Annotated in this window: 122 protein-coding genes, 1 tRNA gene and 1 pseudogene (2 of these 124 running past the window's edge); 46 read left to right on the top strand and 78 right to left on the bottom strand. The window is 68.3% G+C overall.

Translation table 11 applies throughout. The features are described 5' to 3' along the window. The 33 genes from AB0N61_RS05320 to AB0N61_RS05160 form a co-directional block, all read right to left on the bottom strand. Positions 1 to 56 carry the beginning of a flagellar assembly protein FliW gene (locus AB0N61_RS05320; protein ID WP_363362280.1) on the bottom strand. It extends 343 nt beyond the left edge of the window, so the window shows 56 of its 399 coding nt (coding positions 1-56); it begins with the start codon at positions 54 to 56; its stop codon lies beyond the left edge, outside the window. Then, positions 53 to 940 (bottom strand): flagellar hook-associated protein FlgL, encoded by an 888-nt coding sequence (gene flgL / locus AB0N61_RS05315; protein ID WP_167942842.1) that lies wholly within the window; start codon positions 938 to 940, stop codon positions 53 to 55. The genes AB0N61_RS05320 and flgL overlap by 4 nt, the downstream gene beginning before the upstream one ends. Before the next feature lie 16 nt (positions 941 to 956). Continuing rightward, the gene (gene flgK, locus AB0N61_RS05310; protein WP_363362279.1) at positions 957 to 2,363 is read right to left on the bottom strand and encodes a flagellar hook-associated protein FlgK; all 1,407 of its coding nucleotides are present in this window, start codon (positions 2,361 to 2,363) and stop codon (positions 957 to 959) included. A gap of 7 nt (positions 2,364 to 2,370) precedes the next feature. Then, positions 2,371 to 2,853, bottom strand: coding sequence for a flagellar export chaperone FlgN (gene flgN, locus AB0N61_RS05305; protein ID WP_167942840.1), 483 nt, complete (start codon positions 2,851 to 2,853; stop codon positions 2,371 to 2,373). A gap of 120 nt (positions 2,854 to 2,973) precedes the next feature. Continuing rightward, on the bottom strand, positions 2,974 to 3,222 hold the full coding sequence (gene csrA / locus AB0N61_RS05300) for a carbon storage regulator CsrA (RefSeq protein WP_167942839.1): 249 nt from the start codon (positions 3,220 to 3,222) through the stop codon (positions 2,974 to 2,976). 93 nt (positions 3,223 to 3,315) lie between these two features. Beyond that, positions 3,316 to 5,382 (bottom strand): flagellar biosynthesis protein FlhA, encoded by a 2,067-nt coding sequence (locus AB0N61_RS05295; RefSeq protein ID WP_167942838.1) that lies wholly within the window; start codon positions 5,380 to 5,382, stop codon positions 3,316 to 3,318. A gap of 52 nt (positions 5,383 to 5,434) precedes the next feature. Further along, positions 5,435 to 6,538 carry an EscU/YscU/HrcU family type III secretion system export apparatus switch protein gene (locus AB0N61_RS05290; protein ID WP_363362276.1) on the bottom strand — a complete coding sequence of 368 codons (1,104 nt, stop codon included), beginning with the start codon at positions 6,536 to 6,538 and terminating at the stop codon, positions 5,435 to 5,437. Beyond that, on the bottom strand, positions 6,535 to 7,296 hold the full coding sequence (locus tag AB0N61_RS05285) for a flagellar biosynthetic protein FliR (protein WP_167942836.1): 762 nt from the start codon (positions 7,294 to 7,296) through the stop codon (positions 6,535 to 6,537). The genes AB0N61_RS05290 and AB0N61_RS05285 overlap by 4 nt, the downstream gene beginning before the upstream one ends. Next, positions 7,296 to 7,571 carry a flagellar biosynthesis protein FliQ gene (gene fliQ / locus AB0N61_RS05280; RefSeq protein WP_042541106.1) on the bottom strand — a complete coding sequence of 92 codons (276 nt, stop codon included), beginning with the start codon at positions 7,569 to 7,571 and terminating at the stop codon, positions 7,296 to 7,298. The genes AB0N61_RS05285 and fliQ overlap by 1 nt, the downstream gene beginning before the upstream one ends. Next, a complete protein-coding gene (gene fliP, locus AB0N61_RS05275) occupies positions 7,568 to 8,416 on the bottom strand; it encodes a flagellar type III secretion system pore protein FliP (protein ID WP_363362274.1) in 849 nt (282 codons plus the stop codon). The genes fliQ and fliP overlap by 4 nt, the downstream gene beginning before the upstream one ends. Before the next feature lie 128 nt (positions 8,417 to 8,544). After that, positions 8,545 to 8,973, bottom strand: coding sequence for a flagellar biosynthetic protein FliO (locus AB0N61_RS05270; RefSeq protein ID WP_363362272.1), 429 nt, complete (start codon positions 8,971 to 8,973; stop codon positions 8,545 to 8,547). A 2-nt stretch (positions 8,974 to 8,975) separates the two neighbouring features. Continuing rightward, positions 8,976 to 9,632 carry a FliM/FliN family flagellar motor switch protein gene (locus AB0N61_RS05265; protein WP_167942835.1) on the bottom strand — a complete coding sequence of 219 codons (657 nt, stop codon included), beginning with the start codon at positions 9,630 to 9,632 and terminating at the stop codon, positions 8,976 to 8,978. Beyond that, positions 9,632 to 10,525, bottom strand: a complete 894-nt coding sequence (locus AB0N61_RS05260) for a flagellar motor switch protein FliM (RefSeq protein WP_363362270.1) — start codon at positions 10,523 to 10,525, stop codon at positions 9,632 to 9,634. Before AB0N61_RS05260 ends, AB0N61_RS05265 begins: the two co-directional genes overlap by 1 nt. A 33-nt stretch (positions 10,526 to 10,558) precedes the next feature. Then, positions 10,559 to 11,368 (bottom strand): flagellar motor protein MotB, encoded by an 810-nt coding sequence (locus tag AB0N61_RS05255; RefSeq protein WP_363362268.1) that lies wholly within the window; start codon positions 11,366 to 11,368, stop codon positions 10,559 to 10,561. Continuing rightward, a complete protein-coding gene (locus tag AB0N61_RS05250) occupies positions 11,365 to 12,162 on the bottom strand; it encodes a MotA/TolQ/ExbB proton channel family protein (protein WP_363363159.1) in 798 nt (265 codons plus the stop codon). The genes AB0N61_RS05255 and AB0N61_RS05250 overlap by 4 nt, the downstream gene beginning before the upstream one ends. A 2-nt stretch (positions 12,163 to 12,164) precedes the next feature. Further along, the gene (locus AB0N61_RS05245; RefSeq protein WP_363362266.1) at positions 12,165 to 12,380 is read right to left on the bottom strand and encodes a flagellar FlbD family protein; all 216 of its coding nucleotides are present in this window, start codon (positions 12,378 to 12,380) and stop codon (positions 12,165 to 12,167) included. A gap of 121 nt (positions 12,381 to 12,501) precedes the next feature. Then, positions 12,502 to 13,668: a flagellar hook protein FlgE gene (locus tag AB0N61_RS05240; protein ID WP_363362264.1), complete on the bottom strand. Its 1,167-nt coding sequence runs from the start codon at positions 13,666 to 13,668 to the stop codon at positions 12,502 to 12,504. A gap of 30 nt (positions 13,669 to 13,698) precedes the next feature. Then, on the bottom strand, positions 13,699 to 14,166 hold the full coding sequence (locus tag AB0N61_RS05235) for a flagellar hook capping FlgD N-terminal domain-containing protein (protein WP_363362262.1): 468 nt from the start codon (positions 14,164 to 14,166) through the stop codon (positions 13,699 to 13,701). Positions 14,167 to 14,178: 12 nt separating this feature from the next. Next, entirely contained in the window at positions 14,179 to 15,648 is a 1,470-nt protein-coding gene (locus AB0N61_RS05230) for a hypothetical protein (protein ID WP_363362260.1), read from the bottom strand. Beyond that, a complete protein-coding gene (locus AB0N61_RS05225) occupies positions 15,645 to 16,025 on the bottom strand; it encodes a hypothetical protein (protein ID WP_363362258.1) in 381 nt (126 codons plus the stop codon). Before AB0N61_RS05225 ends, AB0N61_RS05230 begins: the two co-directional genes overlap by 4 nt. Next, positions 16,022 to 16,447, bottom strand: coding sequence for a hypothetical protein (locus AB0N61_RS05220; protein WP_363362256.1), 426 nt, complete (start codon positions 16,445 to 16,447; stop codon positions 16,022 to 16,024). The genes AB0N61_RS05225 and AB0N61_RS05220 overlap by 4 nt, the downstream gene beginning before the upstream one ends. Next, positions 16,444 to 17,772, bottom strand: a complete 1,329-nt coding sequence (locus tag AB0N61_RS05215) for a FliI/YscN family ATPase (RefSeq protein ID WP_363362255.1) — start codon at positions 17,770 to 17,772, stop codon at positions 16,444 to 16,446. The genes AB0N61_RS05220 and AB0N61_RS05215 overlap by 4 nt, the downstream gene beginning before the upstream one ends. Continuing rightward, positions 17,769 to 18,407 (bottom strand): FliH/SctL family protein, encoded by a 639-nt coding sequence (locus AB0N61_RS05210; RefSeq protein WP_363362254.1) that lies wholly within the window; start codon positions 18,405 to 18,407, stop codon positions 17,769 to 17,771. The genes AB0N61_RS05215 and AB0N61_RS05210 overlap by 4 nt, the downstream gene beginning before the upstream one ends. A 134-nt stretch (positions 18,408 to 18,541) precedes the next feature. Next, positions 18,542 to 19,624 (bottom strand): flagellar motor switch protein FliG, encoded by a 1,083-nt coding sequence (fliG, locus tag AB0N61_RS05205; RefSeq protein ID WP_363362252.1) that lies wholly within the window; start codon positions 19,622 to 19,624, stop codon positions 18,542 to 18,544. Continuing rightward, positions 19,621 to 21,261: a flagellar basal-body MS-ring/collar protein FliF gene (fliF, locus tag AB0N61_RS05200; protein ID WP_167942824.1), complete on the bottom strand. Its 1,641-nt coding sequence runs from the start codon at positions 21,259 to 21,261 to the stop codon at positions 19,621 to 19,623. Before fliF ends, fliG begins: the two co-directional genes overlap by 4 nt. A 1-nt stretch (position 21,262) precedes the next feature. Then, entirely contained in the window at positions 21,263 to 21,580 is a 318-nt protein-coding gene (gene fliE, locus AB0N61_RS05195) for a flagellar hook-basal body complex protein FliE (RefSeq protein WP_363362250.1), read from the bottom strand. Beyond that, entirely contained in the window at positions 21,580 to 21,972 is a 393-nt protein-coding gene (gene flgC, locus AB0N61_RS05190; protein ID WP_363362248.1) for a flagellar basal body rod protein FlgC, read from the bottom strand. Before flgC ends, fliE begins: the two co-directional genes overlap by 1 nt. Then, positions 21,969 to 22,316 (bottom strand): flagellar basal body protein, encoded by a 348-nt coding sequence (locus tag AB0N61_RS05185; RefSeq protein ID WP_167942821.1) that lies wholly within the window; start codon positions 22,314 to 22,316, stop codon positions 21,969 to 21,971. The genes flgC and AB0N61_RS05185 overlap by 4 nt, the downstream gene beginning before the upstream one ends. 108 nt (positions 22,317 to 22,424) lie before the next feature. After that, on the bottom strand, positions 22,425 to 22,703 hold the full coding sequence (locus tag AB0N61_RS05180) for a hypothetical protein (protein ID WP_363362246.1): 279 nt from the start codon (positions 22,701 to 22,703) through the stop codon (positions 22,425 to 22,427). Positions 22,704 to 22,708: 5 nt separating this feature from the next. After that, the gene (fliS, locus tag AB0N61_RS05175; RefSeq protein ID WP_167942819.1) at positions 22,709 to 23,119 is read right to left on the bottom strand and encodes a flagellar export chaperone FliS; all 411 of its coding nucleotides are present in this window, start codon (positions 23,117 to 23,119) and stop codon (positions 22,709 to 22,711) included. Positions 23,120 to 23,160: 41 nt separating this feature from the next. Beyond that, positions 23,161 to 24,522 (bottom strand): flagellar filament capping protein FliD, encoded by a 1,362-nt coding sequence (gene fliD / locus AB0N61_RS05170; RefSeq protein WP_363362244.1) that lies wholly within the window; start codon positions 24,520 to 24,522, stop codon positions 23,161 to 23,163. Positions 24,523 to 24,623: 101 nt separating this feature from the next. After that, entirely contained in the window at positions 24,624 to 25,496 is an 873-nt protein-coding gene (locus AB0N61_RS05165) for a flagellin (RefSeq protein WP_363362242.1), read from the bottom strand. Between the two features lie 117 nt (positions 25,497 to 25,613). Continuing rightward, the gene (locus AB0N61_RS05160; protein ID WP_363362240.1) at positions 25,614 to 26,471 is read right to left on the bottom strand and encodes a sigma-70 family RNA polymerase sigma factor; all 858 of its coding nucleotides are present in this window, start codon (positions 26,469 to 26,471) and stop codon (positions 25,614 to 25,616) included. 252 nt (positions 26,472 to 26,723) lie between these two features. Between AB0N61_RS05160 and AB0N61_RS05155 the strand changes: the two genes are divergently transcribed. Beyond that, entirely contained in the window at positions 26,724 to 27,872 is a 1,149-nt protein-coding gene (locus AB0N61_RS05155; protein WP_363362238.1) for a zinc-dependent alcohol dehydrogenase, read from the top strand. Positions 27,873 to 27,874: 2 nt separating this feature from the next. Continuing rightward, the gene (locus AB0N61_RS05150) at positions 27,875 to 28,441 is read left to right on the top strand and encodes a hypothetical protein (RefSeq protein ID WP_363362236.1); all 567 of its coding nucleotides are present in this window, start codon (positions 27,875 to 27,877) and stop codon (positions 28,439 to 28,441) included. 24 nt (positions 28,442 to 28,465) lie between these two features. Here AB0N61_RS05150 and AB0N61_RS05145 read toward each other — a convergent pair whose 3' ends face one another. Both AB0N61_RS05145 and AB0N61_RS05140 read right to left on the bottom strand, forming a co-directional pair. Then, positions 28,466 to 29,218: an MBL fold metallo-hydrolase gene (locus AB0N61_RS05145; protein WP_363362234.1), complete on the bottom strand. Its 753-nt coding sequence runs from the start codon at positions 29,216 to 29,218 to the stop codon at positions 28,466 to 28,468. Positions 29,219 to 29,283: 65 nt separating this feature from the next. Further along, a complete protein-coding gene (locus AB0N61_RS05140; RefSeq protein ID WP_363362233.1) occupies positions 29,284 to 30,117 on the bottom strand; it encodes an alpha/beta hydrolase in 834 nt (277 codons plus the stop codon). A gap of 163 nt (positions 30,118 to 30,280) precedes the next feature. Between AB0N61_RS05140 and AB0N61_RS05135 the strand changes: the two genes are divergently transcribed. From AB0N61_RS05135 to AB0N61_RS05125, 3 genes are read left to right on the top strand one after another with little or no spacing between them, the layout of a single operon-like run. Beyond that, complete coding sequence (locus tag AB0N61_RS05135; RefSeq protein ID WP_363362231.1) at positions 30,281 to 30,871, top strand: sulfite oxidase-like oxidoreductase; 591 nt, start codon at positions 30,281 to 30,283, stop codon at positions 30,869 to 30,871. After that, positions 30,868 to 31,593: a ferredoxin reductase gene (locus AB0N61_RS05130; protein ID WP_363362229.1), complete on the top strand. Its 726-nt coding sequence runs from the start codon at positions 30,868 to 30,870 to the stop codon at positions 31,591 to 31,593. Before AB0N61_RS05135 ends, AB0N61_RS05130 begins: the two co-directional genes overlap by 4 nt. Further along, a complete protein-coding gene (locus AB0N61_RS05125; RefSeq protein ID WP_363362227.1) occupies positions 31,593 to 31,880 on the top strand; it encodes a DUF6510 family protein in 288 nt (95 codons plus the stop codon). The genes AB0N61_RS05130 and AB0N61_RS05125 overlap by 1 nt, the downstream gene beginning before the upstream one ends. Positions 31,881 to 31,903: 23 nt before the next feature. On the opposite strand, the gene AB0N61_RS05120 is transcribed toward AB0N61_RS05125, so the two are convergent. The 3 genes from AB0N61_RS05120 to AB0N61_RS05110 all read right to left on the bottom strand — a co-directional run bounded on the left by AB0N61_RS05120 (position 31,904) and on the right by AB0N61_RS05110 (position 33,822). Further along, on the bottom strand, positions 31,904 to 32,251 hold the full coding sequence (locus AB0N61_RS05120) for a hypothetical protein (protein WP_363362225.1): 348 nt from the start codon (positions 32,249 to 32,251) through the stop codon (positions 31,904 to 31,906). A 99-nt stretch (positions 32,252 to 32,350) separates the two neighbouring features. Next, positions 32,351 to 33,082, bottom strand: a complete 732-nt coding sequence (locus AB0N61_RS05115) for a GAF and ANTAR domain-containing protein (RefSeq protein WP_363362224.1) — start codon at positions 33,080 to 33,082, stop codon at positions 32,351 to 32,353. Further along, a complete protein-coding gene (locus tag AB0N61_RS05110; protein WP_363362222.1) occupies positions 33,079 to 33,822 on the bottom strand; it encodes a GAF and ANTAR domain-containing protein in 744 nt (247 codons plus the stop codon). Before AB0N61_RS05110 ends, AB0N61_RS05115 begins: the two co-directional genes overlap by 4 nt. Positions 33,823 to 33,883: 61 nt before the next feature. Here AB0N61_RS05110 and AB0N61_RS05105 point away from each other — a divergent pair, with 61 nt between their 5' ends. From AB0N61_RS05105 to AB0N61_RS05090, 4 genes are read left to right on the top strand one after another with little or no spacing between them, the layout of a single operon-like run. Then, positions 33,884 to 34,813: a sugar ABC transporter permease gene (locus AB0N61_RS05105; protein WP_363362220.1), complete on the top strand. Its 930-nt coding sequence runs from the start codon at positions 33,884 to 33,886 to the stop codon at positions 34,811 to 34,813. Beyond that, the gene (locus AB0N61_RS05100) at positions 34,813 to 35,769 is read left to right on the top strand and encodes a carbohydrate ABC transporter permease (protein WP_167942805.1); all 957 of its coding nucleotides are present in this window, start codon (positions 34,813 to 34,815) and stop codon (positions 35,767 to 35,769) included. Before AB0N61_RS05105 ends, AB0N61_RS05100 begins: the two co-directional genes overlap by 1 nt. Positions 35,770 to 35,819: 50 nt before the next feature. Continuing rightward, positions 35,820 to 37,181, top strand: coding sequence for a sugar ABC transporter substrate-binding protein (locus AB0N61_RS05095; protein ID WP_363362218.1), 1,362 nt, complete (start codon positions 35,820 to 35,822; stop codon positions 37,179 to 37,181). A gap of 44 nt (positions 37,182 to 37,225) precedes the next feature. Next, on the top strand, positions 37,226 to 38,032 hold the full coding sequence (locus tag AB0N61_RS05090) for an SDR family oxidoreductase (protein WP_363362216.1): 807 nt from the start codon (positions 37,226 to 37,228) through the stop codon (positions 38,030 to 38,032). Between the two features lie 13 nt (positions 38,033 to 38,045). Here AB0N61_RS05090 and AB0N61_RS05085 read toward each other — a convergent pair whose 3' ends face one another. From AB0N61_RS05085 to AB0N61_RS05055, 7 genes are all read right to left on the bottom strand, one after another. Beyond that, positions 38,046 to 38,264, bottom strand: coding sequence for a hypothetical protein (locus AB0N61_RS05085; protein ID WP_363362214.1), 219 nt, complete (start codon positions 38,262 to 38,264; stop codon positions 38,046 to 38,048). 197 nt (positions 38,265 to 38,461) lie between these two features. Further along, the gene (locus tag AB0N61_RS05080) at positions 38,462 to 39,139 is read right to left on the bottom strand and encodes a DUF6766 family protein (RefSeq protein ID WP_167942801.1); all 678 of its coding nucleotides are present in this window, start codon (positions 39,137 to 39,139) and stop codon (positions 38,462 to 38,464) included. Positions 39,140 to 39,283: 144 nt separating this feature from the next. Beyond that, complete coding sequence (locus AB0N61_RS05075; RefSeq protein WP_363362212.1) at positions 39,284 to 41,662, bottom strand: glycosyl hydrolase family 65 protein; 2,379 nt, start codon at positions 41,660 to 41,662, stop codon at positions 39,284 to 39,286. Between the two features lie 127 nt (positions 41,663 to 41,789). Further along, on the bottom strand, positions 41,790 to 42,770 hold the full coding sequence (locus tag AB0N61_RS05070) for a glycosyltransferase (RefSeq protein WP_363362210.1): 981 nt from the start codon (positions 42,768 to 42,770) through the stop codon (positions 41,790 to 41,792). A gap of 93 nt (positions 42,771 to 42,863) precedes the next feature. Next, positions 42,864 to 43,202, bottom strand: a complete 339-nt coding sequence (locus tag AB0N61_RS05065) for an ATP-dependent DNA ligase (RefSeq protein WP_363363157.1) — start codon at positions 43,200 to 43,202, stop codon at positions 42,864 to 42,866. A 188-nt stretch (positions 43,203 to 43,390) separates the two neighbouring features. Then, complete coding sequence (locus tag AB0N61_RS05060; RefSeq protein ID WP_363362208.1) at positions 43,391 to 43,609, bottom strand: DUF2795 domain-containing protein; 219 nt, start codon at positions 43,607 to 43,609, stop codon at positions 43,391 to 43,393. A gap of 82 nt (positions 43,610 to 43,691) precedes the next feature. Beyond that, positions 43,692 to 43,985: a hypothetical protein gene (locus AB0N61_RS05055; protein WP_363362207.1), complete on the bottom strand. Its 294-nt coding sequence runs from the start codon at positions 43,983 to 43,985 to the stop codon at positions 43,692 to 43,694. A gap of 153 nt (positions 43,986 to 44,138) precedes the next feature. Between AB0N61_RS05055 and AB0N61_RS05050 the strand changes: the two genes are divergently transcribed. Then, positions 44,139 to 44,342: a hypothetical protein gene (locus tag AB0N61_RS05050; protein ID WP_363362205.1), complete on the top strand. Its 204-nt coding sequence runs from the start codon at positions 44,139 to 44,141 to the stop codon at positions 44,340 to 44,342. A gap of 4 nt (positions 44,343 to 44,346) precedes the next feature. Here the strand turns inward: AB0N61_RS05050 and AB0N61_RS05045 are convergent, their stop codons facing one another. Continuing rightward, positions 44,347 to 45,432, bottom strand: a complete 1,086-nt coding sequence (locus AB0N61_RS05045) for a YihY/virulence factor BrkB family protein (protein ID WP_363362203.1) — start codon at positions 45,430 to 45,432, stop codon at positions 44,347 to 44,349. A gap of 252 nt (positions 45,433 to 45,684) precedes the next feature. Here AB0N61_RS05045 and AB0N61_RS05040 point away from each other — a divergent pair, with 252 nt between their 5' ends. Together AB0N61_RS05040 and AB0N61_RS05035 are read left to right on the top strand one after the other, a co-directional pair. Continuing rightward, positions 45,685 to 46,020 carry an ATP-dependent DNA ligase gene (locus AB0N61_RS05040; RefSeq protein WP_363363155.1) on the top strand — a complete coding sequence of 112 codons (336 nt, stop codon included), beginning with the start codon at positions 45,685 to 45,687 and terminating at the stop codon, positions 46,018 to 46,020. 13 nt (positions 46,021 to 46,033) lie between these two features. Continuing rightward, positions 46,034 to 46,762, top strand: coding sequence for a GAF and ANTAR domain-containing protein (locus AB0N61_RS05035; protein ID WP_363362201.1), 729 nt, complete (start codon positions 46,034 to 46,036; stop codon positions 46,760 to 46,762). Between the two features lie 9 nt (positions 46,763 to 46,771). On the opposite strand, the gene AB0N61_RS05030 is transcribed toward AB0N61_RS05035, so the two are convergent. Beyond that, positions 46,772 to 47,119 (bottom strand): hypothetical protein, encoded by a 348-nt coding sequence (locus AB0N61_RS05030; protein ID WP_363362199.1) that lies wholly within the window; start codon positions 47,117 to 47,119, stop codon positions 46,772 to 46,774. 67 nt (positions 47,120 to 47,186) lie between these two features. Next, positions 47,187 to 48,155: a Dyp-type peroxidase gene (locus tag AB0N61_RS05025; protein WP_363362197.1), complete on the bottom strand. Its 969-nt coding sequence runs from the start codon at positions 48,153 to 48,155 to the stop codon at positions 47,187 to 47,189. A gap of 142 nt (positions 48,156 to 48,297) precedes the next feature. Between AB0N61_RS05025 and AB0N61_RS05020 the strand changes: the two genes are divergently transcribed. Continuing rightward, positions 48,298 to 48,657: a UBP-type zinc finger domain-containing protein gene (locus AB0N61_RS05020; protein ID WP_363362195.1), complete on the top strand. Its 360-nt coding sequence runs from the start codon at positions 48,298 to 48,300 to the stop codon at positions 48,655 to 48,657. A 17-nt stretch (positions 48,658 to 48,674) separates the two neighbouring features. Here the strand turns inward: AB0N61_RS05020 and AB0N61_RS05015 are convergent, their stop codons facing one another. Genes AB0N61_RS05015 through AB0N61_RS05005 form a run of 3 tightly spaced genes read right to left on the bottom strand, consistent with a single transcriptional unit; the run spans position 48,675 to position 52,267 of the window. Continuing rightward, the gene (locus AB0N61_RS05015; protein WP_363362193.1) at positions 48,675 to 49,886 is read right to left on the bottom strand and encodes a cupin domain-containing protein; all 1,212 of its coding nucleotides are present in this window, start codon (positions 49,884 to 49,886) and stop codon (positions 48,675 to 48,677) included. Next, positions 49,876 to 51,549, bottom strand: coding sequence for an MFS transporter (locus AB0N61_RS05010; protein WP_363362192.1), 1,674 nt, complete (start codon positions 51,547 to 51,549; stop codon positions 49,876 to 49,878). Before AB0N61_RS05010 ends, AB0N61_RS05015 begins: the two co-directional genes overlap by 11 nt. Continuing rightward, complete coding sequence (locus AB0N61_RS05005) at positions 51,542 to 52,267, bottom strand: alpha/beta hydrolase (protein ID WP_363362191.1); 726 nt, start codon at positions 52,265 to 52,267, stop codon at positions 51,542 to 51,544. Before AB0N61_RS05005 ends, AB0N61_RS05010 begins: the two co-directional genes overlap by 8 nt. Before the next feature lie 257 nt (positions 52,268 to 52,524). Here AB0N61_RS05005 and AB0N61_RS05000 point away from each other — a divergent pair, with 257 nt between their 5' ends. Next, a complete protein-coding gene (locus AB0N61_RS05000; RefSeq protein ID WP_363362189.1) occupies positions 52,525 to 53,595 on the top strand; it encodes a helix-turn-helix domain-containing protein in 1,071 nt (356 codons plus the stop codon). Here AB0N61_RS05000 and AB0N61_RS04995 read toward each other — a convergent pair. Together AB0N61_RS04995 and AB0N61_RS04990 are read right to left on the bottom strand one after the other, a co-directional pair. Further along, entirely contained in the window at positions 53,543 to 55,843 is a 2,301-nt protein-coding gene (locus AB0N61_RS04995; RefSeq protein WP_363362187.1) for a helix-turn-helix transcriptional regulator, read from the bottom strand. The genes AB0N61_RS05000 and AB0N61_RS04995 overlap by 53 nt on opposite strands. A gap of 98 nt (positions 55,844 to 55,941) precedes the next feature. Next, positions 55,942 to 57,159, bottom strand: coding sequence for an MFS transporter (locus AB0N61_RS04990; protein WP_363362186.1), 1,218 nt, complete (start codon positions 57,157 to 57,159; stop codon positions 55,942 to 55,944). A 194-nt stretch (positions 57,160 to 57,353) separates the two neighbouring features. Here AB0N61_RS04990 and AB0N61_RS04985 point away from each other — a divergent pair, with 194 nt between their 5' ends. Beyond that, positions 57,354 to 58,190: an alpha/beta hydrolase gene (locus AB0N61_RS04985; protein ID WP_363362184.1), complete on the top strand. Its 837-nt coding sequence runs from the start codon at positions 57,354 to 57,356 to the stop codon at positions 58,188 to 58,190. 55 nt (positions 58,191 to 58,245) lie between these two features. Here the strand turns inward: AB0N61_RS04985 and AB0N61_RS04980 are convergent, their stop codons facing one another. Further along, positions 58,246 to 58,680, bottom strand: coding sequence for a hypothetical protein (locus tag AB0N61_RS04980; RefSeq protein ID WP_363362183.1), 435 nt, complete (start codon positions 58,678 to 58,680; stop codon positions 58,246 to 58,248). A gap of 264 nt (positions 58,681 to 58,944) precedes the next feature. Here AB0N61_RS04980 and AB0N61_RS04975 point away from each other — a divergent pair, with 264 nt between their 5' ends. From AB0N61_RS04975 to AB0N61_RS04960, 4 genes are all read left to right on the top strand, one after another. Next, positions 58,945 to 60,135, top strand: a complete 1,191-nt coding sequence (locus tag AB0N61_RS04975; protein ID WP_363362181.1) for a hypothetical protein — start codon at positions 58,945 to 58,947, stop codon at positions 60,133 to 60,135. A 99-nt stretch (positions 60,136 to 60,234) separates the two neighbouring features. After that, a complete protein-coding gene (locus AB0N61_RS04970) occupies positions 60,235 to 60,924 on the top strand; it encodes a phosphatase PAP2 family protein (protein WP_363362180.1) in 690 nt (229 codons plus the stop codon). 17 nt (positions 60,925 to 60,941) lie between these two features. Next, positions 60,942 to 61,610, top strand: a complete 669-nt coding sequence (locus tag AB0N61_RS04965; protein WP_363362178.1) for a response regulator transcription factor — start codon at positions 60,942 to 60,944, stop codon at positions 61,608 to 61,610. Positions 61,611 to 61,789: 179 nt separating this feature from the next. Beyond that, entirely contained in the window at positions 61,790 to 62,665 is an 876-nt protein-coding gene (locus tag AB0N61_RS04960; protein WP_363363154.1) for a HAMP domain-containing sensor histidine kinase, read from the top strand. Here the strand turns inward: AB0N61_RS04960 and AB0N61_RS04955 are convergent. Continuing rightward, a tRNA-Val gene (locus AB0N61_RS04955) sits at positions 62,625 to 62,697 on the bottom strand. The two genes, AB0N61_RS04960 and AB0N61_RS04955, sit on opposite strands and share 41 nt — an antisense overlap. Positions 62,698 to 62,849: 152 nt before the next feature. Here AB0N61_RS04955 and aceE point away from each other — a divergent pair. From aceE to AB0N61_RS04925, 6 genes are all read left to right on the top strand, one after another. Beyond that, positions 62,850 to 65,576, top strand: a complete 2,727-nt coding sequence (gene aceE / locus AB0N61_RS04950) for a pyruvate dehydrogenase (acetyl-transferring), homodimeric type (protein WP_363362176.1) — start codon at positions 62,850 to 62,852, stop codon at positions 65,574 to 65,576. A 31-nt stretch (positions 65,577 to 65,607) separates the two neighbouring features. Then, positions 65,608 to 66,813, top strand: a complete 1,206-nt coding sequence (locus tag AB0N61_RS04945; protein ID WP_167945109.1) for a PucR family transcriptional regulator — start codon at positions 65,608 to 65,610, stop codon at positions 66,811 to 66,813. A gap of 104 nt (positions 66,814 to 66,917) precedes the next feature. After that, positions 66,918 to 67,838 (top strand): ACP S-malonyltransferase, encoded by a 921-nt coding sequence (locus AB0N61_RS04940; RefSeq protein WP_363362174.1) that lies wholly within the window; start codon positions 66,918 to 66,920, stop codon positions 67,836 to 67,838. Further along, entirely contained in the window at positions 67,835 to 68,836 is a 1,002-nt protein-coding gene (locus tag AB0N61_RS04935) for a beta-ketoacyl-ACP synthase III (RefSeq protein ID WP_363362172.1), read from the top strand. Before AB0N61_RS04940 ends, AB0N61_RS04935 begins: the two co-directional genes overlap by 4 nt. A gap of 68 nt (positions 68,837 to 68,904) precedes the next feature. Continuing rightward, the gene (locus AB0N61_RS04930; RefSeq protein WP_017202249.1) at positions 68,905 to 69,153 is read left to right on the top strand and encodes an acyl carrier protein; all 249 of its coding nucleotides are present in this window, start codon (positions 68,905 to 68,907) and stop codon (positions 69,151 to 69,153) included. A gap of 90 nt (positions 69,154 to 69,243) precedes the next feature. Then, positions 69,244 to 70,482 carry a beta-ketoacyl-[acyl-carrier-protein] synthase family protein gene (locus AB0N61_RS04925; protein ID WP_363362171.1) on the top strand — a complete coding sequence of 413 codons (1,239 nt, stop codon included), beginning with the start codon at positions 69,244 to 69,246 and terminating at the stop codon, positions 70,480 to 70,482. A gap of 65 nt (positions 70,483 to 70,547) precedes the next feature. Here AB0N61_RS04925 and AB0N61_RS04920 read toward each other — a convergent pair whose 3' ends face one another. Continuing rightward, on the bottom strand, positions 70,548 to 71,204 hold the full coding sequence (locus AB0N61_RS04920; protein ID WP_363362169.1) for a hypothetical protein: 657 nt from the start codon (positions 71,202 to 71,204) through the stop codon (positions 70,548 to 70,550). 95 nt (positions 71,205 to 71,299) lie between these two features. Between AB0N61_RS04920 and AB0N61_RS04915 the strand changes: the two genes are divergently transcribed. After that, the gene (locus tag AB0N61_RS04915; protein ID WP_363362167.1) at positions 71,300 to 72,703 is read left to right on the top strand and encodes a PLP-dependent aminotransferase family protein; all 1,404 of its coding nucleotides are present in this window, start codon (positions 71,300 to 71,302) and stop codon (positions 72,701 to 72,703) included. A 140-nt stretch (positions 72,704 to 72,843) separates the two neighbouring features. On the opposite strand, the gene AB0N61_RS04910 is transcribed toward AB0N61_RS04915, so the two are convergent. Together AB0N61_RS04910 and AB0N61_RS04905 are read right to left on the bottom strand one after the other, a co-directional pair. Further along, positions 72,844 to 73,347 carry a DUF3145 domain-containing protein gene (locus tag AB0N61_RS04910; RefSeq protein WP_042537526.1) on the bottom strand — a complete coding sequence of 168 codons (504 nt, stop codon included), beginning with the start codon at positions 73,345 to 73,347 and terminating at the stop codon, positions 72,844 to 72,846. 188 nt (positions 73,348 to 73,535) lie between these two features. Continuing rightward, positions 73,536 to 74,309 (bottom strand): hypothetical protein, encoded by a 774-nt coding sequence (locus tag AB0N61_RS04905; protein ID WP_060926082.1) that lies wholly within the window; start codon positions 74,307 to 74,309, stop codon positions 73,536 to 73,538. Positions 74,310 to 74,485: 176 nt separating this feature from the next. Here AB0N61_RS04905 and AB0N61_RS04900 point away from each other — a divergent pair, with 176 nt between their 5' ends. Genes AB0N61_RS04900 through AB0N61_RS04890 form a run of 3 tightly spaced genes read left to right on the top strand, consistent with a single transcriptional unit; the run spans position 74,486 to position 78,073 of the window. Continuing rightward, positions 74,486 to 76,489 carry a DUF262 domain-containing protein gene (locus tag AB0N61_RS04900; RefSeq protein ID WP_363362165.1) on the top strand — a complete coding sequence of 668 codons (2,004 nt, stop codon included), beginning with the start codon at positions 74,486 to 74,488 and terminating at the stop codon, positions 76,487 to 76,489. Position 76,490: 1 nt separating this feature from the next. Then, on the top strand, positions 76,491 to 77,738 hold the full coding sequence (locus tag AB0N61_RS04895; protein ID WP_167942776.1) for an alpha/beta fold hydrolase: 1,248 nt from the start codon (positions 76,491 to 76,493) through the stop codon (positions 77,736 to 77,738). A gap of 53 nt (positions 77,739 to 77,791) precedes the next feature. Then, entirely contained in the window at positions 77,792 to 78,073 is a 282-nt protein-coding gene (locus tag AB0N61_RS04890) for a hypothetical protein (RefSeq protein WP_167942775.1), read from the top strand. Between the two features lie 88 nt (positions 78,074 to 78,161). Here AB0N61_RS04890 and AB0N61_RS04885 read toward each other — a convergent pair whose 3' ends face one another. From AB0N61_RS04885 to glgA, 3 genes are all read right to left on the bottom strand, one after another. Beyond that, a complete protein-coding gene (locus tag AB0N61_RS04885; protein ID WP_021200734.1) occupies positions 78,162 to 78,419 on the bottom strand; it encodes a type B 50S ribosomal protein L31 in 258 nt (85 codons plus the stop codon). A 91-nt stretch (positions 78,420 to 78,510) separates the two neighbouring features. Beyond that, on the bottom strand, positions 78,511 to 79,296 hold the full coding sequence (locus AB0N61_RS04880) for an ABC transporter ATP-binding protein (protein ID WP_363362162.1): 786 nt from the start codon (positions 79,294 to 79,296) through the stop codon (positions 78,511 to 78,513). 17 nt (positions 79,297 to 79,313) lie between these two features. Further along, positions 79,314 to 80,498: a glycogen synthase gene (gene glgA / locus AB0N61_RS04875; RefSeq protein ID WP_363362160.1), complete on the bottom strand. Its 1,185-nt coding sequence runs from the start codon at positions 80,496 to 80,498 to the stop codon at positions 79,314 to 79,316. Between the two features lie 69 nt (positions 80,499 to 80,567). Here glgA and glgC point away from each other — a divergent pair, with 69 nt between their 5' ends. The 3 genes from glgC to AB0N61_RS04860 all read left to right on the top strand — a co-directional run bounded on the left by glgC (position 80,568) and on the right by AB0N61_RS04860 (position 83,237). Then, complete coding sequence (glgC, locus tag AB0N61_RS04870) at positions 80,568 to 81,809, top strand: glucose-1-phosphate adenylyltransferase (RefSeq protein ID WP_167942772.1); 1,242 nt, start codon at positions 80,568 to 80,570, stop codon at positions 81,807 to 81,809. 61 nt (positions 81,810 to 81,870) lie between these two features. After that, the gene (gene serB / locus AB0N61_RS04865) at positions 81,871 to 82,506 is read left to right on the top strand and encodes a phosphoserine phosphatase SerB (protein ID WP_363362158.1); all 636 of its coding nucleotides are present in this window, start codon (positions 81,871 to 81,873) and stop codon (positions 82,504 to 82,506) included. A gap of 32 nt (positions 82,507 to 82,538) precedes the next feature. Continuing rightward, on the top strand, positions 82,539 to 83,237 hold the full coding sequence (locus tag AB0N61_RS04860; RefSeq protein WP_363362156.1) for an alpha/beta hydrolase: 699 nt from the start codon (positions 82,539 to 82,541) through the stop codon (positions 83,235 to 83,237). Between the two features lie 21 nt (positions 83,238 to 83,258). Here the strand turns inward: AB0N61_RS04860 and AB0N61_RS04855 are convergent, their stop codons facing one another. Next, positions 83,259 to 83,966, bottom strand: a complete 708-nt coding sequence (locus AB0N61_RS04855; RefSeq protein WP_167942769.1) for a beta-ketoacyl-ACP reductase — start codon at positions 83,964 to 83,966, stop codon at positions 83,259 to 83,261. 134 nt (positions 83,967 to 84,100) lie between these two features. On the opposite strand from AB0N61_RS04855, the gene AB0N61_RS04850 reads away from it, so the two are divergent. The 4 genes from AB0N61_RS04850 to AB0N61_RS04835 are packed head-to-tail and all read left to right on the top strand — an operon-like array spanning position 84,101 to position 85,994. After that, positions 84,101 to 84,586, top strand: coding sequence for a DUF4190 domain-containing protein (locus AB0N61_RS04850; protein WP_363362154.1), 486 nt, complete (start codon positions 84,101 to 84,103; stop codon positions 84,584 to 84,586). A gap of 51 nt (positions 84,587 to 84,637) precedes the next feature. Then, on the top strand, positions 84,638 to 84,994 hold the full coding sequence (locus tag AB0N61_RS04845) for a DUF3099 domain-containing protein (protein WP_363362152.1): 357 nt from the start codon (positions 84,638 to 84,640) through the stop codon (positions 84,992 to 84,994). Further along, positions 84,991 to 85,185 carry a hypothetical protein gene (locus AB0N61_RS04840; protein ID WP_363362150.1) on the top strand — a complete coding sequence of 65 codons (195 nt, stop codon included), beginning with the start codon at positions 84,991 to 84,993 and terminating at the stop codon, positions 85,183 to 85,185. Before AB0N61_RS04845 ends, AB0N61_RS04840 begins: the two co-directional genes overlap by 4 nt. An 8-nt stretch (positions 85,186 to 85,193) precedes the next feature. Continuing rightward, positions 85,194 to 85,994 (top strand): SURF1 family protein, encoded by an 801-nt coding sequence (locus AB0N61_RS04835; RefSeq protein WP_363362148.1) that lies wholly within the window; start codon positions 85,194 to 85,196, stop codon positions 85,992 to 85,994. A 5-nt stretch (positions 85,995 to 85,999) separates the two neighbouring features. On the opposite strand, the gene AB0N61_RS04830 is transcribed toward AB0N61_RS04835, so the two are convergent. From AB0N61_RS04830 to AB0N61_RS04810, 5 genes are all read right to left on the bottom strand, one after another. Continuing rightward, on the bottom strand, positions 86,000 to 86,767 hold the full coding sequence (locus tag AB0N61_RS04830; RefSeq protein ID WP_363362146.1) for a hypothetical protein: 768 nt from the start codon (positions 86,765 to 86,767) through the stop codon (positions 86,000 to 86,002). 3 nt (positions 86,768 to 86,770) lie between these two features. Continuing rightward, positions 86,771 to 87,205, bottom strand: a complete 435-nt coding sequence (locus AB0N61_RS04825; protein WP_363362144.1) for a cupin domain-containing protein — start codon at positions 87,203 to 87,205, stop codon at positions 86,771 to 86,773. Next, on the bottom strand, positions 87,202 to 87,807 hold the full coding sequence (locus AB0N61_RS04820) for a pyridoxamine 5'-phosphate oxidase family protein (RefSeq protein WP_363362143.1): 606 nt from the start codon (positions 87,805 to 87,807) through the stop codon (positions 87,202 to 87,204). The genes AB0N61_RS04825 and AB0N61_RS04820 overlap by 4 nt, the downstream gene beginning before the upstream one ends. A 36-nt stretch (positions 87,808 to 87,843) precedes the next feature. Further along, on the bottom strand, positions 87,844 to 89,442 hold the full coding sequence (locus tag AB0N61_RS04815) for an ABC-F family ATP-binding cassette domain-containing protein (protein WP_363362141.1): 1,599 nt from the start codon (positions 89,440 to 89,442) through the stop codon (positions 87,844 to 87,846). A 77-nt stretch (positions 89,443 to 89,519) separates the two neighbouring features. Further along, a complete protein-coding gene (locus tag AB0N61_RS04810) occupies positions 89,520 to 89,906 on the bottom strand; it encodes a CHY zinc finger protein (RefSeq protein WP_363362140.1) in 387 nt (128 codons plus the stop codon). A 27-nt stretch (positions 89,907 to 89,933) separates the two neighbouring features. Between AB0N61_RS04810 and AB0N61_RS04805 the strand changes: the two genes are divergently transcribed. The 4 genes from AB0N61_RS04805 to AB0N61_RS04790 all read left to right on the top strand — a co-directional run bounded on the left by AB0N61_RS04805 (position 89,934) and on the right by AB0N61_RS04790 (position 94,023). Then, a complete protein-coding gene (locus AB0N61_RS04805) occupies positions 89,934 to 90,554 on the top strand; it encodes a DedA family protein (protein WP_363362138.1) in 621 nt (206 codons plus the stop codon). A gap of 5 nt (positions 90,555 to 90,559) precedes the next feature. Next, entirely contained in the window at positions 90,560 to 91,813 is a 1,254-nt protein-coding gene (locus AB0N61_RS04800; RefSeq protein ID WP_363362137.1) for a sensor histidine kinase, read from the top strand. After that, on the top strand, positions 91,810 to 92,481 hold the full coding sequence (locus AB0N61_RS04795) for a response regulator transcription factor (protein WP_167942758.1): 672 nt from the start codon (positions 91,810 to 91,812) through the stop codon (positions 92,479 to 92,481). Before AB0N61_RS04800 ends, AB0N61_RS04795 begins: the two co-directional genes overlap by 4 nt. A 105-nt stretch (positions 92,482 to 92,586) precedes the next feature. Continuing rightward, a complete protein-coding gene (locus AB0N61_RS04790; protein ID WP_363362136.1) occupies positions 92,587 to 94,023 on the top strand; it encodes an acyltransferase in 1,437 nt (478 codons plus the stop codon). Here AB0N61_RS04790 and AB0N61_RS04785 read toward each other — a convergent pair. The 3 genes and pseudogenes from AB0N61_RS04785 to AB0N61_RS04775 form a co-directional block, all read right to left on the bottom strand. Beyond that, positions 93,919 to 94,401 (bottom strand): annotated as a pseudogene (locus AB0N61_RS04785) (CbiQ family ECF transporter T component); the annotation flags it as partial. The gene AB0N61_RS04790 and the pseudogene AB0N61_RS04785 sit on opposite strands and share 105 nt — an antisense overlap. Positions 94,402 to 94,439: 38 nt before the next feature. After that, entirely contained in the window at positions 94,440 to 95,132 is a 693-nt protein-coding gene (locus AB0N61_RS04780; protein WP_363362134.1) for an energy-coupling factor ABC transporter ATP-binding protein, read from the bottom strand. Further along, a complete protein-coding gene (locus AB0N61_RS04775) occupies positions 95,122 to 95,709 on the bottom strand; it encodes a biotin transporter BioY (RefSeq protein ID WP_363362132.1) in 588 nt (195 codons plus the stop codon). Before AB0N61_RS04775 ends, AB0N61_RS04780 begins: the two co-directional genes overlap by 11 nt. 54 nt (positions 95,710 to 95,763) lie before the next feature. Here AB0N61_RS04775 and AB0N61_RS04770 point away from each other — a divergent pair, with 54 nt between their 5' ends. After that, positions 95,764 to 96,378: a TetR family transcriptional regulator gene (locus AB0N61_RS04770; protein ID WP_363362130.1), complete on the top strand. Its 615-nt coding sequence runs from the start codon at positions 95,764 to 95,766 to the stop codon at positions 96,376 to 96,378. On the opposite strand, the gene AB0N61_RS04765 is transcribed toward AB0N61_RS04770, so the two are convergent. The 7 genes from AB0N61_RS04765 to sufB are packed head-to-tail and all read right to left on the bottom strand — an operon-like array spanning position 96,326 to position 102,923. Beyond that, positions 96,326 to 97,711: an MFS transporter gene (locus AB0N61_RS04765; protein WP_363362129.1), complete on the bottom strand. Its 1,386-nt coding sequence runs from the start codon at positions 97,709 to 97,711 to the stop codon at positions 96,326 to 96,328. The two genes, AB0N61_RS04770 and AB0N61_RS04765, sit on opposite strands and share 53 nt — an antisense overlap. Further along, a complete protein-coding gene (locus AB0N61_RS04760) occupies positions 97,708 to 98,862 on the bottom strand; it encodes an aminotransferase class I/II-fold pyridoxal phosphate-dependent enzyme (protein ID WP_363362128.1) in 1,155 nt (384 codons plus the stop codon). Before AB0N61_RS04760 ends, AB0N61_RS04765 begins: the two co-directional genes overlap by 4 nt. 2 nt (positions 98,863 to 98,864) lie before the next feature. Continuing rightward, positions 98,865 to 99,194: a metal-sulfur cluster assembly factor gene (locus AB0N61_RS04755; RefSeq protein WP_053096448.1), complete on the bottom strand. Its 330-nt coding sequence runs from the start codon at positions 99,192 to 99,194 to the stop codon at positions 98,865 to 98,867. A 10-nt stretch (positions 99,195 to 99,204) separates the two neighbouring features. Further along, positions 99,205 to 99,975, bottom strand: coding sequence for a Fe-S cluster assembly ATPase SufC (gene sufC, locus AB0N61_RS04750; protein WP_363362126.1), 771 nt, complete (start codon positions 99,973 to 99,975; stop codon positions 99,205 to 99,207). Further along, entirely contained in the window at positions 99,976 to 100,302 is a 327-nt protein-coding gene (locus AB0N61_RS04745) for a non-heme iron oxygenase ferredoxin subunit (protein ID WP_060926110.1), read from the bottom strand. It lies immediately after the preceding gene. Next, a complete protein-coding gene (gene sufD, locus AB0N61_RS04740; RefSeq protein WP_363362124.1) occupies positions 100,299 to 101,504 on the bottom strand; it encodes a Fe-S cluster assembly protein SufD in 1,206 nt (401 codons plus the stop codon). Before sufD ends, AB0N61_RS04745 begins: the two co-directional genes overlap by 4 nt. Next, a complete protein-coding gene (gene sufB, locus AB0N61_RS04735) occupies positions 101,505 to 102,923 on the bottom strand; it encodes a Fe-S cluster assembly protein SufB (RefSeq protein WP_363362122.1) in 1,419 nt (472 codons plus the stop codon). It abuts the gene before it with no gap. A gap of 232 nt (positions 102,924 to 103,155) precedes the next feature. On the opposite strand from sufB, the gene AB0N61_RS04730 reads away from it, so the two are divergent. Both AB0N61_RS04730 and AB0N61_RS04725 read left to right on the top strand, forming a co-directional pair. Continuing rightward, a complete protein-coding gene (locus tag AB0N61_RS04730; RefSeq protein ID WP_363362120.1) occupies positions 103,156 to 104,259 on the top strand; it encodes a COX15/CtaA family protein in 1,104 nt (367 codons plus the stop codon). A gap of 71 nt (positions 104,260 to 104,330) precedes the next feature. Continuing rightward, a complete protein-coding gene (locus AB0N61_RS04725; protein ID WP_363362119.1) occupies positions 104,331 to 104,771 on the top strand; it encodes a hypothetical protein in 441 nt (146 codons plus the stop codon). Here the strand turns inward: AB0N61_RS04725 and AB0N61_RS04720 are convergent. Next, positions 104,717 to 105,622, bottom strand: coding sequence for a heme o synthase (locus tag AB0N61_RS04720; protein WP_053099149.1), 906 nt, complete (start codon positions 105,620 to 105,622; stop codon positions 104,717 to 104,719). The two genes, AB0N61_RS04725 and AB0N61_RS04720, sit on opposite strands and share 55 nt — an antisense overlap. 364 nt (positions 105,623 to 105,986) lie before the next feature. Here AB0N61_RS04720 and tkt point away from each other — a divergent pair, with 364 nt between their 5' ends. The 3 genes in view from tkt to AB0N61_RS04705 are tightly spaced (each overlapping or abutting the next) and all read left to right on the top strand, a layout consistent with a single transcriptional unit that may run on beyond the window. After that, positions 105,987 to 108,083 (top strand): transketolase, encoded by a 2,097-nt coding sequence (gene tkt / locus AB0N61_RS04715; protein ID WP_363363153.1) that lies wholly within the window; start codon positions 105,987 to 105,989, stop codon positions 108,081 to 108,083. Then, complete coding sequence (tal, locus tag AB0N61_RS04710) at positions 108,080 to 109,192, top strand: transaldolase (protein WP_363362118.1); 1,113 nt, start codon at positions 108,080 to 108,082, stop codon at positions 109,190 to 109,192. Before tkt ends, tal begins: the two co-directional genes overlap by 4 nt. Beyond that, positions 109,189 to 109,407, top strand: partial view of a glucose-6-phosphate isomerase gene (locus AB0N61_RS04705; protein ID WP_363362116.1) — the start only. 1,389 nt of this gene lie beyond the right edge of the window; only the first 219 of its 1,608 coding nucleotides appear in the window; the start codon lies at positions 109,189 to 109,191; its stop codon lies off the right edge, out of view. Before tal ends, AB0N61_RS04705 begins: the two co-directional genes overlap by 4 nt.

Below are 109,407 nucleotides of genomic sequence, written 5' to 3'. Positions count from 1 at the left end.
GGCGCAGCGAACTCGACACCGAACACGGCGGTCGACTGGTCGGTGGATGCGCTCATCGCAGGAACTCCATCAGATTGGTCTGCAGCGAGCGGGCTGTCACCTGCAGGGCGGACTGGAAGACGAGCTCGGCCGATTGCAGACGCACGAGCACTTCGAGGCTGTCGACGTTCTCGACCTCGGCACGGCGCGCTTCGAGATCGATCGATGACGCGAGGTTCTGCGCCGATGCCCGTTCGATCTGCACCTGACGAGCGCCCGTGGAACCGCGCGCCGCGTTCACGTCCTTCAGGCGCGCGTCGATGTCGTTCAGGCGCGAGCCGACGTCGGCGCCGCTGCGCAGATCTGCGGCGATGTCGTTGAGCAGGGCGAACGCGCTGTCGGGGCCCACGCCGAACGCCTGCGCGCCGTCGAAGTCGACGCGCACGGTCTCGTTCTCGCTGATGCGGCGCTGCACCCCGTCGCCGGCGCCTCCGTTGAACGCGAAGGTGGTCGGATCGAACGCGGCCCCTGCGTCGCTCGTTCCCGCGAACACGCTGCGACCGAGGACCCTGGTGTTCGCCTTGGCGAGCAGCTCCGCACTGATCGACTCGAGCTCCTGCGCGATGGATTCGCGCGCGGTCGGGCTCAGCGCACCCGAGTTGGCGCCCTGCGCGGTGAGGTCTCGCGCGCGATTGAGCAGATCAGCGCTCGCCCCGAGAGCGGTGTCGACGGTGGTCACCCAGGCCATCCCGTCAGTGAGATTGCGCGCGAACTGGGCGACGCGCGCCTGGTCGCCATGCACGCCGAGCGCCGTGGCCGCGGCGGCCGGATCATCGCTCGGCGCGCGGAACGCGCGCTGCGACGCCGCCTGATCCTGCAGCCGAGCGCGATCCGCGAGGTTGGTCTGCAGCGTGCGCAGCGACTGCTGCGTCATGGTGTTGGTCGTGATGCGACCGATCATTTCACTCTCCCCAGAGTCAGCGGCCGACGAGGCCGGTGCGGTTGATCAACAGATCCAGTGCCTCATCGACGGCGGTCAGCACCCGAGCCGCCGCCTGGTACGCGGTCTGGTAGGTGAGGAGGTTGATCGTCTCCTCGTCGCCGTCCACGGAGGCGTTCGACTGCTGTGCGGTGACCGCTGCCACCGCGCCCATGTCGGCGATGTCCGCGCGCTGCAGGTCACCGGCGACCGTGACCGCGAAGCCCGTGACGAAGGTCGACCAGGTCTTGCTGGGCCCGGTCGCCGATGTCCCGAGCGCACTGATGCGGTCGGCGATGGTGGTGTCCTTCGCGCCCGCACCCGGTGCAGCCAGTGCCAGTTGGTCGAGACCCGTCGGGACGACGCGGAGTCCCAGTGCCGCGGGCCCCGCACCGCCGAGTGCGAAGAAGTCGCCTCCGGCGGCGCCCGACGAGGTGACGCCTGCGCGGTGCGCGTCATTCACGGCAGTCGCGAGGGCGGTCGCGGTCTCGTTGTAGGCCGCCGCGACGCTCGCGAGCGTCCCGCCGTCCGACGAAGGAGCGAGCGCGCTGATCGTGCCGCCGATGACGCCGCCCGTGATGGGAACCGCGAGGCCCGGACGGTCAGCCCACGCCACGGTGATCCGCCCCGCGTCCGCGATGTCGCGCGGTCCGCTCGCGACGAGCGCTCGGCTGCTGTCGCCCGACACGAGGGCATTGCCGTCGACGCGAAGAGTCAGTGTGCCGTCGGCCTCGACGACCCCCTTGGCGCCGACCGCCGACGAGAGCTGCTGGGCGAGCACGCTGCGCTGATCCATCAGCTCGTTGGCGTTGCGTCCGGACTGCAGGGCCTCCCGGATCTGTCCGTTGAGCGTCGCGACCTGACTCGCCGCGGCGTTGACGTCGGCGAGCTGACTATCGACCTGACTGCGCATGTCGTTCCACTGCCCGGCGATCGTCTGGTAGCCGTCTGCGATCTGTCCGATCAGCACGTTGGCATTCGTGAGCACGACCTGGGCGGCCGCGGGATCGGGCGTGTTGGCGAGGTCGGACCAGCCGGACCAGAACCTGTCGAGGTTCGCGGCGAGGCCGTCCTTGGTCGGTTCGGCCAGGACGTCCTCCGCGCGGCCGGCGGCCGTCGCGCGCGCTGCCCAGAAGCCGGAGGTCGACAGCGCGTCGCGCACGCGAGCGTCGAGGATGTCGTCGCCGAGCCGCGATATCCCGGTCACACCCACTCCCCCGCCGATCGCGAGACCCGATGGCCAGAGACCGGTCTGACCCGGTGCGGAGAGCGAGGTCTGATCCACGCGCTGGCGGGTGTAGCCCGGTGTCGTCTGGTTGGCGATGTTCTGACCGGTGACGGTCATCCCGGCTCGCGCGGCAGAGAGTGCGGATTCGGCGAGACGGAGTCCGGCGAACGAAGACATGGCTACCTCACACCCTGGTGTCGAGAAGTCGGGCATCCGCACCGCGGACGACGTCGCCGTGCGTGTCGTACTCGCCGGTGGGCACGCCGAGGCCGGCGATCGTCTCCTGCGTCACTCGGATGGCTGTGCGCAGACGCTGCTCGTTGACCTTCTTCATATCGCCGATCTCCGCTGCCAGAGCCGTCATGGCGTCGAGGTGGCCCGACAGGATCTCGCGCCAGGCGTCGGTGGGCGCTGCCTCGATCAGGTCGCGGAGCGTCGTCGCCTCGGGCACGCCCCACTCGTCGGCCACCGCGATGACCAGCGTGTCGCGGGAGAGCGCGACGGTCGGCATGGCCGCGAGGACCCGCTCGATCTCGTTGGCCGCATGGTGGATCCAACGGTTGCGTCCGGTCGCGAGCAGCATCTGCTGCTCATCGAGCTTGAAGAGCAGTACCTCCAGCAGATCGCGCTCTCGCATCAGTTGCATGCTCAGGTCGTGAGCGGCCACGAATCGTCACCTCGTCATGTCGCGGTTTCCGTGGCGGGTTCGCCCGTCACATGCACGACTATCGCGACAACGCGCGGCGCAGTAACTCGATGCCCGAGGGATGGCGCCTGCCGGATGCCGTCAGGGCGCGGAGGAGGTTCCGCCCAGCACGCCGAGGAGCAGTGATTCGGCCGAGTCGTCGGAGGAGGTCTGCACAGCCTCCTGATTCGCGTCGCTCACGGCGATCACGATCTCGGCGCGGTTGATGCGCTTGTCGCGAGGAGCATCGATGCCGACACGGACGCCGCTCGGCGTCACGGCGAGGATGGTGACCGTGATGTCGTCGCCGATCACGATGCTCTCGTTGGCGCGTCTCGTCAGTACCAGCATGCGTCGTCTGCCTTCCATGGCGTGAGCGCCCGCGCGCCCTCCGGTCACAAACGTATCGCACTCATCTCGTAAATGAGCAGAATCGCGTCCGAGCTATACCGCGCCGCTGGGGAGAGCCGACTGCGTCATGCGCACGACACCGACCACGTCGGTCGCGAGACCGCCCGCCGCAGCCTCGTCGTACGAGAGCACCGGAAGGCCACTGACCTGCGACGACACCATGCGGCGCACAGCCTGACGCAGCGAGGGCGCACACACCAGCACGGGCTCGGGACCCACCGGCTCGAGCTCGGACACCGTGCGGCGCACGTTCTCGAGCACCTGCATCGTCGCCTCCGGTGTCAGCACGATCTGCGGATGGCCGTCGACGACCCGCATGCCCTCGAGCATCTGCTGCTCGAGGATCGGCTCGAACATGACCACCCGGATGCGTCCGTCCTCGGCGAACCGCGAGGCGATCGCCGGCCCGAGCGCCGCTCTGGCGGCATCGATGAGACCGGCGGTCTCGGTCGACGTCTTGCCTCTGAGAGCGAGCGCCTCGTAGATGCGGGCGAGGTCGTTGATCGGCACCCGCTCGGCGAGGAGCCCCGACAGGACGCGCTGGATCGCGGCGAGAGACAGCACGGCAGGGGTGAGCTCCTCGACGGTCGCGGGGCTGGACTGCTTCAGGTGCTCGGTCAGTTGGCGCACGTCTTCGAGCGAGAGCAGCCGATCGGCCTGACTCTGCACGATGTCGGACAGGTGGGTGATGATGACGCTCGCGCGATCGATCACCGTCGCGCCGGCCATGTCGGCGGCGTGCGACATCTCGGCAGGAACCCACTTGCCCTCCAGGCCGAACACCGGGTCGACCACGGCCGTGCCCGGAAGCTGCTCGAGGCCCGTGCCGATCGCGAGGACGTGTCCCCGCGGAACCGAACCGCGTCCGGCCTCGACACCCGCGATCAGGATCGAGTACGTCTGCGCCGGCAGTTCGATGTTGTCGCGGGTGCGCACCGGCGGCATCAGGATGCCGATGTCGAGCGCGAGCTTGCGACGAAGGGACTTCACTCGCGTCAGCAGGTCCCCCGCTCCCCCGGACGCGAGATCGACGATGTCCGGAGACAGCGAGATCTCGAGGGCGTGCACGCGCATCCTGTCCATGAGCTCTTCCGGGCCCTCGGCGCCGGCGTCGACGGCCTCCTGCTGCAGCGCGTCGGCCTCGCGTGCGGCATCGCGGTCCTCGTTCGCCTTCACTCGTGACGCCGCGAACAGCAGCACGGCCCCGATCGCCAGGAAGATCACCAGGGGCATCCCGGGGATGAACCCCATGGCGATCGCCGCCAGGCCGGTGATCACCAGGGCGTTGCGCGACTGCATTAGCTGGCGACCGGCCGCCTGCCCCATCTCGGCCTCCGCGTTCTCGCGAGTGACGATCATGCCGGTCGACACCGCCATGAGCAGTGCGGGGATCTGCGTCACGAGCCCGTCGCCGATGGTGAGGATGCTGTAGGTCTCGAGCGCGTCGCCGACCTCCATGCCGTGCTGCACCATGCCGATGATGATGCCGCCGACGAAGTTGATGACGACGATCACGATGCCGGCGATCGCATCGCCCTTGACGAACTTCGATGCACCGTCCATCGCGCCGTAGAAGTCCGCCTCGGCCGCGACCTCCGCGCGTCGTCTGCGCGCCTCGTCGTCGGTGATCAGACCGGCGTTGAGATCGGCGTCGATCGCCATCTGCTTGCCGGGCATGGCGTCGAGCGTGAATCGCGCACCCACCTCGGCGACGCGCTCGGCGCCCTTGGTGACCACGACGAACTGGATGACGGTGAGGATGAGGAAGATCACGGCGCCGATCACGAGCGATCCGCTGATGGTGATCTGGCCGAACGCCTGGATCACCTGCCCTGCGTGGGCCTCGCTGAGGACGAGGCGGGTCGAGGCGACGTTGAGGCCGAGCCGGAAGAGCGTGGCGACGAGCAGGAGGCTCGGGAACACCGAGAAGTCCAACGGCTTCTTCACGAACATCGCGGTGAGAAGGATCAGCAGCGCGAAGGAGATGTTCAGGACGATGAGCACGTCGAGAAGACCGGTCGGGATGGGGACGATGAGCAGCAGGATGATGCCCACCACCCCGACGGGAACCGCCCCCTTGGACAACAGCTGACCGATCATGCGTCTCGTCCTCTGATTCTCTCTGCTGGTTCTGATGCGACCGCTGCCCGGCTCACAGGCCGCGGTCCCTCGTGCTGGCGAACGGCATCGTGTGCGTTCCCCTCGCCGAGCCGCGGCGCTTGAGATGCTCGATGAAGGTCAGCACCTGGGCGACCGCGGTGTAGAGCTCCTCGGGGATCTCGCGCCCGATCTCGCAGGCCGAGTGCAGCGCCCGTGCGAGCGGGATGTCCCTGACCATCGGCACGCCGTTCTCCTCCGCCTTCTCGCGGATCTTCTGCGCCACGATCCCGGCCCCCTTCGCCACGACGCGCGGCGCCGACTTGCCCGGCTCATAGCGCAGCGCCACCGCCACATGCGTGGGGTTCACCAGCACGACATCGCTGTCGCCCACCGCGTCGATCATCCGGTTGCGGCTCATGGCGAGCTGCCGCGATCGGCGCTGGGACCGCACGAGCGGGTCGCCCTCGCTCTTCTTGTGCTCGTCCTTCGCCTCGTTCTTCGTCATGTGGGTGTGCTTGCGGTTGCGCCGCATCACCACCGCCACATCGATCGCGGCCAGCAGGATGCCGACGGCGACCGCGACCTGCAGCAGCGCGACGGCGCCCGCGGCCGCCTGCTCGAGCAGCCAGGTGATGTTGTGACTGCCGCTGGCCATGAGCACCGGGACGAGACCCGAGACGACGATCCAGAGCGCGAGCCCGATGGCGACCGTCTTCAGCAGCGCCTTGGCGCCCTCCCAGAGCGCATGCCGACCGAAGACCCGCTTGACGCCTGACACGATGTTGAACTGCTCGGTGCGCATGGTCACACCGCGCAGGTGGATGCCGCCCTGCGCGACCGCGGTGGCCGTGGTGGCCAACAGCACCACGACCAGCATCGGCAGCAGGACGCCGCCGAGGGAGGCGATCGCCGATCCGAGCACCTCCATGGCAGCGCCGTCGGTGGGGTTCATCGCGACGGGCGTCACTGCGAGGAAGAGCTCGGTGACGACCTGAGTGCCCGAGGCGATCGTGGGCACCATCATGACGGCGGCGGCAGCGATGCAGACCCAGGCGGTGAAGTCCTGGCTGCGGCCGATCTGGCCCTTCTTGCGCGCCTCTTTCAGGCGACGCTCGGTCGCCTTCTCGGTGCGTTCACCGCTGTCGGATTCGCTCATCGCGTCACCCCCAGGAGCAGTCGGGCGGCGTCCTCGGCGATGACCGCGACCACGCTCGGCAAGGCGGCGTAGACGAAGCCGACGAGCAGGAGCGTGAGACCGATCTTGATCGGGAAACCCAGCGCGAACGCATTGAGCGCGGGCGCGACGCGGCTGACCAGACCGAGTCCGACATCGGCGAGGAACAGCACGATGAGCAGCGGGCCCGCGATCTGCACGGCGCTGAGCATCATCTGTCCCGCGGCGCCGACGAGCGCCTCCGCGGGCTTGGCGAGATCGATCATGCCGGTGACGGGTACGGCGTCGAACGAGCGGAAGAGACCGCCGAGCACGAGCTGGTAACCGTCCGACGCGAACAGCAGCATGATCGCGGTCATCTGGAACAGTCGGGTGAACTGGGCGCCGTTGATGGCCATGCCGGGGTCGAAGGCCTGCGCGAGCTGGAACCCGCCGAAGGTGTCGACGAGATGGCCGGCTCCCTGGATCGCGCTGAAGAGCACCATCACGAGGAACCCGAGCAGAGCACCGGTGAGCGCCTGCCCCGCCAGGGCGAGCATGAAGGCCCCGGTGTCGAGGCGCTCGTACCCCGCCGTCACCACCGGCGACACGGCCAGTGCGAGGCCGACGCCGAGCATCGCGCGGATCCGCATCGGGATCGTGCCGTGGCTGAACGGCGGGGCGAGCACGAGGAATGCCGTGATGCGCACGCAGGCGAGCGAGGTCGCCTCGAGCCACGTGAAGTCGATGGGGATGTTCATCAGCCGCCGTTCAGCAGCGACGGTATCCGCGCGAACATCTCGTTGGTGAAGGCGATCATCTCGGCGATCATCCAGTGCCCCGTCACGAGCAGCGCGATGCCGACGGCGACCAGCTTCGGCACGAACGAGATCGTCATCTCCTGCACCTGGGTGATGGACTGCAGCAGCGAGATGGCGAAACCCACCACCAGCGCGGTGATGAGCAGGGGCGCGCAGAGCTTGGCCCCGACGATGAGCGCCGCCTGGCCGATGTCGATGACCGCTTCCGGGTTCATCCGCCACCCCCGTTGTAGGACTGGACGAGCGCGGTGATGACCATGCCCCATCCGTCGATGAGCAGGAACAGGAGGATCTTGAACGGCAGCGAGATCATGACGGGCGGCAGCATCATCATGCCCATCGACATCAGCGCGCTGGCGACGACGAGGTCGATGACGAGGAAGGGCACGAAGATGATGAAGCCGATCAGGAAGGCCGCGCGCAGCTCGCTGATCATGAAGGCGGGGACGAGCGTCTGCAGCGGGATGCTGGCGGCGTCGGTCGGGTTCTCCATCTGCGCTGCGCGGTGCATCAGCGCGATGTCCTCTTCGCGCGTGTAGGAGAGCATCCACTGCCGCAGGGGCTCCTGGGCGAGCTCGAACGCCCTGCCGAAGTCGATCTGGCCGTCGGTGAACGGCGCGACAGCCACGGTGTTGATATCGGTGAGCACCGGCCACATGATGAACAGCGTCAGGAACAGGCTGAGGCCCGCCAGCACCTGGTTCGGCGGGATCGACGGCAGCGACAGCGCGTTGCGGGTGAGGGCCAGCACCACGAAGATCTTCGTGAAGCTCGACATCATGAGCAGCAGCGCCGGGGCGACGCTGAGCACCGTGATGCCGAGCAGCGTCATGATGCTGTCGGACGGCGCCCCGTTGATGCCGTTGATCGTCACCCCATCGCCGTCGCCGTCGCCGACCTGCGTCGGAAGCTGCATCGGAGCCGCGTGCGCGCCCGTGGTCTGCACGAGCACCAGCGCCGTCGCGACGACGAGCACGGCGGCGATCAGCACCCACGCGCGGCGCGACAGCCGCAGTGCGCGCGCAGAGGGCGACGCGGCGACTGCGGCGGGTACGGGCACGGCGGCACTCCGAAGATGGGTGACGTGGCCGATCCGTAGCCAGGGGGTCGAGCGATCCGTGCTCGCACCTGACTATCGCGACAGCGCGAGGTGTCCGTAACCCCCGCGACCCACGCGCTGACGGCGTGTCAGGCCACGGAGCGCAGCGCGCGGTCGACGATGTCGTCGGGCATCTCGACGGCCGCGGCGCGCGCGTCGTCCATCGGGATCTCGTCCTCGAGCGGAGGTGCTTCCTGGGTGTCGACGACGTTGATCCCGTGCTCGGTCACGCCGAGCACGTAGCGGATGCCGCCGAATTCCGCGACCACGAGCTGCGCCTTGCCGCCGATGCCCGACCTCGCCACCACGGTGATCTTCTCCGGGCGCGCGCGCGGCGCTGCCGCGGGCCGCGACGGCACGAGCTCACTCAGCTTCGCGATCTTCTTCGGCATCAGCCCCGCCAGAGGGCTCACCCCTTTGGCCTGGAACTTCTGCAGACGGCGGCTCAGGAAGAGCAGCAGCCCGAGCACCGCCCCCAGTGCGACGATCGCACGGAGCGCGACGAGGATGTCGTCCACGCTCAGACCGTCTCGGCGCTGTCGAGGATGCGCTCGACACGGATCGCGAAGTCGCCCTCGGCGACGACGACGGTGCCGTGACCGATGAGACGGCCGTTCAGCTTGATGTCGGCGGGCGAGCCGGCGGCGCGGTCGAGCTCGACCACACGGCCGGGCTCCAGTGACAGCACGTCGCGCACCGGCATCCGCGTGCGTCCGATCTCGACCACGAGCTCCATCTCGACGCCCGCGATGCGGTTGAGTCGCTGCGGACCCGATGCCGATGCCGCCCTGGCCCCGTCGATGCGCACGGAGGCGCGCGCCACGACGCTGCCGTCGGCGTCGACCATGTCGAACACCTGCGTTCCCGAATCGGTGAAGACCTCGGCCGCCTCGATCATGGCGCCGTCGCTGAGCGAGCCGCTGCCGAGAACCGCCGACGCGGCCTCGAAGATCGGGTGCAGCCGGTCGGCGAGCGGAGCGGTCGGCGAACCGTCCTCGAGCTGCGACGGGTCGACGACCTGGATCGCGATGCGCGCCCCGGGACTGCCGGTGAAGGCGACGACCACCGCTTCGCCCGACGCACCGGGATCGGTCGACGGTGCCGGGATCACGGGGTAGCCGAACGGCAGCTTGCCGGCGATCGCCGCGGCGATGGCGGTCTCGTGGAAGGTGCTCATCAGTGGGTCTCCTCAGTGGTGGTCGTGATCTTGCAGGTGAGGCGCGAGCCTCTGCTGCCCGGTGTGGCGAGGGCGATACGCGTCTGACCCGCCATGAGTTCGTAGGGCCGGGTCTCGGGATGCGGCAGGCGCAGCAGATCGCCCGGCGCGAGATCGAGGATCTCCCCCGTGCCGATCGTGATGGGAGCGAGGCGCAGAGTCAGCTCCAGCGGCGTGCTGCGCAGCTGCTCCAGGGTGTGATCGGTCGAGTGAGCCGACGCCGCATCGGATCCGGTGGCGGCGAGGCGGTCGACCACGGCGGATGCCGGCAGCATGACCGTCGCCGTCGACTCGGAGTCGCCGAGGCGCATCGTGTACCGGGCCACGATCACTGCCGCGGCGCCGGAGATGACCTGCATGTACTGGGGGTTGTAATGCACCGCGCTGAACCGGGGTGCTCCGGGGAGCAGGGCGCCGAGGCTGGCATGGAGGTGCTCGAACGTGCCCTCCATCAGGTTGCGGACGAGAGCGAGCTCGATCGGGGTGAACGTGCGGGCTTCGGGAAGAGACGTGCTGCGCCCGCCCATCATCTGCACCACCCAGAGCAGGGCGCTGTCGAGTCCGAACTGCACGACGCAGGGCTCGCCGCGGTCGGCAAGCGAGCCGGCGACCATCGCCGTGGTGCCCGGCAGTGTGTCGGCGTACTCCTCGTACGAGACCAGCTCGACGCTGTCGAGCGCGAGATGGGCGCGCACGCGGATCTTCGCCGTGAGCTGCGACGACCAGAGTCGAGCGAACGACTCGAAGGCCGCTTCGAGGTGGCGCGTGCTCTCGCGTCCGAGCTGAGCAGGGCGCCCGAAGTCGTACGCCGGGTGGCGCACGGCGGCGTCTTCGAGCACGGCGGATGCGGTCATGGCGGTCTCCTCGACGATGGTGTTCACGTGAGCTCAGTTGTTCGCAGCAGCCGCGAGAGCGGGGATCAGCGCTCTCACCTGCTCTTCCTCGTTCGACTCGACGATGATGTCGACGCGTCGGTTGCTGGCCAGCGCCTGGGGGCTGTCGCCCGGCACGATGGGTCGCGTGTCGGAGAACGCGGTCGCCTTGACCCGGGGTCCTCCGATGCCTTCGTGCTCGACGAGGAACCGCGCCACCTGGGTCGCGCGTCCGCTCGAGAGCTCCCAGTTGGTGGGAAAGGGAGCGGCAGAGGTCCGGTGATCGGCATGCCCTTCGACGCTCACCTGGTTGTCGACGGTCACCAGCACGTCTCCGATCGTGTCGAGCACGGCATCCGCCTTCGCCGAGAGATCGGTGCTGTTGTCGCCGAAGAACGTCTCTGCGCCGACCAGCCCGACCTGGAGGCCGCGATCGTCGATCACGAACTGCACGGTGCCCTGCAGCCCCTGAGCTGTCAGCGATGCGCTCATGCGATCACGCAGCCCCACGAGCGACTCGAACTCGGTCTCGGCACGCGCCGCGAGGTCGACCACGCCGTCGTCGTCCTGCAGCTCGGGCGGCACGATCATCCCCTCGGCCGTGTCGGCACCACCCTCGGTGCTCTCCTGACCGAAGCCTGTCGCCAGGCTGTTGGCAAGCAGCTCGAACTTCGTCTTGTCGACGTTCGACACGGCGAAAAGCACGATGAACAGGCACATGAGAACCGTGACCATGTCGGCATACGAGACGGCCCAGCGCTCATCCGGCTCATCGTGCGAGTCGTCCTCGTGCCCGCGACCGCGAGCTCGTCGGGCTGTGCTCATGGAGTGCCCTCTGCCCGCTCGGGCTCGCGCTTCTTCGCGGCGGCCTTGGGCTTCACGGTCGACAGCGCCTCGAGGCGCTCCTGGAGCAGATGGGGCGCGCTTCCGGCCTGGATGGCGAGCATGCCCTCGGCGACCAGGGTCATCCTCTCGAGTTCGACGGCTCCGATCCGTCCGAGGCGACCCGCGATCGGGTTCCAGATGAAGTTGGCCGACAGCAGGCCCCAGAGCGTGGCGACGAAGGCCGCCGCGATCATCGGCCCGAGATGGTCGGGTTCGTCGAGCTTCTCGAGCACGTGCGTCAGCGAGACGACGGTGCCGACGATCCCGATCGTCGGCGCGTAGCCGCCCAGCGAGCCGAAGAACTTCGATGCGACGCGGTTGCGCGAGGACGTCGCCGCGATCTCGTCGTCCATGACCGTGCGCAGATCCTCGGCATCCGTGCCGTCGGCGAGGGCCTGGAGCGCCTGTCGGGTGAAGACGTCGGGTGCCGAGTCGAGCTCCTGCTCCAGCGCCAGGAGACCTTCGCCCCTGGCCTTCTCGGCGTACCCCACGAGGAAGGGGATGACCGCCTCCGGGGTCATCTTGGGCCCCCTGACCATGCGCCCGAGGCTCTTGGCCGCGAGGATCGTGTCGCGAAGGGTGTGGCTGGCGATGCCCACGCCGATCGTCGACCCGAGCACCAGGATCATCGGCGCCGGAATGAGCAGAGCCTCGAAGCTCGCCCCCTCCATCGTGATCATGGCGACCAGGGCGCCGAACGCCAGGATCACTCCGATGATGAACGCGGGATCCACCGTCACGCCCCCGTCTGCGAGGTGAGTGCCTGGGCGGCGCCGAGAACGCGCGCACGGTAGGCGACGATCAGGTCGATCACGGCGTCGAGCTCCTCCTCGACCACGTACACATGACCGTCGACCATGTGCAGAGTCGTGTCGGGTGAGGCGTGGATGCGTTCGATCAGGTCGGGGTTCACCGCGAACCGGGTGCGGTCGAGGCGGGTGACGATGATCATGCGGGGGTCTCCGGGCTTCGGATGAGAGGGGGAAGTCTGCTCCGACTATCGCGACGAGGCCCGCCCCCGGTAACCAGGGACGGGCCTCGTCGAGCGTGTCGGAGCCAGTCCGAGCAGACGCTCAGCGCTTCAGCTGGGTGAGCTCCTGCAGCACCTCGTCGCTCGTGGTGATGATGCGCGCGTTGGCCTGGAAGCCGCGCTGAGCGACGATGAGGTTCGTGAACTCCTGGGAGAGATCGACGTTGCTCATCTCCAGGGCACCCGAGACGAGGTTGCCGAACCCGGCCTGGCCCGGCTCGCCGATGCGCACAGCACCCGAGTTCACCGACGCGCGGTAGGCCGAGCCGCCCGCCTTCTCGAGCCCTTCGGGGTTGGCGAACGTCGCCATGGCGATCTTGCCCAGCGTCTGGGTCGCGCCGTTGCTGAAGGTGCCGACGATGGATCCGTCGCCGGTGATGCTGTAGGACTTCAGCGTGCCGGCGGCCGAGCCGTCCTGCTCGGTCACAGCGACGGTCGACATGTTGGCATAGCCGGTGACCGAGCCCAGATCGACGCTCACCGCGCCGGCCGTGAGAGTGAGACCGGCGCCCGTCTGCGTGCCCTCGGTGAAGGTCAGCGAACCCGTCGCGCCGCTGTTCGGCTCGGTCACATCCCACCCGGCAGCCGTCTTCGTGAAGGTCAGGCTGAGAGTCGAGGGCGTGCCCTGCGCGTCGTAGACCGTCACGTCGCGCACCAGTTCGTCGCCGACGGCGGCCGTCGACGGCAGGTTGCCCGTCACCGTCGCCGAGGTGGTCGCCTTCGCGGGCGACACCGCCTCGAGCGGCAGCACGATGTTGCCCGGCGCCTGTCCGGTGTTGACCACGCCGTCCTGCGCAGACCAGCCCTGCACGATCGCTCCGTCGGCGGTGACCATCTTGCCGGTGGGGTCGAACGAGAAGCCGCCCGCTCGGGTGTAGAGGGTCTCGCCGCCCGCTCGGACGGCGAAGAAGCCGTCGCCCGAGATCATCAGGTCGCCGCCGCGACCGGTCGCCTGTGCCGATCCCTGCGCGAAGTTCGTGCGCACACCCGCGACCTGCACGCCCAGACCGACCTGGGCGGGGTTGCGTCCGCCGACCTCATCGTCGGGGATGCCGGGGTTGCCGATGAGCTGGGACAGCGAGTCCTGGAACAGCACGGACGAGCCCTTGAACCCGGCGGTGTTGACGTTGGCGATGTTGTTGCCCGTGACGTCGAGCATCGTCTGGTGCGAGCGGAGACCGGAGATTCCGGAGTAGAGCGAGCGAAGCATGGGGTTTCTCTCTTCCTGGGTGAGACGGGGTCAGACTGCGGCGGGGGTGGGCGCAGCGGGGGTGGTCGGTGTGGCAGGGGTCTGGGCGGTGGTGACGCCGGTGATGACATCGAGAGCGACGGTCTTGTCGCCGATGGTCACCTGCGGGATCGGGCCGTCGAACGAGACCTTCGTCACGATGCCCGAGACGGTCTTGCCGTCGGCGTCCTTATAGCTCGCCTCCTGGCCGATGAGGGCGCTCGCCGCCTGGCGCATGTTCAGGGCGAAGGCCTCGGCGCCGTTGTCGGCGAGTGTCGTCAGCTGCTCCATCATCGCGAGCTGGGTGGTCTGCGAGATCATCTCGTTGGTGTCCATCGGACTCGAGGGATCCTGGTGCGTGAGCTGGGTCACCAGGAGCTTGAGGAACACCTCGCCATCGAGCACCTGCTTGCGGGCCGCGGGGTCGGTGGTTCCTCCCGTGTAGATCGAGCTCGGGGCGGTCACTGCATCGACGGTCATGCGTTCTTCCTCTCAGGCGAAGGTGTCGAGCCCCGTGCCGGACAGGGCAGAGGAGGTCGTCGGGATGGTCCAGGGAAGCTCGGGGATCGGCTCACCCGCGCGGTTTTCGTCGGTTCGTCCGCGGTTCGCCTCGCGGTCTCCGCCGCCCTGACCGGGCGAGGCGTCGGCCGCGCCCTGGTGGCCGCGATCACCGGCGGCATCCGCCGATGCACCGTGGGCGACGTTCAAAGTGGCGTGCGGCATCACCGCGGCGAGGTCTCGGCGAAGATCCACGAGCATGGTCCGCAGCGCATCGCGCCCCGCATCGGTCACGCCGCTGAGCTCGACCTGCACCTCACCGGATGCGCTGATGTGCGCGCGCACCGTCACGGGGCCGAGGCTGTCGGGGTTCACCGTCATGGTGAGCTGATGAGTGCCGGCAGGCCGCTGCGCGATGTTCACGACCACAGGCGCGACCTGTGCGGCGACGGCCCGGTGTGCGGGGTCGGCCGAGACGGAAGCCTGTGCCGGGGTGATCGTCGGGGCCGACGTGGCGACCGGCGCGAGAGGCGCCGCGGTCGGCGCTGCCTGCGATCCCGTCGTCGGATCGACGGCATCGCTCGCCGTCTGCGTTGCATCCGGGCCGCCCGTGAGCGGGGCGGGAACGGTGTTCGCGGTGGGCGGCGTCGGAGCGGCCGACAGCTGATCCGGCGGGGCCGCCGAGCGGGGTGTGGCCGCGAGCGAGATGGATGCGGGAGCCGGCTCCGTCGAGTCGGCGGCGCCGCCGTTCGCGGCTCTCGGCGCGGCCTCGGGGAGCGCTCGGGCACCGACGGCGACAGCCACGTCGTCTGACGCGCTTGTCGCGTCTGACGACGGTGCAGCCAGAGGCGCCGAAGTCGGCGGCGCAGCAGCCAGGGTCGCAGATGCGAGCGTGGCGGTCGCGCCGGTTGTGCCCGTCGCGCCCGCCACGCCCGAGGCGACAGCTATCGAGTCCACATCGGCGGCCGCATCGTCCGCCGGAATCCCGCTCGGCGTGGGATCCGACATCGCGGGCTCCGCCACCGCCGGCGTCACCGGTGCGGGCGTCACGGGTGCCGGCGTCACGACTGCAGGCGTCACGACTGCCGGCGTCACCAGTGCCGGAGGCGTCTGCACTGAGGGCGTCTGCGCTGAGGGCGTCTGCGCTGAGGGCGTCTGCGCAGTGGTGACGGAGGACGCAGGAACGACTGGAGCGAACGGCACCGTGAGAGGAATCATGGCGGCGATCGCGGCCTCAGCGTCGATCACATCCTCGGATGCTGCCGGGTTCTCCTCCGGCGACAGCGCCTGCGCACCGGGGGCGAGCATCGCCCCTCCCCGCTCCCCTGCGCTGTCGATCGCCCTGCCCGCGGCGGTGAGCGCCTCGCCGAACACCGAACCCGAGTCGGCCGACGCCCGGCCGCCTGCGTCCGAGTCGGCGATCGCCGCACCCGGCATCATCGCCAGCATCCCGACGGCGCTCATCCCAGCATCTCGATGATCTTCTGCATCGACACGGTCGAGCCCGCGGTGCCCGTCGCGGTGGCCGAGAACAACGACTGCAGCGCAGAGACGATCTCCGCACTGTCCGCCCCGGTGGCACCGGCACCGCCCTCCGTCGCAGAGACGGCGGTCTCGGCGGTGTGGGAGGTCTCGCCGGTCGCGGTTTCGGGGTTCGACGCGGCCTTCGCCGCCTCGAGGACTCCGGCGAACGCCGCGGCGCTCGTCGCAGACGTCTCTGCGGCGGTCTCCGTGGCCGTCGCGGTCGCCGCCGCTGCCGCAGCGCGCGCCGTGGGATCCAGCGAGACCATCTGGGATTCGATCGCGTCGACGCGGGCGATCACCGCCGCGAGTCCGGTCATGCCGCACTCCCCTCGCGCTGCGCCGTGCGGACGACGGCGATCTCATCGAGCGCCGACTGCTCGGCGGCGAGTTCGGCCTTCTCGGTCTCGACACGGTGGGAGCTCTCGAGCCTCTCGAGTCCCTTCAGATCGCGCCGCGCCTCGACGTGCGCGGACTTCGCCTCCGACTCCGAGCTGCGTCTCATCTCGACCAGCGCCTGCAGGTCACTGAGCGTGCTGCGCCCGGCAGCTCGAGCTGCGGCCATGGCCATCAGCGCGCGCGGATCGTCGATCTGCGCGCTGATCTCGGCGAGGCTCGAGATCGCGCTCTGCTCGGCGAGCTCGGCCTGCGCCCGTTCCGCGGTCGCCTGCGAGAGCTGCTCGGCGGCGACGCGTTCCTGGGCGCCGCGCACACGCAGCAGGCCGGCCAAAGGGAAGGTCATGAGGTGAGTCCTCCGAAGTCGGTGGTGAGGGCGGCGAGCTGCTGCCAGGAATCATCGGATGCGGCGAGGTCGTCCATCCGCTGGGTGAGGAAACGAGAGATCGCCCCCTCGTGCGCGAGAGCGGCGTCGACCATCGGGTTGGCTCCCTGTCGGTAGGCGCCGATCTCGATCAGGTCGTTGGCGCTGCGGCGAGCCGCGAGCACACTGCGCAGCGTCACCGCATGCTGACGCTGCTCGGGGGTGGTGATCTTCGACACGACTCTGGACACCGATCCGAGCACGTCGATCGCGGGAAAATGTCCGCGGATCGCAAGCGCGCGGTTGAGCACGACATGGCCGTCGAGGATTCCTCTGGCGGCATCCGCGATGGGCTCGTTGTGGTCGTCGCCGTCGACGAGCACGGTGTAGAGACCGGTGATCGATCCGACGGGTCCGGTTCCTGCACGCTCGAGCAGGCGAGCCAGCACCGAGAACGTCGACGGCGGATACCCTCGCGTGGCGGGTGGCTCGCCGGCGCTGAGGCCGATCTCGCGTTGCGCCATCGCGACTCGCGTCAGCGAGTCCATCATCAGCACCACGTCGAGGCCGTCATCGCGGAACGCCTCGGCGATGCGGGTCGCGACGAACGCGGAGCGCAGCCGGGCCATCGCCGGCTGATCCGACGTCGCGACGATCACGACCGAGCGCGCCAGGCCCTCCGGCCCCAGGTCGTCTTCCAGGAACTCGCGCACCTCGCGGCCTCGCTCGCCGACGAGGGCGATGACGTTCACGTCGGCCGTCGATCCGCGAGCGATCATCGACATCAGGGAGGACTTGCCGACACCGGAGCCGGCGAAGAGACCGAGGCGCTGTCCGGACCCCACCGGCGTCATCGTGTCGAGCACACGAACACCGAGGCCGAGCTGGCGATCGATGCGCTGGCGATCCATCACGCTCGGGGCGTCGTGGTCGAGCGACACGAGAGCGACGTCTCTGTCGATCGGGCCCTTCCCGTCGATCGGACGCCCGAGTCCGTCGAGCACACGACCGAGCAGTGCCCGGCCGGTCGGAACCTGGAGCGGGGCTCCCCCGTGCCGTACGCGCGCACGGGCGGTGATGCCGTCGAGCCTCCCGAGAGGCATGCAGCGGGCGGCCGCCCCGTCGACGGCGACGATCTCGGCATCCACGGGGCGTCCGTCTGCCGCGTCGATGCGCACGCGGTCGCCGACCGCACCGTCGATGCCCCGCACCTCCACGCCGAGTCCCCGCACCGCCTGCACCGTGCCGGAACGCTCCGGACGCGCGGCCGACAGGGCGCGCTGCCACGACGGCGTCACGGTGATCATGCGATCTCCCCGGCATCCTGCTCGTCGCCGTCGAGCGCCGCGGCCGCGCGGGCGAGCGCGGCGGTGATGCGCGTGTCGACCGCGCCGTCCTCGATCTCGACGATGGCTCCGCCGTTGTCCACGGCCGCAGAGGCAGAGATCCGGATGCCGCGCAGCGCCTCGATGGTCGACGCGTCGTCCTGCAGGATCCTGAGGTCCTGCTCGCTGAAGGCGACCCCGGTCCATCGATCAGCGGGCATCTCGGCCAGGGCCCGTCGCAGGGCATGCGCGGCCGAACGAGCCGGATCCGACAGCTCCGCTCCGAGGATCGTCGTGGCGAGGGCGACGGCGAGCTCCTCGATGCGATCGGCGGTCAACGTGCTCAGTTCGTCGATGCGTCGATCGAGGGCCGCGTGTGCGCTCTCCACCGCGCGCAGCCCTGAGCCGCGCTCGTGCAGGTACAGCTCGCGGAGCTCGTGCATCCGCTGCTCGTGCGCGGCGCGCTGCACCTCGGCCTCGTCGAGCGCGATCCTGCGTCCTTCGGCGAACCCGTCGGCGTAACCGCGGGCTCGTGCCCGGTCGGCCTCGCCGCGAAGGTCGATGGGCGTCTCGCCGACACGCGGCACGACCAGCGGCGTGAAGGCGGAATCGAGCACGGCGGACACCTCGGAATCGAAGGGCGAGGCCTGTCCGTGGCCCGTAGGTCGAGCGATCCGTGCTCCAGCCCCACTATCGCGACACCCGGCTGCGTCCGTAACCGGTTCGACCGATTCACCTGCCGTCAGAGGGATCACTCGATGAGCTCATCCTCGTCTTCGCGCGAGATGGTGATCTCCTCCGCGGCCTCCAGGTCGCGGATGATGCGCACGATCTCGGCTCTGGCCTCGTCGACCTGACGCATGCGCACAGGGCCGAGCACTCGGGTCTCCTCGGCGAGGTTCTCCTGATTGCGCTCGGTCATGTTGCTCTTGACCTTGTCGGTGATCTGATCGTCGGCGCCCTTCAGCGCCAGCGCGAGCATGCGAAGGTCGATGCCTCGCAGCACCCGCTGCGCGTCGCGATCCTCGAGGCGCGCGATGTCGGCGAAGGTGACCATGCGGCTGCGGATGTCCTCGGCCAGGGCCAGATCGCGCCCCTCGAGGCTGGCGAGCAGGGACTTCTCGAGCGCGGTGTCCGAGCGGTTGATGATCTCGACGAGAGGCTGCACGCCCCCGATCGACTCGTGGTTGTCTCGCATCGCGAAGACTCCGGTGCGCGAACGCAGCGAATCGGCGACGATCGAGATCGCCTCCTGGGTGGCGGTGCCCATCGTCGCGATCGCCTGGGCGACGTCCGTGCGCAGCGGGTCCTGCAGCGCGGCGAGAACCGCCGCGGCACGATCAGCCCTCAGGTTGGCCAGCACCACGGCGACGGTCGTCGGGAGCTCGCCCTCGATGATGGTGGCGAGCTGGGCCGGATCGGCCGCATTGAGGAAATCGAACGAGACCGAACCCTGCGACATGACCCGTCCGACCATCCCGACGGCCTTCTCACGCCCGAACGCCGTCTCGAGCAGTCCCGTCGCGAGTTCCTGACCACCGCGTGACGGCACCGAACCACCGGTGGCGATGCGCCGGAACTCTCCGAGGGCGCGGGCTGTCGAGGCGACGTCCACTCCCCCGAGCTGTGTGAGCTCTGCCGCGAGCATCTCGGAGCGCTCCTCACCGAGGTGGCGCAGCACCTCGGCGCTGGTCGCGCGGTCCATGTTCATCAGCACGATCGCGGCCTTGCGCAGTCCGCTCATCTCGGGCACAGCGGGAGCGGCGGGCGTCTCCGCGGTCGAGACCTCGACCGTGTCGGCCTGCGCGTCGAGGAGTTCGGTCAGCGCGGTCATACTGTCGCCTCATCCATCAGGTCGGCCAGCGCACTGGCGATCGTGTCGGGCTCGCGCTTGGCGAGGTCGTCGATCTCTCGACGTCGCCGCTCGACGAGCACCTTGTCGGGCTCCGGCTCGTCGTCGAGATCGACCGAGGCCGACGGCAGCAGCTTGGTCGGCGCCGGGGCGATGATCGCCTCGGCCTCCTTGAGCCCTCGCAGCGAACGGAGCTTCTGCTCCTCGCTCTCGGTCACGGTCGCGAAGTACTCGATGGGCCCGTCTTCGGTGTACATCACCCGACGCTTCATCTTCCGTCGGACGACGAGGAAGACGATCAGAATGACCGCGGCGAGCAGGATCGCCCCTCCGATGATCGCGGAGCGCAGCAGCTCCTGCTGGAACTGCGCCTCCCGCTCGGCCTCCGCCGCGGCCAGCGCCGTCTGCGCCGCCGTCGCACCCGCCTGATTGAACTCGACGAACTCGACGGCGATCTCGTCACCGCGCTCCACGTCGATTCCCGCGGCTGACGCCACGAGCGATTCGATCTGATTCGCCGTCACCCCGGTGACGGTTCCCCGGTTCAGCGCGATGCTGACGGTCTGCCTCGTGACCTCTCCGGCGGGTGTGATGGTCTTCTCGGTCGACTTGTTGACGGCGTTGTTGCGAGAGGTCTCCTCGAACTCGTAGGCACCGCTGCCGTCGGCATTGTTCGGGACTGCGATGTTGTCGGGACCGAGCACGCCGGTGCCGCCGCCCTGACCGCCGTTGTACGTCTCGGTCTTCGTCTGCTCCGACGCACTCAGCTCGCCCTCGGGGGCCGAGTAGGTCTCGTCCATGCGCTCGGAGGTGGAGTTCGCGACATCTGCCGACACGGTCACGGTCGCGTTGCCGGGACCGACGATCGTCTCGAGCATCTTGCTCACCGAGGCGGCGACCTTGGCCTCGTGCTCCGTGGCCTGCTTCGAGGAGTTCCCCGTGAGCCCGGTGCCGACCGCCGAGAGCACGCGGCCGTCCTGATCGGTCACCGCGACGTCCTCCGGCGTCATCCCGGGCACGGCTGCGCTCGTGAGGTGCACGATCGCCTCGATCTTCTCGTCGCTGAGGCTCGCGCCGTTGCGTGTCTTCACGAACACCGACGCTGTCGGGCTCTGCTGCTCCGAGACGAAGACGCTCTCCTCGGGGATGGCCAGCTGCACCGACGCGGTCGAGATGCCCTGCATCGCCCCGATCGTGCCGGCCAGCTCACCCTCGATCGCGCGCTTGTACGTCACCGACTGCTGGAACTCGCTCGCTGTCACGCCCATCTCGTCGAGCAGCGTGTAGCCCTCGCTGGTGTCGCCGGGGAGCCCCGCCGAGGCAGCCGCAAGTCGCTGCGGATAGACCTGGTCGTCGGGCACGAGGATGGTCGCGCCTCCCTCGGTGAGCTCGTAGCTCACCCCTGCCGACTTGAGCTGCTCGACGACGGCAGAGGCGTCGCCCGCGCTCAGACCGGTGAAGAGCGGGCTCATCTGCGGCTTGGTGAGCCACGCACCGAGCGCGATGGCGCCCATCACGAGCAGCGCGACACCGATGATGGCGATCGTGCGCTGTGCGAGGGAGAATCCTGAGACGACCTGCTTGGCGCGATCGTAGTAGCTCGTGAGCACTTTGGGCATGTCAGGCCTGCATCCTCATGATCTCGTTGAACGCAGACACGCTGCGGTCACGCACGGCGACCACCAGATCGAGCGTCACCGAGGCGCGCGTCGAGGCGATCATCGCCTGGTGGATGTCCTGCAGGTCTCCCGTGACCGCCTGCACGGCGAGCTCGTTCGACGTCGACTGCAGCTGCTGCAGGTTCTCCATCGCCCCGGAGAGCGTCGTGGCGAAGGTGCTGCCGGACGCCGGGGCGCCTGCGGCATCCGGGCCCTTCTCGAAGCTGAGAGCCGAGAGCGGCGCGACGCCCGATGCGCCGACGGCCTCGATGCCCGACATCAGTTGCGGCCGATCTGCAGAGCGGCCTCGTAGGTCGTCTTCGCACGGTCGACGACGGCGGCATTCGCCTCGTATCCGCGCTGGGCGAGGATCAGCATGCTCATCTGGTCTCCCAGCTCGACGTTCGGGTACTGCACATAGCCGTCGTCGTCGGCATAGGGATGCTCGGGGTCGTACACGAGCTTCGCGTCGGCCTCGGATTCGACCACGCCGGCGACATACACGCCGGGGCTGTCGGTGCCGGCCTGGACGGTCACGAACTTCTCCCGGAACGCCTCCTGGCCTGCGGGCGTCGCGGTGTTCACGTTGGCGATGTTGTCGCTGAGCGCGTCGAGCCATTTGCGGTGCGCGGTCAGGCCGGTGCCGGCGATGCCGATCGCGTCGAAGGTCATGCGGACGCCTGCCCGATCGCCTTGGTGATCGATGCGGCCTGGCCGCCGATCGCCTGGCTGGCGAACTGGAACCGCAGCACGGTGTCGATGTTCGACAGCGTCTCGGTGTCGAGGTTGACGTTGTTGCCGTTCAGCCGAGTCGGCTCGAGCGACCGCTCGACGGTCGCAGCGACGGTGCCGGAACCGCCGTCGACGGCGGAACGCAGCTCGTCCTCGAAGCGGACGCGCTGGGCCTGATAGCCGGGCGTGTTGACGTTGGCGATGTTCTCGGCGATCGAGCGCTGGCGCAGAGCCAGGCCGTCGAGGGCGCTGATCAGCGCGGAGGAGGTGACGGATTCGAGCACGGGGGCACTCCGGACGTTGGTGGAGAGGCCGATCCCTGGCCAATCATCGAGCGATCCGTGCTCTGTGCCGACTATCGCGACACCCTGGCGTTCATGTAACCGCGGCGCTCAACCCTCGACATCGAGGTATGCCGGCACATCCTGACGACCGGTGGGGACTCTGCGCAGCGCTGCGACCTCTCGCGCGACGTGTGCTCGCGAGGCGGTGAGGCCGCTGATCATGAGCTGCTGTCGGGCGAGCACGGCCTCGGCGCGAGCCCGGAGCTCGTCGGGGATGGGACCGGACGGCGGCTCGAACGACCCGGGGTCCATGGTCTCGTCAGCGGCCTCGAGCGCGCGCTCGAACTGATCGAGCACGGCCAGCCAGTCGGCCAGGTTGTCCGGCACGCGTGTCAGCCCAGCGCCGACACGCGGGGCGCGGCGGCGCTCGTCATCGTGGCGGCCTCGTGCCAGGCATCGCGCAGCGGGGCGACGAGCGCTCGACATTCCGTCGTCGCAGCGCGGTCACGGGAGATGTTCGCGGCAATCAGCCGCCCCGTCAGATACGTGTACACCCCTCGCAGCTCCTCTGCGCCGTCCCAGACGTCGGTGAGCGAGCCGTTGAGCTCGGCCACGATCCACTGCGCATGCGTCAGGTGCGTGCCGGCGCCCGCCCAGTCCTGCGCGTCCTGCGCGACCGCCGCGCGATCGATGTCGACGAGCAGACGGTCGTACAGCAGGGTGAGCAGGCGCTCAGGCGTCGCGGAGGCCACCTGCTGCTCCAGATACTGCTGCTTGGCCCTGTCGAGTGAGGTGAGTGCCATGATTACGTGCTCCGATGCGATGCGATGTCACGAGGACGAGGTCAGGAATCCGACGCGGTGAGCCCCGCGAGCTGGCTGGTCAGCCACGACGACTGCGACTGCAGCTTCGAGAGCTGCACTTCGAGCTGCGCATACGTGCGTTCGAGAGTGGCGCGGCGCTGCTCGAGGCGGATGTCCCAGCGCTCGACCTGGGTCTTGAGGGTCTTGACCTCGTCCTCCTGGCCGGTGATGCGCTTGGTCAGCAGGCCGTCGTACTTGTCCGAGTACTGGCTGGTCACATCCTGCACTCGCGCCGAGACCGCCGAGAACAGCTCCTGCGCACCCTGCGGGTCTTCCGCGAGAGCTGCGGCGAACTTCTCGGCGTCGAAGGAGAGCACGCCCTTGTCGCTCACCGTGATGCCGATCGTCGACGGCGAGATGCCGTCGACCGGATGCTGCACCGCGGCGGCCAGAGCGCCGCGGAGATTCCGCACGGTGCTGTCTCCGGTGAAGACGCCGAGGGTCGTGGTCTCGCCGACGTCGCCGATGGTCGCCTTCGAGCCGTTGTCGATACGGACCAGCAGCGCGGCGATCTCCTTGACGAACGCCTCTGCCGTAGAGCTCTGCTTCTTCACATCCCGTGTGACGGTCACCGTGACCGGGTCTGCGCTGACCTTGGAGACCGTGACGTCGATGCCCTCGCCGACGGAGATGGTGTTGCTCGCGCTCTCGAGGGTCTGCTCGGCGGCGGTTCCGGCGAACAGACGGATGCGCGCGTCTGCACCCTGGGTGAGCAGGGCCGCCCCCGGAGCCGCGCCGAGATCCGTCGCGGTGCCCGCCGTGACCTCGGCCGCGGTGCCCCGCTGAAGCGTGAATGCTCCGGCCTCGCCCGTCTCGGCGGAGGTGAGCTGGATGCGCGAGAGCGGCTTGCCGTCGGCATCCGTCCCTGCGGGCACGACGGTCGCGCTCACGCCGGCCTTCGACGCGTTGATCGCGGTGGCGAGCTCCTGCGGGCCGGTTCCGAGCGGGGTGACCTCGACCGCCTCACCGTCCGCCCCGACGAGGGTGTAGGTGCCGCCCCAGGCGGTGGCGCCCGCGGCAGCGGTCACGAGAGAGTGCGCAGTGGCGACCGCGTCGACGACGATCGCCGTGGAGAAGGCGGTCGCCTTGGCTCCGGCCGTGATGGTGACGGTCTCGGACGACGACGACGCGGTGAACGCCGCCAGGGAGCTGGGCCCTGCGGCGGTCTTGGCCTTGTCGACGAGCTCTTGCAGCGTCTTGTTGAGGGACTGAAGGTTGGTGATGACCGAGTTGCGGTCGGTGATCTTGTTCGTGATGAGCGTCTTCGGGATCGCCGAGACGTCCATGAGGGCTTTGATGAGCTCCTCGGTCTTGAGCCCTGATACGAGTCCGTCGAGTTTCATCCCGGTCGTCTTCCGTGCGTGGCGGTGATGGTGTCCTACAGGAAGGCGCCCGGGCGGAGGTGACTCCGCCCGGGCGCCCTGTGCGCCTCAGGCGCAGCGACTCAACGGAGAAGCTGCAGGACGCCCTGGCCCGACTGGTTCGCCTGAGCGAGCATGGCGGTGCCGGCCTGCGCCAGGATGTTCGAGGCGGTGTACTTGACCATCTCGGCGGCCATGTCGGTGTCCGCGATGCGGCTCTTGGCTGCACCCAGGTTCTCTGCCGAGACCTGCAGCGAGTTGATCGTCGACTCGAAGCGGTTCTGCGCCGCACCGAGGTCCGAACGCTGCGACGAGATCGCGGTGATCGCCTTGTCGATCGCGGTGACGGCCGCGGCCGCCTCCGTGGCCGAGTCGAACGAGTAGGCCGCCGTGACAGCGTGCGTCGACGCGGCTCCGGCAGCGCCGTAGGTGATGACGGTGATGTCGGCCAGCGCGGCCTTGAGGTCACCGCGGTCGACCGCGATCTGCGACGACGCGTCTCCGTTGGCTCCGACCTGGAAGCTCAGGGCGGTGCCTCCCTTGAGCAGGTCGATGCCGTTGAAGTTCGTCGAGTCGGCGATGCGGACCAGTTCGTCGGTCAGCTGCGTGACCTCGGTCGTGATCGCGGCGCGCGAGTCGGCGTTGTTCGAGTCGTTGCCGGCCTGGACAGCCAGGTCGCGGACGCGCTGCAGGATCGAGTGGACCTCGGTGAGCGCGCCTTCTGCGGTCTGGATGACCGAGATGCCGTCCTGAGCGTTGCGGGCTGCGACGTTCAGGCCGTTGACCTGCGAACGCAGGCCCTCCGAGATGGCGAGGCCGGCGGCGTCATCGGCAGCGCGGTTGATGCGCAGGCCGCTCGAGAGCTTCTCGAGCGACTTCGAGACGTCGTTCTGGTTGACAGAGAGGTTGCGGTACGCGTTGAGTGCACCGACGTTGGTTGCGATCTGAAGACCCATGAGTGTTCCTCCGTGGTTATGGGACTGAATGCGGGCCCATCCGTGGGCCTGCACAACCGATATTCGCGACATCGGCCGCCGACGTAACCACGGATCCGGAAGATTCCGCGCGTGGGGTCACACGGCGGCGAGGAGCTCGCTCGACCGGTCGCGGATCTCGGCGCGCACCGGCCCGAAGAGGGTCGCGAAGAACTCGGCCCTGGCCTTGGTCGATCGGTCACCGGTCGTGCCGTTCTCCCAGGCCTCCATGGCCTCGCGCATCAGTTCGAGGCCGCGCGAGCGCAGCTTCGACACATATGCGTGACTGACCGCGAGCTCTTCAGCGATGTCCTTCACCATGCGGTCTTCGAGGTAGATGCCACGGACGACCTGCTGCATGGCCGTCGGGAGGGCGTCGACCACGCGGTTCATCATCGCTCGCGTCTCGGACTGCTCGACGGCGTGCTCGGGAAGGATGACGCTGTCGGTGAGGTCGACCGCCTGTCGTCCGGTCTCGGCGTCGAAGTGCTCCTCGAAGCTGATCGCCGTGCGGACCATCTCGTCGAGCTTCATCATCTCGGAGACGACCTCGGCGGCGAGCCCCGACTCCCTCGCGAGCTCCGCGATGCTCGCTGCCCGGCCGGTGCGCGCGAGCACCGTCTCGGCGGCGACTCGCACGCGCTCGATCTTGTCGCGTCCACGCTCGCCGGCCGGGTCTGCGCGACGCATCTCCGACAGCATCGCCCAGTTGATCTGGCTGCTCGCGAAGGCGCCGAACGGGATCCCCCGCGCGGGGTCATATGACATGGCCGCGCGCGCGAGACCCAAGCGGGCGGCCGAGAGAAGGTCGTCCAGGTCGACGTGCGTCGCCGATCGCGCCTTCTCGACCGCAAGGAAGGTCGCGAGCGGCATGTTGTCGCGCGCCAGCTTGTCGGGTGAGGCGGGGGCTTCCTCGGGCTGAGTGGAATCAGCGGAAACAGCAGAACTACTCAGCAATGTGACTCCGTGGCTAGAACAACTGTTTTACGAGCGAAGCTAGCACAAAGCACACGTTTATGAGCAGAAAAAGCCACGAGCAATTCTCGCGTCGCGGGACCCCCGAACGCGGATTCGCGGATTATCCTCGCCACCCGCCTCTCTGTGAAGCCCGTATTCCGTCTCCGCGCGACCAGGTCTCCTGGGCATCCACCCCGATCCGAAGGAGCGCATGACCATGATCCTGGTGCAACGACAGACGGAGGCACGGAGATGAAGGCGATGACCTACCGAGGCCCGTACAAGGTCCGGGTGGAAGAGAAAGCCGAACCACGCATCCACCATCCGAACGACGCGATCGTCAGGGTGACCAGGGCGGCGATCTGCGGATCCGACCTGCACCTGTACCACGGCATGATGCCCGACACGCGCATCGGCCACACTTTCGGGCACGAGATCGTCGGCGTCGTCGAAGAGGTGGGGTCGTCCGTGCAGACCCTGCAGCGCGGCGATCGGGTCATGGTGCCCTTCAACATCTACTGCGGCTCGTGCTACTTCTGCAGTCGCGGGCTCTTCTCGAACTGCCACAACGTGAACCCGAACGCGACGGCGGTCGGAGGTATCTACGGCTACTCGCACACCACGGGCGGGTACGACGGCGGTCAGGCCGAGTTCGTGCGCGTGCCGTTCGCCGACGTGGGCCCCTCAGTCATCCCCGAGTGGTTGAGCTCCGAAGACGCGCTGCTGCTGACCGATGCCTTCTCGACCGGGTATTTCGGTGCCCAGCTGGCCGATATCGCCCCCCTCGACACCGTCGTCGTCTTCGGCGCGGGTCCGGTGGGCCTGGCGGCGGCCCGTTCGGCGTGGTTCCTCGGCGCGGGACGGGTGATCGTCGTCGACCACATCGACTACCGACTCGAGAAGGCGCGGACCTTCGCTCACGCCGAGACCATCCACCTCGCGGAGGTGCCCGACATCGTGCTCGCGCTCAAGAAGACCACGGGCTATCTCGGCGCCGACGTGGTGATCGACGCCGTCGGGGCGGAGGCGGACGGCAGTGTCCTACAGCACGTGACCGCGGCGAAGCTGAAGCTCCAGGGCGGCTCGCCGGTCGCGCTCAACTGGGCCATCGACTCCGTGCGCAAGGGCGGCACCGTCTCGGTGATCGGCGCCTACGGCCCGCTCACCTCCGCTGTTCGCATGGGCGATGTGATGAACAAGGGGCTCACGCTTCGGGCGAACCAGGCGCCGGTCAAGCGCCAGTGGCCGCGACTGCTCGAACACATCCGCGACGGCCACGTGCGCCCGTCCGAGCTTCTCACCCACAGGTTCCCGCTGGAGGACATCGCGGAGGGCTACCACGTGTTCTCCGCCAAGCTGGACGACTGCATCAAACCGCTCGTGGTCGTCGGAGAGGAATGATCATGCCCTACACAGCCGATCGTCCAGGCCTCGAGCCTTCTGCAGACGAGCTCCGCGAACGGATTCCCGGGTGGGGCGCCGATTTCGCCCCCGAGCACCGGCAGACCTGGAACCAGCGGGAGGATCTTCCCGACACCGGCGCCCACTGGACATTCCCCGACCGTCAGGGTGATGACCCCGCGCGAGAGAGGTCGATCGAGCACTCGATGCTCCCGCCCGTCTACGGCACCGCTCAGCCGCTCCACGGAGTGTCCGGCGCGATCCGCCGGTTCGCGTACGACCACTTCAGCGAGACGAAGAACACGCGGTGGCTGCTGCTCGTGCTCGGCGACCGGGTCGACGCGGTCACCGCGCATATCGCGTCGTTCGCGACACGCCGCCCGGACAATCCCGTGACACAGACGGGAGTCACGTCGGAGCCGCGCCACCATCCGATCACGTCGCGGTTCGGGCGCGGACGCCGCGATCTGCGGCACATCTGGCTCGACCCCATCATCGTCGTCGGCCCGTGGCTGCTGGCCGCGGCGGCGACTGTGGCGGCAGTGCGGCGCGTGCTCCGACCGCGCTGACCACACACGACGCGGTGCCCGCCCTCAGTGGGCGCCGCGTCGTGCGGCCGCCGCCACCGCGCTCGCGATCCCCTCTCGCCACGGCCCGCCGTGACCGGGCAGAACGAGACGAGCCGACGTCTCGGCGAGCGTGTCGAGCGATGCGAGCGCCCGCGCGGTGTCGGAGGTCGCCGCGCGCGCCACGATCTGGGGCCCCGTCTCGCCTGTGTAGGGATCGAGGGTCACGAGCGCGTCGCCCGAGAGCATGATCCCCTGGTCCTCGAAGAACACCGCGCAGTGCCCGTCGGTGTGCCCGGGGGTCCACAGCGCGGTCGGCGAACCGGGCGCCGCGATGCGCTGCCCGTGGTGGATCCGGCCGAGTGCATCCACTCCGCGCACTCCGAGCGCCCCGTGCGCGGCCATGTTCGCGATCACGGGAATGCCGCGCGGATGCGAGAGCAGATAGGGCACCCGAGGACTCGCCGGGCGGTAGCTGTAGGGATGCCGGGCGAGGCGGGCGTCCGCCGAATGCACGAGCACCTCAGCCCCCTGCGCGCGCATGCTCGCCGCGACGCCGACATGGTCGAAGTGGCCGTGCGTCAGGATGACCGCATCGATGTCCGACTCCCCCGCGCCCAGATGTCGCAGCAGCGCGCGCAGCGGACGTCGGCTGCCGGGCAGCCCTGCGTCGACGAGGGTGAGTCCATCGGTGGTCTTGATCAGATAGCAGTTCACCTCGGCGACGGACACGCAGAAGAAGCCCGGCGCCACCTCGGTGAAGGTTCGAGTTCGGTTCATGAGGCCACGCTATGAATCCCGCCCCCTGTCGGAGACGGTCTTGACATCTCGAGGCAGAGGCCGAGCTATTCTCCCGTCGACCCCGCCGACGGCCGCGATCGCCATCTCACGGTGTGCCCCAGGATGCCGTCTGCGACCGCATCCGGCGCCGATCGCTGCACGACGTGGTGCCTGGAGGGGATCGTGATGACGCGCGGACCGCCGGCACTCGCGGCGAGGCGATCGCACCATGCGGCGCCCGCGACCGGGTCTTTCGCCCCGCGCATGACGAGCAGCGGCACGGCGAGGCCGCGAACCCGCTCCTCGATCGGATACCGCAGCATATGGGCGACCTGTCGCAGGTACCATCGCGGGCCGCACCGCGCGTAGTCGGTGAAGACGACGACGTTCGTGGCGGGCGTTTCGCCGACCGTGTCGATCGCGAGCGCACGCGCCTGTGCGCCGAGGCTGCGATGCGCGTCGTCGACGACCGGCCCGATCGCGACGACCCCGGCGATCCGCGCCGGGTGGCTCGCCGCGGTCTCGACAGCCCACTGTGCCCCCATGGAGTGCCCGACGAGCACGACCGGGCCGCTGCTCTCTGCGGCCACGACGTCTGCGATGAGTGCGGCCATGTCGGCGATCGACACATCGCGCGAGGGCTTGGGGAGCCCCCCGAAGCCGGGCAGGTCGAGGGACACGACGCGAGCCGACGGAGCGAGCGCCCGGTGCAGTCGCACGAAGTAGCGGTGGGACATGCCGATGCCGTGGATCAGCATGATCGTCTCGCTCGCATCGTCCGCCCGGCTCTCCGTCACCCGGACCCGCATCCCGCGCACGGTCAGCCTGCGCTCCGCACCCCGTGGTCGCCCGGACCCGCGCACCGCTCGGTGTCCTCCGGGATCCGCGTTCGCCGTCATGGCGACCATCCTCTCGCGCGTCGCTCCGCGCCGGCAGGTGCGACACCGCGTCGGGCCGCCCTAGAATCAGGGCGACCGGGCGGTCGTAGGGTTCCGACACATGCAGGAGGCGTCGGCGCGATCGATCGGGTGGAATGGGCGGGACCGACGAAAGAAGGCGAGCATGGCTGTGATCTCCCGCGGCTTCGGCGCACGGCGACGCGAGTCCGATGACCGACTCCCCCCGGGGCAGTACCTCACCGCGGACTTCCCTGTGCTCTCGGCCGGGCCGACTCCTCGGGTCACGACGGACACCTGGGAGTTCGCCGTCGTGGGGCTCGACGGCATCCGACGCACCTGGTCGTGGGACGAGCTGCAGGCACTCCCGATCGACACGATCACCACCGACATCCACTGCGTCACGCGGTGGTCGAAGCTCGGCACGCAGTGGCGCGGAGTCTCGCTGGACCATCTGCTGCAGGATGCCGGCGACGGCGAATTCACCCGGGTCTTCTCCTACGGCGGATACACGACCAACGTCCCTCGCGCCGACCTGACCGGGGGCAGGGCGTGGATCGCTTTCGAGTTCGAGGGCGAACCGCTCGCGGCAGAGCATGGCGGCCCCGCACGGCTTCTCGTGCCGCACCTCTATTTCTGGAAGTCCGCGAAGTGGGTGCACGGCCTGGATCTGCTCGAGCACGACGAACCCGGATTCTGGGAGCAGAACGGCTACAACATGTACGGCGATCCGTGGAAAGAGGAGCGTTACTGGTGACGTCCTCGTCGCTGTGGCTCGTCGCCACTGTCGTGGAGGCGCGGAGAACCACGCCGCACGGCCGAGTGCTCACCCTGAGAGTCGACGGATGGCCGGGCAACCTGGCCGGTCAGCACGTCGACCTGCGACTGACCGCCGAAGACGGCTATCAGGCCGTACGGTCGTACTCGCTCGCCTCGGCCGGCGATGACGGCCTGCTGGAGCTCGCCGTCGATGAGGTGCCAGACGGCGAGGTCTCTCCGTACCTGGTCGAGGATGTGCGCCCCGGGGACGAGCTGGAGGTCCGCGGCCCCATCGGCGCGTACTTCGTGTGGACCCCTGTGCAGACCGAGCCCGTGCAGCTCATCGCCGGCGGATCAGGGATAGTGCCGCTTCTCGCCATGTCGAAGGAGCACGCGCGCTCGGGCAGCTCCGCGCCGATGCGGCTGCTGTATGCGGTGCGTTCCGCGGACGACGCGTTCTACGCGACTGAACTCGAAGACCTCGCCGGCGGAGCCTTCACCCTCGATTGGGCATACAGCCGCTCGGCACCGCCCGGCTGGGCTCGACCCGTCGGCCGGGTGGACGCGGCGACGATCGCGGCGTCCACCATCCCGGCCTCGCAGCGCCCCTCGGTCTACGTGTGCGGGCCGACCGGCTTCGTCGAAGCCGTCGCAGATCTGCTCGTCGCGGCGGGGCATGAGCCCGACCGCATCCGCACCGAGCGCTTCGGAGGTGCCTGATGGACGCTGCCCACCCCGGCCATCGCACGAGAGTCGACGGCAACGCCGCGGGCGGAATCCTGCTCGAGGTGTTCGGCAGGGACATGACCGCTGCGCGGGCGGCCTGCGCGCACTGCGATCGGGAGGCCGAACTCGGCGATGCGGTCGCCGAGGTCGATCCGGCCGGCGTCATCCTGCTGTGCCGCGGATGCGGGCGCACGCTGCTGACCTGCCTGCATGCCGACGGGCGGTACACGCTCGACTTCGGCGCTCTGGCCCGCCTGGAGTGGTCGCGCGACGGCGACTAGCTCGCTCGGCCGGACGACCGGATTCACACCTCGTCCGAGTCGCACTCGGGGTCGAACACCTCACGCACGTCGCCGGAGTCGAATGCGCTGGTCGCCGTCGGCACGAGTGCCCGAGTGCGGGCGCGGATCTCGTCGGCAGCGCCCTCATCGTCCTCGATCGGCGGTGAGAGCTCCGCGTGCAGCACCGCGATCGGGAACATCGCTCCGAGCGTCACCCGCACCCGCGACCGACCCCCCGCGGGTCCGACGATCGGGACTTCGATCACGTCCGATCGCCCCTCTTCAGCCAGGGCCGCCCAGTACTCCAACACCGCGTCTGCGGTGGCGTCACCGGTCACGTAGGTGCCGACCTGGGTGATGAGGGACTTCATGATCACTCCCGGAGCTCTCGACGGTTGCGTTTCGCTACCGGGTCCGGGGCAGCGATGTCACGCTAGGCCCGTTCTTCCGCGAGGTCGACCCCCCTTGCGTTATCGGGATTCAGGTGATCCGAGTCGGATGTCGCGCTGCACGATGCGTTCGGCCACCTCGCTCAGACGCAGCCCGCGACTCCGCGCATACCGGCGTATGAGCGCGAAGGCGTCAGGGATCGACACCCCGGCCGTGAACGAGACCACCCCCTTGGCCTGCTCGATCATCACCCGGCTGTTCAGCGCTGTCTGCAGCTGCGACGACAGCGCTTCCTGCTCGCGCAGGCTCCGCTCGTGCAGGATCCCGATGGTGGCCACATCGGCGAACGCTCGCGCCGCAGAGAGGTGTTCAGCCGGCAGTGACCCGGTCTCGGTGCGAAGCAGATTGAGGGTGCCGATCGTCGTGTTCCGCAGCCGCATCGGTATCGCCTGAATGGCCGCGAACCCGTTCTCCAATGCCGCCTGGCGGAAGATCGGCCAGTTCTCCGAGCCGGAGGCGATGTCGGGGACCGACACCGCGGCGCCCGTGAGGAAGCACTCGATACAGGGCCCTGCCTCCGCGCTGAGCTGGATCACCTCGACGAGCTCCGTCGCCTCGCTCGTCGATGCGACGACCTCGAGCTCGCCGGCAGGGTCTGCGAGAAGGATGCCGGCGTCACTCGCATCGAGCAGCTCCTGACACGCCTCCACGAGCGTCTGGAGAAGATCCACGACGTCGTAGTCGTCGACCATCGTGTCGGCCAGCGTGGCGAAGAGCTGGAGGAGCCGAGCCTCGCGCGTCACCGCGGTCATGATCCCGCCTCGATGCCGCTCGAGGTGCGGGAGAAACGGAGCGTGCCGTCGATGACGGCCTGCGCGACCTCCATGACACGCTGCCCGGTCGAGAAGGCTCGGGCCTGGAGCATGAGCAGCGCGTCGTCCGGACCGATGTCGAGCTGCGCGAGCACGATCCCCGTCGCCTGGTGCACCGTTCGTCGCGAGTAGGTTCCCGTCCGGGCGTCGCTGTCGGCGAAGCCCGACAGGGCGTCCCGCAGCACGTGCCGGCTGACCACATGGGCCATGGCCCGCGCCTGCGTGCACTCTTGCGGGCTCAGGGTCACCGGTTCCACCGAGTAGAGGTCGACGGCGCCCATCCTGATCTCCCCGACCGTCAGCGGAAAGGCGAACATCGACGCCACCTCCATGTCGTCCTCCACGGCGGACGCGAAGGCGGGCCACCGCGAGACGCCCCGGCGTCGGAAGTCGGGCTCGAGCACAGCGGCCGAGGTGCGCAGAGCCTCCCAGCACGGGCCTTCACCGAGGTCGAACTGGAGCTCGTCCAGTCGTGCAGCCCCGTCGTCGGTGGCGGAGATCGTCTCGCTTCCCAGCACATCGCCCACGGTCGAGACCGCAGCGCCCGTGACCGGGAACCGATCGACGAAGAACCCGCTGAGCGTGGCCAGCTGACGACCCGAGCGCTCCAGGTTCTGTTCACGATACCGCCCGCTCGGGGCCGGCGCGATGGAAGCACCTACGAGATCCGAGAGTTGCACAACAACCGATCGGTGACAAGCCCCGAGCCGGTTTCTCCGTGCGCGTCTAGCTTCTGCTCCCATGAAGACTGCACAACGACGGCGTAGGCAGCGCGATCCGTACAACAGGCGTGAAGTCCTGGCCGGATACCTGTTCATCTCGCCGTGGATCCTCGGATTCCTGATCTTCACGGCGGGCGCGATGGCGTACAGCCTGTACATCTCGTTCAGCGACTACAACCTCGCGACCAATTCGGCACGCCCGATCGGCATCTCGAACTATGCGGAGCTCTTCGACGACCCTCGCGTGGGGCTCTCGCTCGCCAACACCCTGTTCTACGTCGTGATGGCCGTGCCGCTCGAGATCATCTTCGCGCTCGTCCTCGCGCTGCTGCTCAACCGGGTGGGTCGAGGTGCCGGATTCTTCCGGGTGCTCTACTACCTGCCCAAGATGACCCCGGCTGTCGCCACCGCCGCTGTGTTCTTCCTCCTGCTCAACGGCAACTCGGGGGCGATCAACCAGTTCCTCCGCCTCTTCGGCATCTCGGGGCCGCAGTGGCTCGTCGACCCGGCCTGGGTCAAGCCCAGCATCGTCATCATGACGCTCTGGACGGTTGCGGGAACCATGGTCATCTTCCTCGCTGCTCTCAAGAACGTGCCGGTCGAGCTCTACGAGGTGGCGTCGCTCGACGGGGCGGGCCCCGTGCGCCGGTTCTTCTCGATCACTCTGCCGATGATCTCGGGAGCGATGTTCTTCAACGTCATCGTCCTCTCGATCGCGGCCTTCCAGATCTTCGACCAGGCCTATCTGCTCTTCTGGCGAGATCAGAGCAACGCCTCCCCCGAGGCGTCGCTGTTCTATGCCATCTACCTGTTCCAACAGGCGTTCCGCCAGTTCGACTTCGGCTTCGCGGCTGCCATGGCCTGGCTGCTGTTCGTGATCATCATGCTGATCACGCTCGTGCAGGTGAAGGTCGGCAACCGCTTCGTCTACTACGAGGGAGACCGCTGATGTCGACGACGATACGACCTGTGCCCCTCACGCCTCCTCCCGGGCCGGAGCCCCGCACCGACACCGTGTCGGTCACCACCACCGGGCGGCGCAGGCGCCGACGCCTCGCCGGGCCGAAGAGCCGGATCGCACGCATCCTGCTCACGATCGTGCTGATCGGCTTCGGTCTGCTGTTCCTCTATCCCTTCGTGTGGTTGATCGCGGCGAGTCTCAAACCGCGGGGCGAGGTGTTCGACAACAGCCTCTTCCCTCGCACCCTCGTTCCGGAGAACTACATCGAGGTCTGGAATCAGCTGCCGTTGCTCAGCTGGGTCTGGAACAGTGTCGCGATCGCGCTGCTCGCCGCGGGCACCGTGGCGATCTCGAGCTCCATCGTGGCGTTCGGGTTCGCCTATTTCCGATTCCCGGGACGCAAGCTGCTGTTCGGTCTCGTGCTCGCCACAATGATGCTGCCGGGAGCGGTGACGATGATCCCGGTCTACCTCATCTGGAAGCAGACCGGCATGCTGGGCACCTGGGTCCCCCTCTGGGGAATGAACCTGTTCGGCTCCGCCTTCTACATCTTCCTGCAGCGTCAGTTCTTCCTGGGGCTCCCCCGAGAGCTGTTCGAAGCCGCGCGGCTCGATGGAGCGAGCGCCTGGGGCCTGTTCTGGCGCATCGCGATGCCGCTGTCGATCCCGTCGTTCGTGATCGTCTTCCTCTTCGAGTTCCAGGCCAGCTGGAACAATCTGCAGGCGTCGCTGATCTATCTCAACGCCGGGTCGGTCGACGAGTTCACCGCGCCTCTCGGCATCGCCTACGCGATGACCAAGTACAGCCCGACGGCCGGCGGTCACGGCGACTACCAATACGTGATGGTCGCCTCGCTCATCGTGACCCTGCCGATGCTTCTGCTCTTCGCCTTCGGACAGCGGTATTTCATCGAGGGCGTCGCGACGCAGGGCCGCAAGGGCTGAGCCCGATCTCGCCGGGCGGATCGTCCGCCCCCACACGAATGGAGAACGACATGAAGACACGAATCCTCGGAGCCGCCGCGGCCGTCACGGCATCCGCTCTGCTGCTCAGCGGCTGCGGCGGCGGAAGCGGCGACGACGCCGCCGAATCGGCCGACTTCGGTGCCGATGCCACAGGAACGCTGAAGGCCTGGGGCTTCGAGAACGCCGACGACGTCGGCACGTCGCGCATGGACTACGCCGCGGCGCAGCTCTCCGCCGTCGAGGTCGACCTCGACGCCACGGCCTTCGACGCGCAGAAGTTCACGACCCGCATCGCGAGCGGTGACGTCCCCGATGTGGTGCAGATGGACCGACGATACGTCACCACCTACGCCGCACAGGACCTGATCATGCCGCTGGACGCATGCTTCGAGGCGCACGATGTGTCGCCCCGCGATCACTGGTATCCGTTCGTCGTCGACGACGTGACCTACGAGGACGGCGTGTGGGCGGTGCCGCAGTTCTACCAGCCGCCGGCGATCCTGCTCAACAAGACGGTGCTCGATGAGGCGGGCGTCTCAGCCGAGGAGTTCGACACGTCGAAGCCGGATGCCCTGATGGGAGCCATCGAGAAGATCTACCAGGAGTCCGGCGGTGTGCCCTCCCGACTCGGCTTCGATCCCGTCGCCACCGGTCAGGGCGGCCTCTGGGTGCTGGCGATGGGCGGACAGCTGAACGACGACGACGGCGCTCCCACTCTCGATGATCCGAGCAACGTCGCGGGTCTCGAGATGCTGAAGCAGATCACCGACGCTCAGGGCGGATTCGCCGCCGTGAAGAGCTTCACCGACTCGTTCGACACGTTCGGCGACAACAACCAGTATGTGGCCGGGCAGGTCGGCGGCCAGGTGAACGCCCAGTGGTACCCCAATGTGCTCTCGCCCTATGTCGACCAGCTCGACCTCGAAGCGGTGCCGTTCCGCTCGTCGGACGGCGAGCCGTTCTCTGTCGCGTCCGGCACGGCGTTCGTGATTCCGGTGGGTGCCGAGAATCCCGCTGCCGCCTGCGCCTGGATGCTGGAGCTCACCTCCGACGAGGCGTGGAACGCAGCCGGCGAGGCGCGTGCCGAGGTCCGCGAACAGGACGGCGGCATCAACACCGGCCTGTTCACCGGGTCGCCCGCGTCCGATCAGGCGATCCGAGACCAGTGGGTCGTCGAGAGCGGCAACCCCGGGTTCGACCAGGTGATCTCGACCTACTACGACGTCGTCGACTACGGAGAGTCGTTCGGTTCGTCGCCCGCGGGTCAGGAGATCCAGAACGAGTTGAACAACGCCATCACCGCCGCGCTGCTCGGGGACAAGTCCATCGAGGATGCCCTGGCCGATGCGCAGGAGGCGGCCATGCGGGCATACGAGAAGACAGCCGGCTGACCCCCGGCCCGTGGACGAGAAGACACGACGAAGAGGAGAACCGCATGACTGACCACGCGCACGCACCCCGCAGGGCGATCGTCACCGCCGGCGATTCGGGCATCGGCCGCGCCACGGCGGTGGCGCTCGCCGCCGCCGGGATGGAGGTGGCGATCACCTGGCATTCCGACCAGGCCGGCGCCGAGCAGACCGCCGAGGAGGCGCGCACCCACGGGGCACGCGCGATCACGGCGCAGCTCGACGTCGCCGACATCCCCGCGTGCGGCGACGTGATCGACAGTCTCGTCGGCGAGCTCGGCGGCCTCGATGTCTTCGTGAACAACGCGGGGACGGGGTCGTCGACTCCGTTCCTCGATCTCTCACTGGACGACTGGAGGCACGTCCTGGACACCGATCTCACCGGTGCCTTCGTGTGCCTCCAGCGCGCCGCGCGGGCCATGGTCGCAGCGGGCAACGGCGGCCGTCTGATCGCGGTGACCAGCGTGCACGCGCATCAGCCGATGGTCGGGTCGAGCGCCTACGACGCGGCGAAGCACGGGCTCAGTGGGCTGATGAAGAATCTCGCCCTCGAGCTGGGCTCGGCGGGGATCAGCGCGGTCAGCGTCGCCCCTGGTGAGATCGCGACCCCCATGACCGGGCAGACGGATGCGGATCCGCACGCGCAGGACCGCCCGGGCATCCCTCTCGGACGCCCGGGCGACGCGCGCGAGGTGGCCGCACTGATCGCCTTCCTCGCCTCGCCCCCGGCCGCGTACATCTCCGGAGCATCCGTGGTGATCGACGGCGGGATGCTGCAGATGGGGCCGCAGGCCGGAGCGGCCATCGAGTCGCACGAGTGGCGGACGACATGACTCCGACCGGAGCCTAGATCTCGCCGGTCTCGAGGATCCACGGAGGCTCGGTCTCCGTCACGGCCGAGGGGTGGGACGACGCGATCCGCTCACGCATCGTGCGCACGGTCGCGTCGTTGTCGGGCTCCTCGAGCTCTGAGTTGGTCGATTCGACCATGAGCTCGGTGCTCGCGGTGAGGAGGAACGACGCGTCGACGACATTGCCGTCGGGGCTGACGACGCGCAGCGTCACCGTGTCGGCGCTCCCTCGCCCGCCAGCATCCGCGCATAGTCCATGAGCGTGTCCGCTGCGTCATCACCCACGAGAACCGACTTCTCGGCATACTTCACGTGCTTCATCATCCGCTCCTCTCGATTCGTTGCGTGCCAGGCAACCCTGACGGCTCCCCGGCAGACAGGGGCTTGACGATCGACGCGAGAAGGTCGCGGTCATTCGGACTCGACGCTGCTCACATGATGCGGCACGCCGACCGGCTTGGATTCGCTCGATCCTCTCTGCCGCAGATAGATCGAGAACGCGACCATCGCGCCGACGGCCAGGAACTCCGACTGCCAGTTCTGCAGCGTGCGGTTCCAGAACTCCGCCGAGACGACGTAGTCGATCCATGTCACCGGCGGCAACCCGTGCTGAGCGTTCTCCTCGGTGGCGACGACATGGCCGGCGAGCGACTGGGCGAGCCACGAGAGCAGGAAGATCGTGCCCATCGCGAGCAGGAGGGAGTTGGAATAGATCCACCCGCGCACTCCGTGCACCTTCGCCCAGCGCGGCGAGTCGGCGCGGGCGTGCTCGCCGACGAGCTGATCCGAGTCGGAGCCCACTCCTTCGTCACCGGGCTTCTTCGACTCCGGCGACCCTCTCTGGATGAACCAGATGGTCGCGAGGATGAAGAGGAAGAACTGCAAGAACTCCGACTGCCAGTTCTCCGCCACGTCGACGAGGAAGTCGGACGAGGTGATGAACTCCAGATACGGCACGGGGGGTCGGCCGTGCTGAGCGAGTTCCTCGTTGTTGTAGGCGTGTCCTGCGATCGACTGCCCGACCAGGCTGAGCGCGAAGATGGCGAGGAAGACGAGGCTGAGTCCCCCGTCTCTGACGAAGCGACGCATCTCGTTCACCTCCCCAGCAGAGGCAGGGCGATCATGGTCGCCAGGCCGACAACGATGATGAGCGTCCATGACCAGAACGCCATGCGCATCGATGCGCGACCGACCGTGGGATCCGACATGAGTGTCTCCTCTCTCTGTGCCACGTCACCCCCGCAGTGCCTCGAGCGCCGGGCGTGGCGCTCGTCCTCGAGGCTGCCGGGGCTGCTCACCCCGCGGCTGCGGTGCGGGAATCCGTCTCGTGACGGCTTCACCGGCGTCGAGCACCAGCTGCTCGTCGTAGTGCATGATCGTCAGCGGCTCGCCCGAGGCGAGCCGGTAGGTGACCTCGGCCTGGCGGACATCGACACGGAGGATGCAGCCGTGGACGCGCACCCCGAAGTCGAGCCTGTCGATCTGACGCGGCAGACGCGGGCAGAAACGCATGCCGCTGTCGCTGTCACGCATGCCGCCGAAGCCTGCGGTTATGGCCGTCCAGACTCCCGCGAGGGCTGCGATGTGGAGCCCCTCGCCGGTGTTGCCGTGCAGATCGTCGAGATCGAGCGTGGCGACCTCAGCGAGGTAGTCGAGCGCGAGATCCAGGTGACCGACCTCCGCGGCGATCACCGCCTGCGCCGCCGCGGACAGGGAGGAATCACGCACCGTGATCGCCTCGTAGTAGTCGAACGCGCGCGCCTTCTGCTCCGCTGTGAACGCCTCGTGCGAGAAGAAGAGGGCGAGAACGAGGTCAGCCTGTTTCACGACCTGCTTCCGATAGAGATCGAAGTACGGGAAGTGGTCGTGCAGCAGATACTCGTCCGGTGACGTCGACTCGAAGTCCCACCGTTCGAGGTCGGTGTACCCGGCGGCCTGCGGATGCACGCCCCGTTCGTGATCGAAAGGAACAGCCATCGACGCTGCTGCGAGTTCCCACCGCGCGATCTCGTCATCCGCGATCCTGAGCTCCGACGCGACATCCGGATGCCGTCGCGCAGCGGCCGCCGCGCCCCGAAGGTTCTTCTGGGCGGCGAGGTTCGTGAAGACGTTGTCGTTCACGATGGCCGAGTACTCGTCCGGCCCCGTGACGCCGTCGATGTGGAAGCCGCCGTGCGCGTCCCACCGACCCAGCGAGACCCACAGACGGGCGGACTCGGCGAGGATCTCGAGGCCCGCCTCCCGTTCGAAGGCGACATCGCCCGTCGCCCTCACATGGTGCAGGACCGCGCCCGCCACATCGGCGTTGATATGGAACGCGGCAGTGCTGGCCGGCCAGTATCCCGACGACTCCCTGCCGTCGATGGTCCGCCACGGCAGAGCCGCGCCCTTCAGATGCAGCTGCGCCGCCCTGTCGCGAGCACGGTCGAGCACGGAGTGCCGCCACCGCAGCGCCTGCTCCGCCGCGTGCGGGAGCGTCGAGGTGAGAACGGGGAGGACGAAGCCTTCGAAGTCCCAGAAGGTGTGCCCCTCGTATCCGGAGCCGGTCAGCCCCTTGCCGGGCACAGATCGGAGCTCCATGCGCACGGATGCCTGGAACACCTGGAACAGCGCGAACCGCACGGCCTGCTGGAGCCGTGGCGGCCCGTCGACGCGCACGTCGGCGCACTCCCAGAACTCGTCCAGTCGCACCTTCTGGTCTGCGAGCAGCGCCTCCCATCCGGCCTGCAGCGCGTCTCCGACCGCCGTCTCGGCTCGGTCGCGCAGCGCGGCGGTCGACAGGTCCGACGAATACTCGTGTCCCACCATCTTGACGATCTCGAGCGTCGCTCCGGCGTCCAGGGATGCGCGAATCGTGGTGCGCGCGCGGTCGCCCGTCGTGTCGACGTCCGTCTCGACGCTCGGCTCGCGTCCGAGGGAGCCGCCGACGTGATGCGCCATCGCCACAGCGGTCGTGAGTCCACTCTTCCTGGTCCGGTGCACGAGGGTGGCGGCTCCCCCGTCGGCGGCGTAGTCCACCGTCTCCAGCGGCTCGCTCAGCAGCTCCTGGACCCGGGGGTCGTCATGAGTGATCGGCAGCGGCTCGTTCGCCAGCAGCTCGGAGACGACGGTCACCTCTGCCGGAGTCTCGAGCGCCTGCACGCGGTACCGCACGGCCGCGACGGACCGGTGCGTGAACGAGACGATCCTCGTCGAACGGATCCGCACGCGCTGACCGATCGGGCTGGTCCACTCGACATCGCGTTCGAGTGTTCCGGCCCGGAAGTCGAGACGACGGGTATGTGTCGTGAGCGTTCCGCGGCGGACATCGAAGGGCTCGTCCCCCACGATCAGCCGGATCAGCTGGCCGTTGGCCGCGTTGATCACGCTCTGCCCGCACTCGGGGTAGCCGTACCCTTCTTCGGCATACGGCATCGGGTGCTCTTCGAAGAGGCCGTTGAGGTAGCTGCCGGCGACCCCGCGCGGGTCGCCCTCGTCGAGGTTGCCGCGCCAGCCCACATGGCCGTTCGAGAGCCCGAAGACGGACTCCTCGTGCGCGAGATTCTCGACGTCGATGCCATCAGCGCTGATGCTCCACTCATGGGCGTCGAATCGCAGCCGGGATCTGCTCATGTGCTCCTCTTCCGTCGACACGTGCTCTGGAAGAGAACGTAGTCAGGGACTGAGAAGCGGACGAGCGGGTTGATTCCCTCTCCGCGGGCGGGTAGGACTCGCGGAGACGTGCGGTCCTGGTCAGGACTCATCGAGCAGCAGCCTCTCGGGAGATCCGTCGCCGGATCCGTCGCCGGCTGTGCGCCGCGACCCTCATCCGGTGCTCGCCGTACCGCACTCCGCCCCGCAGCCGCGCCCCGATGGCGAGCCACGAGCATAAGGCCCGCTCAGCGACCCACAGCGGTGCCCACAGTGCGCTGCTGGCCGGGAAGACGGAAGGACCGTCGAGCCGTCGCCGCCCGCGCTCGGCGAGCAGGATGACCGCGAGCAGCAGGAGCGTGAGGGCACCCGGCCGGTGGCGCAGCGCCCACACCGTCGGAAGGATGGCCGCCTCGATCACGAGGCGCAGCGGCTGCCCCCAGCTGTCGTACGCCTGCCTGACCCGCTGCGAGAGGAAGTGCCGAGCGGTGGGCGGGCGTCTCGCGACGAAGACGTCGGGGCGAGAGCGGACTCGGCCGCCGACTGCACGGATGGTGCGTTCCATCTCGAGATTCTCGAAGAGGGTGTCCGCGTCGTATCCGCCGGCCCCAAGCAGCGTCGAACGCCGCAGCGCGTATGTTCCGGGGTAGTCGGACGACACCGCGCGGTTGAGGAGACTGCGAGCGGTGTCCCACCGCGCATGCCAGGGAAGTGGAGCGAAGTGGTTCTGCGGTTTCACCAGGGTCGCGAGGTCGAGTTCCGCGACGACCGCGGCGAGCGCGCGATAGTCGTAGCGCACGTCGTCGTCGGCGATGACCACACGCTCGTGCCGCGCGGACGCGATGCCGGTGAGCACGCCGCGCACCTTGCCGTTCGCCCCCGGGATCCCATCGCACGGGATGTGCCGGACGAGATCCGACCAGGCCGACGCATGAGCCGCGAAACGATCGGGGTCTGATCCGTCGATTACCGTCACGTCTGCCCAGGCACGCAACCGCGTCAGATAGGCCGTGAGGTCCTCCATCGTCTCGTCACTCCCCCATCGCACGGGGAGAACGTACTCGATATCCAGCAGTGGAGCGCCCTTCATGGCGGCACGATAGGTCGCGCCCGCTCGAGGCTTCTCGGGTATTGACAAGATCGCCCGGCCCGTCGTGACGCGGGCGACCGCGGCGCCCGGCTGCTACAGGTCGGCGGGCACGCCGAGCTTCTCCCCTGACGACGTGTCGTCGGGCTCTGCGACGAGGTAGAGGCCGGTCGGCGCATTCGCGGTGAACGCGAGCGCGTCGACCCATCGCCGATTGATCGAGGGCTGCCTGCTGCCGAGGAACCGATACACGAGCGCACACCCCGGATGCAGCCAGACGGTGGTGCGGCCTCCCCCGATGCTCGGATCCTCGCGCCAGCTGAACGTGAAGGGCTCACCCCGCCGGTGCTTGGCGGTGATCACGAGCTGGAGGTGACTGAGGGCACGATCTTCGATGTCGATCCTGGTCGATCCCTCGTAGGTGAATCTGCCCATCATGCACCTCTCCGTAGTGCGGGCGCGGGGAGGGACGAGGGCGACGATGCAGCGGTGTCGCACGATCGCGGAAGGGTCAGCGTCACGTCGGGGAGGTCGGACATGGTGTCAGGGTAGGAAGACCGTGTCGCCTTCCGGAGGGTATTGACAAGTTCGCATTGACCTGAAGGCACCCGCAGCGCCGGGAATCAGTCGCCGGTGAGCATCCTCAGCACCTCGGACACGCCGTGGTAGTCGCGAGCGGGCAGCTCATGGATGGCGTCGATGGTGGGCACGTCGAGATGATCGACGACGGCGATCCTCAGCAGATCGTCCTTCGTCGCGGGGTAGTCGATGCTCCGAAGCGTGCGAGCGAGTCGTGCGTCGGTGGAGGGGTGGGCGGCGAGGCGATCCGGGGATGACGTCATGCGGATCATTCTTCGGACCGCCCGGGGGAACTTCCCCTCTCTTGACAGCCGACCGACCGCGATGTAGGCGCGCCGCGACCGCTTACATCTCGTCGATCATCAGTTCACCGTGGGCGTTGAGGCTGTTCATCATGCGGGACACGCGCTCGGCGTCCACGCGAATCGGCTCGGGGCTGTCGAATGCCAGGACGAGCGGGATGCTCGGATGGATCCACGCCGTCAGGCGCCCGTCTGGGGAAGCGTCTCCCGGCACCCAGGACATCATGAAGCTCTCCTGCCGACGGAGCTTCGTGCCCATGACGATCTTCATGTGCGCGAGCGTGACATCGTCGATGACGATCGGGTCGAGTGTGCTGTCGTACCTGAGGCGTCCCATCGGGCGATGGTAGTCGAGCGCGCGTCGGCGCGAAGGGGCGTTGACAGCGAGAGGACGGTCGGGTTCGGTCTCGCGCCCGCCGCCTCGAACCACATCATCCCGTCGATCACAAGCCCCTGTTCACTGCTGCTGTCCGCGACGGACCCTGACGGCATGAGCCACCCAGACGACATCAAGCAACCGCTCGACCATCTGCCTCCGCTCGACGAGCGCGACAAGGCCGTCGAGATCGATGAGCCGCACTATCCGACGTCCGAGGCTCCGCCCGGCCCTGAGCACGCGTCCCCTGATACCGCCGCAGAGCCCGACAAGCCGAACCGGCACGGGGTGGACAAGCTGCCGCCGACAGGCCGCTGATCCGTCACTCCCCGTCAGACCGGTCCGATTCGGGGTCCCCGGACTCCGCATCGGCCTGCTGGCGGATGCGGCGGGCTTCCTCGATGTCCTGCTGCTCCTTCTCTGCAGCCTTATCGCTCTTGCGCGTGTCGCGCGGCGGAAGACGGATCTCCCGTTCGGCGGCGATCCCCGCCTGCAGTTGACGGCCTCGCTCGAGTTCGGCGTCGAACTCGGCGCCGACGAGCAGCGCCAGGTTGGCGATCCACAGCCAGAGCAGGAACACGATGATCCCTGCGAGGGAGCCGTAGGTGCGGTCGTAGTTCGAGAAGTTCGCCACGTAGAAGGCGAAGCCCGCGGTGGCGATGGCCAGCACGAGGATCGCGAGCAGCGCCCCGAGGCTGATCCAGCGGAATCGCGGCTGCTTCGCGTTCGGTGTGGCGTAATAGAGGATCGCGACGGCGAGGACGATGATGAACGCCAGGAGCGGCCACTTCGCGATCGACCAGATCGTCTGCGGAACGGTACCGAGTCCGAGGAATTCGCCGATGGCGCGCGTGACCGGGCCGGACACGACGAGGATGATCGCCGCGATGACGAACAGCACGATGGTGATCACCGTCACGAGCAGCTGTGCGGGCTTGAGCTTCCAGAACGGTCGCCCCTCGTCGATCTCGTAGATGCGGTTCATCGCTCGGCTGAAGGCGCCGACGTACCCCGACGCCGACCAGATCGCAAGCACGATGCCGCTAATCAGTGCGAACCCGGCGGCCGGCGAGCCGGCGACCTGCTCGATCGGCCCCCGCAGAGTGTCCGCCGTGTCGCCCGGGGCGACCTGCTCGATGATCCCCAGCACCGCATCCCCGGCCGCCTGCCCCTGACCGACGACGCCGAGCAGCGAGAAGACCGCGATCAGACCGGGGAAGATCGACAGCACCGCGTAGTACGTCAGTGCCGCCGCGATGTCGGTGCACTGGTCCGATGAGAATTCGCGAAAGGCCTTCTTCGCCACGTACTTCCACGATCGCCCGTGGAGATCGTCCGGAGAATCCGGCTTGCCCGACGCCTCGGGATCGGGACTCCGATCAGGGGCCTCCGTGTGCTGCTGAGACATCATCATTCCCTTCCTGCCGATTCGCTGGATCGGTGAGCACTGGTCTAGCGGGGTGTGCAGGCCGATCCAGGACCCTTGCCGGACGCCAGGTCTCGGGTGTATGCGGGCAAACGAGCTCGCCCAGATCGAGCGACTGACGTTCGCCGGTGTGCAAGGGCCTTGCGACGCACGCCGCCCGCCTGTAGGTGTGGACGCACGCCGCCCGCCTGTAGGTGTGGGGGCACGGGGAGATCGATGAAGGGATGTCCGATCGTGGGCAAGTTCGTGTACGAGGCAAATCAGAAAGTCGAGATCGACGACCGCGCGCTCCATCATCTTCAGGTCGTGATGACGACCAAGCTCCGCCGCGGTGAGCCGTTCCTCTTCACCTGGAGGGAAGACCCCAGCATCGGCGGAGGTCGCAGCTCGGTCTGGATGCATCCGGGGTGCAATCTGGTCTTCAAGTACGCCAGCAGCAGGGTCCCTGAGCTCAACCGGCAGTGGATCGACGCTCTCGCGTTCACGGCGAACTCACCGTCGGGGCTGTATCTGGTCCACGAACCCGCAAGCGTCGGTGCACCGCACGAACCGGCCGTGGGCGTGCACTGAGGACCGGTTCCGGATGCCCTTCGATGTCGCCCGTGACCCGCACTCGCAGAACGACCTGACCGCTGTCTTCCGCAGCCTGGCCGACGCTCTGGATCCGGTCCACGACGTGATCGACACCATGGACCTTCTCGTCGAGGCCGCGACGCGCTTCACGCCGGCGGTCGAAGCCGGGATCGTCCTCGCCGACGACCAAGGGAGACTGCACGTGCTCGGCTCGACGAGCGAGCGCGCGAGCGACCTGGAGGAGGCCGAGCTCGGCATCGAGCAGGGACCCTGTCTGGACAGCTTCCAGTCCGGGCAGGTGGTCGAGACGGCTGATCTGCGGTCGAGCATCGATCGCTGGCCCGAGTTCGCTCCCCTCGCGGTGCGACGGGGCCTCCGCTCCGGCTACGCGGTGCCCCTCACGCTGCGCGGTCAGCGCCTCGGTTCGCTGAACCTCTTCTTCGACAGGGTCGGTGTGGTCACCGACGAGGACGCGGCCGTGGCCCAGGCTCTCGCCGAGTTCGCCACCATCGGATTGGTGCAGCATCGGGCGCTCGCCGAGCGCGCCGATCGCGCGGCACAGCTTCAGCACGCGCTCGACAGCAGGATCGTGATCGAGCAGGCGAAGGGCGCTCTGTCCTATCAGCGCGGCGTCTCGATCGACGACGCCTTCCTCATCCTCAGACGCCACGCGCGCGCGACCGGCTCGCGCCTGCACGATGTCGCCCTCGAGATCGTCGACCGGCGACTCACCCTGTGAGGGACTCGATCACCGCGCTCGGTCGGTCTCGGCCTGGCCCGGATCGCCATCGGTGGGGTCGATGATCTCGTCGGTCAGACACACGCCGCCCGTGCTGCTGAGCGTCTGAGAGAGCTCCTCGATCCACCGCCGGTTCAGCGTCGGCGACTCCGTCTCGTCGAACACGAATCGCAGCGGAATCGACGGATGCAGCCAGATGGTCGAGCGGCCGGGTGCTTCGCCGTCCTTGTGCACCCACGACAGGGTGAAGCTCTCGTTGCGCCGCAGTTTCGTCGTCACCACGATCTTGAGGTGAGCCAGTGCGCGATCCTCGATGAGGATCGGGGGCTGAGCCGCTCCGTAGAAGAGTCTTCCCATATATCAACCGTACGCGCGTGCGGCGCGGGATGGGAGGGACTGTCGCTGACGACTCGATCCGGCACCGCTAGGCGGGCGTCGGCTCATCGGCGAGGCCGCGGAGGAAGTCCGCGGACGGCGCGAAGAACGTGCTGCCTGTCGTCGCGCGGGAATAGTCCAGCAGCCGGTCGAACGCGCCGGGCGGGTCGCCGATGAACATGTTCTCGAGCATCTTCTCGATGACCCAGAGGTGGCGCGAGTATCCGATGAAGTACGTGCCGAACGACGACGAGCCGGGGCTCCCGAAGGGCATGTTGTCGCGCAGGATGTCGTGTTCGACGCCGTCCCTCACGATCGTGGCGAGGGTCTTGTGGGATTTCTGGCCGACGGCCACGTCGTCGATCTCGACGTTGTCGGCCTTCTTGCGGCCGATCACCGCCTCCTGCTGCTCGGTCGTCAACGACTGCCACTGCGCGAGATCATGCAGATATCTCTGGACGACGACGTAGCTGCCTCCGACGTGGTCGCCGTCCTCCGCACCCACCAGCGTCGACTCGGCGATCGCGTTCCCCACCGGGTTCGCCGTGCCGTCGACGAAGCCGAGCAGGTCGCGGACGTCGAAGTACCGGAAGCCCGTGGTCTCGTCGACCACCGTGACGGCGCCGTCGAGCACGCCGAGCAGCTGCCGCTCGAACTCGAAGACGAGGTCCTGGCGGTTCGCCCGAATGTGGAACAGCAGATCTCCGGGGGTCCCCGGCGCGGTGTGCACGCGACCCACCACCGGCGCGAACGGGTGCAGCTCGGCCGGCGCACGGCGCGCGGTGAGTCGCGGCCAGGCCGACGAGCCGATGCCGACCGTGCACGACAGCATCGCATCCAGGTCGCGGAATCCCACGTTCTTCACGATGTCGTCTATGCCGCTGATCGTGTCGCGCACGGTGGATGCGGCATCCGCGCCGTCTCTGATCTGCAGCACGAGAAAGGTGGCGCTGGACGTCAGGGGCGCATCGACCCTCTGCGATTCGATCGGGACCCGGCGGGAGGAAGAGGTGCTCACCTTCACGAACCTAGGCCGATTCGGCGAGCGGGGCTTCGACGGGTGTCGAACGAGCAGGTGGTCTCGGTCGGACACGCTTGAGTACCACCGGGAATCCCGACATCATGACCCCGACGGCACACCGATGACAGGAGATGCACCCATGAGCGACGTGACCGACTTCATTCGGGCGGATGTCGCACCTTCGGGCCCGGGGTGCCAGGACTGCGAGGCGATCGGCTCGTGGTGGCTCCATCTGCGTCGGTGCGCCTACTGCGGGCACATCGGATGCTGTGACGACTCCCTGCACAAGCACGCGACGGCACACGCCCACGCGAGCGGCCATCGAGTCATCCAGAGCTTCGAGCCCGGCGAGGACTGGTTCTGGGATTTCGGCTCCGAGACCGCCTTCGACGGTCCCGTCCTCGCTCCCCCGCACAGCCATCCGCGGTCCCAGAGCACCCCCGGTCCCGCCGAGCGCGTGCCCGCGGACTGGCAGGAGCAGCTCGCGGGCGACGCGTGAGCACCCACCGGCACTGATCAGCGCAGAGGGGTGATGCCCTGGGCGGCGCGCGGGAAGCTCGCCAGCACCGCGGGGTCGATGGTGAGGTGTGCGGCGACGAGCTGCGGCGGCACGTGCGAGAGCCAGTTCGCGAGCGAGACCTCTTCGTACCTGTCGGTGCGGAACACCTCGAGGAACTGCAGCACGTCATCGCCGGTGTTCTCGACGTAGTGGCCGAAGTTCTTCCTCACCACTCCCACGTCTCCGGCGCGGAAGTCGGTGGTGTTCGCGTGCGGGCCGGTGTTGAACACCGTCATGCGCGCGGAGCCGCGCAGGTAGTACTGCCATTCGTCAGCGTTCGGGTGCCAGTGCAGCTCCCGCATCGAGCCCGGCTGGACTGTCACGAGGGCCGCGGCGACCGTGCTGGAGTAGGCGTAGTTGGTGGAATCGGCGATCTGGATGGATCCGCCCGAGTTCTCGTAGAGCGGCTTCGACCGTGACAGGCGGAAGATGACCGGCTCCATCCCCCATTCGACCCCGGCGGCGGCCTGATCGACGTCGAGCGCGGGCGGTTCGTCGCCGGGGAAGATCCAGAGGTTGTGCAGCGGGATGTCGGAGAAGACCTCCTGGGCGACGCCGAAGTTCTTGGCGAGGACCTCGGGCGGGGTGTGCGCGAACCAGTCGGTCAGCAGCAGGGTGTTCGATTCGGACTGGTCGCCGTCGTCGAACGCGAGCACGAACTCCGCTCCGTCCGGACCGAGACCCTGCAGAGAGTGCGGAGTGCCGGCGGGGAAGAACCACAGGTCGCCCTCCTCCACATCCTCCACCGCAGGAAGACCCGAGCGGCTGAGCGTCGTGACCCGCGCCCTGCCGCGCGTCATCACGGCCCATTCCGCCGTCTGGTGCCAGTGCAGCTCGCGAATCCCCCCGGGCTCGAGATACATGTTGACCCCGGCGATCTCCTCGGAGATGTGGAAGTCCTGCTTCGTGAGCTCTCGCGCCCAGCCGCCGCGCTGCACGCGGCGAGGTGAGATGTTGAACGACGACCAGAAGAACGGCTGGGTGCTGATGTCGGTCGCCGGCGCGTGCATCTGATTCGGGAACTGCGACTCGATGACCTCGTTCTGCGGCCCCGTCATCGCGTTGCTCTGCGGGCGGTCGGTGATGTTCACCTCTCCCTCCTGCGGCAGGTCGGGGTCGCCGTATGACGGGCCGTCCGGGTGGGTGGAGGGGTGGTCGTCAGGTTCCATGCGAGAGGCTCCGTCTCTGGTTGCGGGTGCGGCGTCTCTCGACGTCGCGGTGGTGCGGATGCGGCATCGCGAGCAGGTGCGTCACCTCGAGCTCCTGCGTGCTCATGGTGCGGGCGCGGGTGATCAGCTGTGCGTCGAACTCGGTGGTGCGGCCTTCGTGCTGGCTCACGTGCTCCCGCCAGGAGCCGACGGAGTACGCCTCGATGACGGACTCCGCATCCTCGGCGTCGACATACAGCTGCCATCCCCGCGCGCCGGTCCGCAGACGTGTCTGTTGCACGCGGGTCATCACGTCGAGGAATTCCCCTCTCCGGTCGACCGGAATGCGGTACCGGATGAGCACCAGGACGGGCGCGTCATCAGCACCGTCCGGGCGGGGCTGATCCTCGACCCCTGGCACCTCCACGATGCCGCGGCCGATGCCGCCGGTCGCAGGGATCGGCCACACGAGAAGAGAGAGCCCGCCCAGGCCGCACAGGATCCCGGCGCCGATCACCACGGCCCCGGCGCCCCACACCGACCCGAGCACGCCCGCTCCCGCGGAGCCGACGGCCGTGCAGCCGAAGAGGACGAGCTGGTAGAACGACAGGCCGCGGGTGCGCACCCAGACAGGCAGGAAGGTCTGGATCGTGCCGTTGACGGTCGCGATCACCCCGATCCACGCGAGCCCGGTCGCCACGAGCACCGGAAACGTGATCCACAGCGTGGGCGACGTCACGAGGATCACGAGACCCGCGCCGTAGACGACGGACGAGCCCAGCACCACGCCGTTCACCGCCGCGACGCGACGCGCCCACGGAAGCACGAACGCGCCGACGATCGACCCCGCTCCGAGCGCTGCGAGCAGCAGACCGTACCCGCTCGCGGAGAACCCGAGAGAGTCCTTCGCGATGGTCGGCAGCAGCGCCCAGAGGGCGTTCGCCGGAATCAGGAAGGCCGCGAGTCGCAGCAGGATGCGGCGGACCACCCGCGAGTGGCGGACGTAGCGGATGCCGGCCCTCGTCGCATCGACGAACGGCTCGGGCCGAGCGACCGGCGGTCTGTACGTCTTCCAGAAGAGCAGCACGCCCAGGAACAGCAGGAAGGAGAGCGCGTTGAGCAGGAAGACCGCCGCGACGCCGAACTGGGCGACGACGAGGCCCGCGATCGCCGGGCCGACGGCCCGTGCGATGTTCACGCCGATCGACGAGAGACCCGCCGCGTCGATCAGCAGCTTCGGCGGCACGATGTCCGGCACGAGCGCCTGGAATGCGGGCAGCTGGATGGCCGAGACCCTCCCCAGCACGAACGTCGATGCCAGCAGGATGGTCGTGGTCGTCTGGCCGACCGCGGTCAGCCAGGTGAGCCCGAGCACGACGAAGAGCTGCACGACCTGCGACCAGAGCAATACGCGGCGACGGTTGAGGAACTCGCCGATGACGCCGGCGGGTATCGCGAACAGCAGCACAGGAGCGGCGGATGCCGTCTGCACGAGTGCCACGAGCAGGGGCGATCCGTCGTCCTGCACCAGCAGCCATTGCGCGCCGACCGTCTGCATCCAGCTGCCGATGTTGCTGACGATCGATGCCAGCCACACCAGACGGAAGATCGGAACGGCGAGCGGCGCGAAGCCCGCCCGCCATCCCGGTCGAGGCTGCACCGTCGGCTCTCCCCCCTCAGCCATGGATCACGGTCTCCGCGAGGATGTCGTCGATGAGGCCGACGATCTCGGCCGCGTGCGTCTGCGTCACCAGATGCGGCGCCTCGTACGACAGAACCGCTCGGCATCGCGCACGCCGGTAGCCGAAGCGCTGTGCCTGCGGGCTCACGGTCCTGTCCTCCGTCGCCACCACTCCCCAGCTGGGCGTCGATCTCCACGCCGCGCCGGTCGCCCGTTCGGTGAAGACCGTGTCGACGATCGGGTGCTGCGAGACGGCGAGGACTCCCGCCTCGTCGGCGGGCAGACCCTCGGCGAGCAGGCGGGCGAATCGGTCGGGCTCCACGGTGAGCTCCGCGCGGTGCGCCCCGACGTCGTCGGTGAACTGCGCAGACACCAGGTGGTCCGACGCCTCCACCGGCGCGAAGAGGTCGCACAGGTCGGCGATGCACTCGCCCTCATCCGGCACGTATCCCGCGATGAAGAGGAGTCCGGTGACGTTCGTCGCGTCACCCGCGACCGAGATGACCGCGGCGCCGTAGCCGTGCCCGACAAGCAGCACATCTCCGTCGATGCGCTCGACCAGCGAGCGGATGTAGTCGCAGTCGCCGAGGAAACTGCGACCGGATACGGGTGGTGCGAGCACCGTTCGTCCTTCGTCGAGCAGTCGGAGCACGATCGGCCACCATCCGGACGCGTCCACGAAGGCGCCGTGCACGAGGACCACCGTCCTGGTTCTCGTCATCTCGCCCCCTCACGGTCGATCTCGCGTCTGAGACGAATCTAGGAACCGCGGGGCCGACCGCACTGCGACAGGAGTCGAAGACCGTGATCCGCCGAGGCGCGATGCATCCAGGCAGTCCCACTTCTGCCTGCTTTCCTCCTGGTGTGTGCACAGGGATGGGGGTTCTATGAGACGTACTCGAGTTCGGTGCGGGTGGTCTCTCCCGTCATCGACGCAGAGCGACACGGTGAGCCCATCCCCCGCACAGGAGCGAAACCATGACGATCAGCGACACCACGACCGGAACCGCCTCCCTCGATCTGAGCGAGATCGCGCTCCAGCTCGAGGCGTCGCTGCACCGTCGAGTGCTCATCCGTCCGACAGGATTCGGACGAGCGGTCGATGCGCTGTCGGTCTCGCCGCTGCGCGTCCCCGTGCAGGAGCGCGGTGCTGAGGTCGCGCTCATCCTGATCGACCAGGACGGCCGCCCGCCCCTCACCGCCGACGAGTTCGAAGCGGTCGACGCGGCGTCCGCGCTCGTGCGGTCGGCGTTGCGACGACGAGGGTTCTCCCCCGGGGATCGGGAGTCCCTCCTCGGCGATCTTCTGGACGCGGATGAGTCGGTCCGTCGCGACGCCTATTCGCGCGCGCTTCAGCAGAGGTGGGTGCACCGAGACGGGAGCACCGTCGTGCGCGCTGTGCTGATCGACGCAACCGTCACCGACATCGATCGCATCGCCTTCGGTCGTCACCTCGGCCATCTGCGTCCCGCTCCCGCGTATCTCGTCGCGCTCGAGGGCGGCGCGATCCTGCTCGTCGGCCCCACGACCGATGCCGACTTCGACGAGGAGCTCCGCCGAGAGGCGGAGCGCCGCAGGATGAGGATCCTCGGCATCGGCTCGGCATCTCCGGCGGCGGGTGCCACCGATCTGCGCGGCGCCGCGGATGAGGCGACCATCGCCGCCTCGCTCGCCGCAGCCCTCCCCCAGTTCCACCCGTCGGTCGATGCGAGCGAACTCGGCCTGTGGCGGTTGCTCGCGTCGACTTCGGCCGGCCCCGAGGCCCTTCGGACCATCTCGCCGGCCGCCGACGTGCTCTACTCCCAGCCGGACGACAGCCAGCGCCTCACGATCGAGACGTACCTCGACGTCGGCGCCAACGTGGTCGCCGCGTGCCGGATCCTCTTCCTGCACCGCACGACCCTCTACTACCGGCTCGAGCGCATGCCGTCCGTCGTGAAGGACGCCCTCGACGACGGCGTCAAGCGCAGCTCCCTGCACCTGGCCCTCAAGCTCATCAGACTGTGGGAATCGACCGGTCGGCTTCGTCCCCGGCTCCCGTCGACCTGATGAGGGACACCTCCTTGCGCACTCGCTCGAAGATGAAGGCCTCGCTGCTCCCCGGCCCCAGCATCCGCAGGGCTTCGTCGGCCTCGGCGATCGCGGCGTCGCCCTCGCCCGCGCGGATGAGCGCCCGGATGTGCCGACGCATCATGAGCAGCACGCGCGTGTCGTCGTTCAGCGAGCGGGCGATCGAGATGCCCCTGTCTCCCACCCGCACGGCGTCGTCATAGCGGCCGACGGCGATGTAGGCGTCGACGAGGTCGAGGCACGCCGCGTACTGGGTGACGATGCCCGTGACGCTGTCGGGGGCATCCGCCGCCAGGACCCGCGAGAGGGTGGCCTCGGTCTCCTCGATCGACTCGAGCATCTGACCGCGCCGCCCCTTCACCATCGACGACAGCAGCTGGGCGTTCTCCGATCCCGTGGTCTCATCCGCGCGCGCGAATGCATCGATCGACGCAGACGCCGCCGCATCCGCCTCATCGAGCCGATTCAGGGTCCAGCTCGCCCATCCGATGTAGTACTGCGCCCACCCCTCCTGCGCGAGGTCGCCGGCCCGTCGTGCCGCGGCCAGCGCCGCGCGTCCCGTCCGCACCGCCTGTTCGCGATCGCCCACCTCGACGATCTCGGCCCACGCGACGTAGCCCAGCTGAGCGGCCTCCTGCGCGGGATCATCCAGCTTCCGGGCAGCACTCGCGGCGAGTGAGAAGAATCGATGCCAGTTCCCCCACGTGATCCAGATGTCGGAGTACCAGTGCAGGGCGTCCGCGACGTCGCAGACCACCGCGTCGTCGCCGAGATCGGCGGCGTCGATGTACGCCGGCCACCAGTGCTCGGCTTCCGTTCGGATCCAGGCCGCAGCAGCGTCTGCGCCCGAGAAGCCGCGACCCGAGCGGCCCGGCGCGGTCGGCTCCCGCTGCGGCTCGTACCAGGCCCCCGCCCGCTCCAGGCTGCCGAGCAGCCACGACCGGATGTGATCACGGCGTCGTGCCACCTCGTCGGCTCCGACGGAGGAGTTCAGCTTGCTCCGTCCGAACAGTCGCATGAGGTCGTGCAGACGGTAGCGGTCGCCGCCGCGCGCCTCGAGCATCCCCAGATCGGTGAGATCGTCCAAGCGCGTCTCGACCTCCGCAAGATCCGCCGAACGCACCGCCGCAGCCGCGAGGTGAGCGCCGAACGTCCTGCCGTCGATCAGGGAGATCCAGCGGAACAGCGCGGCGGTGCGCGGGTCGAGCTCGTCGTAGGACAGCGAGATCGCCGCCTCGACCGCGAGGTCGCCCGCGACGAGCAGGCGCAGCCGATCCTCGGAGGTGCGCAACCGGCCGAGCAGATCGTCGACCGTCCATCCGGGACGACTGGCGATGCGGTTGCCGACCACGCGAAGAGCGAGAGGGACGTCGTCGCACAGCGCCGCCACCTCCCCCAGGGAGACATCGTCGTCGTCGTCTGCCTGCGGAATCAGGCGATGCAGGAACGCGATGCTCTCGTCTCGGCGCAGCGGTCCGAGACGCAGCCGGCGCACTCCCTCGAGCCCGGCCAGGCTGCGGCGCGAGGTCACGACAACGACGTCGCCCGCGCAGATCGAGAGGATGGGACGGATCTGGGCTTCGTTCGCGACGTTGTCGAGCAGCACCGAGACCGGCGCGACGTCCACCGCCGCGCGCCACCGCGTCTTGGCCTCCGCGAGGTCAGCGGGCGGTCGCTGTTCCGCGCCGGGGAGCTGCCGCAGCAGGCCGGTCATCGCCTGCAGGGGGCTGAGGGGCGAGGCGCTGAATCCGTCGAGTCCGAGGAAGACCACGGGCAGGTCGGTCGACGGCTTGCCCCGCTCGAGGATCTCGATCGCCGCGGTTGTCTTGCCGATCCCCGGCGCGCCGCTGATGACCAACGCAGGACGCAGCTCGCCCGCCGGCAGAGGGCCGCACAGGACGGTGAGCGCCTCGTCGATCTCGTCGGCGCGTCCGGAGAAGTCGAACACCCGAGCGGGCGATATCGCGCCGGGTCCGTCCGTCTCCAGCGACGCGCGGGGGCGCGAGCGTGCCGCGCGGAGGAAGGCATGTCGATCGGTCGCGTCGAGCCCGAGGCCGTCCGCTAGTGCATCGACCGTGCGACGCTGCGGCGACGCGCTCGCGCCTCGCTCGAGGTCGCCGATCGTGCGGACGCTCACGCCCGATCGGGAGGCGAGTGCTTCCAGAGTCAGGTTCTGACCCACTCGCAACGACCGCAGCAGCCGTCCGAAGGGTGAGGGTTCGATCACGTCGTCCGCCTTTCGCTGAGATCAGCTTGACAGGTCGGCTCGTCGGGGCGATTGCGCGGCGGTTACAGCGTCGTGTCGCGGCCGGACGGGGCGACGGATCAACCCTGCGCGCGTGTCGTCGTGCGTGCACCCGTACGACGCATGACGATCGCCGCCGAGACCGTCGCGACCGACACGATCGAGATGAAGACGAGCAGCACCGTGGTCTGCGACGCGAAGGTGAGGATCACTCCGATCGCGAGCACCGGAAGCGCGAGGCCGCAGTACGCGATGAGGAAGACGAGCGCCAGCGTCTCACCCCGTCGTCCGGGCTCAGCGAGGCCGGAGGCTGTCGCGACCGACGACTTGAACAGCAGCCCCACGCCGACGCCTGCGACGACGCCTCCGACCAGGAACACCGCGAGAGACGGCAGCAGCGTTCCCGCGGCGACGACGATGAGCCCCAGGGCGCAGCAGACGGCCGCGACGGTCAGCTGGATGCGCAGTGGCACCCTGGCGAGGGCCACCTGGCCGGTTGCCGCGGCGGCGAACACGGAACACGCGGTGATCCCCGCGAGAAGGTGATCGTGCTCGCCGAACGTGCTGATGAGGATCGTCGGGGCGAGAGAGGTGAACAGCCCGAACAGCGCGAAACCTGCGAACGCGCCGAAGCCCGCGGCGATGAACGCCGTCTTCGATCGCGGTGGTGCGGCGATGCGCTGCGGCCGGTACGGCCTCGGCTCGCTGGGCGGCGTCACCGTCTCGGGAACGCCGGCCACCGCTGTCGCGGTCGCGATGAGCGCCACGAGGAACACCGCGTGCGGCAGCACGAGCGGCGCGGGGAGGAACTCGGCGAACAGGCCGCCGATCAGCGGACCGAGAGCCAATCCGCCGAGGTTCGCGGCGCCGGCCACGGACGCGGCGACGATCGCATTCTCGCTGGGGCGCGCCTGGGCGCGCAGCTCGCCGAGATGCGCGGTTGCGGTGGCGGTGAGGATGCCGACGCTCGCGCCGTTCACGAGCCGTGCGGCGAGCAGTCCGGGCACCTCGTGCCACGCCAGGAAGAGAACGGCGCTGAGAGCCGCGATGAGGATCGCGATCACCAGCATCCGCCGTCGCCCCATCCAGTCGCTGACGTGCCCGAGCAGGAAGAGACTGAGCACCACGCCGACGGCGAAGGCCGCGAAGATCAGGGTGATGACCGAGACCGGGAACCCGTCGACCTCTTGGTACAGCGGGTAGAGCGGGGTCGGCACGGTCGCGTACGCCATCACGAGCAGGAAGGCGCAGGCGACCACCCAGAATCCCACCCCGTGCGAGATCCGGGAGTTCGACATGATCGAGACGCTACCGTCGTGCCCGCCGCCCCGCACCGGACGGATGTCGAAGACAGGCGCGCGCATTCTGTACAGATGTCGAGCGCTCCGCGAGGACGGTCGAGTTAACGTGGTCGCGCTCCCACGAAGCTGACGTGGGGCGTTCGACAGTCGACCGGGATCCCTCCCGGACGGCGGAAACCTGGAGGCTGATCATGGCGTTCGTGACCACGGATGATGGCGCAGAGATCTATTACAAGGACTGGGGCAGCCCCGATGCGCAGCCCATCATGTTCCACCACGGCTGGCCGCTCTCGTCGGATGACTGGGATGCGCAGATGCTGTTCTTCCTCGACAAGGGCTACCGCGTCATCGCGAGCGACCGCCGGGGTCACGGAAGGTCGTCGCAGATCGGCACCGGCCATGACATGGACCATTACGCCAGCGACGCCTCGGCCGTCGTCGAGCACCTCGACCTTCGCAACGTGGTGCACATCGGCCACTCGACGGGTGGCGGCCAGGTCGCACGCTACGTGGCGCAGTACGGACAGCCGCAGGGGCGTGTCGCCAAGGCGGTGCTCGTCTCCGCCGTCCCGCCGCTGATGCTGCAGACCGAGGCGAACCCCGAGGGTCTTCCGCTGTCGGTGTTCGACGGCTTCCGCGACGCTCTGGCGGCCAACCGCGCCGAGTTCTTCCAGGCCGTGGCCTCCGGCCCGTTCTACGGGTTCAACCGCGAGGGCGTGGAGCTCTCCGAGCCCGTCGTCGCGAACTGGTGGCGCCAGGGCATGACCGGCAGCGCGCTCGCACACTACGCCGGCATCAAGGCCTTCTCCGAGACCGACCAGACCGCTGATCTCCAGGCGATCACGGTGCCTGTCCTCGTCCTCCAGGGCGACGACGACCAGGTCGTCCCCTACAAGGATGCCGCGGTGAAGCAGGCCGAGCTCCTCACCGACGCGACCCTCAAGATCTACGAGGGATTCCCGCACGGGATGCTGACGACGCACGCCGATGTCATCAACCCCGACATCCTGGCGTTCATCCAGCAGTAGCCGCCACGCGGCACCACGATGGCGCATCCGGACGAACAGCCCGGGTGCGCCATCGCTATGCGCCGGCGAGACCGGCCCCGGCCGCCTCGAAGGCCGCAGCGAGCAGCCCGATGGCCAACGCTTCGCGCAGGGGCTCGAGCGGCTGGTGCGGTCTGGGGTCCTCGTCGGGGCCCTGCTCCGGGCGTGGGTCGCGGTCTCGACGGCGCGGAACGAGATGCGCATGCACATGCGACTCCCCCGCGACGGAGAGTGCGACGTCGACGCGATCGGCTCCTGTCGCTCGACAGATGATGTCGGAGGCGAACTGGATATCGATCTGGAAGAGCTCGGTGATCTCCGTCGGCGCATCGGCGATGTCGTCGTAGTGATCCCGGAGGCTCAGGATGCTGCGCCCGGGGAACCGGGCGTCGGAGAACAGTCCGACACGCGAGACCGTCAGCCGGCCCACCGGATGGGCCACGACGAACTCACACTCTCGACAGGTGGTCACGTGGCCTCCTTCCCGGCACTCCTCGGCGTCCACGAGTCGCTGGGAGGCCAGGAAAACTCTACGAGCGGCGCGAGGCCGAGCGCAGTTACCGGCCTGGGGGTAGCCAGTCGTGCGATGGCGGACTAGAGTTCGCGACCGGCCGCTCGATCCGACGGCATTCCTCGTCGTTCCTCAGAGACGTCTTAGAAGCGGCTTCGTAGCGTCCGTTTCGTGACTACAACGATGACAGCGGCCAGACCCCGGATTCGCCGCGAGATGCTGAGCATGGTTCCCGAGATCACGCTGTGGTTCTGGATCATCAAGATCCTCTGCACCACGGTGGGCGAGAGTTTCGCCGATTGGATCAACATGTCCCTGGGCGTGGGGCTCGAGAACACAGCCCTGATCTTCACAGCCGTGTTCGCGGTCGTACTCGGATGGCAGCTGCGGCTGCGGAGGTACGTGCCGTTCGTGTACTGGCTCACGGTGGTCGTGGTGAGCGTGACGGGCACGCTCTATACCGACATCCTCACCGACACCCTCGGGGTTCCGCTTGCGGTGAGCACGGCGGTGTTCGCGGGGCTGTTGGCTGTCGTGTTCGGGGTGTGGTGGTTCAGTCAGCGAACGCTGTCGATCCACAGCATCACGACGACACCGCGGGAGTTGTTCTACTGGCTGGCGATCCTGGTGACGTTCGCGCTCGGCACGGCGGCGGGCGATTGGATCTTGGAACTCACCGGCTGGGGCCCCGGGGTCTCGGTGCTGCTGCCCGCGGGCCTGATCGTGGCGGTCGTCGCGGGATGGCGGATGGGCGGTAACGCGGTCCTGGCCTTCTGGCTCGCGTACATCCTGACGCGGCCACTGGGGGCGAACCTCGGCGACTGGTTCGGGCTGCCAGCGGACCAGCAGGGGCTCGGGCTGGGCGTCGCTCTCACCAGCGTGATGTTTCTGGTCGCGATCCTCGCGACTGTGGTCTATCTCACGATCACCCGCGCAGACGTCGTCGACACGAAACCGCCGGCGACGCCCACCACAAGGAAGAGTGAACGGCGCGTCCTCGGCTTCTACGCCATCGTGGCCGTGTTGACGATTGCACTCCTCATCTGGGCAGCCGCGCAGCCGCACTCGACCGCGCCGGCCAGCGAAGGCGAGGGCCCGGCGGCATCGGTCACACTGCCCCCGGGGACATCCGCCACATCGAAGTTCCCTGCGCCGACCGTAGCTGAGTTCCGTGCCATCACGGCAGACACCCTCTCAATGATCCGGGCGGGGAAGCAGAAGGCCGCAGCTGCGCGGATCACCGACTTGGAGAAGGCATGGGACGACGCCCAGTCGACGCTGCAGCCTCTCGATGACACGGGATGGACCTACATCGACGGGCAGATCGACGCAGCCCTGACTGCAGTGCGAGCAGACGCACCCAAACCGCCGGACGAGACCGCGGCGTTGACGACGTTGCTGGCCACGCTCGAATGACCGAGACGACTCGTTCGACCTGAGCTGTAACGCACAGGTCAAGAGCAGCTGCTGAGGAAAGTGGAACGCATGACCCCTGTACGACGCCTTTCGCCGTGCGTGTTCTGGCTCATCGCGGGCGCGATGTTCGCCGCCATCGAAGCACTCGGCCTCATCGTCAGCGGCGACTCGTCCATCACCGCCGCCGAGACGAATGCCGTTGTCGCGGTGAACGGCTTCCATGCCCCCGTGTTGGATGCGATCGCCCTGACCATCGATGTCGTCTTCGGGCCACGGTTCGCGGTCCTCGTGACTGTGCTGGCGGTCGTGGTCGCGGGCCTGATCGGGCGGTCGTGGTGGACCGCGCTGCGCATTGCCATCCTGATCGCGATCCCGTGGGCTGCGGCTGACATCATCAAAGTGATCATCCAGCGGCCGCGCCCGGACATGACTCTGCTCGCGCATCCGCTTCTCGTGGAGCCGACCTCGTTCAGTTATCCCAGCGGGCATACGGCATTCGCGACCGCGCTCGGGATGAGCGCCGTGGTGACGCTCGCCGGGTGGCGATATCGGGCAGCGGCGGTCGTGGTGGCAACCGTGGTCGCGCTGACGACGGCGTGGTCGCGCATGTACCTTGGAGCGCACTACCCCTCCGACATGCTCGGCTCGTTGCTCCTTGTCCCAGTGTGGAGCCTGTGCCTCGGGATGATCACGAGGAACAGTCGCCTCTTGCAGCCCCGTCCGCGAGAAGAAGAGGTGGCTGCACGCGACCGCGTGGCGCATTCTGGCATGACAACAGAAGATTCCTGACCGAGGAAGGAGCAGTGATGCCATCAGTCAACCGACCGCGCCTCCTCCTGGTCGAAGATGACCCTCAGCTGGGTCCGCTCATCGCGCGGGTGCTCGACGACGTCTACGACGTGACCCTGTTCGCTGACGGTGCAGAAGCCCTCAGCAATGCCCAGGAACAGCGTTACGACGCGATGATCATCGACCGCCGACTCCCGATCGTCGACGGCATCTCCATCGTCGAGACCCTCCGGCGGGGAAACGTCACAACGCCCATGCTCATCCTCACAGCCCTCGGCAGCGTGCACGACAAAGTACGCGGCCTGGACGCCGGGGCCAACGACTACCTGGTCAAGCCGTTCGAGTTCGACGAACTCTTCGCCCGGCTGCGCGCGATCCGCCGCGTCTCCAACGGCGAGGGCCCCTTCGTCCGTATCGGCGGATGGGAGTTCTACCCGGAGTCCCGAGCCGTCTACTCCCCCTACAACGGTCGAACCATACTCACGGACCGGGAGACGGAGTTGCTGACACTGCTCGCCGCCCACCCCGACCGGACCTTCAGCCGCGAGGACATCCTCGAAGCGGTGTTCTCCCCTACCGACACTCCCGGCACCGTCGACACCTACGTCCACTACCTCCGCCGAAAGACCGACATCGACATCGTCACGACGGTCCGCGGGCGCGGATATCGACTGGGTCAGCTGTGAGCCGCGACCGATCGTCACTCGACTCGGACGCACGACTCGTCCGAGCTGCCGCGAGACGCGTCGGCATCTGGATCGCCGTCACCGTCTCGGCTCTCGTCATCGGCGTCCTGGTCGCCGCTTTCCTGATCGTGTTCAGTCAGATCCCGCCCGACCACCTGCTCTCACCCGGCGGGCAGGAGATGACGGTCGACATCGAAGGTGTCGACATCGTCGTCGGGGCCGTCTGCCTCGGCGTCGTCGCGATCATCCTCGCCGGGACGATCGCGCTTTTGGCCACTCGCCGAGCGGTCACACCCCTCATCGATGCGCTGCAACGTCAACGACGCTTCGTCGCCGACGCCTCGCATGAACTCCGTACACCGCTCGCCATCCTCGACGCCCGCCTCCAGGTCCTCCAGCGCGCATCCGGCCCGAACGACCCGAACGCCGACATCATCACTGAACTGCGTGACGACTCGCGCAACCTCACCGCCGTCGTCACGGACCTCCTCGACTCCCTCGACACCGCACCGGTCGACGTAGACCCCACAGCCTCAGTCAACGACACCATGGCGTCCGCAGCGACAGCGATGACCATGATCGCTCAACAGCGCGACATCGAAATCGTGACGACAGCCACCTCGCCGGGCGTCTCCGTCGAGATCCCCGAAGCGAGCCTTCGACGCAGTCTCATCGCTCTCCTCGACAACGCCGTCAAGCATTCGCCTCCCGGCGTCGTGGAGCTCAAAGCTCGAGCAGAGCGCCGAACCGTGGCGATCACCGTGATCGACCACGGACCCGGCATCCAGGGGATCGACCCACACCGCATCTTCGACCGCTTCGCCCGCTCCTCAGCCGCCGTCGACGGCGGCGGCAACGCACGTACGGGCTTCGGAATCGGCCTCGCACTCGTGCGAGACACGGTCATCCGACACGGCGGGACGATCGCGATCGAGTCGACATCTCCCGACGGCACCGCCCTGACCTTGACACTGCGGCGAAGCGGCACTCGCACCGGCGCCGCTTCTTCAGAGGTGGGCCCTGCCGGGATCGAACCGACGACATCCACGGTGTAAACGTGGCGCTCTACCAGCTGAGCTAAAGGCCCTGGTGCATCCAGTCTACAGATGACCCGGTGCGCGCTGATGTCGTGGAAGAGGGATAGGCTGAGGGCGGCACGCGTTGTGCACAGCCGACAAGGCTGCCCGCGTCGCTTCCCGTTTCATTGGCATGACCTGCCAGCTTGACGAAAGGCTCCCCGTGACTGTGCACGACCAGGATCCGTATTCCCAGGGCCCCCTCGACAGCGATCCGGAAGAGACGGGTGAGTGGCAGCAGTCGCTCGACGAGCTCGTCGACGCCAAGGGCCACGGTCGCGGCCGCGAGATCATGCTCAGCCTGCTCAAGCGCTCGAAGGAGCTGCACCTGGGCGTGCCGATGGTCCCGACCACCGACTACATCAACACGATCGCGCCGGAGAACGAGCCCGAGTTCCCGGGTGACGAAGAGGTCGAGCGCCGGTACCGCGCGTGGATCCGGTGGAACGCCGCGATCACCGTGCACCGCGCGCAGCGTCCCGGCATCGGCGTCGGCGGCCACATCTCGACCTATGCGTCGTCGGCCGCGCTGTACGAGGTCGGCTTCAACCACTTCTTCAAGGGTGCAGACCACCCCGGCGGTGCCGACCAGATCTTCATCCAGGGCCACGCCTCCCCCGGAACCTACGCGCGCTCGTACCTCGAGGGCCGCCTGAGCGAAGACCAGCTCGACGGCTTCCGCCAGGAGAAGTCGCACGCACCGCACGGCATCCCGTCGTACCCGCACCCGCGTCTGATGCCGGAGTACTGGCAGTTCCCGACCGTGTCGATGGGCCTGGGTCCGATCAACGCCATCTATCAGGCGATGTCGAACAAGTACCTCGAGAACCGCGGCATCAAGGACACCTCTCAGTCGCACGTCTGGGCGTTCCTCGGCGACGGCGAGATGGACGAGGTCGAGAGCCGTGGTCAGCTGCAGGTCGCAGCCAACGAGGGTCTCGACAACCTCACGTTCATCGTCAACTGCAACCTGCAGCGCCTCGACGGCCCGGTGCGCGGCAACGGCAAGATCGTCCAGGAGCTCGAGTCGTTCTTCCGCGGTGCCGGATGGAACGTCATCAAGGTCGTGTGGGGTCGCGAATGGGACGACCTGCTCGCCCGCGACACCGAGGGCGCTCTGCTCAACCTCATGAACGTCACCCCCGACGGTGACTACCAGACCTACAAGGCCGAGTCCGGCGCGTACGTCCGCGAGCACTTCTTCGGCCGCGACGAGCGTGCCGCCGCCCTCGTCAAGGACTACTCCGACGACGACATCTGGAACCTCAAGCGCGGTGGCCACGACTACCGCAAGGTCTACGCCGCGTTCAAGGCCGCGACCGAGCACAAGGGCAAGCCCACCGTCATTCTCGCGAAGACCGTCAAGGGCTACGGCCTGGGTCCGCACTTCGAGGGCCGCAACGCGACCCACCAGATGAAGAAGATGACGCTGGACAACCTCAAGACGTTCCGCGACGCGATGCACATCCCGATCACGGATGCGCAGCTCGAGGAGAACCCGTACCTGCCCCCGTACTACAACCCGGGTCCGCAGGACGAGACGATCCAGTACATGCTCGAGCGCCGCCAGGCTCTCGGCGGCTACCTGCCGGAGCGTCGTTCCACCCACGTCGGGCTCTCGCTCCCCGACGACGCCGCGTACGCTCTGCCCAAGAAGGGCTCCGGCACACAGGAGATCGCCACGACCATGGCGTTCGTCCGTCTGCTGAAGGACCTGCTGCGCTCGAAGGACTTCGGTCACCGCATCGTGCCGATCATCCCCGACGAGGCTCGCACGTTCGGAATGGACGCCTACTTCCCGTCGGCGAAGATCTACAACCCGAACGGCCAGCACTACACCTCGGTCGACCGTGAGCTCCTGCTCGCCTACAAGGAGAGCCCGCAGGGCCAGATCGTGCACGTCGGCATCAACGAGGCGGGTGCCCTCGCGGCGTTCACCGCGGCCGGCACCTCCTACGCCACGCACGGCGAGCCGCTGATCCCGGTCTACCTCTTCTATTCGATGTTCGGCTTCCAGCGCACCGGCGACGCCCAGTGGGCGGCCGGCGACCAGATGGCCCGCGGGTTCATCATGGGCGCGACCGCGGGTCGCACGACGCTGACGGGTGAGGGCCTGCAGCACGCCGACGGCCACTCGCACCTGCTCGCCGCCACCAACCCGGCGACGATCTCGTACGACCCTGCGTACGGCTACGAGATCGCGCACATCATGCGCTCCGGTCTCGAGCGCATGTACGGCGGCAACCACGAAGACCCGAACGTCATGTACTACATCACGCTCTACAACGAGCCGATGGTGATGCCGGCCGAGCCGGAGAACGTGGATGTCGACGGCATCGTGCGCGGTATCCACCGCGTCTCCGTCGGCGAAGGCGAGGGCCCGCGTGCCCAGCTCTTCGCGTCGGGTGTCGGACTCCCCTGGGCGCTCGAGGCGCAGGAGCTGCTGAAGAACGACTGGGGCGTGATCGCCGACGTCTGGTCGGTCACCTCCTGGACCGAGCTGCGCCGCGACGGCCTCGCCGCCGACGAGCACAACTTCCTGCACCCCGAAGAAGAGCCGCGCACCGCGTACCTCACGCAGAAGCTGCAGGGTGCCGAAGGCCCCGTCGTCGCCGTGAGCGACTACATGCACGCCGTGCAGGACCAGATCCGTCCGTGGGTCCCGCAGCGTTTCGCTACGCTCGGTGCCGATGGCTTCGGCTTCTCCGACACGCGCGCGGCCGCTCGTCGCTTCTTCAAGATCGACGGCCCGTCGATCGTCGTCCGCACGCTGCAGTCGCTCGCCGAAGACGGGGTCGTCGACCGGTCTCTCGCCGCGCAGGCCATCCAGAAGTACAGCCTGCACGACGTGAACGCCGGCACCAGCGGCAACGCGGGCGGCGAAAGCTGAGTCATCGGTGACGGGTTCCTCTTCGCGCGGCATGGACAAATCCGCCACGCTCACCTGGCTGCGCCGGATCTCCGGTGACATCGCCTCGGTGACGATCAAGCGCCTCGAGGACACCCTGCCGTGGTACGCCGACATGCCACCAGCCCGCCGCTCTGCGGTGGGGCTGGTGGCTCAGGCGGGCATCACCTCGTTCATCCAGTGGTACGAGGATCCGACGTCGACGCCGTGGATCGCCGCCGACATCTTCGCGGCGGCACCGCGCGAGCTGCTCCGCAGCGTCAGTCTGCAGCAGACCCTGCAGCTGATCCGCGTCACCGTCGAGGTGACGGAAGAGCGGGTCGCAGGTCGCGGGGCCGACCTTCGCGAGGCGATCCTCCTCTACTCCCGCGACGTCGCCTTCGCTGCCGCCGACGTCTACGCACGTGCCGCTGAGGCCCGCGGCCTGTGGGATGCCAGGCTCGAGGCACTCGTCGTCGACTCGATCCTCACCGGCGAGGCCGACGAGGAGCTGCCGAGTCGGATCGCAGCTCTGGGCTGGCACGGACACGGTGAGGTCGCGGTGCTGGTCGGCACGACTCCCCCGCAGTTCGATGTCGATCTGGTGCGTCGCACGGCTCGCAAGCTCGCCGTCGACGTGCTGATCGGCGTGCAGGGCTCGCGTCTCGTGCTCGTGATCGGTCGGGCGCGCGCCGCCGGCCAGGAACTCGCAGAGGGCGAAGAGGAGGAACTCGGCTTCGAAGAGATCGCCGCGCGCCTCGAGCCCTCCTTCGGCCCGGGCTACGTCGTGCTCGGGCCCGCGGTCGCCGCACTCGTCGATGCGAGCCAGAGCGCTCGAGCCGCCCTCGCCGGTTTCGCCGTGGCACGGGCGTGGCGGAGCGCTCCCCGACCCGTCGACGCCGACGATCTGCTCCCCGAACGTGCCCTCGCCGGTGATCCGCTCGCCAAACAGACTCTGATCGAGCGCATCTACCGGCCTCTGCAGGCGCATTCGACAGACCTGGTCACGACGCTCTGGAGCTACCTCGACAACGGCCGATCGCTCGAGGCCACCGCTCGCGAGCTCTTCGTGCACCCGAACACGGTGCGCTACCGCTTGAAGCGCGTCAGCGAGGTGATCGGCTGGGATGCGACGGGTCCGCGCGAGGCCCTGATCCTGCAGACGGCGCTCATCCTCGGTTCGATCGGCGCCGCCGATCAGGTTCGACGTCGCCCGCCGCTGCGGCGACCCTCCCGCTGAGGTTCACCGATAGCGCGTTCCTCTGTACGCCACACACAAGGGTTCTTGGGAATCTTGTGATGGATCATCCACCACTTCCGGCGGATCGTTGGCAGACTGGGGTGGTGATTGTCGTCGTATGCCCCGGACAGGGCTCGCAGACCCCCGGTTTCCTCTCTCCCTGGCTCGAGCTGGACGGTGTGGCGGAGACTCTCGCCGCGTACTCCGAGTCCGCCGAGGTCGACCTCGAGCAGCACGGGACGGTGTCAGACGCTGACACCATCCGCGACACCCGAGTCGCGCAGCCCCTCATCGTCGCGGCCTCTCTCATCGCCGCAACCGCGCTCACCGCTCGCGCGGGCCGTCGGGCAGACGGCGTCGCCGGACACTCGGTCGGCGAGATCGCCGCGCTCGTCGCCGCCGGCGTGATCGATGCCGAGACCGGCATGCGCCTCGTCGGCATCCGCGGTCGTGCGATGGCGGATGCCGCCGCGCAGACCCCGACCGGCATGAGCGCCGTGCTCGGTGGAGACGAGGAGGCCGTCCTCAGCCGACTGAGCGAGCTCGGCCTCTCCCCCGCGAACTACAACGGCGGCGGTCAGCTCGTCGTGGCGGGTGAGCTGGCCGGGCTCGACGCTCTGGCCTCCGAGCCCGTCAAGGGCACGCGCGTCATCCCCCTGCAGGTCGCCGGCGCGTTCCACACGTCGTTCATGGGATCGGCCGTCGCCGCACTGCGTGCCGCCGTGTCGACCGTGACTCCCTCAGACCCCGACATCACGCTGTGGACGAACCGCGACGGCTCCGTCGTGAGCGACGGCTCCCAGGCTCTGACCTACCTCGTCGACCAGGTGTCGTCGCCCGTGCGCTGGGACCTGTGCATGGCGTCGTTCGCCGATCAGGGCATCACCGGCCTGATCGAACTCGCGCCGGCGGGTGCACTGACAGGCCTCGCCAAGCGCGGCCTGCGCGGCGTGCCGACCGTCGCCGTGAAGACCCCCGATGATCTCGACGCAGCCGTCGCGCTGCTGAACGGAGAAGCCGCATGAGCCCCACCCTGAACCAGGTCACCGGTCCCGCCTATACCCGCATCTACTCCTTCGGCGCAGCGCGCGGCGAGAACGCCGTGCCGAACGACGACCTCATCGGTCCCATCGACTCGAGCGACGAGTGGATCCGCCAGCGCACCGGCATCGTGACGCGTGCCCGCGCCGACAAGGGCACGGACGCGATCGATCTCGCCGCGATCGCCGCTGCCGAGGCCATCGAGAAGTCGGGCGTCGCCGCCGACCAGATCGACCTCGTGATCGTCGCCACCATCAGCAACCCGAAGCAGTCCCCGTCGGTGTCGGCGATCGTCGCCGACCGCGTCGGTGCGAACCCCGCTGCCGCCTACGACGTCAACGCTGCCTGCGCCGGCTACGCCTACGCGATCACCCAGGCTGACGCGCTGATCAGGGCCGGGGCTGCTCGCTACGCGCTCGTGATCGGAACCGAGAAGCTGTCCGATGTGGTCGACCCGACCGACCGCAGCATCTCGTTCCTGTTGGGCGACGGCGCAGGAGCCGCACTCATCGGCCCCAGCGACACGCCGGGTATCGCCCCCGCCGTGTGGGGATCCGACGGGTCGAAGGCCGACGCCGTCGGCATGAACGCGACCCTCACCGAGTTCCGCGACGGCGAGGTGCCGTGGCCGACCCTTCGCCAGGAGGGCCAGACGGTCTTCCGCTGGGCGGTGTGGGAGATGGCGAAGGTCGCGCGTGAGGCGCTCGAGAAAGCCGGTGTCGAGCCGACGGACATCGCCGCGTTCATCCCGCACCAGGCGAACATGCGCATCATCGACGAGTTCGCCAAGCAGCTGAAGCTGCCCGAGACCACGGTCATCGCTCGGGACATCGAGACGACAGGCAACACCTCGGCGGCCTCGATCCCGCTCGCCACCCACCGGCTGATGGCGGAGCATCCCGAGCTCTCGGGCGGCCTCGCGCTGCAGATCGGCTTCGGCGCGGGCCTCGTGTTTGCCGCCCAGGTCGTCGTTCTTCCCTGAGAACCCGCCGATTTTCCCTAGACTGTTCCACGGTTCCGAATACAACCCGTAAGAAAGAGGAAGACCACATGGCTTTCACCAACGATGAGGTCCTCGCTGGCCTCGCAGAGCTGATCACCGACGAGACCGGCATCAACGCCTCCGAGGTCGCCCTCGAGAAGTCGTTCACGGACGACCTCGACATCGACTCGATCTCGATGATGACGATCGTCGTCAACGCCGAGGAGAAGTTCGGCGTCACCATCCCCGACGACGAGGTCAAGAACCTCAAGACCGTCGGCGACGCCGTCAACTTCATCGTCGCGGGCCAGGAGTAATCCACGCAGGATGCCACCCCCGCACTCGCGGGGAGTGGCATCCTCCGGCTTGCACGCCCTCTGCTCGACCCGCCTGACAAGGAACCACACATGACCAAGCGCATCGTCGTCACCGGCATCGGCGCCACGTCCGCCATCGGCGGGACAGCTCCCGAGAACTGGACGAACCTGCTCGCAGGGAAGTCCGGCACCCGCACTCTCGAGCACGACTGGGTGCAGCAGTACGAACTCCCCGTGACCTTCGCCGCCGAGGCGATCGTCCGCCCCGAAGAGGTCCTGCCCCGCCACGAGGCGAAGCGGCTCGACCCGTCGTCGCAGTTCGCGCTCATCGCGGCGCGCGAGGCGTGGGCGGATGCCGGATCGCCCGAGGTCGCACCCGAGCGCCTCGGTGTCGACTTCGCCACCGGCATCGGCGGCCTCTGGACCCTCCTCGACGCCTGGGACACCCTGCGTGAGAAGGGGCCGCGTCGCGTGATGCCCCTCACCGTCCCGATGCTGATGCCGAACGCGGCCGCCGGGAACCTCTCGCTGCAGTTCCAGGCCCGCGCCTACGCGCAGACTGTTGTGAGCGCCTGCGCCTCGAGCACCGAGTCGATCATCCATGCCTTCCACCACCTGCAGGAGGGCCTCGCCGACGTCGTGATCGCAGGCGGCACCGAATCCGCCATCCACCCGATCACGATGGCGTCGTTCGCCTCCGCTCAGGCCCTCTCGCGCCGCAACGACGACCCGGCCACGGCCTCGCGCCCCGGCGCGATCGACCGCGACGGCTTCGTGATGGGTGAGGGAGCGGCCGCGCTGATCCTCGAGACCGAGGAGCACGCCCAGGCTCGCGGCGCGAAGATCTACGGCTACGTGCTCGGCGGCGGCGTCACCGCCGACGCGTACCACATCACCGGCAACGACCCCGAGGGCAACGGCGCGGCGCGCGCTGTCGTCCAGGCCCTCGACGAGGCCGGCATCAGCGCCGACCAGGTCGCCCACATCAACGCGCACGCGACGTCGACCCCGGTGGGCGACCCCAACGAGTACGTCGCACTCAAGAAGGTCTTCGGCGACCGGATCGACGAGATTCCGGTCTCGGCGACCAAGGCATCGACCGGGCACCTGCTCGGAGGCACCGGTGCCCTCGAGGCGATCTTCTCGCTCCTCGCGCTGCGCGACCGCGTCGCTCCGCCGACCATCAACATCACCGAGCCCGACCCCGCGGTGCCGTTCAAGCTCTCGGGTGAGGCGCAGCCCCTCGGCGACGGTCCGCTGTACGCGATCAGCAACTCGTTCGGATTCGGCGGGCACAACGCCGTCGCCGTGTTCGCGAGCGCCGACTGAGATCCAGACACCGACGAGAACGGCCCCTGGGTGATCCCGGGGGCCGTTCTCGTGTGCGGGGAGGACTACGTTCGAGCGAGCTGCCGCGACCGTGCTGCGCGCATCCGCGTGGTCCAGGGCAGGAACCAGCCGATCAGCGGACCGACTCCGAACGCGAAGAGCACCGTGCCCACGCCGACCGGACCTCCCAGCAGGAACCCGATCAGCAGCACGCTGCCCTCGATGAGCGTCCGCACGAGCCAGACGGACCACCCGGTCCGGCCGACGAGCCCGGTCATGAGACCGTCCCGCGGTCCCGGGCCGAAGTCCGCCGCGATGTAGAGGCCGGTCGCGAACGCGAGCAGCAGCAGGCCCGCGACGAACATCGGGGCGCCCACCCAGATCGACGGCGGCGCAGGGAGGACGAACAGGGCGAGGTCTGCGCTGGGTCCCACGAGCAGGGCGTTGAGCAGCGTGCCCAGACCGACCCGCTGACGGAGCGGGATCCACAGGAGCAGCACCAGCACCGAGACGAGCACCGTCACCACCCCGTAGCCGATGCCCGCGTTGCCCGCGATGCCGAGTGCGAGCACGTCCCAGGGCGCGACGCCGATGCCCCCGCGCACCATCAGACCGAGTGCGACCCCGTAGAGGAACAGACCGACGAGCAGCTGGATAATGCGCTCGACGACGTCACGGCGGCTGACGGCGGCGATGGGGAGGAAGACGGAACGGAGCTGCATGAGTCCATCGTGCACCCGCGGCATCTGCGGCCCGCGTGACCACTCGACGAGAAGTGGCCTGCTTTCCTCAGGCCACTTTGCGGCATGCTGGAGGCATGACCTCGCGACTCGTCCATCAGCTCGGCGCACACAACGTCGCCGGCGCGACCGCTAAGGCACTCGCCGAGCAGATCCGCGCGCTGATCCTCGACGGCCGGCTGACCGTGGGCGAGCGGCTCCCCTCCGAGCGTGCACTCGCCCTCGAGCTGAGACGGTCTCGCTCCACCACCACCCGCGTCTACGGGCTCCTCGAGGCTGACGGCTACGTCACGCGCCTGCACGGGGGCAGCACTCGCGTGACTCTCCCGAGCACCGCGGCGCCGGACGCCCCGGAGGCCGACGGCACGGCGATCGACCTGTCTATCGCCTCGATGGACTCGACGCCGGGGCTGTACGACGCGACGGTGCGATCGCTCCCCCGTCTGGCCGCCCTGCGCGGCACGAGCGGCTACTCGCTGCAGGGCCTCCCCGAGCTGCGTCGCGCGGTCGCCGACCGCTTCACCCAGCGCGGGCTGCAGACCCATGCCGACGAGATCATGATCACGTCCGGCGCTCTCAACGCGTTCAACCTGGTGCTCGCGACCATCGGCCGACGCGGTGAGCGCGCGCTCGTCGAACAGCCCACCTTCCCCCACGCCCTCGAGGCGCTCCATCGCCACGGCTACCGGCTTCTGCCGACTCCGGTGGAGGTGACCGGGTGGGATGAGCGCCACCTCACCGACACGCTCCTGCGCAGCCGTCCCCACCTGGCGTATCTCGTCCCCGACTTCCACAACCCCACCGGCGCCACCCTCTCCGACGAGAAGCGGTCACGCATCGCGGCGACGGCCCGGAGCGCCGGGACGACTGTCGTGGTCGACGAGACCACCGCGGAGCTCGACATCGATCGAGGATGGGCTCCACGTCCTTTCGCGGCGTTCGGGCCGCACGTGATCACCGTCGGATCGATGTCGAAGATCGCCTGGGGAGGCATGCGCATCGGCTGGATCCGTGCCGACCGCACGGTGATCGCTCGCCTGCTCGCCGTGCGCCCATCCTTCGAGCTCGGCACGGCGCTGCTCGAGCAGTGCATCGCCGTCGAGCTCCTCCGCGAGATGCCCGCTCTCACCTCGCACGTCGCGTCGCGCCTGCGCGCAGGTCGAGAGGCCGTTGCGACAGGACTCGTCTCCCTCGGAAGTCTCGCGATGCCCCAGACGAGCGGCGGTCTGTCCGCCTGGCTCGATCTCGGTGCGCCGGTGTCGACGGAGTTGTCACTGGCGGCTCGCGCGCACGGACTGATCCTGCCCCCGGGTCCACGCTTCTCCACCGGGGGCGTGCTCGAGCGGCGCCTGCGCATCCCGATCACCCTGCCGCCTGAGCGGACCGCGGAGGCGATGGAGCGCCTGCGGCTCGCGTGGGGCGATGTGATGTCCGGCGGGACCACGGCCCGCGCCGAGACGGTCCGCTCGGCGGTGATCTGACGGGCGAGGACCCCGTCCCTGTTGTCCAGGGGCGGGGTCCTCGTCATGTATGGAACGGGGATTCGCCTTCTCGGGGTCCGGGATCACTCACCGGCCTCCGATACTCACGCCTCCTCGTTCCAGGTCTGTGGTCGGGTTGCTCAGCCGACCTTGTGCAACCACACCACCCGCGCGTCGTCGCTCGCGTGGCGGAAAGGCTCCAGCTCTTCGTCCCAGGCCGAGCCGAGCGCGATGTCGAGCTCGCGCTGCAACTCGGTCGCGCTCCCGGCAGCGATCTCCATCGCGTAGCGGATGCGGTCCTCGCCGACCACGATGTTGCCGGCGGCGTCCGTCTGCGCATAGTGGATGCCGAGGTCCGGCGTGTGCAGCCAGCGTCCTCCGTCGCTGCGCGGCGTGGGATCCTCCGTCACCTCGAAGCGCAGGTGCTCCCAGCCTCGGATCGCGGTCGCCAGAGCGGCGCCCGTGCCGACCGGACCGTCCCAGTAGAACTCAGCGCGGCGTGCTCCGTCGAGCACGGGCTGATCGCTCCAGTCGAAGTTCACCGCACGACCGATAGCGCGTCCGACCGCCCATTCCAGGTGCGGGCAGAGCGCGCGAGGTGCAGAGTGGATGAACACCACTCCGCGTGCGTAAGCCGTCGCCATGATCTCTCCGTTTCATCAGGTGCGTCTTCCCCAACGACCTGAAACACCGAGAACTGGCGTGAATATGCGGTTATGGGGCTATTCTCGCCCAGACCTGGCCAAATCACAAGCATGTGATTCCACGAAGAAGGCCCCGGTCGAGACGACCGGGGCCTTCGGACCCAGGAGGGTCCTCAATCGGATGAGGCTCAGGCCTCGCTCATGGCCTGCTTCACCTGCTGGCCCTTGGCGGCGTAGTACGCGGCACGGGCGGCGTCGCGGCGAGCCTGCTCTGCGTAGCCGGCCTCGAGCACATCCTGCGGCACCTCGACGTTCGGCACATCCTGCGTCCCGTGGTACTTCTCGATGTAGGCGTCGAGCTCGGGGCCAGACGTCCACGACGTGATGAGGCAGTAGCGCGGCTCGGTGCCCACGTGGGTCGCGGCGTGCCACAGGCGCTGCGTGTCGACGATCAGCTGTGCGCCGGCGGGCAGAGCGATGCGGTACTCGATGCTCGGGTCGGTGCGGTTCTCGCGCAGGACGAAGAAGCTGTCCTTGTCGTCGCTGAGGTTGAAGAAGCCGCGCACGACCCAGCCGGTGCCGTCCGGGTTCAGGCGGTTGTTGTCGTCCTGGTGGAGGTTGTACAGGCACTCGCCGTACGGGGTCGGCTGCAGCTCGATGACGCGGCAGCGACCGACGTTGGCTCCGGGCTCCTGCGCGCGGCGCGTGAGGTTGGGGGCCTTCGCCGTCTGCGAGTCGATCCAGACGCCGTCCTTGTCGGTGCGCGGCGGCTTGTGGTTCCAGAAGCCGTTGCACTCGATCTCGCCCTTGGCGCTGGCGAGAGGCGCGAAGCGGGTGTCGCCCGACGACTTCCAGTCGTTGTACTCGATGTCGAGCCACTCCTTGGGGTCGAGCTCCTGGTCGTAGCTGTCGAGCACGACGAAGCCCTTGTCTTCGAGCGCCTTCGATTTGATGTATCCCATGATCGAGGTCATGTCCCTTCATCGGGGGCCAGCACGTTTTAACAGGCCCTGATAAGGCAAGCCTAACAGGGGAGCTCTGGAGCGCCGCCGAGGGCCGCCGTGAATAAGCGAATAGACTGATCCGGGCGCCTGGCGACTCCTCGGCGCCCGGCGTTACGGGAGGACGAGACACCAGCATGAGCACTGCGACCAACGTCGAGGCGACAGCTGTCAACACGATCGAGTGGCTCGCAGAGGACTCCACGACCATCGTCGTGCCGGTGTACCAGCGCCAGTATCGGTGGGACATCGGCGGGTGCGAACAGCTCCTCTCGGACATCCGGGCGGTCGCCCGCGAGGACTCGTCGCACCGGCACTTCATCGGGTCGATCCTCTCTGCGTCCGACGACAGCGAGGCCGACACCGACCTCGTCCTGATCGACGGCCAGCAGCGCATCACGACGCTTATGCTGCTGGTCGCAGCCCTTCGGCATGCGGTTCACGAGACCGACCCCGCGCTCGCCGCCGAGCTCGATCGCGTGCTCGTGCGTCGCGACGATCCTTCGCGCACCAAGCTGCGCCCGCATGACGCGTGGGCCGAACTGTACGAGTCCGTGGTGCTCGGTCGCGACGGCCACCCCGAGCGCGAGTCGCGATTCGATGACAACTACGCGTTCTTCCGCAGCCAGGTGCACGCCGAGGAGGCGTCGACGATCTGGAGCGGGCTGCAGAAGCTCGAGCACGTGTCGATCACCCTCGGTGCCGATGCGAACGCCCAGCAGATCTTCGCGAGCCTGAACTCGACGGGCGAGCCGCTGCGCGACCACGAGCTCATCCACAACTACATGCTCATGGGCCTGACCCACACCGAGCAGCTCGAGGTGGAGGAGCGGTTCTGGCTGCCGATCGAGCAGCACACCGGTGAGGCCATCGGTGCCTTCTGGCGCCACTATCTCGTGATGACCACGGGTCGCGAGGTCGCAGCCAACGGCGAGCACGGCGTCTACAGCGCGTTCCGGCAGTCCTTCCCCCGCGTCGACCTCGAGCACCTGCAGGCGGATGCCGAGGTCTGGCGCCACTATGCGGAGATCTACGGCATCCTGCTGGATCCGTCACGCGAGCAGGATCCCGAGATCGGCCGCCAGCTGCGATTCGTCAACACCTTCGGCCGGGCCTCGTATCCGCTGGTCCTCAGCGTCTACAGCGAGCACGCTCGCGGTCTGATCGAACGGGATGAACTCGTCGAGACCCTTGAGTGGATCCAGGCGATGTATCTGCGCAGGACCCTCGTCAACCTCCCGAACGAGCGCCTGGTCGCGCGTCTGTGTCGAGCGCGGGTGCACGGGCGCGACGTCCTTGCACGCGCCTTCGCCCGCATCACCCCGTCGGACGAACGGGTGAGTGCGGTACTGAAGTACAGCGAGCTCGCACATCCGGCATACGTACTCGGGCGCATCGAGGGTGTCGACAACCCGATCGACGTCGATGTCGAGCACATCGTGCCCACGGTGCCCAGCGACAGCTGGTCCGGCGACGGCGTGCGCGAGTGGATCGACTACTCGGATGACGAGCGGAACGCGCATCGTGCTCTCGCGCCGACGCTCGGCAACCTCACGCTCCTCGAGCAGCACCTCGCGGAGCGGGTCTTCGGCGAGTCGTATGCGGTCAAGCGTGACGCCGCGTATGCGCGCAGCGCGATCGCCGAGACGAGGGCGCTGGCGACGACCGAGACCTGGGGCACCGCAGCGATCTCGCAGCGCACGATCCGGCTGACCGCCGACCTGCTGCGGATCTGGGCCCGGCCCGCACTGCCCGAGATCGACGACGACGGCCTCACCCCCATCCTCGATGCCGTCCGCCGGCGCGGATGGCCCGCAGGATGGGAACGCGAGTTCGAGTACGTCGAATACCGCGGAGAGCGATGGGAGGTCTTCGACGTCAAGCACCTCTTCAACCGCGTCTTCCGTCGTGCCTGGACCGACACCCGCGATGCCGCTGTGTCGTACTGCGCCGCCCATGGTGGCCCGATCTACGACACGATGGCCTGGAAGGGCCAGTGGGACCAGCTCGACGAGACGCACCACCTCTACATGGGGTGGGATTCGAACTACATGATGAACGCAGTGCAGGGCGTGCTCCATGAGGCGGACATTGCCTCCGAGGTCTTCGTCAAGTACTCCTACATCGGGAATGTGATGTGACATGACGACCACCATCCATCGCCTCGTCGATCTCACGATCGAGGAGCACACGCTGACCGTGCCGCTCGTCTGGAGCGACGACACGGACACCCGCACGATCGACATCTTCGCCCGCGTGGTCACGCGTGAGGGAGGCGAGCGGCTTCCCTACCTCGTCTACCTCCAGGGTGGCCCCGGCCACGAGGCGCCTCGCCCCTTCCATGCATCCTCCTCCCCCGCCTGGCTCGATGAAGCGCTCGCGCACTACCGCGTCGTGATGCTCGATCAGCGCGGCACCGGACTCTCCACGCCGGTGGGGGACGCAGACCTCGAGCGCGGCTCCGACGCCGTGGCCGAGTACCTGACCCATCTGCGTGCAGACTCGATCGTCCGCGACTGCGAGGCGATGCGCGAGCACCTGAGCGCCGAGACCTGGAGCGTGCTCGGCCAGTCGTTCGGCGGATTCACGACTCTGGCGTATCTGTCGACCGACTCCGACTCGCTCGCCGACGTCTTCATCACGGGCGGGCTCAGCACGGTCGATCGGCACCCCGACGACGTCTACGCCCTCTGCTACGACAAGATGCGCGTGGCCTCCGAGCAGTACTACCGGCGATTCCCCCAACACCGCGACACCATGCGGCGTCTGGTCGATCGGTCGGCGGCAGGCGACATCGTGCTCCCCGACGGAGAGGTGGTGTCGCCGTCGCGTCTGCGTTCGGTGGGCTCGGCGCTCGGCACGAACGACGGGTGGCAGACCCTGTGGTCGATCCTCGAGCGCGATCCCTCGTCGAACGCTTTCCGACACGACCTCATGCACGCGATGCCCTTCAACGGACGCAATCCGCTCTATTTCGCCTTCCACGAGTCGAGCTACGCCAGCGGACACGCGACCCGCTGGTCGGCCGAGCGCACGGAGCCCCAGGACTTCCGCGACGACGTCACGCTCTTCACCGGAGAGCACATCCGTCGCGAGTGGACCGAGACCGTGCCTGCCTTCCAGCCGTGGCGGGACGTAACGCTCGCGCTGGCGGACGTCGAGTGGCCCCGCATCTACGACCAGGTCGCCATCTCCGCCTCGCGCGCGACAGGAGCGGCGGCCGTGTACGTGAACGACGTCTACGTGCCACTGGAGTACTCCCTCGAGACCGCGCGCCTGCTGCCGGATGTCAAGCTCTGGGTGACGAGCGAGCACGAGCACAACGGCCTGCGCTCGGGACCCGTGCTGACGCACCTCATCGACCTCGCACAGGGTCGACGCATCCGTTGAGTATCCGTCTGCAGGCGGATGCCGAGGCGAGGCGTTGCACCTAGCCTGGAGTCATGGCCGACGCTCTCGGAACCCTGCTGACGATCGCGCTACTCCTCGTGGTCGCCACCGTGGTCGTGGTGGTGATCGTCGCGATCTATGCCCGGACGCCGCTCGAGAAGAAGTACGAGAGCGCGGGCGGCGGACTCGGCGGATCCTTCGACGCCGTCTGGATGCCGTCGGCGCACGAGGCCGGCGCGGAGCGCGACCGTCAGACTCAGCGCACCGCCCCCGCACCGGCGCCCGGCGACCCGCTGGGTCGCATCGACGGAGAGCGCATCGTCATCGACGTCTGACCGGCGCGATCCCGCCGAGCTCGCAGTCAGAGCAGACGACGAAGGCCCCGTGTTCCGAGGAACACGGGGCCTTCGATTGCGGTGGTCGTTACTTGGACGATCCGCCGAAGCCCTTGAAGCGCTGGTTGAACTTCTCGACACGACCGGCCGAGTCCATGATGCGCTGCTTGCCCGTGTAGAACGGGTGCGAGGCCGAGGAGATCTCGACGTCGATGACGGGGTACTCGACGCCGTCCAGCTCGATGGTCTTGTCGCTGGACACGGTCGAACGGGTGAGGAACGTCTCGCCCGAACCCAGGTCGCGGAACACGACAGCCTTGTACTCGGGGTGAATGTCAGTCTTCATGGGATTCCTTAGTTGCTGCCCTGGATTGTGCCAGGGACGAGGGAAGTCTGCGGTGCAGAAAGCACCAAGGATCGATTCTATCAGATGCGCGTCAGGATGCCGCGCGAGCCGCGTAGCGGCCCTCTTCGCTGCTGAGGACGATCGGCATGCCGAACGTCTCGGTGAGCGCGTCGGCGGTGAGCGTCTCCGCGACGGGTCCTGCGGCCACGATGCGACCCTCGCGCATCAGCAGCACATGGGTGAACCCGACGGGGATCTCCTCGACGTGGTGCGTGACCATCAGCATCGCCGGTGTCGTCGGCGACGACGCGTACCCGCTCAGGAGTGCGAGGAGCTCCTCACGGGAACCGAGGTCGAGCGACGCGGTCGGTTCGTCGAGCAGCAGAAGCTCGGGGTCGGTCATCACCGCGCGGGCGATCTGCACGCGCTTCTGCTCTCCGTCGCTCAGAGTGCCGAAGGTGCGGTCCGCGAGGTGGTCGAGACGCCAGTCGCCGAGGACGCGCAGCGCGCGTCGCTCGTCGATGTCCTCGTAGCTCTCGTTCCAGCGACCGAGCACGGAGTATGCGGCCGTGAGCACGGTGTTGAGGACCGTCTCCTCTCGCGGCACGCGCTTCGCCATCGCGGAGGACGCGAAGCCGATGCGCGGGCGCAGCTCGAACACATCCGTGCGACCGAGGGTCTCCCCCAGCACCGTGACGGTTCCGGAGGTCGGGTGCATCAGCGTGTCCGCCAACTGGAGCAGCGTCGTCTTGCCTGCGCCGTTGGGTCCGAGGATCACCCACCGCTGATCGTCGTCGACCTGCCAGGTCACGTGATCGATGATGTTGCGCCCCTCGCGGCGCACGACGACGTCGGTGAATTCCAGAGCGCTCGACATGCCTCCAGCCTATCGGCTCACGCGGTCAGCTCCGCGTAGAGCGCGCGCGTGGTGTCAGCGATCGCCCCCCAGCTGAACTCGTCGCGGGCCCGCTCCCGACCGGCTTCACCGTAGGAGCGAGCTCGGTCCGGATCGGACGTCACCTCGGTGAGCACGTTCGCGAGATCGGCGACGTAGCGCTCCGGATCCACCGGCGTCCCGGTGCCGTCCTGCAGCTGCTCGATCGGCACCAGCCGCCCGGTCACACCGTCGTCGACGACCTCGGGGATGCCTCCGGTCGCCGTGCCGACCACGGCGGCGCCGCAGGCCATGGCCTCGAGGTTCACGATTCCCAGAGGCTCATAGACCGAGGGGCACACGAACGTCGTCGCGGCGGTGAGGATCGACGAGAGCTCGTCGCGCGGGAGCATCCGCTCGATCCAGACGACGCCCTCGCGGGTCTGCTGGAGAAGCCGCACGCCCTCCTGCACCTCCGCCATGATCTCGGGGGTGTCCGGCGCCCCGGCGCAGAGGATCAGCTGCACCTCGGGGGGCAGCAGACGAGCGGCCTGAAGCAGGTAGGGCAGGCCTTTCTGCCGCGTGATCCTGCCGACGAACACGACGGACGGCCGAGTGGGGTCCATGCCGACCGACTCGAGGAACGCGGGGTTCTGCACCGGACGCCACCGATCCACATCGATGCCGTTGTGGATCACGCGCACGCGGGTCGGGTCGACCGACGGGTAGCTCCGCAGGATGTCTTCGCGCATCCCCGCGCTCACGGCGATCACCGCTGCGGCATTCTCGTACGCGAGCTTCTCGATCCCGCTCGACACCGCGTATCCGCCGCCGAGCTGCTCGGCCTTCCACGGACGCAGCGGCTCCAGGCTGTGCGCGGTGAGCACGTGCGGGATGCCGTGGAGCTGCGAGGCGAGGTGACCGGCGAAGTTGGCGTACCAGGTGTGACTGTGCACGAGGTCGGCGTCGGAGATCGCCGCGACGATCTCGAGATCCGTGCCGAGCGTCTGCAGCGCGGCGTTCGCGGAGGCGAGTCCGGAGGGCGTCTGATAGGCGAAAGTACCGGCTTCGTCACGGGGAGATCCGAAGGCTCTGACCTGTACATCGATATTCTGTCTGAGGGCGGCGACGAGCTCTGCGACGTGCACACCCGCACCTCCGTAGATCTCCGGCGGGTATTCCTTCGTGATCATCTCGACGCGCATGTCTAGACGGTAGTGACTCAGTTGTCCAGATGCTAGTTCGCCAGGCCGAATCGCCTCTATGGTTGGTGCATGTCCGCACCAAAGAAGATCTTCGGCATCATCCTCGCCGGCGGCGAGGGAAAGCGTCTCATGCCCCTCACGGCCGACCGGGCGAAACCTGCAGTGCCGTTCGGCGGACAGTACCGATTGATCGATTTCGCGATCTCGAACCTCATCAACTCGGGGCTGCGCCAGATCGTCGTGCTCACCCAGTACAAGTCGCACAGCCTCGATCGCCACATCTCGCAGACGTGGCGCATGTCGGCACTCCTCGACTCGTACGTGACGTCGGTGCCTGCACAGCAGCGCCTCGGCAAGCGCTGGTTCTCCGGCTCCGCCGACGCGATCCTGCAGAGCCTGAACCTCATCAACGACGAGAAGCCCGACATCGTCGTCGTGATCGGCGCCGACCATGTGTACCGCATGGACTTCCGGCAGATGCTCGAGGCCCACATCGAGTCGGGAGCGAAAGCCACCGTCGCCGGCATCCGTCAGCCGCTGGCCATGGCGTCGCAGTTCGGCGTGATCGACGCCGACACCGAGTCCGGACGAATCAAGCAGTTCCTCGAGAAGCCGACCGACATCGCAGGCCTCGAGGACTCGCCTCACGAGGTGCTCGCCTCGATGGGCAACTACATCTTCGACGCGGATGCACTGATCGCCGCGGTCGAGGCAGACGGCGAATCACCGACCTCCGGACACGACATGGGCGGCGACATCGTGCCGTACTTCGTCGACCGGGGCGAGGCCGGCTACTACGACATGAAGCGCAACGACGTTCCCGGCTCGTCCCCGCGCGACCGCTCGTACTGGCGCGACGTGGGTACCATCGACTCCTTCTTCGACGCCCACATGGACCTGATCTCGACCTTGCCGATCTTCAATCTCTACAACATGGAGTGGCCGATCCACTCGCAGGCCGTGAACTCGCCGCCCGCGAAGTTCGTGCGCGACTCCGTGGGGCGCATCGGCAATGCGATCGACTCGATCGTCTCGCTGGGATCCGTCCTCTCGGGAACTCATCTCGAGCGCAGCGTCGTCGGCCCGTGGACGCTCGCCGGAGGTGGGTCGACCATCACGGATTCCGTCGTCTTCGACGGCGTGCGGGTGGGAGCGGGGTCACGAGTCCATCGCGCCATCCTCGACAAGAACGTCGTCCTCGCGGACGGTGCGACCGTCGGCGTCGACCGCGAACGCGATCTCGCTCGCGGATTCACCGTGACCGAGTCCGGCATCACCGTGGTCGGCAAGGGCGTGTTCATCGAGAGGTGACGGCGTCGCCGTGAGTCACGGCTGCGCAGCGGAGCGTGCAGCGGTAGATAGGCTCGAAGGCGTGACTTCCGCGCGCTTCCTCGTCGTCCTCGATGCAGACTCCACCCTCATCCGCAACGAGGTGATCGAACTGATCGCCGACGAGGTCGGCCGAGGCGCCGAGGTGCAGGCGGCCACGGAAGCCGCGATGCGTGGCGAGATCGACTTCGCCACAAGCCTGCGCTCGCGCGTCGCCGCGCTCGAAGGCGTACCGGTGTCGGGGTTCACCCGCGTGCTCGCGCGCATCGAGCCGACGCCGGGAGTGCGCGAGCTCACGGCGGCCATCCACGCGCGCGGCGGAGTCGTCGGAGTCGTGTCCGGCGGATTCCACGAGATCCTCGACGATGTCGCCCCCGGGCTCGGCGTCGACCGCTGGCGTGCGAACCGTCTCGAGGTCGCAGACGGCGCGTTGGCCGGCCGGGTCGACGGCGAGATCGTGGATGCCGCTGTGAAGGCCGCGACGTTGCAGGAGTGGGCGGATGAGCTCGGGGTGCCCCGTCACGCCACCATCGCAATCGGCGACGGTGCCAACGATCTGACGATGATGGCGGTCGCCGGGCTGGGGCTCGCGTTCAACGCCAAGCCCGCCGTGCGCGCGGCCGCGAGTCTCGTGATCGGCCCGCAGGACCTGTCCGAGGTCATCCCGCTGCTCCCCTAGCGGATGTCGGAGGCTGCCTCTAACGTCGGGGCATGGACATCATCCTCATCCCCGGTCTCTGGCTCGACGCGTCCAGTTGGAGCGAGGTGACAGGTCGCCTCGAACGCGCGGGGCACACGGTGCATCCCCTGACGATGCCCGGCGTGGGTCTTCCTGGCGCCGATTCCTCCGACATCGGCATCGCCGAGTGGGTCGACGCCGCCGTGGCCGCGGTCGACGCCATCGGGCGGCCCGTGGCCGTCGTCGGTCACAGCGGCGGCGGCAACGTCGCCTGGGGTGTCGCCGACGCACGGCCCGACCGCGTCTCGCGGGCCATCTTCGTCGACACGGTGCCACCGCCCTCCGGATTCGGCATCAGCGAGTTCGAGGTCGTCGACGGTGTCGTCCCGTTCCCGGGATGGAGCTTCTTCCCGGATGAGGATGTCGACGACCTCGACGACGTGACCCGCGCCCGAACCGCTCCGCTCGCTCGGAGCGTCCCCGCACGCGTGCCCACCGATCCGATCGAGCTCGGATCGGAGGCACGACACCGGGTCCCTGTGACCCTGCTCATGGGCGGCATGGATCGGGAGACGCTTGAGTCGGAGCTCGAGCAGTGGGGCCCGTACGCCGAGGAGTACCGAGCGATCGACGACGTCGAGGTCATCCGCATCGGGTCGGGTCACTGGCCGCAGTTCTCCGTCCCGGAACGCCTGGCCGAGCTCATCGATACCGCGGTCACCCGCCGCTGACGGCGGAGGGCAGGGGTGGGCTCAGTGCCCCATCCCGAGTCCGCCGTCCACGGGGATGACCGCGCCCGAGATGTAGCCGGCGTCATCGCCTGCGAGCCAAGTGACCACCCCGGCGACCTCATCGGGCGTGGCGAAACGGCCGGCGGGGATGTTGGCCTTGTACTGCTTCTGGGTCTCCTCCGGAAGCTCGGCCGTCATGTCCGTCTCGATGAAACCCGGTGCCACGACGTTCGCCGTGATCCCGCGTCCGCCGAGCTCGCGGGTCAGCGATCGCGCGAAGCCGACGAGCGCGCTCTTCGAGGCGGAGTAGTTCACCTGCCCCGCCGAGCCGTAGAGGCCCACGACGCTCGAGATGAGGATGACGCGTCCGAACCGCGCCCGCAGCATGCCCTTGGATGCGCGCTTGACGACCCGGAATGTGCCGCCGAGATTGGTGGCGACGACGCTGTCGAAGTCGTCCTCGCTCATGCGCAGAAGGAGGGTGTCCTTGGTGATGCCCGCGTTGGCCACGACGATCTCCACGGGCCCGAGCTGCTGCTCGACCTCGGTGAAAGCGGCGTCGAGACCCGCGGAATCCGTGACGTCTGCGCGCACCGTGAGCGTGCCGTCGGGGCCTTCCCCGCTCCTCGCCGTCACGGCGACGCGATAACCGTCGCGGACGAACCGCTCCGCGATGGCGCGGCCGATGCCGCGGTTGCCGCCGGTGACGAGGACGACGCGAGAACTCATTTCCACTCCTGATCCGGCCGCTGGGGTCGCGGCCTGGTCGTCCTCGATCCTACCGAGGATGGCGCAGCTCGACCGGTGACGTTTGACAGACGGACTCCGCGGCTGGAACGCTGAATCCGACGAAAGGCGCCACCGTGAGCGACACCAGCAACCCCACGCCGGCAGGCGGACAGCAGCCGACGCGGCCGACGCCGCCGCCCGCGCACCCCTACCCGGCAGCGTCGCCGGCACCTCAGCCACCCTCGTATCCCGCCGCTCCTCCGGCGCCGCCGACGCAGGCCCACCCCGGCACGGCGCACCCGAACTACGCAGCACCGGTCTACCCCGCCCCTCGCCCCTCGAGCGGATTGGCGATCACGTCGTTGATCTGCGGAATCGCGGGCGTCGTGCTCTCCTGGGCGGTGCTGCCTCTGCTCGCCTCGATCGTCGCCGTGATCACGGGGCACATGGCTCTCCGCCAGACGAAGGCGAACCCGATGATCGGCGGACGCGGCATGGCCTTCGCCGGCCTGATCATGGGATACGTCATGGTCGCGGTCCTGGTCATCGGCATCGTCTTGACGGTGATCGGATTCCTCTTCTTCGGCGCCTTCACTCTGCCCTTCCTCTTCGCGTCCTGAGCGGCAGACGGGCGCGCCGTGGTGCCCGCACCGGCGTAGGCTGGACTCATCGTGAAGAGCAAGCCGCTGGTCCCTGCTGTCACCTCGCTTCCGCAGTCGCCGAAAGACGAGGCGGACCACCGCGTGCGCCGGTACGCGCTCACCATGACGATTCGCATCGTCTGCTTCGCGCTCATGATGTTCGTGCAGCCCTACGGGTGGTACACCTGGGTGTTCGCGCTCGCGGCTGCCGTCCTTCCGTACATCGCCGTGGTGTTCGCGAACGCGGGGAGCGACAGCACAGAGACGACAGCGGAGTCTCCGGTGCAGCAGCTGGAAGCGCCCGCGGCGGCTCCGACTCTTCCGGTCGAACACGACCCGGCGCCCCACGTGATCACCATCCACGAAAGCCGCCAGGATCGCGAGTGAGTGAACTGGAATGCTCGCGTGCGGGATGCCGGAACGCAGCGACCACGCAGGTGGTGTGGCGCAATCCGCGGATCCACGCCGTCGACCGTGAGAAGATCTGGCTCGCGTGCGAGGAGCACGTCGAGTTCCTCCGCGACTATCTGGCAGCCAGGGACTTCCCCGTGACAGTGAGAGATGGTGTGCCCTCGTGAGTGCCCGGATGGGTCGATGGACCGTGTACGCGCTGATCGCCATCGGTTTCGCGATCGGGTGCGCCTTTCTGTCGAACTGGCAGTTCGAGCGCAACGAGGCGAGGGCCGAGCAGATCGCTCTCGTCGAGAAGAACTATGACGCGGATCCTGTCCCGCTCGCCGACCTCATCGGCGCCGATGGCGCGCTCGAGCCCGGGGACGTCTGGCATCCCGTCGTGCTGACCGGCGAGTATCTGGCCGACGACCAGCTGCTCGTACGCAACCGCCCCCACGGCGGCACCAGCGCGTTCGAGGTTCTGGTGCCGTTCCGCGACGCCGACGGACGTGTGTTCATCGTCGATCGTGGCTGGGTGCCGCCGGGCGACGGCGACTCCCCCGATGCCGTTCCGGACCCTCCTTCCGGAGAGGTCGAGGTGATCGTGCGGCTGCGTCCCGGAGAGCAGCTTCCGGCGTCGGGCCGGGGCGCGCCCGAAGGCCAGGTGCCGACGATCAACCTTCCCTCGATCGCCGAGCTGGTCGACGAAGACGTGATCACGAGCGCCTACGGGCAGATCGTCAGCGAGGAACCAGCGGGAGAAGGCACCCTGGGTCGTTTCGACTCCCCCACCGACGATCCCGGCCCGCACCTGTCGTACGCGATCCAGTGGATCCTGTTCGCGCTGATGGGCTTCGTGTTCATCGGATACATCATCCGCACCGAGATCGTGAAGCATCGCGAAGAGGTCGAGGGGATGCCGGCGCAGGTCACGCCCTCGCGCCGTCGTGACAGGGATGCGGATGTCGAGGACGAGCTCCTCGACGCTCGCTGACGCGATCAGCCCCAGGCGCGCACCTCGCGGACAAGGGCGGTCTTGGGGTAGACACCCGAGGGCGTGCCGATCTCGAAGAGAGCGATCAGGAGCATCAGCGGGTAGTCCGGCGACTGCGGGATTCGCCGCAGCACGCTCCCTTCACAGCCGATCACCGTCTCACCGTCGCCCCAGATCACCGTCCAGGTGTGCGGCTCGCTCGCGTCGAACGGGAGCACCACTTCGGCCATGTCGGTCTCCAGCCGCGGATCACCGTGGGCTTTGATGCCGGTCCGGGCGCGCGTCGTCGTCGAGACGGCCTTCGCGTCGATCTCGAAGATGCAGATCTCACCGGCATCCGCCTCTGCGAGGTGCTCGACCCCGACGAGCCAGGCGGCGAGCATGCACCCTTCGTCTGTGCTCGCCGCGACGGTCACATCGACCCGTCCGCGGGCAGGAGCGAACAGCATGCGCAGAGGCGTCTCCGTTCGCACCTCGAGACCGTCCGGGCGATGTCGGTGCGTCCCGCGCTCCGACCCGACGGGCCCGGAGAACATCGCGGTCTGCACGTTCGACACACGGAGCGGGGCATCCTCCTCCCGCCAGTCGAGCTGATCGCTCTCGATCCGCAGCTGCAGCCCGGCGTCGACGATCTCGTACCGCGCCGCCGACCTCTCGGGGACGGTCCAATGCGGAAGGTAGTGAGCGATCCACCTCTCGCCGTTGAGCCCTGGCGAGAAGTCGTCCGCGAAGCTCGGAGCCTCTGACGGCGGAGGCGGGAGAGCCTCACGCATCGTTCAGTCAGTCCAGGGCATCGGCCTGCCGGGCAGGCGCGCGCTGTCGTCGGGGAGATGAGGCAGCTCGTCACCGCCGGCTCGGATGCACAGCCAGCGGAGTTCGCCCGCACTGCCGGGGTGAGACCGCCACGTACGGGCGACCCCCTGCCCGACTCGGATCACAGTCCCCGCGCCGACCTCGATGACCTCGTCGTCGAGTCCCATCTGTCCGCGCCCCTCGAGGAAGACGTAGAGTTCCTCGATGCGCGCGTGGACGTGCCAGTATCCCGCCTCTTCACCCGGTGCGAGCGCGTTCGCGGTGAGGCCGATGTACTGCATGGTCAGCTCGTGGTCGACGACGCGGCGGCCGTCGCGCGAGCGTGCGGCGTCGAATCCCCCATGGTGTTCGCGCCACTCGTCGAGCGCACCGATCTCGATGACCTGGAACCCGCTCATCCCCGACCTCCCGCCGATGTCCCGCCGATGATCGTCCGCGACCATCCCTGATCGGCGGCATCGTAGACGACCCGCGTATGACGCCGATCCCGCGATCCCTGCCAGAACTCGATCCGGGCCGGGACCACCCGCCACAACACCCAGTCCCCCTCGGCAACATCCGCCCGCGCGGCTGCGGAGCGCGCGGCGAGGTCGGCGGCGCTCTCTTCAGCCGTGGCCTCGGTCACCCTCCCCCTCACCCGCACCGCTCGCACCTGCGGCTGCCACCAGAAGTTCAACGCCGCAGCCGGCGACGCGGCGAGCTGCGCTGCCTTGCGCGATGACCTCGTGCTGGCGAACGCCCATCCCTGCTCGTCGACCCTCTTCAGGATGAGTGTCCGCGCGTCAGGGAGTCCCTCGCCGTCGACCGTCGCGAGCGTCAGAGCCTGCGGCTCCGGGACACCGGCCGAGGCCGCCGCTCGCAGCCAGTCGGCGAAGAGCACGCCCGGATCGTCGGGCAACGCGGAGAGGTCCCACTCCGGCGGCGTCCCGGTGAGGGCGTGCCTTCCCCTCAGCCAGTCGTTGAGGGGAACGGAGTCGAGATCGTCTGCGGCATTCGTCACGACTCCGACTATGCCAGCATCCGCGCTCGCTACCGACTAGGCGAGCTCGATGAGGTCCTGGTACTCCTGGCTCCAGAGATCCTCGACGCCGTCCGGAAGGATCAGCACGCGCTCGGGGTTGAGCGACTGCACCGCACCGGGGTCGTGCGACACGAGGACGACCGCCCCCTCGTAGTGCGCGAGTGCGCCGAGGATCTCCTCGCGAGACGCGGGATCGAGGTTGTTCGTCGGCTCGTCGAGCAGCAGCAGGTTGGCGGAGGAGACCACGAGGGTCGCCAGGGAGAGACGCGTCTTCTCGCCACCCGAGAGGACCCCCGCGGGCTTCAGCACGTCGTCGCCGGTGAAGAGGAACGACCCGAGCACCTTGCGCGCTTCCATCTCGGTGATGTGCGGAGCGGCCGAGACCATGTTCTCGAGAACGGAGCGGTTCACGTCGAGGTTCTCGTGCTCCTGCGCGTAGTAGCCGACCTTGAGGCCGTGCCCGGGCTCGAGCTGCCCGGTGTCGGGCTTGTCGACTCCGGCGAGCATCCTCAGCAGCGTGGTCTTTCCCGCACCGTTGAGACCGAGCACGACGACCTTGGATCCGCGGTCGATCGCGAGGTCGACATCGGTGAAGATCTCCAGCGAGCCGTAGGACTTCGAGAGCCCCGTCGCCATCATCGGGGTCTTGCCGCAGGCCGCGGGCTTGGGGAAGCGGAGCTTCGCCACGCGGTCTTCCTGACGCACATCGTCGAGGCCGGCGAGGAGCTTCTCGGCGCGCGCGATCATCTGGTGAGCGGCGGCCGCCTTCGACGCCTTCGCACCGAAGCGGGCCGCCTGCTGCTGCAGCGTGGTGGACTTCTTCTCGGCGTTGGCTCGCTCTTTCTTGCGGCGCTCCTCGTCTGCCACCCGCTGACGCAGGTAGTTCTTCCAGTTCATGTTGTAGGTGTCGATGACCTGACGGTTGGCGTCGAGATAGAAGACGCGGTTGACGGTCTCGCCGACGAGCTCGACGTCGTGGCTGATCACGATCAGCCCGCCCTTGTAGTTCTTGAGGAACTCACGCAGCCACACGACACTGTCGGCGTCGAGGTGGTTGGTCGGCTCATCGAGGATCATGGTCTCGGCGTCGGAGAACAGGATGCGCGCCAGCTCGATGCGTCGACGCTGACCGCCCGAGAGCGTCGATAGCGGCTGGTCGAGGATGCGGTCGGGCAGCGAGAGGTTGTTGGCGATGGATGCCGCCTCGGCTTCTGCGGCGTATCCGCCCTGCGCCTCGAACTGCTCTGTGAGGCGCGCATAGCGCTTCATCGCTTTCTCGGCCACGGCGGGGTCTTCCGAGGCCATGGCCAGCGCGGCCTCGGTCATCCCGAGGTTCAGCTGACCGAGTCCCCGCGCGTCGAGGATCCGCGTGCGCGCCAGGTCTTCCGGGTTGCCTGAACGGGGGTCCTGGGGCAGGTAGCCGAGCTCCCCCGAGCGTGTCACTGTGCCGCCGGAGGGAAGGACGTCGCCGGCGAGCACCTTGGTGAGCGTGGTCTTTCCCGCACCGTTGCGGCCGACGAGACCGATCTTGTCTCCGTCGCTCACACGGAACGACACGTTCTCCATCAGGAGGCGTGCGCCCACGCGGATCTCGAGTTCGTGCACGGCAAGCACAGGCGGGATGTCCGTTCTTTCAAAGGGGGTTCAGGCCGAGGGGCCAAACTCCCAGTATAGATCGCCTGCCTGGGCGTTCAGTCGAAGTACAGGTCGTGGTGCAACCGGCATCCGGGATTAAAGACCGCGGCGCAGGTCGGACACGCCGACACGTCGAGGTAGGCCTCGATGCTCAGCGAGCTCCCGCAGACTCCGCACAGCACGGCCTTCGCGGATCTGGATGCCGTCGGCCATCGCCGCGCCCCATGATCCGCGAGCGCCGCGTGACAGAGATGGCACGGGTACCAGTCTCCGCAGCACGCGAACCTCATCGCGATCACGTCGAGAGGACCGTCGTAGTGGTCGCACCGGGTCTGACCGTCGACGAGCAGGCCGTGCACGGTGGTCGTGCCGATCGTCGCCGGGCGGTCCGCGCATCTCCCACCGTGGGTGGATGCGGTCGATACCTCAGGGTGATGCCCCATGCGCCCTCCGCTTCCTAGCCTTCAGAGGTGGATGTTATCAACGAGCTCATTCTGCAGACCGTCGCCTCCCCGTGGCTGTACGCCGTGCTGCTCGCGGTGACGATCGTCGACGGCTTCTTCCCGCCCGTTCCGAGCGAGACCGTGCTCGTGGCGGCCGCCGCGGTGCTGACGTCGTCCGGAGAGCCCTGGGCGCTGATCCCGCTCGGGCTCGTCGCCGCGGTCGGCGCGACGATCGGCGACAACATCGCGTTCGCTCTCGGCCGACGGCTGGGCACGACCCGCTGGGCGTGGATGCGTCGCCCGCGGATCGCCTCGGCCTTCCTGCACGCCGAGCGCGCCCTCGACCAGCGCAGCGCCGCTCTGATCCTCGGCGCTCGATACATCCCCGTGGGTCGTGTCGCGGTGAACATGTCGGCCGGTGCGCTGCGATTCCCCTGGAGACGTTTCCTTCCGCTGAGCCTCGTCGCCGGTCTCAGCTGGAGCGCGCTCAGCCTGGCGATCGGCCTGCTCGCGGGATCGTGGATCACGGATCAGCCCCTCGCGAGCGCGGGAATCGGCGTCGGGGTCGCTCTCATCATCGGGCTGATGATCGACCGCATCGCCGCAGCCCGGCGTCGGCGCGCCCCCGTCGCGCAACTGGCAGGATGACAGTCATGGCACGTCGTCGGCCGCGCACTCCGCGCGCTCCCCGCATCAGCCGTCGGACGGCAGGCCTCGCGACCATCGGCGCGGTGAGCCTCGCGCTCTTCACGGTGCTCGTGTCGCTGCAGACTGCGCTGTACGGCACAGCGGTGGGGCTGTCGTTCATCCTCGGCGCCGCACTGTGCTCAGCGCCGCTGCTCTCGCTGTGGCATCCCCGCTGGGCGATCGCGTCGTTCGGCGCAGCGGCTTTCGCCCTCCCTCTGCTGGTCGTCCCGACTCAGGCGACGGAGGCACCCTGGCCGTGGTCGGTGCCGGCGCTGCTGACCTTCGTGGTCATGGTCGGCGTCGTGACCTTCGTCCACGGCGCGGGCCCGGGGGCCGTCACCCTTGCCGTCGGCGTGCTGGTGTCGCTCACGGCGCCGCTGTTGCGCCCCGATGTCGTCGCGACACCGGCGACGGCGGCAAGCGCCACCGCCGACCTCATCGTGACGACGTCGCTGGCCGCTGCCATGTTCCTGCTCGCCGTGCTCGTCGCAGGTCGAGTGAGGGTGTCGGCCGAACTCACGAAGGAACGGGAGCATTCCGCCCTCGAGGAGTCGCGCCGCGCGCTCGTCGAGGAGCGAACGCGCATCGCCCGCGAGCTGCACGACGTGATCGCCCACAGCATGTCGGTGATACAAGTGCAGGCGTCCACGGCTCGCTACCGCCTGCCCGACCTCGGCGAGGCCGCGACCTCGGAGTTCGACAGCATCGCCGCCACGGCGCGTGGTTCCCTCACCGAGATGAGACGGATGCTCGGCGTGCTGCGCACCGAGGATCAGGCGGCTGAGCTGGCGCCGCAGCAGAGCATCGACGACATCCCGTCTCTCGTCGACACGATCCGGCGCGCCGGCGTGACCGTGGGCCTCGAGATCACGGGCGCGGCGGCCGACGCACCGCACGGCGTGCAGATCGCCGCCTTCCGCATCGCGCAGGAGGCTCTCAGCAATGCAGTGCGGCACGCGTCCGGCGCCGCGGTCACGGTGCGCCTGCAGGCCGATCTCGAGACCGTCGTCCTCCGGGTCCGCAACGGCCGCCCCCCTGGCCCGTCTGCCGCCCCCGGCGGAGGATACGGGCTGCGCGGCATGCGTGAGCGTGTCGAACTGCTCGGCGGCTCCTTCACCGCCGGCCCCACCCCCGACGGCGGGTGGGAGGTCGCCGCGTCTCTTCCGCTGCACGAGGGCTCAGCCCCCGACATCACCACCATCCCCGAGGAGACCCCGTGACGATCAGCGTCCTCGTCGCCGACGACCAGGCCATGGTCCGCGCCGGATTCGCCGCCCTGCTCGATGCACACGACGGAATCCGGGTCGCGGGCCAGGCCGCCGACGGCGCCGAGGCCATCGCACTCGCCGCCCGACTCGACCCGGACGTCATCCTGATGGACGTGCGGATGCCCCAGGTGGATGGAATCGAGGCCACTCGTCGTATCCTCGGCCCGGGCTACCCCGCAGCGCATGTGCCGAGGATCCTCATGCTCACCACCTTCGACATCGACGACTACGTCTACGACGCGCTGGAGGCGGGAGCGAGCGGATTCCTGTTGAAGGACGCTCTCCCCGAGGAGCTCGTGCATGCGGTGCGCGTCGTCGCCGGCGGCGACGCCCTGCTCGCACCCAGCGTGACCCGGCGGATGATCGAGCAGTTCGCGGGACGCAGACCTCGCACGGCGCGGGCGGCGTCCTCACTCGCGGAGCTGACCGACCGGGAGCGCGAGGTTCTGGTGCTCATCGGACGCGGACGCTCGAACAGCGAGATCGCATCCGAGCTCTTCATCGCGGAGCAGACCGTGAAGACCCACGTCGGCAAGGTGCTCGCCAAGCTGCGGCTTCGCGATCGCGTGCACGCCGTGATCCTCGCCTACGACACGGGCCTCGTCGAACCCTCCTCCTGAGCCCTCTGATCACACCGCGGTAGGGGTCCGAACCAGCCCTGAGGGTGATCCCCTGACCGGCACCGCGTCCATACGCTCCTCGGACACCCATCCGAGGAGGACTCCATGGCCATCGTCGAGGCACCATCCCGCACCTCTGTCAGAGCGCCGCTGCCGGGCCGCCGCGACCCCGGCATCGACCTGCTGCGCGCGATCTGCGTCGTCGGAGTCGTGCTGCTCCACGCCATCATGGTCGGCGTGACCGTCGTCGACGGCGACCCGGTGTTCGCGAACGCGAGCGAGGGCACCTGGTGGATCGTCCCGGTCAGCTGGTGTCTGCAGGTCATGCCGCTCTTCTTCATCATCGGGGGATTCGCCGGATACCTCTCGTTCCGACGGATGCAGGCGCGCGGCGGCACTGCGGTCGACTTCATCGCCACTCGCGTGCATCGACTGCTCACGCCCGCGCTGTGGGCGATCGCGCTCGCCGGCGCAGCCCTCGCGGCACTGAGCGTCGCGGGCGTTCCCGCCGACCTCATCGCGACCGCGGGATTCCGCTACAGCCAGCCGCTGTGGTTCCTCGGTGTCTTCCTGGGCTGCCAGGCACTGCTCCCCCTGCTCGCTCAGGCTCATGCACGTCGACCGCTGATCACCGTGGCGGCGCTCCTGGTGGCATCCGCGTCCGTCGATGCCGCGCGCGCGGGCACCGGGTTCGAGGGCCTGGGATTCCTGAATCTCGCCTTCGTCTGGCTCGCACTCCAGCAGATCGGGTTCTTCCTCGCGGATGGCACCGTCGAACGACTGCCCAGAGCGACGCGGGCGATCGCCGGAACGGTGGCTCTCACGGCGCTCGTCGTGACCTTCACCACGGGGATCCACTCCCCCAATCTCATCGCGAACATCAATCCGCCCACGACGGCGCTGCTTCTCGTCGGCGTGGTCCACCTGAGCGCCGTCTCACTGGTGCGCGGTCGCGTCGAGGAGTTCAGCCGTCGTCCGGTTCCCGCTGCATTCGGGGCGTTCGTCAACCGCCGCACCATGACGATCTACCTGTGGCACATGCCGGTGCTGCTCGCCATGGCGGGGGTATCAGCCGTGATCTCTCTTGCCGGCGGAATCGCTCTGCCCCAGCCGGGCTCCATCGCGTGGTGGGTGTCCCGTCCGAGCTGGCTGGCGGCCGCCCTGATCCTGACAGCGGCGATCGCCGTCCCGCTCACTCGCATCGAGAGGAAGCCGTCGCCCGCGCTCACCGGATCATCGCGCCGAATCGTGGGCGCGGCCGCGCTGGGTGTCGCCTCGGTCGTCCTGCTCCTGGTCGCGGGCACGACGGTGCTGACAGCCGCGGTCGCCGTAGCCGGGATGCTGCTCGCGCTGCGCATCTCCCGTCGATCACACCAGACCGCGAGCGACGAGGGCGTCGCCGACATCGTCGGCGTGGCGCAGCGTCCTGACCATGAGCGGCACGGTGCTGCGCACGCCCCGACGAATGCCGCGCGCGACGTGAGCCTCGTTGACGGTGCGCGCGAAGCCCGCGACCACGGGAATCATCGTGAGGGTCAGTGAGATGGTCATCGCGACGGCATCGGCATCGATGCCCAGTCGGCGCAGCGGCCGCAGCATCCGGTGCAGCACTGCCAGCAGATCGCCCATCCGGGTGGTGATCGTGAGGAGCGCGGCCAGAAGCAGCAACGACGCCACCCTGGCCGTGCTGATCCAGGCCGTGAGCGGCGATGCGAAGACCCAGAGCGCCACCCCGAGCACCAGCACGAGCCAGCGCAGACGCCATGCCTCGACGAGCAGGATCGTCGCCGGCAGTCCGGCGGCGAGATAGAGCATGCACACCACGAGGAGCGAGACCGCGACGCTCCATCGGTCGTGCGGATAGCCGGCTGAGATGAGCACGAGGACGGTGAAGAGGGCGAGCTTGGGCCCCGCCGGCATGCGGTGGACGATGCTCGCCCCTGGCCGATAGGCCTGGATCACCTCACCAGCTCCCGATACTCGGCGACCACGTCTGCGGGCCTGCCGGCCGCGATGAGCGAGCCTGCGTCGAACAGCACCGCATGATCGCATCTCGCGGCGAGCTCGAGGTCGTGGGTCACGATGACGACCTGGGTCGGCAGCGCCAGCAGAAGGTCGGAGATCCGACGGGCATTGCGCAGGTCCAACAGCGTCGTCGGCTCATCCGCCACGATCAGCTGCGGTTCCGTGATCAGGACCGACGCGAGCGCCAGCAGCTGCGCCTGGCCGCCGGACAGTTCCGACGCCGGCACATCCGCTCGATCCGTCAGTCCGTGCTCGGCGAGGGTCGCCGCCACGCGCCTGTCGACCTCGGCCCGAGGGGCGCCGCGAAGCGACAGCGCGAGGTCCTCGGCGGGGGTGGGCATGAGGATCTGCGACTGCGGGTCGGTGAACACGAAGCCCACACGTCGTCGCAGCCTCCTCGCGTCCCGTCGGGAATCGAGGCCGAGCACCGTGATACGCCCCGCATCGGGGAGTACGAGGCCGTTCAGCAGTCGTGCGAACGTCGACTTGCCCGATCCGTTCGCGCCGATGACCGCGATCCGCGGGGCCGCGAGCTCGATGCTCACGTCGCGCAGGATCGCGCGCCCCTCTCGCTCGACGGTGACGCCGTCGAGCGAGATCCGCCCGCTCGTGACCTCAGACCGCACGGACGGACGCGGGCACGGAGGAGTCACGCGCGCCGAACGCGCGGGGGTACGCGCGCCGCAGCGCGAGGACGAGGGCGGTCGCCGCCGCCGCTTTGAGCAGGTCACCGGGGAGGAACACGAGACTCGCCAGAGCGGTGGATCCCAGGTCGAGCCCGAGCACCAGTGCGGTGACGGGAACGCCGCAGAGATACACGACGAGGATGCCGCCGACCACGACTCCGAGTGCGATCCGCCACCAGCTCATCCGACCGCTGCGCACGATGAGACCGACCACGATGACGCCGACGAGCCAGCCGAGCAGGTATCCCGCCGTCGGACCGACGAAGACTCCCAGTCCACCTCGGCCGCCGGCGAGGACGGGAAGTCCGACCGCTGCCAGCACGAGGACCAGAAGCACCGACAACGGGGCGAGGCGCGGGCCGAGGACCGCGCCGGCGAGCATCACGCCCAGCGTCTGAGCGGTGATGGGCACGCCACCGGGAATCGGGACCGTCACCATTCCGAGCACGACGATGAGCGCCGCGAAGATCGCCACTCGCGCGAGCTCACGACCGAGGTCCCCTGTGTGCTGCGTCATTGATCATCCTTCCTGAACACCGTTCACCTGAACGGTGTTCACTATAGTGAGCAGATGACCCCTGAGCACAACTCCGCACGTCACGACCGCGACGCCGTGGCCCGCGCTGCGCTCGCACTGCTCGACGAGGTCGGCCTCGCAGACCTGTCCATGCGCCGGATCGCGGCCCGGCTAGATGTGCAGCCGAGCGCTCTCTACTGGCACTTCGCGAGCAAGCAGGAACTGCTGGCAGAGCTCGCCGACCGCATCACCGCGCGCATCCCGCGCGGCGACCAAGATGTGCTGACCACGGCCCGCGGTATCCGGGATGCCCTCTTCACCTACCGGGACGGCGCCGAGCTCGTGCTGAGCACCTACGCCCTGCGCCTCGGCTCGTCGCACGCGCACACCGCACTCGAAGCCGCGCTCCGGCGTCACGGCCTGACGGATGCTCCGGAGCGGGCAGCGGCGCTGCTGCACTTCGTGCTCGGCCACGCGACGCTCGTCCAGCAGCGCATGCACGCGGAGAGCCACGGGGCGGCACTCGATGATCACACAGTCGACGTCACGGCCGGCCTCGACCGCGTGTTCGATCTGGGCGTCTCAGCGCTCGCCGTCGAGCCGGCCACAGCTGAACTCACCGCGCAGGCGGCTCCGCACCGGACAGCTCCGCGGCGTGACCCAGCCTGAGTCCCGGCACGAACGCCAGCAGCACCAGACCGAGGCAGAACGCGAAGACGACGCTGAACGCGCTCACCCCACCGCCGAAGCTCGCTACGGCCAGGCCCGCGAGAGCGATCACGACCGCGGCCCCCGTGGAGTCCGAGATCGACAGCGCCGATGAGTTGAAACCCTGGTTGCCGGTGTCCGAGTACGCGAGAGTGAGCACGGTGAGGCGGGGGTAGAGCAAGCCCATGCCTCCGCCGGCGAAGGCCCACCCGACCACGACGAAGAGCGGCGAGAGTCCCCAGATCGCGGCGAGAAGCACGAAGACCAGCGCGCAGAGCAGCAGCGAGAGACTGATAGCCGTGATCCGCGCGTTGCCGAGACGTTCGCCGAATCTGCCCTGCAGCGCAGAGGCGCCCGCCCAGGCGAATGCGGCGAGCATCAGGGCGATACCTGCCCAGGTCGCACTGAACCCGAACTTCTCCATGAGCAGATACGGGATGTACGCTTCCGCAGCGAAGAACGCACCGGCGACGATGCCGCGCATGAGCACGACGCTCGGCAGGCCTCGACCAGCGCGCAGAGTCCGTCGAGGGAGCAGCGGCAGCACCGCCACGGCGATCACCGCCACGGATGCCAGCGCGACCGACCATCCGACGGTCGCGGTCATCTCCGCCGTGAATCCGATCAACACGGCGAACACCGCGACGACGACGGCGAGCATCAGGCGTGTGAGGAGAGTTCGACGGTCCTGCGGTTCGCCGTGCCCGAGATCGACGCCGCGCAGCCGGATCGCGATCGTGAGGAAGGCCGCCGTCGTCAGCACCGCCACACCGAGGAAGGCCCACCGCCAGTCGAGGTATTCGGCGACGGCTCCGGCGAGGAAGGGGCCGATCATCGACGGCACGACCCAGGCCGCAGCGAACGCCGCGAACACCCTTCCGTGAAGATGCGGCGGATACAGCCGTGCCACCACGACGTACAGCGCGACCGTCTGCCCGCCCGCCCCGAGTCCCTGCACGAGCCGCCCGATGAGGAACTGATTCATCGTCACGGCGAACCCCGACAGCAGCAGGCCGACGATGAACAGCGACACCGCGGCGTACAGCGCGCCTCTGGGTCCTCGCGCGTCCGACCACGCTCCTGCGGCGACCATGCCGATCACGCTCGTCGCCAGGGTTCCGGCGAAGGCCACTGCGTAGAGCGCCTGCCCGTCCAGCGCCTCGCTGACGATCGGCATGACGGTCGCCACCGCGAGCGCTTCGATCGCGGCCAGGAAGATCAGCGCGACCGCGCCGGCGGTGACCCAGCGGCGTTCGCGGTCCCAGATCGACGGTGTCGCTCGATCGAGCGTCATCGATCCACGAGCGTCGCGATGCGCTCGACGGCCTCGGTGATCACCTCGGGGCTCGTCCCGAAGTTCAGCCGCACGAACCCTCTGCCCTGATCTCCGAAGGCGGGGCCGAAGTGCAGGGCCACTCTGGCTTCCTTGAGGATCCGTCGTGCGGGGTTGTCTCCCCATCCGAGCCCCGAGAGGTCGATCCATGCGAGGTACCCGGCGTCCGGGATGCGATAGCGGGCCGCGGGGAGCTTCGACGCGAGCAGGTCCTCGAGCAGCACCCGATTCGCGTCGAGAGTCGCCAGCAGCCCGTCGAGCCAGGGGTCGCTCGCTTCGGAGAACGCGGCCACGGCTGCGAGCAGACCGAACTGCCCGGTGCGCCACTCGACTTCGATCGGAAGCCCGCGAACGATCGCGCTCGTCGGATCGGAGGCGGTCACCATGAGCGCGCACTTGAGGCCGGCGAGGTTGAAGGCCTTGCTCGCGCTGACGACGGCATACCCCACGCGCTCGGCCGCATCACCTGTGTCGAGGAACGGCGTGAAGCCCGTTCCCGGCTGAGCGAGCGGCGCATGGATCTCGTCGGAGACCACCGCGGCGCCGAACTCGTCCGCGATCTCAGCCAGAGCCGCGAGCATGTCGCGGCTGTGCACGGTGCCGGTCGGATTGTGCGGGTTGCAGAGCAGCATCGCGGTCGCGCCGTCGTCGAACGCCGCGCGGATGCCGTCGAGATCGAGTTCCCATCCCATGCCGGTGTCGATCAGGGGCACCCGCGCCACCTCGGCGCCCGCCTCGGACACCAGGTCGTAGAACGGCGGATACACCGGCGGAGTCACGACCACGCGCTCCCCCGGCTGGGTCACTCGGCGAAGGATCTCGACGATGCCCATGCTCACATCGGCCGTGGTGCGCATCCGCGTCGGATCCGGCTCCCAGCCGAAGCGACGGCGCGCGAAAGCCGCGTACGCGTCCGGCAGCGGCGTCCGGGAGGCGATGTAGCCCGTATCACCGATCTCGACGGCACGACGCAGGACATCGGAGATCTCCGGCGCGAGCGGAAAATCGGTCTCCGCGACGAAGAGCGGGAGCACATCGGCGGGATACTCCCGCCACTTCTCGCTGCTTCGCTGCCGGAGCTCGGCCAGAGGCAGAGCCGTGACCTCGAGCATCCTCAGATCGCGAAGCCGAGAGCGCGCATCATGTCGCGCCCGTCATCCGTGATCTTCTCCGGACCCCACGGCGGCATCCACACCCAATTGATGCGGAAGCGGTCGACGACGTTGTCCAGAGCCTGTGCGGTCTGGTCTTCGAGCACGTCCGTCAGGGGGCAGCCGGCGCTGGTCAGCGTCATGTGGATGACGAGAGCATCGTTCTCGTCATCCCAGGCGAGGTCGTAGATGAGGCCGAGATCGACGACGTTGATCCCGAGCTCCGGGTCCATGACGTCTTTGAGCGCCTCGGTGACCTCGTCGTACTTCGCGTCCGTGAGGGTGGCTGTCATGCGAATCAGCCTACGCCTCGATCGGCGCTGCGGGGTCGAGGAAACGGTCGTATCCCTCGTCCTCGAGCCGGTCCGCCAGCTCAGGGCCGCCCTCTTCGACGATCTTGCCCGCGACGACGACATGCACGAAGTCCGGACGGATGTAGCGGAGGATGCGCGTGTAGTGCGTGATGAGCAGCACACCGAGGCCGGTGGACTCCTTGGCGCGGTTGACGCCCTCGGAGACGATCTTGAGTGCATCGACGTCGAGGCCGGAGTCGGTCTCGTCGAGGATCGCGAACTGCGGCTTGAGCACCTCGAGCTGCAGGATCTCGTGACGCTTCTTCTCTCCACCCGAGAAGCCCTCGTTGACGTTGCGCTGCGCGAACTTCGGATCCATGCGCAGGTTGGCCATGGCCGCCTTGACGTCCTTGGTCCAGCCGCGGATAGCCGGAGCTTCTCCGTCGAGTGCCGTCTTCGCGGTGCGCAGGAAGTTCGTCACCGTCACACCCGGGATCTCGACCGGGTACTGCATCGCGAGGAACAGGCCGGCGCGCGCACGCTCGTCGACGCTCATCGCGAGCACGTCCTGGCCGTCGAAGGTGATCGATCCGGAGGTCACCGTGTACTTCGCGTGACCGGCGATCGTGTACGCGAGCGTCGACTTGCCCGAGCCGTTGGGGCCCATGATCGCGTGCGTCTCACCGGTGTTCATGGTGAGGGTGATTCCGTTGAGGATCGGGGTGGTACCCGCCTCGGTCTCGACCGTCACATGCAGGTCGCGGATTTCGAGAACAGACATTCAGACTTCCTTCGTCACAGTCGGGTCGATGAGCACGTCGTCGCCGTCGATCTCGACGACGTAGACCGGAACGGGCTCATAAGCGGGGAGGTTCTGGGGCTTGCCGGTGAGCAGCGAGAACGCGGAGCCGTGGGCCCAGCATTCCACCGTGTCACCTTCGACGAACCCCTCGGCGAGCGAGATGTCGCCATGCGTGCAGGTATCGCCGATCGCATGGATGACGCCCTCGGAGTCCTTGATCACCGTGATCGGCACTCCGCTCGGCTCGACGCGGATCGGCATGTCCTGCTCGAGCTCGGCGACGCCGCAGACGCGTTCCGCGGTCATGCGTTCACCTCGGCCAGCTCGGTCTCGATCGCAGCGAGCAGCTCGGCCTCGAGCGTGGGGATGCCCAGGCGCTGAACGATGTCGGTGAGGAATCCGAGCACGACGAGACGACGCGCCTCGTCTTCGCTGATGCCGCGAGCCTGCAGGTAGAACAGCTGCTCGTCATCGAAACGACCGGTCGCGCTGGCGTGGCCGGCGCCGAGGATGTCGCCGGTCTCGATCTCGAGGTTCGGGATCGAGTCGGCGCGGGCACCCTCGGTGAGCACCAGGTTGCGGTTGGCCTCGTACGAGTCGGTACCCGTCGCATCGGCACCGATCAGCACGTCGCCGATCCAGACGCTGTGCGCGCCCTCGCCCTGAAGAGCGCCCTTGTAGAGAACGTCGCCCTTGGTGTGCGGGCCCTTGTGGTGCAGGTAGACCTGGCTCTCGAGGTGCTGTCCGGCATCCGCATAGGACAGACCGTAGAGGTAACCCTCGGATCCGGCACCGGCGAGCTCGACGCTCGGGTTCACGCGCACGACTCCGCCGCCGAAGCTGATGACGAAGTGCTTGAGCGTGGCATCGGCGGCGACCCTGGCCTGGTGCGCGGAGGTGTGCACGGCCGCGTCCTGCCACTGCTGCAGGCTGATGACCGTGAGCCTGGCACCGTCGCGAACGATGATCTCGACGTTCTGCGAGTACTGCGCGGCACCCGTGTGCTGGAGCACGACGGTGGCCGAGCTGTGCGGGAGCGCCTCGATCACGATGTGGGCGTCGGCGCGCAGCTCGGCGCCGAGCCCCTCGATCGAGACGAAGATCGGCTCTGCCACTTCTTCCTCGCTCGGGATGCGGATGTGCAGCGCCTCCGGCGAGCCCTGCCAGGCCACGGCGGCCGTGATGTCCTCGGCGAGGAAGACCTCACCGCGAGGCGCATCGCCCGCGGCGAGCGGTGCCGCGACGTACTTCTGACCCTCGGTGAACGAGTAGCGCACACCGTCGCTCGTGCCTGCCGCCTCGAAGAGCGGGGCGAGCTTCGCGACAGGAGTGTGCTTCCAGTTGACCTCGCGGCCGGTCGGCGAGCCGAAGTCAGCCGGCTCGAAGGAGTGCGGACGCTCCGAGCGGGTCTGCACCGGCACGAAACCGGCATCCGAGACCTGAGCTGCGGGGTCGATGTGCGCGTTCGTATGCTGCGCCTCGCTGGGCGCTGTCGTCGAGGCCGCCATTTAGCCGACCGATCCTTCCATGCCCATCTCGATGAGCTTGTTCAATTCCATCGCGTACTCCATGGGCAGTTCACGCGCGATCGGCTCGATGAAGCCGCGCACGATCATCGCCATTGCCTCGTCCTCGGGCATGCCGCGGGACTGCAGGTAGAAGAGCTGCTCTTCGCTGACCTTCGAGACGGTGGCCTCATGGCCGAGCTGCACGTCATCGACGCGGATGTCGATGGCCGGGTATGTGTCGGAGCGCGACTTGGTGTCCACCAGCAGCGCGTCGCACCGCACGGTGTTCGCCGAGTGGTGCGCGTTGGCGTCCACTCGCACCTCGCCGCGGTATCCCGCACGTCCGCCGCCGCGCGCGATCGACTTCGAGACGATCGACGACTGCGTGTACGGAGCCATGTGGATCATCTTCGCGCCGGCGTCCTGGTGCTGGCCCGGGCCTGCAAAGGCGACCGAGAGGGTCTCGCCCTTGGCGTGCTCGCCCATCAGGTAGATCGACGGGTACTTCATCGTCACCTTGGATCCGATGTTTCCGTCGACCCATTCCATGGTCGCGCCCTCATGAGCGACGGCGCGCTTGGTGACGAGGTTGTAGACGTTGTTCGACCAGTTCTGGATCGTCGTGTACCGCACGCGGGCGTTCTTCTTCACGATGATCTCGACGACGGCCGAGTGCAGCGAGTCCGACTTGTAGATCGGTGCCGTGCAGCCCTCGATGTAGTGGACGTAGCTGTCCTCGTCGGCGATGATCAGGGTCCGCTCGAACTGGCCCATGTTCTCGGTGTTGATGCGGAAGTACGCCTGCAGGGGGATCTCGACGTGCACTCCCTTGGGGACGTACACGAACGATCCGCCCGACCACACGGCCGTGTTGAGCGCGGCGAACTTGTTGTCGCCGGCGGGGATCACGGTGCCGAAGTACTCCTCGAAGAACTCGGGGTGCTCGCGGAGAGCCGTGTCGGTGTCCATGAAGATGACGCCCTGCTCCTCCAGATCCTCGCGGATCTGGTGATAGACGACCTCGGACTCGTACTGCGCGGCGACACCGGCCACGAGGCGCTGACGCTCCGCCTCGGGGATGCCGAGGCGCTCGTAGGTCTCGCGGATCTCCTCAGGCAGGTCCTCCCAGGACTGCGCCTGCTTCTCGGTCGAGCGGACGAAGTACTTGATGTTGTCGAAGTCGATCTCGCTGAGGTCGGCGCCCCAGGTCGGCATCGGCTTGCGACCGAAGAGCTGGTACCCCTTGAGTCGGGTCTTCAGCATCCATTCCGGCTCATGCTTGAGCGCCGAGATCCCGCGGACCACCTCGTCGGAGATACCGCGCTTGGCGATGGCTCCGGCAGCATCCTCGTCATGCCACCCGAATTCGTACACCCCCAGGCCGTCAAGCTCCGGGCGGTCGATCAGCACATCCGACATCACACACTCTCCTCACAGGTCCCAAACGGTGTCATCCGCCCCGACACACCTGATCCCCGTCGAGTCTGCGGGAGCGGGTGCCGTTGGTGGGCCCTCATCACCGGCGCATCCATCGCGCCTAAACTGTTAGCGATGCTTCAGCGCGGTCAGCGCTCATCACAACAATCCGATTCTACAGGTTCCGCCTGAAGACAGGGCCGCTCGCCGTGTCCGGCGCGGTCCGGAGAGACTTATGCCCGAGACGACGATCTCCTCCCCCACGAACGCGGCAGCGTCGACGCATGCGATCCTCTGGGGACGAGCGCTGCGCGTCTTCGCGTGGCTGTCGTTCCTCGCCCAGACGATCATCATCGGCACCGGCGGCGCCGTGCGCCTGACCGGATCGGGCCTCGGATGCTCGGAGTGGCCGCTGTGCACGCCGGAGTCGCTCGTCCCGATCTATGCCGATCAGGGGATCCACGGCATCATCGAGTTCGGCAACCGCGTGATGACGGGCGTGGTCGGCATCATCGCCCTCGCCGTGCTGCTGCTCGTGCTGGCGCGCACCGGGGGCAGGAGGAGCGTGTTCTCCGCTCTGCGTTTCGCCGGAGTCGGAATCGTCGTGGCCGGCGTCGTCTTCCTCGCGTTCACCCTCATCGGCCTCCCTGCCACTCCCTTCGCGATGGCGGCCCTGCTCATCACGGTGATCGCCGCGACCGTCCGCTCGATGCAGACGACCTCTGACAGACGAGACCTGGTCGTCCTGGCGTGGATCGTGCTGATCGGCGTCGTCGCACAGGCGCTGGTCGGAGGCATCACGGTTCTGACGGGGCTGAACCCGTTCATCGTCGGCTTCCACTACGTCTCGTCGCTCCTGCTCGTGTGCGTGACAGCCGCATTCCTCGTGCGCCTGTATGCGACCCCCGGCCCGCGCGTCCGTGCCGTGCCCCAGTGGTTCGCGATCCTCAGTCACGTCACCGGCCTCGCCCTCGCCGTGACGATCCTGTTCGGTGTCCTCACGACCGGTTCCGGGCCGCACTCGGGCGACGCCGACGTCCTGCGCCATGGATTCGACGCCACCGTGCTCGCGCACGTGCATTCCTGGCCCGGCTACATCCTCGCCGCCCTGGTCGTCGCTCTGACGATCACCGCGTGGGTCCTGCGCCTGCGGCCGCGCAAGTGGCTGCTCGTGCTCGTGCTCGCCATCCTCGTGCAGGTCGCCGTGGGCGTGTGGCAGGCACGTGAGGGCCTCCCGCCGGTGCTCGTGGGAATCCACATGGTGCTCGCCTCGTTGTCGGCGGCCGCCTACACCGTGGTGGTGCTGAACCTGAAGAAGCCGGTCTCGTCGAAGGACTGATCCCCACCCGCACAGGGGATGCATAGCCGCGACATCAGTTGCTCATCAGTTCCTCGTGCACCGTTGCGGTCATGAACAAGTCACTGACACGCAGCATCGGCTTCTGGCTCCTCCTCGTGCTCTCCCTTGCTTCGGCGGGCGTGGGCGGCTGGCTCATCGCAGGCCAGGTCGGCACCATGACGAGCACCCTGCTCGACGGCACGGCCACCGGCATCGAGGTGTACGTCGGTCAGTCGCTCGTCGTCGTCGGCGCAGCTCTGCTCGGAGCGGGAGTCATCGGCATCCTGATCTCGGTGGCGCTCACCGCGGTGCAGGCGCTCGTCCCCTCCCCCGCACCCGCGGTCGTCGAGCCGATCGACTGGTCGGCAGAGAACCATGACGAGACGCCTGCGGACGCGCAGGAGCATGCGACCGGTGTGGTCGCGCAGCCCTCAGCAGAGACGACGGAAGACGCGGATCAGAACGGCAGCAGCGGGTCGACCGCGACCGCCACGAAGATCAGCGTGAGGTAGGTGATCGAGGCGTGGAAGACCCGCATCGGCCGCGCCTCGTTGCCGCGCACCGCCTGGTTGTACAGACGGTGCGACTCGTAGATGAACCAGCCGCCGAACACCGCGGCTGAGACGCCGTAGACGAGGCCCATGTTCGCGATCGGGATGAGCAGCAGCGAGCATGCCACGGTCGCCCAGGCATACAGGATGACCTGGAGTCCGACCTGCGACGCGTTGCGGGTGACGCCGAGCATGGGCACGTCCACGTCGTCGTAGTCGTCCTTGTACTTCATCGACAGCGGCCAGTAATGCGGCGGCGTCCAGAGGAAGATCAGGGCGAACAGGATGAACGCGGGCCAGTCGAGGGAGCCGGTGACCGCCGCCCAGCCGATCAGCACGGGGAAGCATCCGGCGATGCCGCCCCAGATGATGTTCTGCTCGGTGCGGCGCTTGAGGATCATCGTGTAGATCACGACGTAGAAGAAGATGGCGGATGCCGACAGCGTCGCCGCGAGCCAGTTCGTCGTGAACCACAGCCACACCGTCGAGACCACGGCGAGAGTCCACGAGAAGATCAGGGCACCGCGAGGGCTGATCTCGCCGGTGACCAGCGGACGGTTCTCCGTGCGGTGCATGTGCGCGTCGATGTCGCGGTCGAGATACATGTTGAACGCGGCTGCCGAGCCGGCACTCAGCGAGCCGCCGATCACGGTGGCCAGCACCAGCCACATGTCGGGCAGACCGCCCTGGGCGAGGAACATCACCGGGACGGTCGACACCAGCAGCAGTTCGAGGACGCGCGGCTTGGTGAGGGCGACGTACGCCTTCACGGTGCGACCGATGGACTTCTTCACAACGGTCTGATCAGACATCGTCGAGATCTCGATCGCCTCCTCCACACGCGTCACGACAGCGTTTCCCAGTCTAGGGCACGCGGGCGCGGGGCTCGTCCGCCCCCACGACGGGGGCGCGCGCGCCGGATCCACCCGGTTGCACGAGCACTGTGGAATCGCGTTCCAGGGGCGCTGATCCGCAGTTCCACCGTGCCGGCGAGGCGGTGGCCGACCCATGGAATTACTGGACGAGCGGAGCGTTGTAAAGGGGGGTAATGAGTCGAACCTCGGCGCTATGCTGAAATGACTCGCGCGTCCGGCGCACATCACAAACCCCTCCGTATCGTTGCGGTCTGCGATCGTGCAATCCGGCGCTCTCGAACAGGTGCAGAAGGGCTTCACAGTGTCGGAATTGCAGTGGGATGAGATCGACCGACGCGCGGTGGACACCGCGCGTCTTCTGGCTGCGGATGCCGTGGAGAAGGTCGGCAACGGCCACCCCGGCACCGCGATGAGCCTGGCTCCGGCCGCGTATCTCCTCTACCAGCGGGTGCTGCGTCACGACCCGACCGACACCGACTGGCTCGGTCGCGACCGCTTCATCCTCTCGGTCGGACACTCGTCTCTCACGCAGTACGTCCAGCTCTACCTGGGCGGCTTCGGCCTCGAGCTCGACGACCTCAAGGCGCTGCGCACCTGGGGCTCGCTCACCCCGGGCCACCCCGAATACGGTCACACCAAGGGCGTCGAGATCACCACCGGCCCGCTGGGCCAGGGACTCGCCTCCGCCGTGGGCTTCGCCTATGCCGCCCGCTACGAGCGCGGCCTGTTCGACCCCGAGGCAGCGGCGGGCACCAGCCCGTTCGACCACTTCGTCTACGTCATCGCGGGCGACGGCGACCTCCAGGAGGGCGTCACCAGCGAGGCCTCCTCGCTGGCCGGCCACCAGGAGCTGGGCAACCTCATCGCGATCTACGACTCGAACCAGATCTCCATCGAGGACGACACGAACGTCGCGTTCACCGAAGACGTCGCCAAGCGCTACGAGGCCTACGGCTGGCAGGTCCAGGTCGTCGATTGGAAGAAGACCGGCGAGTACGTCGAGGACGTCGCCGCGCTGAACGCCGCGATCGAGGCGGCGAAGGGCGAGACGTCGAAGCCGTCGCTCATCATCCTGAAGACGATCATCGGCTGGCCCTCGCCCGGCAAGCAGAACTCGGGCAAGATCCACGGATCGGCTCTCGGCGGCGACGAGCTCGCCGCGACGAAGGAGGTCCTCGGCTTCGACCCCGAGGAGCACTTCGCCATCGCCGACGACGTCATCGCCCACACCCGGGCTCTCGCCGACCGCGCGGCAGAGACCCGCGCCGAGTGGCAGAAGTCGTTCGACGCGTGGGCCTCGGCCAACCCCGAGCGCAAGGCGCTGCTCGACCGCCTCGAGGCCAATGAGCTGCCAGCCGACATCACCTCGGCGCTCCCCGTCTTCGAAGGCGGCAAGGACGTCTCGACCCGTGCGGCGTCCGGTCAGGTCATAAACGCCCTCGCCGCGGAGCTTCCCGAGCTCTGGGGCGGTTCGGCCGACCTCGCCGAGTCGAACCTCACCACGATCAAGGACTCGAAGTCCTTCATCCCCGCCGAGTGGTCCACCCACGAGTGGTCGGGTGACCCCTACGGCCGCGTGCTGCACTTCGGCATCCGCGAGCACGCCATGGGCGCGATCGTCAACGGCATCGTTCTGCACGGCCCGACGCGCGCCTTCGGTGGCACGTTCCTCATCTTCAGCGACTACATGCGCCCGCCGGTGCGTCTGGCCGCGCTGATGAACGTCCCCAGCATCTTCGTCTGGACCCACGACTCCGTGGCCCTCGGAGAAGACGGCCCGACACACCAGCCGGTCGAGCAGATCGCGACGCTTCGAGCCATTCCGAACTTCACCCTGGTGCGCCCCGCCGACGCCAACGAGACCGCGGCCGCCTGGCTCGAGATCCTGCGCCGTCACGAGGGCCCCAGCGGCATCGCGCTGACGCGTCAGAACATCCCGGTGTTCGAGCGCGGCGACGGCGTGGCAGACGGCGACGTGTTCGCCTCGACCGACGGCGTCTCGCGAGGCGCATACGTGCTCGCCGAGGCTCCGAACGGCACGCCCGACGTGATCATCATCGCGACCGGCTCCGAGGTGCAGCTCGCGGTCGAGGCTCGCGCGGCACTCGCCCAGGAGGGCGTCAACGTGCGCGTCGTCTCCGCTCCGTCGCTCGAGTGGTTCGACGAGCAGGACGAGGCCTACCGCGAGTCGGTCCTGCCGAAGGCCGTCACCGCGCGAGTCTCGGTCGAGGCAGGCTCCGTCCTGAGCTGGCGCGGCATCGTGGGCGACCGCGGCCGTTCTGTCGGCATCGACCACTTCGGCGCCTCCGCCGACTACAAGACCCTGTTCCAGAAGTTCGGCATCACCACCGAGGCCGTCATCGCGGCCGCACGCGAGACCATCAAGGAGAACGCATGAGCACCCCCACCGCAGACCTCGCAGCAGCCGGTGTCAGCATCTGGCTCGACGACCTGTCCCGCACCCGCATCTCGTCCGGCAACCTCGCCGAGCTGATCGAGTCGCGCAACGTGGTCGGAGTGACCACGAACCCGACGATCTTCGCGAACGCGATCACCGACAAGAACAACACCTCGTACGACGCTCAGGTCACCGAGCTCGCAGCGTCCGGCGCCACGGCCGAGGAGGCGGTCTTCGCCGCCACCACGCAGGACGTCGCAGACGCGCTCGACGTGTTCCGCCCGGTGTGGGAGAAGTCGGGCCACGTGGACGGCCGCGTCTCGATCGAGGTCTCCCCCGATCTCGCGCACGACACCGAGGGCACCGTCGCATCCGCGAAGGAGCTGTGGGCCAAGGTCGACCGCCCCAACCTGCTCGTCAAGATCCCTGCCACGAAGGCCGGCCTGCCCGCCATCGCCGAGGCGATCGGTGCCGGGATCAGCGTGAACGTGACGCTCATCTTCAGCCTCGAGCGGTACGCCGAGGTCATCGACGCGTACCTGACCGGTCTGGAGACCGCGAAGGCCGCAGGCATCGACCTGTCGACGATCCACTCGGTCGCCTCCTTCTTCGTCTCGCGCGTCGACACCGAGACCGACAAGCGACTGTCGGCGATCGGCACCGACGAGGCAGAGGCGCTCAAGAGCAAGGCCGGACTCGCCAACGCCCGCCTCGCATACGAGCTGTACGAGCAGAAGTTCGCCGAGAAGCGTGCTCGGGATCTGATCGCGGCCGGCGCGAACGCCCAGCGTCCGCTCTGGGCCTCGACCGGCGTGAAGGACCCGGCGCTGCCGGACACCCTGTACGTCACCGAGCTCGTCGCGAAGGACGTCGTCAACACGATGCCCGAGAAGACGCTCGAGGCCACCTTCGACCACGGCGTCGTCACCGGGGACACCATCACCGGCGGCTACGACGAGGCTCGTGCCGTGTTCGCGGGCCTCGCCGATCTCGGGATCGACTTCACCGATGTGACCCAGGTGCTGGAGGACGAGGGCGTCGCCAAGTTCATCGACTCCTGGCACGATCTGCTGACGCAGGTGGCTGAGGGCCTCGAGGCGCAGCGATGACCTTCGCGATCCACGCCTCGGGCGCGGCTCGGGTCGCGATCGACGAGACGGTTCCCGCTCTCGTCCACGACCTCGTCGCCTCGCGGGTGACCGGCGGCGACGCAGCCCTGTGGGGCCCCGCGGCCGAGTCCGAGGCGTCGATCCGCCTGGGCTGGGTCGAGGCGGTCTCCGTCTCGCGTCCCCTCGTCGCCGAGATCGCCGCCCTGCGCGCCGAT

Origin of the sequence: Microbacterium sp. NPDC089320 (assembly GCF_040684875.1) — a bacterium.
In the GTDB taxonomy this organism is placed as follows: Bacteria; Actinomycetota; Actinomycetes; order Actinomycetales; family Microbacteriaceae; genus Microbacterium.
Note: the sequence above shows the minus strand (reverse complement) of the source record. Positions and strands in the feature narration are given on the sequence as shown.

Bases quoted from the DNA above. Each gene is read 5' to 3' on its own strand.
- flgL (WP_167942842.1), bottom strand. From the start codon at position 940: ATGATCGGTCGCATCACGACCAACACCATGACGCAGCAGTCGCTGCGC.
- flgK (WP_363362279.1), bottom strand. From the start codon at position 2,363: ATGTCTTCGTTCGCCGGACTCCGTCTCGCCGAATCCGCACTCTCTGCC.
- csrA (WP_167942839.1), bottom strand. From the start codon at position 3,222: ATGCTGGTACTGACGAGACGCGCCAACGAGAGCATCGTGATCGGCGAC.
- AB0N61_RS05295 (WP_167942838.1), bottom strand. From the start codon at position 5,382: ATGATCGGTCAGCTGTTGTCCAAGGGGGCGGTTCCCGTCGGGGTGGTG.
- AB0N61_RS05290 (WP_363362276.1), bottom strand. From the start codon at position 6,538: ATGAGCGAATCCGACAGCGGTGAACGCACCGAGAAGGCGACCGAGCGT.
- AB0N61_RS05285 (WP_167942836.1), bottom strand. From the start codon at position 7,296: ATGAACATCCCCATCGACTTCACGTGGCTCGAGGCGACCTCGCTCGCC.
- fliQ (WP_042541106.1), bottom strand. From the start codon at position 7,571: ATGAACCCGGAAGCGGTCATCGACATCGGCCAGGCGGCGCTCATCGTC.
- AB0N61_RS05265 (WP_167942835.1), bottom strand. From the start codon at position 9,632: ATGAGCACCTTCCACGAGACCGCCATCGCCGCGGCGATCGCCGGCAAG.
- AB0N61_RS05260 (WP_363362270.1), bottom strand. From the start codon at position 10,525: ATGACCGCATCCGCCGTGCTCGAAGACGCCGCCGTGCGCCACCCGGCG.
- AB0N61_RS05255 (WP_363362268.1), bottom strand. From the start codon at position 11,368: ATGAGCACAGCCCGACGAGCTCGCGGTCGCGGGCACGAGGACGACTCG.
- AB0N61_RS05245 (WP_363362266.1), bottom strand. From the start codon at position 12,380: ATGATCATCGTCACCCGCCTCGACCGCACCCGGTTCGCGGTGAACCCC.
- AB0N61_RS05240 (WP_363362264.1), bottom strand. From the start codon at position 13,668: ATGCTTCGCTCGCTCTACTCCGGAATCTCCGGTCTCCGCTCGCACCAG.
- AB0N61_RS05235 (WP_363362262.1), bottom strand. From the start codon at position 14,166: ATGACCGTCGATGCAGTGACCGCCCCGAGCTCGATCTACACGGGAGGA.
- AB0N61_RS05230 (WP_363362260.1), bottom strand. From the start codon at position 15,648: ATGAGCGCCGTCGGGATGCTGGCGATGATGCCGGGTGCGGCGATCGCC.
- AB0N61_RS05225 (WP_363362258.1), bottom strand. From the start codon at position 16,025: ATGACCGGACTCGCGGCGGTGATCGCCCGCGTCGACGCGATCGAATCC.
- AB0N61_RS05220 (WP_363362256.1), bottom strand. From the start codon at position 16,447: ATGACCTTCCCTTTGGCCGGCCTGCTGCGTGTGCGCGGCGCCCAGGAA.
- AB0N61_RS05215 (WP_363362255.1), bottom strand. From the start codon at position 17,772: ATGATCACCGTGACGCCGTCGTGGCAGCGCGCCCTGTCGGCCGCGCGT.
- fliG (WP_363362252.1), bottom strand. From the start codon at position 19,624: ATGACCGCGCTGACCGAACTCCTCGACGCGCAGGCCGACACGGTCGAG.
- fliF (WP_167942824.1), bottom strand. From the start codon at position 21,261: ATGCCCAAAGTGCTCACGAGCTACTACGATCGCGCCAAGCAGGTCGTC.
- fliE (WP_363362250.1), bottom strand. From the start codon at position 21,580: ATGTCGGGCATCGAGGCCGTCGGCGCATCGGGCGTCGCGCCGCTCTCG.
- flgC (WP_363362248.1), bottom strand. From the start codon at position 21,972: ATGACCTTCGACGCGATCGGCATCGCCGGCACCGGCCTGACCGCGCAC.
- fliS (WP_167942819.1), bottom strand. From the start codon at position 23,119: ATGGCACTCACCTCACTCGACAGGGCCAAGCAGCAGTATCTGGAGCAG.
- fliD (WP_363362244.1), bottom strand. From the start codon at position 24,522: ATGAAACTCGACGGACTCGTATCAGGGCTCAAGACCGAGGAGCTCATC.
- AB0N61_RS05165 (WP_363362242.1), bottom strand. From the start codon at position 25,496: ATGGGTCTTCAGATCGCAACCAACGTCGGTGCACTCAACGCGTACCGC.
- AB0N61_RS05155 (WP_363362238.1), top strand. From the start codon at position 26,724: ATGAAGGCGATGACCTACCGAGGCCCGTACAAGGTCCGGGTGGAAGAG.
- AB0N61_RS05150 (WP_363362236.1), top strand. From the start codon at position 27,875: ATGCCCTACACAGCCGATCGTCCAGGCCTCGAGCCTTCTGCAGACGAG.
- AB0N61_RS05145 (WP_363362234.1), bottom strand. From the start codon at position 29,218: ATGAACCGAACTCGAACCTTCACCGAGGTGGCGCCGGGCTTCTTCTGC.
- AB0N61_RS05140 (WP_363362233.1), bottom strand. From the start codon at position 30,117: ATGACGGCGAACGCGGATCCCGGAGGACACCGAGCGGTGCGCGGGTCC.
- AB0N61_RS05135 (WP_363362231.1), top strand. From the start codon at position 30,281: ATGGCTGTGATCTCCCGCGGCTTCGGCGCACGGCGACGCGAGTCCGAT.
- AB0N61_RS05125 (WP_363362227.1), top strand. From the start codon at position 31,593: ATGGACGCTGCCCACCCCGGCCATCGCACGAGAGTCGACGGCAACGCC.
- AB0N61_RS05120 (WP_363362225.1), bottom strand. From the start codon at position 32,251: ATGAAGTCCCTCATCACCCAGGTCGGCACCTACGTGACCGGTGACGCC.
- AB0N61_RS05115 (WP_363362224.1), bottom strand. From the start codon at position 33,082: ATGACCGCGGTGACGCGCGAGGCTCGGCTCCTCCAGCTCTTCGCCACG.
- AB0N61_RS05105 (WP_363362220.1), top strand. From the start codon at position 33,884: ATGAAGACTGCACAACGACGGCGTAGGCAGCGCGATCCGTACAACAGG.
- AB0N61_RS05100 (WP_167942805.1), top strand. From the start codon at position 34,813: ATGTCGACGACGATACGACCTGTGCCCCTCACGCCTCCTCCCGGGCCG.
- AB0N61_RS05095 (WP_363362218.1), top strand. From the start codon at position 35,820: ATGAAGACACGAATCCTCGGAGCCGCCGCGGCCGTCACGGCATCCGCT.
- AB0N61_RS05090 (WP_363362216.1), top strand. From the start codon at position 37,226: ATGACTGACCACGCGCACGCACCCCGCAGGGCGATCGTCACCGCCGGC.
- AB0N61_RS05080 (WP_167942801.1), bottom strand. From the start codon at position 39,139: ATGCGTCGCTTCGTCAGAGACGGGGGACTCAGCCTCGTCTTCCTCGCC.
- AB0N61_RS05075 (WP_363362212.1), bottom strand. From the start codon at position 41,662: ATGAGCAGATCCCGGCTGCGATTCGACGCCCATGAGTGGAGCATCAGC.
- AB0N61_RS05070 (WP_363362210.1), bottom strand. From the start codon at position 42,770: ATGAAGGGCGCTCCACTGCTGGATATCGAGTACGTTCTCCCCGTGCGA.
- AB0N61_RS05065 (WP_363363157.1), bottom strand. From the start codon at position 43,202: ATGGGCAGATTCACCTACGAGGGATCGACCAGGATCGACATCGAAGAT.
- AB0N61_RS05060 (WP_363362208.1), bottom strand. From the start codon at position 43,609: ATGACGTCATCCCCGGATCGCCTCGCCGCCCACCCCTCCACCGACGCA.
- AB0N61_RS05055 (WP_363362207.1), bottom strand. From the start codon at position 43,985: ATGGGACGCCTCAGGTACGACAGCACACTCGACCCGATCGTCATCGAC.
- AB0N61_RS05050 (WP_363362205.1), top strand. From the start codon at position 44,139: ATGAGCCACCCAGACGACATCAAGCAACCGCTCGACCATCTGCCTCCG.
- AB0N61_RS05045 (WP_363362203.1), bottom strand. From the start codon at position 45,432: ATGTCTCAGCAGCACACGGAGGCCCCTGATCGGAGTCCCGATCCCGAG.
- AB0N61_RS05035 (WP_363362201.1), top strand. From the start codon at position 46,034: ATGCCCTTCGATGTCGCCCGTGACCCGCACTCGCAGAACGACCTGACC.
- AB0N61_RS05030 (WP_363362199.1), bottom strand. From the start codon at position 47,119: ATGGGAAGACTCTTCTACGGAGCGGCTCAGCCCCCGATCCTCATCGAG.
- AB0N61_RS05020 (WP_363362195.1), top strand. From the start codon at position 48,298: ATGAGCGACGTGACCGACTTCATTCGGGCGGATGTCGCACCTTCGGGC.
- AB0N61_RS05015 (WP_363362193.1), bottom strand. From the start codon at position 49,886: ATGGAACCTGACGACCACCCCTCCACCCACCCGGACGGCCCGTCATAC.
- AB0N61_RS05010 (WP_363362192.1), bottom strand. From the start codon at position 51,549: ATGGCTGAGGGGGGAGAGCCGACGGTGCAGCCTCGACCGGGATGGCGG.
- AB0N61_RS05005 (WP_363362191.1), bottom strand. From the start codon at position 52,267: ATGACGAGAACCAGGACGGTGGTCCTCGTGCACGGCGCCTTCGTGGAC.
- AB0N61_RS05000 (WP_363362189.1), top strand. From the start codon at position 52,525: ATGACGATCAGCGACACCACGACCGGAACCGCCTCCCTCGATCTGAGC.
- AB0N61_RS04990 (WP_363362186.1), bottom strand. From the start codon at position 57,159: ATGTCGAACTCCCGGATCTCGCACGGGGTGGGATTCTGGGTGGTCGCC.
- AB0N61_RS04985 (WP_363362184.1), top strand. From the start codon at position 57,354: ATGGCGTTCGTGACCACGGATGATGGCGCAGAGATCTATTACAAGGAC.
- AB0N61_RS04975 (WP_363362181.1), top strand. From the start codon at position 58,945: ATGGTTCCCGAGATCACGCTGTGGTTCTGGATCATCAAGATCCTCTGC.
- AB0N61_RS04965 (WP_363362178.1), top strand. From the start codon at position 60,942: ATGCCATCAGTCAACCGACCGCGCCTCCTCCTGGTCGAAGATGACCCT.
- AB0N61_RS04960 (WP_363363154.1), top strand. From the start codon at position 61,790: ATGACGGTCGACATCGAAGGTGTCGACATCGTCGTCGGGGCCGTCTGC.
- AB0N61_RS04945 (WP_167945109.1), top strand. From the start codon at position 65,608: ATGGACAAATCCGCCACGCTCACCTGGCTGCGCCGGATCTCCGGTGAC.
- AB0N61_RS04935 (WP_363362172.1), top strand. From the start codon at position 67,835: ATGAGCCCCACCCTGAACCAGGTCACCGGTCCCGCCTATACCCGCATC.
- AB0N61_RS04930 (WP_017202249.1), top strand. From the start codon at position 68,905: ATGGCTTTCACCAACGATGAGGTCCTCGCTGGCCTCGCAGAGCTGATC.
- AB0N61_RS04925 (WP_363362171.1), top strand. From the start codon at position 69,244: ATGACCAAGCGCATCGTCGTCACCGGCATCGGCGCCACGTCCGCCATC.
- AB0N61_RS04920 (WP_363362169.1), bottom strand. From the start codon at position 71,204: ATGCAGCTCCGTTCCGTCTTCCTCCCCATCGCCGCCGTCAGCCGCCGT.
- AB0N61_RS04915 (WP_363362167.1), top strand. From the start codon at position 71,300: ATGACCTCGCGACTCGTCCATCAGCTCGGCGCACACAACGTCGCCGGC.
- AB0N61_RS04910 (WP_042537526.1), bottom strand. From the start codon at position 73,347: ATGGCGACGGCTTACGCACGCGGAGTGGTGTTCATCCACTCTGCACCT.
- AB0N61_RS04905 (WP_060926082.1), bottom strand. From the start codon at position 74,309: ATGGGATACATCAAATCGAAGGCGCTCGAAGACAAGGGCTTCGTCGTG.
- AB0N61_RS04900 (WP_363362165.1), top strand. From the start codon at position 74,486: ATGAGCACTGCGACCAACGTCGAGGCGACAGCTGTCAACACGATCGAG.
- AB0N61_RS04895 (WP_167942776.1), top strand. From the start codon at position 76,491: ATGACGACCACCATCCATCGCCTCGTCGATCTCACGATCGAGGAGCAC.
- AB0N61_RS04890 (WP_167942775.1), top strand. From the start codon at position 77,792: ATGGCCGACGCTCTCGGAACCCTGCTGACGATCGCGCTACTCCTCGTG.
- AB0N61_RS04885 (WP_021200734.1), bottom strand. From the start codon at position 78,419: ATGAAGACTGACATTCACCCCGAGTACAAGGCTGTCGTGTTCCGCGAC.
- AB0N61_RS04880 (WP_363362162.1), bottom strand. From the start codon at position 79,296: ATGTCGAGCGCTCTGGAATTCACCGACGTCGTCGTGCGCCGCGAGGGG.
- glgA (WP_363362160.1), bottom strand. From the start codon at position 80,498: ATGCGCGTCGAGATGATCACGAAGGAATACCCGCCGGAGATCTACGGA.
- glgC (WP_167942772.1), top strand. From the start codon at position 80,568: ATGTCCGCACCAAAGAAGATCTTCGGCATCATCCTCGCCGGCGGCGAG.
- AB0N61_RS04860 (WP_363362156.1), top strand. From the start codon at position 82,539: ATGGACATCATCCTCATCCCCGGTCTCTGGCTCGACGCGTCCAGTTGG.
- AB0N61_RS04855 (WP_167942769.1), bottom strand. From the start codon at position 83,966: ATGAGTTCTCGCGTCGTCCTCGTCACCGGCGGCAACCGCGGCATCGGC.
- AB0N61_RS04835 (WP_363362148.1), top strand. From the start codon at position 85,194: ATGGGTCGATGGACCGTGTACGCGCTGATCGCCATCGGTTTCGCGATC.
- AB0N61_RS04830 (WP_363362146.1), bottom strand. From the start codon at position 86,767: ATGCGTGAGGCTCTCCCGCCTCCGCCGTCAGAGGCTCCGAGCTTCGCG.
- AB0N61_RS04825 (WP_363362144.1), bottom strand. From the start codon at position 87,205: ATGAGCGGGTTCCAGGTCATCGAGATCGGTGCGCTCGACGAGTGGCGC.
- AB0N61_RS04810 (WP_363362140.1), bottom strand. From the start codon at position 89,906: ATGGGGCATCACCCTGAGGTATCGACCGCATCCACCCACGGTGGGAGA.
- AB0N61_RS04800 (WP_363362137.1), top strand. From the start codon at position 90,560: ATGGCACGTCGTCGGCCGCGCACTCCGCGCGCTCCCCGCATCAGCCGT.
- AB0N61_RS04790 (WP_363362136.1), top strand. From the start codon at position 92,587: ATGGCCATCGTCGAGGCACCATCCCGCACCTCTGTCAGAGCGCCGCTG.
- AB0N61_RS04775 (WP_363362132.1), bottom strand. From the start codon at position 95,709: ATGACGCAGCACACAGGGGACCTCGGTCGTGAGCTCGCGCGAGTGGCG.
- AB0N61_RS04770 (WP_363362130.1), top strand. From the start codon at position 95,764: ATGACCCCTGAGCACAACTCCGCACGTCACGACCGCGACGCCGTGGCC.
- AB0N61_RS04765 (WP_363362129.1), bottom strand. From the start codon at position 97,711: ATGACGCTCGATCGAGCGACACCGTCGATCTGGGACCGCGAACGCCGC.
- AB0N61_RS04760 (WP_363362128.1), bottom strand. From the start codon at position 98,862: ATGCTCGAGGTCACGGCTCTGCCTCTGGCCGAGCTCCGGCAGCGAAGC.
- AB0N61_RS04755 (WP_053096448.1), bottom strand. From the start codon at position 99,194: ATGACAGCCACCCTCACGGACGCGAAGTACGACGAGGTCACCGAGGCG.
- sufC (WP_363362126.1), bottom strand. From the start codon at position 99,975: ATGTCTGTTCTCGAAATCCGCGACCTGCATGTGACGGTCGAGACCGAG.
- AB0N61_RS04745 (WP_060926110.1), bottom strand. From the start codon at position 100,302: ATGACCGCGGAACGCGTCTGCGGCGTCGCCGAGCTCGAGCAGGACATG.
- sufD (WP_363362124.1), bottom strand. From the start codon at position 101,504: ATGGCGGCCTCGACGACAGCGCCCAGCGAGGCGCAGCATACGAACGCG.
- sufB (WP_363362122.1), bottom strand. From the start codon at position 102,923: ATGTCGGATGTGCTGATCGACCGCCCGGAGCTTGACGGCCTGGGGGTG.
- AB0N61_RS04730 (WP_363362120.1), top strand. From the start codon at position 103,156: ATGCCCGAGACGACGATCTCCTCCCCCACGAACGCGGCAGCGTCGACG.
- AB0N61_RS04725 (WP_363362119.1), top strand. From the start codon at position 104,331: ATGAACAAGTCACTGACACGCAGCATCGGCTTCTGGCTCCTCCTCGTG.
- AB0N61_RS04720 (WP_053099149.1), bottom strand. From the start codon at position 105,622: ATGTCTGATCAGACCGTTGTGAAGAAGTCCATCGGTCGCACCGTGAAG.
- tal (WP_363362118.1), top strand. From the start codon at position 108,080: ATGAGCACCCCCACCGCAGACCTCGCAGCAGCCGGTGTCAGCATCTGG.